At 41.8% G+C, this 115,343-nt stretch carries 95 protein-coding genes, 1 tRNA gene and 1 pseudogene (1 of these 97 running past the window's edge); 39 read left to right on the top strand and 58 right to left on the bottom strand.

Translation table 11 applies throughout. The features are described from left to right. The 3 genes from dinB to BLQ57_RS02560 form a co-directional block, all read left to right on the top strand. A protein-coding gene (dinB, locus tag BLQ57_RS02570; protein WP_087939150.1) for a DNA polymerase IV crosses the window boundary here: on the top strand, window positions 1-233 show its final stretch. 958 nt of this gene lie to the left of the window's left edge; the window shows 233 of its 1,191 coding nt (coding positions 959-1,191); its start codon lies beyond the left edge, outside the window; its stop codon occupies window positions 231-233. Between the two features lie 117 nt (window positions 234-350). After that, window positions 351-611: a DUF4160 domain-containing protein gene (locus BLQ57_RS02565; RefSeq protein ID WP_087939149.1), complete on the top strand. Its 261-nt coding sequence runs from the start codon at window positions 351-353 to the stop codon at window positions 609-611. Between the two features lie 4 nt (window positions 612-615). Continuing rightward, on the top strand, window positions 616-864 hold the full coding sequence (locus BLQ57_RS02560) for a DUF2442 domain-containing protein (RefSeq protein WP_087939148.1): 249 nt from the start codon (window positions 616-618) through the stop codon (window positions 862-864). Window positions 865-1,304: 440 nt separating this feature from the next. Here BLQ57_RS02560 and BLQ57_RS02555 read toward each other — a convergent pair whose 3' ends face one another. The 5 genes from BLQ57_RS02555 to BLQ57_RS02535 all read right to left on the bottom strand — a co-directional run bounded on the left by BLQ57_RS02555 (window position 1,305) and on the right by BLQ57_RS02535 (window position 4,940). Continuing rightward, complete coding sequence (locus BLQ57_RS02555; RefSeq protein WP_087939147.1) at window positions 1,305-1,925, bottom strand: hypothetical protein; 621 nt, start codon at window positions 1,923-1,925, stop codon at window positions 1,305-1,307. Further along, entirely contained in the window at window positions 1,909-2,295 is a 387-nt protein-coding gene (locus BLQ57_RS02550; RefSeq protein ID WP_087939146.1) for a GntR family transcriptional regulator, read from the bottom strand. The genes BLQ57_RS02555 and BLQ57_RS02550 overlap by 17 nt, the downstream gene beginning before the upstream one ends. A gap of 1 nt (window position 2,296) precedes the next feature. Next, window positions 2,297-3,142: a hypothetical protein gene (locus tag BLQ57_RS02545; RefSeq protein ID WP_087939145.1), complete on the bottom strand. Its 846-nt coding sequence runs from the start codon at window positions 3,140-3,142 to the stop codon at window positions 2,297-2,299. Beyond that, complete coding sequence (locus BLQ57_RS02540) at window positions 3,139-3,987, bottom strand: ABC transporter ATP-binding protein (protein WP_087939144.1); 849 nt, start codon at window positions 3,985-3,987, stop codon at window positions 3,139-3,141. Before BLQ57_RS02540 ends, BLQ57_RS02545 begins: the two co-directional genes overlap by 4 nt. Before the next feature lie 116 nt (window positions 3,988-4,103). Then, complete coding sequence (locus BLQ57_RS02535) at window positions 4,104-4,940, bottom strand: alpha/beta hydrolase (protein ID WP_087939143.1); 837 nt, start codon at window positions 4,938-4,940, stop codon at window positions 4,104-4,106. Between the two features lie 502 nt (window positions 4,941-5,442). On the opposite strand from BLQ57_RS02535, the gene BLQ57_RS02530 reads away from it, so the two are divergent. After that, window positions 5,443-5,868, top strand: coding sequence for a response regulator (locus BLQ57_RS02530; protein WP_087939142.1), 426 nt, complete (start codon window positions 5,443-5,445; stop codon window positions 5,866-5,868). A gap of 36 nt (window positions 5,869-5,904) precedes the next feature. Here the strand turns inward: BLQ57_RS02530 and arsB are convergent, their stop codons facing one another. The 5 genes from arsB to BLQ57_RS02505 are packed head-to-tail and all read right to left on the bottom strand — an operon-like array spanning window position 5,905 to window position 9,339. Beyond that, window positions 5,905-6,951 (bottom strand): ACR3 family arsenite efflux transporter, encoded by a 1,047-nt coding sequence (gene arsB / locus BLQ57_RS02525; RefSeq protein WP_087939141.1) that lies wholly within the window; start codon window positions 6,949-6,951, stop codon window positions 5,905-5,907. Beyond that, window positions 6,948-7,565, bottom strand: a complete 618-nt coding sequence (locus tag BLQ57_RS02520; protein ID WP_087939140.1) for a low molecular weight phosphatase family protein — start codon at window positions 7,563-7,565, stop codon at window positions 6,948-6,950. The genes arsB and BLQ57_RS02520 overlap by 4 nt, the downstream gene beginning before the upstream one ends. An 18-nt stretch (window positions 7,566-7,583) precedes the next feature. Further along, entirely contained in the window at window positions 7,584-8,468 is an 885-nt protein-coding gene (locus tag BLQ57_RS02515; protein ID WP_087939139.1) for an arsenite methyltransferase, read from the bottom strand. Window positions 8,469-8,513: 45 nt separating this feature from the next. Then, window positions 8,514-8,978: a DUF6428 family protein gene (locus BLQ57_RS02510; protein WP_087939138.1), complete on the bottom strand. Its 465-nt coding sequence runs from the start codon at window positions 8,976-8,978 to the stop codon at window positions 8,514-8,516. A gap of 25 nt (window positions 8,979-9,003) precedes the next feature. Beyond that, on the bottom strand, window positions 9,004-9,339 hold the full coding sequence (locus tag BLQ57_RS02505; protein WP_087939137.1) for an ArsR/SmtB family transcription factor: 336 nt from the start codon (window positions 9,337-9,339) through the stop codon (window positions 9,004-9,006). A 187-nt stretch (window positions 9,340-9,526) separates the two neighbouring features. Here BLQ57_RS02505 and BLQ57_RS02500 point away from each other — a divergent pair, with 187 nt between their 5' ends. The 4 genes from BLQ57_RS02500 to egtD are packed head-to-tail and all read left to right on the top strand — an operon-like array spanning window position 9,527 to window position 13,402. Beyond that, entirely contained in the window at window positions 9,527-9,811 is a 285-nt protein-coding gene (locus tag BLQ57_RS02500) for a DUF427 domain-containing protein (RefSeq protein ID WP_087939136.1), read from the top strand. Between the two features lie 7 nt (window positions 9,812-9,818). Further along, window positions 9,819-11,312 carry a BCCT family transporter gene (locus BLQ57_RS02495; RefSeq protein ID WP_169712730.1) on the top strand — a complete coding sequence of 498 codons (1,494 nt, stop codon included), beginning with the start codon at window positions 9,819-9,821 and terminating at the stop codon, window positions 11,310-11,312. Beyond that, window positions 11,299-12,453 (top strand): ergothioneine biosynthesis protein EgtB, encoded by a 1,155-nt coding sequence (gene egtB / locus BLQ57_RS02490; protein ID WP_087939134.1) that lies wholly within the window; start codon window positions 11,299-11,301, stop codon window positions 12,451-12,453. The genes BLQ57_RS02495 and egtB overlap by 14 nt, the downstream gene beginning before the upstream one ends. A 1-nt stretch (window position 12,454) precedes the next feature. Next, window positions 12,455-13,402, top strand: coding sequence for an L-histidine N(alpha)-methyltransferase (gene egtD / locus BLQ57_RS02485; RefSeq protein WP_087939133.1), 948 nt, complete (start codon window positions 12,455-12,457; stop codon window positions 13,400-13,402). A gap of 13 nt (window positions 13,403-13,415) precedes the next feature. On the opposite strand, the gene BLQ57_RS02480 is transcribed toward egtD, so the two are convergent. The 12 genes from BLQ57_RS02480 to BLQ57_RS02425 all read right to left on the bottom strand — a co-directional run bounded on the left by BLQ57_RS02480 (window position 13,416) and on the right by BLQ57_RS02425 (window position 34,896). Then, window positions 13,416-14,744 carry a TolC family protein gene (locus tag BLQ57_RS02480; RefSeq protein WP_087939132.1) on the bottom strand — a complete coding sequence of 443 codons (1,329 nt, stop codon included), beginning with the start codon at window positions 14,742-14,744 and terminating at the stop codon, window positions 13,416-13,418. Next, entirely contained in the window at window positions 14,731-15,405 is a 675-nt protein-coding gene (locus BLQ57_RS02475) for an ABC transporter ATP-binding protein (RefSeq protein ID WP_087939131.1), read from the bottom strand. The genes BLQ57_RS02480 and BLQ57_RS02475 overlap by 14 nt, the downstream gene beginning before the upstream one ends. A gap of 225 nt (window positions 15,406-15,630) precedes the next feature. Then, window positions 15,631-17,997 (bottom strand): ABC transporter permease, encoded by a 2,367-nt coding sequence (locus tag BLQ57_RS02470; protein WP_087939130.1) that lies wholly within the window; start codon window positions 17,995-17,997, stop codon window positions 15,631-15,633. A gap of 43 nt (window positions 17,998-18,040) precedes the next feature. Next, entirely contained in the window at window positions 18,041-20,401 is a 2,361-nt protein-coding gene (locus BLQ57_RS02465) for an ABC transporter permease (RefSeq protein ID WP_087939129.1), read from the bottom strand. A gap of 192 nt (window positions 20,402-20,593) precedes the next feature. Further along, window positions 20,594-21,943, bottom strand: a complete 1,350-nt coding sequence (locus BLQ57_RS02460) for a Gfo/Idh/MocA family protein (RefSeq protein ID WP_087939128.1) — start codon at window positions 21,941-21,943, stop codon at window positions 20,594-20,596. 135 nt (window positions 21,944-22,078) lie between these two features. Then, window positions 22,079-24,505, bottom strand: a complete 2,427-nt coding sequence (locus BLQ57_RS02455) for an ABC transporter permease (protein WP_087939127.1) — start codon at window positions 24,503-24,505, stop codon at window positions 22,079-22,081. A gap of 163 nt (window positions 24,506-24,668) precedes the next feature. Beyond that, complete coding sequence (locus BLQ57_RS02450) at window positions 24,669-27,089, bottom strand: ABC transporter permease (protein WP_087939126.1); 2,421 nt, start codon at window positions 27,087-27,089, stop codon at window positions 24,669-24,671. Between the two features lie 220 nt (window positions 27,090-27,309). Continuing rightward, window positions 27,310-29,679: an ABC transporter permease gene (locus BLQ57_RS02445; protein ID WP_087939125.1), complete on the bottom strand. Its 2,370-nt coding sequence runs from the start codon at window positions 29,677-29,679 to the stop codon at window positions 27,310-27,312. A gap of 54 nt (window positions 29,680-29,733) precedes the next feature. After that, window positions 29,734-32,094 carry an ABC transporter permease gene (locus BLQ57_RS02440; RefSeq protein WP_087939124.1) on the bottom strand — a complete coding sequence of 787 codons (2,361 nt, stop codon included), beginning with the start codon at window positions 32,092-32,094 and terminating at the stop codon, window positions 29,734-29,736. 149 nt (window positions 32,095-32,243) lie between these two features. Further along, on the bottom strand, window positions 32,244-32,942 hold the full coding sequence (locus BLQ57_RS02435; RefSeq protein WP_087939123.1) for an ABC transporter ATP-binding protein: 699 nt from the start codon (window positions 32,940-32,942) through the stop codon (window positions 32,244-32,246). Window positions 32,943-33,165: 223 nt separating this feature from the next. Next, entirely contained in the window at window positions 33,166-33,519 is a 354-nt protein-coding gene (locus BLQ57_RS02430; RefSeq protein WP_087939569.1) for a four helix bundle protein, read from the bottom strand. 126 nt (window positions 33,520-33,645) lie between these two features. Beyond that, a complete protein-coding gene (locus BLQ57_RS02425) occupies window positions 33,646-34,896 on the bottom strand; it encodes an efflux RND transporter periplasmic adaptor subunit (RefSeq protein WP_087939568.1) in 1,251 nt (416 codons plus the stop codon). A gap of 317 nt (window positions 34,897-35,213) precedes the next feature. Between BLQ57_RS02425 and BLQ57_RS02420 the strand changes: the two genes are divergently transcribed. Then, the gene (locus BLQ57_RS02420) at window positions 35,214-36,602 is read left to right on the top strand and encodes a sigma-54-dependent transcriptional regulator (protein WP_087939567.1); all 1,389 of its coding nucleotides are present in this window, start codon (window positions 35,214-35,216) and stop codon (window positions 36,600-36,602) included. Further along, the gene (locus tag BLQ57_RS02415) at window positions 36,592-37,944 is read left to right on the top strand and encodes a sensor histidine kinase (RefSeq protein WP_087939566.1); all 1,353 of its coding nucleotides are present in this window, start codon (window positions 36,592-36,594) and stop codon (window positions 37,942-37,944) included. The genes BLQ57_RS02420 and BLQ57_RS02415 overlap by 11 nt, the downstream gene beginning before the upstream one ends. Before the next feature lie 3 nt (window positions 37,945-37,947). Here the strand turns inward: BLQ57_RS02415 and BLQ57_RS02410 are convergent, their stop codons facing one another. From BLQ57_RS02410 to BLQ57_RS02360, 11 genes are all read right to left on the bottom strand, one after another. Beyond that, on the bottom strand, window positions 37,948-38,643 hold the full coding sequence (locus BLQ57_RS02410) for a M48 family metallopeptidase (RefSeq protein WP_087939565.1): 696 nt from the start codon (window positions 38,641-38,643) through the stop codon (window positions 37,948-37,950). Beyond that, window positions 38,640-41,888, bottom strand: a complete 3,249-nt coding sequence (locus BLQ57_RS02405; RefSeq protein ID WP_087939564.1) for a type I restriction endonuclease subunit R — start codon at window positions 41,886-41,888, stop codon at window positions 38,640-38,642. The genes BLQ57_RS02410 and BLQ57_RS02405 overlap by 4 nt, the downstream gene beginning before the upstream one ends. Window positions 41,889-41,939: 51 nt before the next feature. Beyond that, window positions 41,940-42,527 (bottom strand): hypothetical protein, encoded by a 588-nt coding sequence (locus BLQ57_RS02400; RefSeq protein ID WP_087939563.1) that lies wholly within the window; start codon window positions 42,525-42,527, stop codon window positions 41,940-41,942. A gap of 5 nt (window positions 42,528-42,532) precedes the next feature. Then, window positions 42,533-43,114 carry a hypothetical protein gene (locus BLQ57_RS02395; protein WP_087939562.1) on the bottom strand — a complete coding sequence of 194 codons (582 nt, stop codon included), beginning with the start codon at window positions 43,112-43,114 and terminating at the stop codon, window positions 42,533-42,535. Window positions 43,115-43,124: 10 nt separating this feature from the next. Beyond that, window positions 43,125-45,272 carry an AAA family ATPase gene (locus tag BLQ57_RS02390; protein ID WP_087939561.1) on the bottom strand — a complete coding sequence of 716 codons (2,148 nt, stop codon included), beginning with the start codon at window positions 45,270-45,272 and terminating at the stop codon, window positions 43,125-43,127. 11 nt (window positions 45,273-45,283) lie between these two features. Continuing rightward, the gene (locus BLQ57_RS02385) at window positions 45,284-46,504 is read right to left on the bottom strand and encodes a restriction endonuclease subunit S (protein WP_087939560.1); all 1,221 of its coding nucleotides are present in this window, start codon (window positions 46,502-46,504) and stop codon (window positions 45,284-45,286) included. Next, window positions 46,501-47,751: a hypothetical protein gene (locus BLQ57_RS02380; RefSeq protein ID WP_087939559.1), complete on the bottom strand. Its 1,251-nt coding sequence runs from the start codon at window positions 47,749-47,751 to the stop codon at window positions 46,501-46,503. Before BLQ57_RS02380 ends, BLQ57_RS02385 begins: the two co-directional genes overlap by 4 nt. Window positions 47,752-47,755: 4 nt before the next feature. Beyond that, window positions 47,756-48,754, bottom strand: coding sequence for a virulence RhuM family protein (locus tag BLQ57_RS02375; protein WP_087939558.1), 999 nt, complete (start codon window positions 48,752-48,754; stop codon window positions 47,756-47,758). A 2-nt stretch (window positions 48,755-48,756) separates the two neighbouring features. Then, a complete protein-coding gene (locus BLQ57_RS02370; protein ID WP_087939557.1) occupies window positions 48,757-50,325 on the bottom strand; it encodes a type I restriction-modification system subunit M in 1,569 nt (522 codons plus the stop codon). After that, the gene (locus tag BLQ57_RS02365; RefSeq protein WP_169712742.1) at window positions 50,318-50,884 is read right to left on the bottom strand and encodes a restriction endonuclease subunit S; all 567 of its coding nucleotides are present in this window, start codon (window positions 50,882-50,884) and stop codon (window positions 50,318-50,320) included. Before BLQ57_RS02365 ends, BLQ57_RS02370 begins: the two co-directional genes overlap by 8 nt. 107 nt (window positions 50,885-50,991) lie before the next feature. After that, window positions 50,992-52,143: a DUF4221 family protein gene (locus tag BLQ57_RS02360; RefSeq protein WP_087939555.1), complete on the bottom strand. Its 1,152-nt coding sequence runs from the start codon at window positions 52,141-52,143 to the stop codon at window positions 50,992-50,994. Between the two features lie 312 nt (window positions 52,144-52,455). Here BLQ57_RS02360 and BLQ57_RS02355 point away from each other — a divergent pair, with 312 nt between their 5' ends. Beyond that, complete coding sequence (locus tag BLQ57_RS02355) at window positions 52,456-53,298, top strand: OmpA family protein (RefSeq protein ID WP_087939554.1); 843 nt, start codon at window positions 52,456-52,458, stop codon at window positions 53,296-53,298. Between the two features lie 672 nt (window positions 53,299-53,970). Here the strand turns inward: BLQ57_RS02355 and BLQ57_RS02350 are convergent. The 6 genes from BLQ57_RS02350 to BLQ57_RS02325 all read right to left on the bottom strand — a co-directional run bounded on the left by BLQ57_RS02350 (window position 53,971) and on the right by BLQ57_RS02325 (window position 58,552). Beyond that, on the bottom strand, window positions 53,971-54,717 hold the full coding sequence (locus tag BLQ57_RS02350; RefSeq protein WP_087939553.1) for a CPBP family glutamic-type intramembrane protease: 747 nt from the start codon (window positions 54,715-54,717) through the stop codon (window positions 53,971-53,973). 347 nt (window positions 54,718-55,064) lie between these two features. Then, complete coding sequence (locus BLQ57_RS02345; RefSeq protein WP_087939552.1) at window positions 55,065-55,724, bottom strand: VOC family protein; 660 nt, start codon at window positions 55,722-55,724, stop codon at window positions 55,065-55,067. A gap of 13 nt (window positions 55,725-55,737) precedes the next feature. Then, complete coding sequence (locus BLQ57_RS02340; RefSeq protein ID WP_087939551.1) at window positions 55,738-56,370, bottom strand: NAD(P)H-dependent oxidoreductase; 633 nt, start codon at window positions 56,368-56,370, stop codon at window positions 55,738-55,740. Between the two features lie 13 nt (window positions 56,371-56,383). Then, window positions 56,384-57,103 (bottom strand): GNAT family N-acetyltransferase, encoded by a 720-nt coding sequence (locus tag BLQ57_RS02335; protein ID WP_087939550.1) that lies wholly within the window; start codon window positions 57,101-57,103, stop codon window positions 56,384-56,386. Window positions 57,104-57,110: 7 nt separating this feature from the next. Continuing rightward, window positions 57,111-57,572, bottom strand: a complete 462-nt coding sequence (locus tag BLQ57_RS02330) for a DMT family transporter (RefSeq protein ID WP_087939549.1) — start codon at window positions 57,570-57,572, stop codon at window positions 57,111-57,113. After that, entirely contained in the window at window positions 57,569-58,552 is a 984-nt protein-coding gene (locus BLQ57_RS02325) for a cyclase family protein (RefSeq protein WP_169712741.1), read from the bottom strand. Before BLQ57_RS02325 ends, BLQ57_RS02330 begins: the two co-directional genes overlap by 4 nt. A gap of 101 nt (window positions 58,553-58,653) precedes the next feature. On the opposite strand from BLQ57_RS02325, the gene BLQ57_RS02320 reads away from it, so the two are divergent. After that, window positions 58,654-59,232, top strand: coding sequence for a Crp/Fnr family transcriptional regulator (locus BLQ57_RS02320; protein WP_087939548.1), 579 nt, complete (start codon window positions 58,654-58,656; stop codon window positions 59,230-59,232). A gap of 8 nt (window positions 59,233-59,240) precedes the next feature. Here the strand turns inward: BLQ57_RS02320 and BLQ57_RS02315 are convergent, their stop codons facing one another. Then, window positions 59,241-59,696: a nuclear transport factor 2 family protein gene (locus BLQ57_RS02315; protein ID WP_139162643.1), complete on the bottom strand. Its 456-nt coding sequence runs from the start codon at window positions 59,694-59,696 to the stop codon at window positions 59,241-59,243. Window positions 59,697-59,806: 110 nt separating this feature from the next. Between BLQ57_RS02315 and BLQ57_RS02310 the strand changes: the two genes are divergently transcribed. Next, window positions 59,807-60,379, top strand: a complete 573-nt coding sequence (locus tag BLQ57_RS02310; protein WP_087939546.1) for a Crp/Fnr family transcriptional regulator — start codon at window positions 59,807-59,809, stop codon at window positions 60,377-60,379. A 1-nt stretch (window position 60,380) separates the two neighbouring features. On the opposite strand, the gene BLQ57_RS02305 is transcribed toward BLQ57_RS02310, so the two are convergent. From BLQ57_RS02305 to BLQ57_RS02285, 5 genes are all read right to left on the bottom strand, one after another. Then, a complete protein-coding gene (locus tag BLQ57_RS02305) occupies window positions 60,381-61,340 on the bottom strand; it encodes an NAD(P)-dependent alcohol dehydrogenase (protein WP_087939545.1) in 960 nt (319 codons plus the stop codon). A 99-nt stretch (window positions 61,341-61,439) separates the two neighbouring features. Next, window positions 61,440-61,658, bottom strand: a complete 219-nt coding sequence (locus BLQ57_RS21410; RefSeq protein ID WP_240507810.1) for a GNAT family protein — start codon at window positions 61,656-61,658, stop codon at window positions 61,440-61,442. A 311-nt stretch (window positions 61,659-61,969) separates the two neighbouring features. Next, a complete protein-coding gene (locus BLQ57_RS02295) occupies window positions 61,970-63,331 on the bottom strand; it encodes an amidohydrolase family protein (protein WP_087939544.1) in 1,362 nt (453 codons plus the stop codon). A gap of 31 nt (window positions 63,332-63,362) precedes the next feature. Then, a complete protein-coding gene (locus BLQ57_RS02290) occupies window positions 63,363-65,030 on the bottom strand; it encodes a serine hydrolase domain-containing protein (RefSeq protein ID WP_087939543.1) in 1,668 nt (555 codons plus the stop codon). 125 nt (window positions 65,031-65,155) lie between these two features. Continuing rightward, a complete protein-coding gene (locus tag BLQ57_RS02285; RefSeq protein ID WP_205635622.1) occupies window positions 65,156-65,596 on the bottom strand; it encodes a DUF7010 family protein in 441 nt (146 codons plus the stop codon). 181 nt (window positions 65,597-65,777) lie between these two features. On the opposite strand from BLQ57_RS02285, the gene BLQ57_RS02280 reads away from it, so the two are divergent. The 3 genes from BLQ57_RS02280 to BLQ57_RS02270 all read left to right on the top strand — a co-directional run bounded on the left by BLQ57_RS02280 (window position 65,778) and on the right by BLQ57_RS02270 (window position 67,262). Next, entirely contained in the window at window positions 65,778-66,470 is a 693-nt protein-coding gene (locus BLQ57_RS02280) for a DUF4386 domain-containing protein (protein WP_087939542.1), read from the top strand. Window positions 66,471-66,501: 31 nt separating this feature from the next. After that, a complete protein-coding gene (locus tag BLQ57_RS02275; RefSeq protein WP_087939541.1) occupies window positions 66,502-66,795 on the top strand; it encodes a Bor family protein in 294 nt (97 codons plus the stop codon). A gap of 119 nt (window positions 66,796-66,914) precedes the next feature. Further along, a complete protein-coding gene (locus BLQ57_RS02270) occupies window positions 66,915-67,262 on the top strand; it encodes a 5-carboxymethyl-2-hydroxymuconate Delta-isomerase (protein ID WP_087939540.1) in 348 nt (115 codons plus the stop codon). An 8-nt stretch (window positions 67,263-67,270) separates the two neighbouring features. On the opposite strand, the gene BLQ57_RS02265 is transcribed toward BLQ57_RS02270, so the two are convergent. Continuing rightward, window positions 67,271-67,966, bottom strand: a complete 696-nt coding sequence (locus tag BLQ57_RS02265; protein ID WP_087939539.1) for a LytR/AlgR family response regulator transcription factor — start codon at window positions 67,964-67,966, stop codon at window positions 67,271-67,273. Continuing rightward, entirely contained in the window at window positions 67,957-69,072 is a 1,116-nt protein-coding gene (locus BLQ57_RS02260) for a sensor histidine kinase (RefSeq protein WP_087939538.1), read from the bottom strand. The genes BLQ57_RS02265 and BLQ57_RS02260 overlap by 10 nt, the downstream gene beginning before the upstream one ends. 202 nt (window positions 69,073-69,274) lie before the next feature. Between BLQ57_RS02260 and BLQ57_RS02255 the strand changes: the two genes are divergently transcribed. Beyond that, complete coding sequence (locus BLQ57_RS02255; RefSeq protein WP_087939574.1) at window positions 69,275-70,159, top strand: ABC transporter ATP-binding protein; 885 nt, start codon at window positions 69,275-69,277, stop codon at window positions 70,157-70,159. Next, complete coding sequence (locus BLQ57_RS02250) at window positions 70,156-73,716, top strand: ABC transporter permease/M1 family aminopeptidase (RefSeq protein ID WP_087939537.1); 3,561 nt, start codon at window positions 70,156-70,158, stop codon at window positions 73,714-73,716. Before BLQ57_RS02255 ends, BLQ57_RS02250 begins: the two co-directional genes overlap by 4 nt. Before the next feature lie 42 nt (window positions 73,717-73,758). On the opposite strand, the gene BLQ57_RS02245 is transcribed toward BLQ57_RS02250, so the two are convergent. Continuing rightward, on the bottom strand, window positions 73,759-74,385 hold the full coding sequence (locus tag BLQ57_RS02245) for a TetR/AcrR family transcriptional regulator (RefSeq protein WP_087939536.1): 627 nt from the start codon (window positions 74,383-74,385) through the stop codon (window positions 73,759-73,761). A 138-nt stretch (window positions 74,386-74,523) separates the two neighbouring features. Here BLQ57_RS02245 and BLQ57_RS02240 point away from each other — a divergent pair, with 138 nt between their 5' ends. From BLQ57_RS02240 to BLQ57_RS02225, 4 genes are all read left to right on the top strand, one after another. Further along, window positions 74,524-75,390 (top strand): alpha/beta fold hydrolase, encoded by an 867-nt coding sequence (locus BLQ57_RS02240; RefSeq protein ID WP_087939535.1) that lies wholly within the window; start codon window positions 74,524-74,526, stop codon window positions 75,388-75,390. A gap of 20 nt (window positions 75,391-75,410) precedes the next feature. Next, window positions 75,411-76,079: a DUF4386 domain-containing protein gene (locus BLQ57_RS02235; protein WP_087939534.1), complete on the top strand. Its 669-nt coding sequence runs from the start codon at window positions 75,411-75,413 to the stop codon at window positions 76,077-76,079. A gap of 47 nt (window positions 76,080-76,126) precedes the next feature. Continuing rightward, the gene (locus BLQ57_RS02230) at window positions 76,127-77,587 is read left to right on the top strand and encodes a serine hydrolase domain-containing protein (protein ID WP_087939533.1); all 1,461 of its coding nucleotides are present in this window, start codon (window positions 76,127-76,129) and stop codon (window positions 77,585-77,587) included. Between the two features lie 139 nt (window positions 77,588-77,726). Continuing rightward, window positions 77,727-78,899 (top strand): alpha/beta hydrolase-fold protein, encoded by a 1,173-nt coding sequence (locus tag BLQ57_RS02225; RefSeq protein ID WP_087939532.1) that lies wholly within the window; start codon window positions 77,727-77,729, stop codon window positions 78,897-78,899. A gap of 110 nt (window positions 78,900-79,009) precedes the next feature. Here BLQ57_RS02225 and BLQ57_RS21405 read toward each other — a convergent pair whose 3' ends face one another. The 5 genes from BLQ57_RS21405 to BLQ57_RS02200 form a co-directional block, all read right to left on the bottom strand. Next, window positions 79,010-79,162, bottom strand: a complete 153-nt coding sequence (locus BLQ57_RS21405) for a JAB domain-containing protein (protein WP_240507808.1) — start codon at window positions 79,160-79,162, stop codon at window positions 79,010-79,012. A gap of 305 nt (window positions 79,163-79,467) precedes the next feature. Next, window positions 79,468-79,542 (bottom strand) — tRNA-Pro (locus BLQ57_RS02215). A 90-nt stretch (window positions 79,543-79,632) separates the two neighbouring features. Beyond that, entirely contained in the window at window positions 79,633-79,863 is a 231-nt protein-coding gene (locus BLQ57_RS02210) for a hypothetical protein (RefSeq protein ID WP_087939573.1), read from the bottom strand. A gap of 87 nt (window positions 79,864-79,950) precedes the next feature. Next, window positions 79,951-80,367, bottom strand: coding sequence for a DUF4174 domain-containing protein (locus tag BLQ57_RS02205; protein WP_087939531.1), 417 nt, complete (start codon window positions 80,365-80,367; stop codon window positions 79,951-79,953). Between the two features lie 29 nt (window positions 80,368-80,396). Then, window positions 80,397-80,699: a hypothetical protein gene (locus BLQ57_RS02200; protein ID WP_240507807.1), complete on the bottom strand. Its 303-nt coding sequence runs from the start codon at window positions 80,697-80,699 to the stop codon at window positions 80,397-80,399. A 49-nt stretch (window positions 80,700-80,748) separates the two neighbouring features. Here BLQ57_RS02200 and BLQ57_RS02195 point away from each other — a divergent pair, with 49 nt between their 5' ends. After that, the gene (locus BLQ57_RS02195) at window positions 80,749-81,672 is read left to right on the top strand and encodes a serine hydrolase (protein WP_087939530.1); all 924 of its coding nucleotides are present in this window, start codon (window positions 80,749-80,751) and stop codon (window positions 81,670-81,672) included. Here BLQ57_RS02195 and BLQ57_RS02190 read toward each other — a convergent pair. After that, entirely contained in the window at window positions 81,669-82,805 is a 1,137-nt protein-coding gene (locus BLQ57_RS02190; protein WP_240507806.1) for a Pycsar system effector family protein, read from the bottom strand. The genes BLQ57_RS02195 and BLQ57_RS02190 overlap by 4 nt on opposite strands. A gap of 103 nt (window positions 82,806-82,908) precedes the next feature. On the opposite strand from BLQ57_RS02190, the gene BLQ57_RS02185 reads away from it, so the two are divergent. Next, window positions 82,909-83,760, top strand: coding sequence for an SdiA-regulated domain-containing protein (locus BLQ57_RS02185; protein ID WP_087939528.1), 852 nt, complete (start codon window positions 82,909-82,911; stop codon window positions 83,758-83,760). An 8-nt stretch (window positions 83,761-83,768) separates the two neighbouring features. After that, window positions 83,769-87,464, top strand: a complete 3,696-nt coding sequence (locus BLQ57_RS02180) for a BamA/TamA family outer membrane protein (RefSeq protein WP_169712740.1) — start codon at window positions 83,769-83,771, stop codon at window positions 87,462-87,464. On the opposite strand, the gene BLQ57_RS02175 is transcribed toward BLQ57_RS02180, so the two are convergent. Beyond that, window positions 87,432-89,813 carry a GAF domain-containing protein gene (locus tag BLQ57_RS02175; protein ID WP_087939526.1) on the bottom strand — a complete coding sequence of 794 codons (2,382 nt, stop codon included), beginning with the start codon at window positions 89,811-89,813 and terminating at the stop codon, window positions 87,432-87,434. The two genes, BLQ57_RS02180 and BLQ57_RS02175, sit on opposite strands and share 33 nt — an antisense overlap. 212 nt (window positions 89,814-90,025) lie before the next feature. Between BLQ57_RS02175 and BLQ57_RS02170 the strand changes: the two genes are divergently transcribed. The 10 genes from BLQ57_RS02170 (at window position 90,026) to priA (ending at window position 107,775) form a co-directional block, all read left to right on the top strand. After that, window positions 90,026-92,305, top strand: a complete 2,280-nt coding sequence (locus BLQ57_RS02170) for a sodium-translocating pyrophosphatase (RefSeq protein WP_087939525.1) — start codon at window positions 90,026-90,028, stop codon at window positions 92,303-92,305. A gap of 433 nt (window positions 92,306-92,738) precedes the next feature. Next, window positions 92,739-95,825 carry a SusC/RagA family TonB-linked outer membrane protein gene (locus tag BLQ57_RS02165; RefSeq protein ID WP_087939524.1) on the top strand — a complete coding sequence of 1,029 codons (3,087 nt, stop codon included), beginning with the start codon at window positions 92,739-92,741 and terminating at the stop codon, window positions 95,823-95,825. A 12-nt stretch (window positions 95,826-95,837) separates the two neighbouring features. Then, window positions 95,838-97,259, top strand: a complete 1,422-nt coding sequence (locus BLQ57_RS02160; RefSeq protein WP_240507805.1) for a SusD/RagB family nutrient-binding outer membrane lipoprotein — start codon at window positions 95,838-95,840, stop codon at window positions 97,257-97,259. Between the two features lie 60 nt (window positions 97,260-97,319). Then, entirely contained in the window at window positions 97,320-98,618 is a 1,299-nt protein-coding gene (locus BLQ57_RS02155) for a D-alanyl-D-alanine carboxypeptidase/D-alanyl-D-alanine-endopeptidase (RefSeq protein WP_087939523.1), read from the top strand. A gap of 3 nt (window positions 98,619-98,621) precedes the next feature. Further along, on the top strand, window positions 98,622-99,632 hold the full coding sequence (locus tag BLQ57_RS02150; RefSeq protein WP_087939522.1) for a PDDEXK nuclease domain-containing protein: 1,011 nt from the start codon (window positions 98,622-98,624) through the stop codon (window positions 99,630-99,632). 3 nt (window positions 99,633-99,635) lie between these two features. Then, window positions 99,636-101,702, top strand: coding sequence for a S9 family peptidase (locus BLQ57_RS02145; RefSeq protein WP_087939521.1), 2,067 nt, complete (start codon window positions 99,636-99,638; stop codon window positions 101,700-101,702). Between the two features lie 3 nt (window positions 101,703-101,705). Next, entirely contained in the window at window positions 101,706-102,131 is a 426-nt protein-coding gene (locus BLQ57_RS02140) for a DUF1801 domain-containing protein (protein ID WP_087939520.1), read from the top strand. A gap of 35 nt (window positions 102,132-102,166) precedes the next feature. Continuing rightward, window positions 102,167-103,153, top strand: coding sequence for a GSCFA domain-containing protein (locus BLQ57_RS02135; protein WP_087939519.1), 987 nt, complete (start codon window positions 102,167-102,169; stop codon window positions 103,151-103,153). A 73-nt stretch (window positions 103,154-103,226) separates the two neighbouring features. Continuing rightward, complete coding sequence (locus tag BLQ57_RS02130; protein ID WP_087939518.1) at window positions 103,227-105,251, top strand: thioredoxin domain-containing protein; 2,025 nt, start codon at window positions 103,227-103,229, stop codon at window positions 105,249-105,251. A gap of 4 nt (window positions 105,252-105,255) precedes the next feature. Beyond that, window positions 105,256-107,775, top strand: coding sequence for a replication restart helicase PriA (priA, locus tag BLQ57_RS02125; RefSeq protein WP_087939517.1), 2,520 nt, complete (start codon window positions 105,256-105,258; stop codon window positions 107,773-107,775). A 48-nt stretch (window positions 107,776-107,823) separates the two neighbouring features. Here the strand turns inward: priA and BLQ57_RS02120 are convergent, their stop codons facing one another. Continuing rightward, on the bottom strand, window positions 107,824-108,723 hold the full coding sequence (locus BLQ57_RS02120; RefSeq protein WP_087939570.1) for an alpha/beta hydrolase: 900 nt from the start codon (window positions 108,721-108,723) through the stop codon (window positions 107,824-107,826). A 120-nt stretch (window positions 108,724-108,843) separates the two neighbouring features. Between BLQ57_RS02120 and BLQ57_RS02115 the strand changes: the two genes are divergently transcribed. Genes BLQ57_RS02115 through BLQ57_RS02100 form a run of 4 tightly spaced genes read left to right on the top strand, consistent with a single transcriptional unit; the run spans window position 108,844 to window position 113,093 of the window. Further along, window positions 108,844-109,926 (top strand): efflux RND transporter periplasmic adaptor subunit, encoded by a 1,083-nt coding sequence (locus BLQ57_RS02115; RefSeq protein WP_087939516.1) that lies wholly within the window; start codon window positions 108,844-108,846, stop codon window positions 109,924-109,926. A 3-nt stretch (window positions 109,927-109,929) separates the two neighbouring features. Then, the gene (locus BLQ57_RS02110; protein WP_087939515.1) at window positions 109,930-111,186 is read left to right on the top strand and encodes an ABC transporter permease; all 1,257 of its coding nucleotides are present in this window, start codon (window positions 109,930-109,932) and stop codon (window positions 111,184-111,186) included. Next, window positions 111,183-111,872, top strand: coding sequence for an ABC transporter ATP-binding protein (locus tag BLQ57_RS02105; protein WP_087939514.1), 690 nt, complete (start codon window positions 111,183-111,185; stop codon window positions 111,870-111,872). The genes BLQ57_RS02110 and BLQ57_RS02105 overlap by 4 nt, the downstream gene beginning before the upstream one ends. A gap of 12 nt (window positions 111,873-111,884) precedes the next feature. Continuing rightward, window positions 111,885-113,093, top strand: a complete 1,209-nt coding sequence (locus tag BLQ57_RS02100) for a serine hydrolase domain-containing protein (RefSeq protein WP_087939513.1) — start codon at window positions 111,885-111,887, stop codon at window positions 113,091-113,093. A gap of 155 nt (window positions 113,094-113,248) precedes the next feature. Here BLQ57_RS02100 and BLQ57_RS02095 read toward each other — a convergent pair whose 3' ends face one another. Both BLQ57_RS02095 and BLQ57_RS21085 read right to left on the bottom strand, forming a co-directional pair. Beyond that, window positions 113,249-114,373, bottom strand: a complete 1,125-nt coding sequence (locus tag BLQ57_RS02095) for a 6-bladed beta-propeller (protein WP_087939512.1) — start codon at window positions 114,371-114,373, stop codon at window positions 113,249-113,251. Between the two features lie 672 nt (window positions 114,374-115,045). Beyond that, a pseudogene (locus BLQ57_RS21085) lies at window positions 115,046-115,343 on the bottom strand (hypothetical protein); the annotation flags it as partial.

Here is a 115,343-nt window from a genome sequence, read left to right as displayed (position 1 = left end):
TCCGCAAGCTCTACAGTCGGCGTATGCTCATCCGTCTGATCGGGGTGCGCTTCAGCAGTCTAGTCTATGGCAACTACCAAATCAAACTCTTCGAAGACAGCCAAGAACAGATCAACCTCTACCAGGCCCTAGACAGACTAAACGTGAAGTATGGCGACAAAACCGTCTGCCGAGCCGTGGCCATGGGTGTGGGAAGGAGACGGTTTAATCCCTTTAATGGGATGGAGGTGTGAGCAAGTAAGAAGTGAAAAATTAGAAGTCTAAAAAATCATCAAATTGCAACTCAGGCATGAAATCAGATTCATAATCATCACAACATTTTCCGACCAAATTCTGTATCTTTAATAGAGATGCCAGAAATATCAAGATTTTATGGAATTATCATTCGGATGTACTTTCAAGATCACAACCCGCCACATTTCCATGCAGAATATCAGGGGTTGAAGGCGGAATATGATATCAAAACGCTGGAAGTGCTAGCGGGGAATCTTCCTAATCGTGCACATGTTTTAGTCTTGGAATGGGCATCGATTCATAGAGAAAAATTGTTAGAAAACTGGGATAAATCTCAAATCCCTAGTCAAATGGATAAAATCGAACCTTTAAAATAGCAATATGAACGAAGTAGTAGAAATAAAAGTATTGAAGGATTATCGAGTTTGGTTACGCTTCAAAGATGATGAAGTAAAAATAGTTAATCTTAGACCTTTCCTAGGCAAGGGTTTTACCGCCGAACTCTTAGATCCTTCCAAATTTGAAAAAGTATTTATCGAACCGGGAGGAGGAATCGCCTGGGAAAATGGCTATGATTTTTGTCCTAATTTTCTAAAGGAATTGGAAGGTGAAAAAGTAGAATTAGCCTAGTTTTTGAAATTTTTACCAGAGATCACAAGCCCTTCGAAGACAGCCAAGAACAGATCAACCTCTACCAGGCCCTAGACAGACTCAATGTCAAGTATGGCGACAAAACCGTCTGCCGGGCCGTGGCCATGGGCGTAGGAAGGCGGCGGTTTAATCCCTTTAATGGGATGGAGGTGTGAGCAAGTGAGAAGTAAAAAATTAAAAACCTGAATTTTTAAGCTGAAATCCTCGATCATAACCGAAAATAACTAGGTAAACTTTCGATTACGATCGAGAAAAATCAATTTTTCACCTGATTATAATTTGTTTTTTAGAGGTCATAACTTGTCCCGAGTATCGGGATAGCCTGTCTCGCATATTTTCCCCGACACACAGGGGCATGCCCCTGTGTGTCGCTTGCGTCGTGCTCTATTTCATGCCCTCATAAAAAACATACCCAAGGATCAATCCACCCATATCGAAGCGCTTTCACTTTTGTCAATGTCAAGCTTTCCGATTTTACTGGGAATATTCAGCCATGCCTGATCTCTCAGCCTTCCGGTCAACTCCCCAATACTGCCTTTGAGAAAAAGTTGGCCAGAGCGATAGTCCACTCCCCCACCATCGAGTCCGACTATCCGCAGCTCGTGCACGGGGCTTTCAAAAGACAAAGACTCCAAGGTCAGATCAGTTAGATAAACCCTACTTTTATCAGAGACCAGAATCTGACTCAGATTTTTAACATGCAGTGCAAAACTTCCATTTTCGCCCTGCTGCAGCTGATTAATATACAAAGTGTCATTGCTAATTCGGTAATTTTTGATTGGGTCCGTTTTTGGTGGTTTAACGTCACCGCCATGTATGCTGATGTATTCCAAATACGTGGAGTCTGACACTTCAATTTTCAGATAACTCGTATTTTGAATTCTCACCACCGAAAACTCTTCTAATTGGAATTTTTCCGATCGAACTTCGTCTACAAAGGAAAACTGAGGGGTTAAAATAAAGGATACCAACAGGGTAAGTACCAAGGAAACCCACAAAAACCCAAGGAAACCAAAGATTAATTTATTGCTCTTTTTCATTGTTATTGTCATTAGAATGGATAACTGCTAGTAGTGATTCAAGATCTTTCGAATTGAGATGCAAGACTTGAATCTGATGAAGGATAGGAGGCAAAGTCTCTGCAAAGAATTCTTTTCGTTGAATGTCCAAGAGTTTTGACTTGGCATCCAAAGACACGAAAAAGCCGATTCCCCGCTTATTCTCCAGAATCCCCTCCTCCTCCATCAGCGCATAGCTCCGCATGACCGTATTGCGATTGACCTCGATATCAGCTGCTAGTTCACGCACAGAGGGGATTTTATCTCCATGAGAGAGCTTACCGGTGAGGATCTGATCCACAAGCCAATCCCGAATCTGCAGAAAGATATTTTTATGTTCGCTGAAGTCCATCTTATACCTGCTTTTCGGATAATTTGAAATAACCTACCACGTAGGAAAGCAACACGGCCATCCAAATCCAAATGGCACTCATCAGAATTAATAATGGTGTTTCTGCCAAAATCTCCGGTTGATCAAATTTTAGCATTTCCGAACTCTCTTTACTATCCCTATTTAAAATCAATGGACTCACGAGCGCCGAAAGCCCCAAAGAAGTACCAGTAAGGATCAGATAAGTAATGACTAGGATCAAAGGAATTCCAAGCAAATTAAATTTTCCGAAAATCAGGCTCCCTACCCACATCAAGGAGGGGATCAGCACCAAAAGACCAACTACTATAAATTTTGTGACTATTAATTGATTCCCAAAATCCTCAATGATCCAGATTTCAGTCAAGGTTACAAAGGCAATATATTCCGTTTGAATCGAAGAGAATGTTAATGGCCCAAGCAAGCGAAATAAACCCAAACCTACGTTAGAACCTATCCAAAACACCAGAGGGTAGATCACAATTAAGCCAAAAACCTTTATTACTAACTCTGAAAAGTACTTTTCGAGAAGGGAAGCAGGTAAGAGTAAATACGATTTGGAGCTTCTCGGACTCCGGAGTGACCAGAAACTTTGTCCCGTCCATATCATACACAAGATGAAAAATCCTGCGAAAAACAGTCCTTGAACATAGCCTGTTTCCATGGTCAAGTATCTATGATTAGAATACAGGATGACCTGATACAGTAAAATCAGAATTGCGAGGGAAGCCAGCAACAATATCCCGTATAGCACCTTATTCACTCCCCAATCATATCGTAGAAGCAATGCTACTTTTGAAATACTAAAGTTTGAACTAGATGGATTCATAGATTCGCAAGTTTAGATGAATGGAAAGCTTCGGAAAAATCAGCGCCATTGACCACCCCTTGGAAAAGCATTTCCAAGTTGATTGAGGATTGAGCTTGCGATTTCCTAGGCTCAATGTATTGTACACCCAAGGCGGTAGATTGTACATAAATAGCTTCTCGGGGAGCTTGTGCTGCGGTGCCAAAATAATAGCCATCGGCTAGGTCTGAGAGAGCTGCATCAAGTTTGATTTTGCCCTGATCTAGAATTACCACCCGATCCAAGGTATTCTCAAGATCTTTGATCAAATGAGTCGCCAAGATGACCGTCTGATCTTCTCTGATCACCGAGACCAACTCTTTCCTGAAGGCAGCTTTGGAGGAAATGTCCAAGCCATTGGTCGGCTCATCCATCAAAATCAAGGAGCATCCCGAACTGAGTGCAAAAGCTAGAACTACCTTTTTCTGCTGCCCAAAAGAAAGGTCCTTTACCCTGACTGTGGGCCCCACTTCAAAAGTATCCAACAATTTTCTAAACCGAGCCGAATCAAACCGTGGATAAAAAGGAGATGTAATTTTTTCATAACCTAGCGACGTGAGACCTGAGTGTAAATAGCTTTCATCGGGGACCAAGAACAGTTCTTGTAAAAATTGAGACTGACGCTTTCTCGGAACAAAGCCGTTAACTGTGACTGCCCCATCCAAAGGAAAAAGGATGCCAGAAAGAATTCTTAAAAAACTAGACTTTCCTGCCCCGTTTTTCCCTAAAAGCCCTATGATAGTTCCCTCGGGAGCTTCCCAGTTCAACTCAGAAAACAAGGTTGGCTTTTTAGGGTATCCAAAATGTAAATTTTCTACGTGGATCATAAAAACTGTATTAGTGTCATAGTGTATTATGACACTAACATAAAGCAAAATAGTTCCACTTCAAATTTTCCTTTGATTTTTTTTGAAATTAAAAGCAGCAGTCTGCTTATAAAGGCCTAAATTCTTTCTTTCACCCAATCCAAAATCACTTCCAAAACCTCCTCCCGATCCAAATCATTCAGAAGTTCATGATAAGCTCCTTCGAACCTTCGGAAGGATTTATCCGATGAAGGCGAAGCATCAAAAAGCAATTGAGAGCCTTTGGGGTTAGTCAGCCGATCAGCAGAGCCGTGCATGATCAAAAAAGGAAAATCAAAACTAATGGCATTGGATTGAATATAACGCATCATTTGCAAAAGTTCGTAGCCAGTCCGCACCGGAATCTTATCCTGATAGACCAATGGGTCCTTCTTATATTTTTCCACCTCTTCAGGTATTCGGGAGACTCCCAGAATATCCAAAGCCAGCGCTTTAAACCTGGGGGAAATCCAGTTTAAAATCCCCGACAGTAGGATCAAAAGCGCCGATGTCCCTTCAGCCTCTTTGATTGCGGGAGCCGAAAGAATAAGCCCATTTGTCTCAGGACGGAATTTAAGCGCATAGGCAGCAACCATTCCCCCACCCATACTATGACCAAAAATGAAAGTAGGTTGACCTGGAACATAGGCTTTCACTTTTCCATACAATGCATCGATATCTTCCAAATACAGGGAATAAGAATCCACATAAGCACTGGGTTTAGGCAAGTCTGACTTTCCGTGTCCTCTCCCATCAAAGGTAAAGACTGCCACACCCAGATGTGTCAATCCCTCTACCAAGGAGTCATAGCGTCCACTATGCTCACCCAGACCATGGACCAGAAGTAAGGCCGCCTTGGCTTGCCCAGGCATCCAAGCCTGCAAATACAACTGAACCCCATCTGGAGCTTGATAGCTTGTTTCTAAATGCTTCATAGTCTTGTGCTTTTTAGTGAAAATACAAAAGGAAATTTTAAAACTTCTCAATGTACCCAACAGTTAGCTTATTAAACGCTCAAAAGCCAACTGTACGAATTCGAAAAAGCCGTTTCAAAGCCGTTCAGGGTAGATTTTTGTGCCAAAACGATCAATTTTATTAATCCTGAAAATAAACCTTTTGAACGGAAAAAAGCCCTGAAATCATAAAAGCTAAACCTAGCAAAACTTTCAATAGCATTCAGGAGTATAGTAAACGCAATGTCCTAGAATTTGCATTGCTACTCATACGGAGAGTAAGGCTTTTCTCTAGTTTAGTTGATCCTGACATTGTAGAGCAGGAGGTCTTTTAGGCTTCCTGTTTTCTTTTTAATCAGTCATAGCTACATTTTCCCTTTTGTGGAAAAGGTTCTTAATTTTCTTTTTGGCCTGAGCTTTACTAACTAAAAATATTACTACTTTAACGTAATATTTACAATCTGCCTACCCAGCACCAGTACACATGCCTTTATTGAATATTAAGAGAGAAATCTTGATAGTGGAAGACGATCAACATTTCCACATGATGTTAAAAAAAGCCTTTTTAACCTTAGACCCAAATCTTACGCTGCATTCTTTTTTTGACGGTTTAGATGCTATCGAATTTGTCAGAGACCCTATGGAAGATTCAGATAAGCAATATAAATCAGTCATTTTATTGGATCTCACGATGCCAATTTTGGACGGATGGGGATTTTTAGATCTCTTCAAAAGTCTTCCTCAAGAGGTACAGGATCAATACACAATCTTTATTGTCAGCAGTTCGATCAATAAATCCGATAGAGATAAAGCGCTTACTTACAGCTCAGTCAAGCACTATTATACCAAGCCACTTTTAGTTGCTGATTTCAACCAGATATTAAAAGCCTGCGACGAAGCCTTAGATTAAAAAAAAGCCTTTCCGCTAGACGAAAAGGCTTTTAAATCAAATTGATTTGGGATAGTATTTGTCCCGCAGCCAAAAAGAGACTCTGACAAGTAATATCAAAGCTGGAACTTCCACCAAAGGGCCGATTACTCCCGCAAAGGCCTGGCCTGAATTTAATCCGAATACCGCAATCGCCACAGCGATGGCCAGTTCAAAATTATTTCCAGCTGCAGTGAAGGCTATCGCTGCATTTTTATCGTACTCTGCCCCGAAAACCTTGCTCAGGAAAAATCCAATCAAGAACATCAAGGCAAAGTAAATCAGTAATGGAAGAGCAATTCTCAGCACATCTCCGGGAATTTCGACGATCAGCTCTCCTTTCAGCGAAAACATCACTACAATCGTAAATAGCAAAGCAATCAGAGTGATAGGAGAAATAGCGAGTATAAATCGGCTACTGTACCATTCCTCTCCTTTTACCCTCACCAAAATCACTCGACTCAGCAAGCCCATCATGAAAGGGATCCCCAAATAAATAGCCACACTCTCCGCAATTGTCCCGATCGAAATATCCACTATAGCCCCTTCAAATCCAAAGTAGGGTGGCAAAACTGTGATAAATACCCAGGCATAAAAACTGTAAAAAAAGACCTGAAATATACTATTCAATGCCACTAATCCAGCCCCATACTCCCTACTCCCCTCTGCTAGATCATTCCAGACCAAAACCATCGCTATACAACGAGCCAATCCTATCAAAATCAAACCCACCATATATTCGGGATAATCCTGCAAGAAAATCAAAGCCAGTGCAAACATTAAAACAGGACCTATAAACCAGTTAAGCACCAAGGAAATACTCAGAATCTTTACGTTTCGGAATACCTGCGGAAGTAAGCGATAGTCTACCTTGGCCAAAGGTGGATACATCATCGCTATCAATCCGATCGCTATGGGAATATTGGTACTCCCACTACTCATGGATTCAATAGTTTCTGCTGTCCCTGGCAACAAATAACCAAGTCCTACACCGAAACCCATTGCCAGAAAAATCCATAAGGTCAGGTAAGAATCCAGGAAACTCAATCGCTTTTTCTCAGTCATTTCTTCCTGATTTTTGAAAAAACATAAAAGAGCTCCGATGCAATCTGAAGCGATCGCTCATCGTATTTCTCCGCTTCCTGCTCTGTATCATCAAATTCCTTGGGGTCTTCAAAGCGTAAAGGGATTCTACGCTCAGTACCCGGGATAAAGGGACAGTTCTCATCCGCATGATCACAAGTCATCACAGCCGCAAATTTCTCCGCCTGATTTACCTGATCGTCAAACACCTTGGAAAAAGCCAAAATAGGAGCCCCATCCTCAGAATGAAAGACCTGATATTTTGGATTGTTGGATGAATCGCTTGAGGTCACTTTAAATCCCATGCGCTTGATCGAAGCTACCGCCCGCTCATTGAAAGCGGTCACCTCCACCCCGCCAGAGTAGCAGTGAGCCGGAATCTCAAAATAATCCGCCGCTGTCTGCCCCCATATTTGGGAAAACTGGCTACGACGGGAATTATGGGTGCATATAAAGTTTAAGGCCAGTGTTTCTTTACGCTCAATCTTTTCTTGAATGTAATTAATCAACTCTTTTAAGAGGGGCATACGCTCCTCCCTAATGGGAAGCTCCATGGTATGATTTACCGTGGAAGCAAGGTCTGTGAAAAGCTTCATTCTTGATGATTATTGGATTTAACAGCAACCTGAATTTGGCAAGCATCCGCCTGATTGGAGGTTTTCGTGATTGATACGATCCTCAGTTCCTTTTTCGCCAGGTTTTTGAGCAAAAACAGTAATGCTAAAAATCCCCGTATCGCCATTTTGAAAGGCAATAATCTCTTCCTTGCTGAGGTATTTCTCTAGAATATCTTCTGGAATGACTATTATTTTCTCCTTTTGAACCAGAATACCTCTAAAGCCAGCCTGCTCGATGTAACTCAGGTAATCGGCCTTTTGAATAGCTCCTGCTACGCAGCCCGCGTACATTTCGGCATCTTGACGTAGCGCCTCAGGCAAATCACCCACCAAGACAATATCAGAAATACTGAAATGTCCTCTGGGCTTCAATACCCTAAAAATCTCCTTGATCACTTTCTCCTTATTAGGTACAAGGTTGAGTACACAGTTACTCACTACCACATCTGCCACTTCATCGTTGACAGGCATCTCATCAATATCTCCTTCTCTAAACTCCACATTGTTATAGCCAAGTTTTTCAGCATTTTGCCTCGCTTTGTTGATCATCGCAGGCGTAAAATCAATGCCAATTACTTTTCCCTCACTACCTGTCTCATGACGAGCCACGAAACAGTCATTCCCTGCTCCTGAACCTAAGTCGATAACGGTATCGCCTTTTTGGATGTGGGCAAATTGGGTAGGCAATCCACAGCCTAATCCTAAATCCGCATCTTCCAGGTATCCTTCCGTACCTGTATAATCATCCATCATGATGTTATAGACTTTATTGGAAGGAGTAGTGGCTCCACAGCAGGAAGAAGCATTTTCAGCTTTACCTTGTTCTGCGATTTTTGCATAGCGCTCTCGCACCACATTTTTGAGTGTTTCTTCTTGATTCATACTATTTTATTATTGCAATATTACGATACAGTTAATCAAATTTTTTTAGCAGCAGCCACTTTCAGGATCGCAGACAGAAGCCTGTAGCTGAGATAGTCTTATTCTTGGTTTTTGATCGGGAATGCCACACTTATCTTTGGCGAGACAGTCCGTCATTTTGGTAGTCAGAATAAAATAAGTGCCGTCATGGTCCAACCCATATTTCCCGATGGTTTCACCCTGATACTCTACTTCTATCTCCAGATCTGGAATACCTAAAGTACGCTCCGAAAGATGGATAATCGAAAGCAACTTTTCAGGATGTAGGCGATGATTGTAATCATCCGCGTTCCACAGCTGAAAATTCACCTTTTGTTCCTTGCGTACAGTCCCTCCACAATCTATAAAATGCTTATCGATCAGACCGATTTCGGTGACGTGGAAATGGCTCGGAACTAATTTGCCATCTGGCAACTGAAAACCGATGGTTTTAGATTCAGCGAGAATTCTTTTTGCTTCTGAAAGTTTCATGGGATGGTAATTTATTAAATGACTTTTAACAGCAATCACCCTCTCCACAGCTTTCCAACTGGTCAAAAAACTGATTGAAGAGCGTTTTGATTTCTCCCCATCGGATGGGATTGATGCAGTAATTTACCCGGGTACCTTCAATAGTCCCCTGAATAATCCCCAAATCTTTCAACTCCCGTAGGTGCTGACTGATAGTAGCCTGCGCTAGACCGAGCTCCTGTACCAAGTCACCGTTGATGCAGGCATTAGACCTTAGCATGTACTGTATGATGGCCACTCGGGCCGGATGGGCAAAAGCCTTTGCTAATTGAGCAATTTCATTTTGCGCTTCTGTAAAGAGATCAGATTTAGTAACTCCCATTTGCTATTTAATTACATTGCAATATTACGATGAATAATTTTATTCCAAAAATCAAAATCTGTTTTTTTTATTTATTTCGTTCCAAATCCTTGGCAGGTTCTATTTCCAAATTGATTTCTGTAAATTGTCGCAACAAGGACAATTTAATCTTTCCCTCCTTCATTTCTTGCATCAAAATTTATTCTTAATGAAAGCCACTTGGAACAATCAAATAATCGCAGAAAGTAACCAAACCATCGTCATCGAAGGGAATCATTATTTCCCACCTGACTCCATAAAAAGTGAATATTTTAAGCCCTCAAACAAGCATACCACTTGCCCATGGAAAGGAGAGGCATCCTATTATACTATTGAAGTAGACGGAAAAGAAAATCCTGATGCAGCATGGTATTATGCAGACCCAAAACCTGCAGCTTCAGGTATAAAAAATCACATTGCTTTCTGGAAGGGTGTATCCGTGAATCAATCCTAAAAACCTCTTGCTGACGCCAAAAAAAACTTCTTTACAGCCTTCAAGGCTTAGTGCTTGGGTAGTTCTTTTTTTAATTTCCCTCCTACTCATTTTCTTATGGGCTGGCACATCGTTTTTTCAATTCATCAATGAGGCCACTTCTGCCCTCATGGCTTTCTTTGGTCCATTATATCTGATTTTAGGATTTCTCGCTGTGATTCTTGCCGTATTTCTTTCCATTCATCCCATAAGTAAGAGGAAGTTAGGAAAAGGGAAACCTGAGTATGGCTTAGGGTCTTGGATCGCCATGCTTTACAGTACAGGAATGGGCTCAGGCCTACTACTTCGGGCTGTTCAAGAACCTGTATATTTTCTAGAAAATCCACCTAGATCATCCAATCTATCTGCCGAAGTTTTTGCTTTACAATACACCTTCTTTCATTGGGGCTTTACGCCTTGGGCTTTTTATGGACTGACCGCAGTCTTGGTAGGTTGGTTTTATTACAGGAGAGAAAAGAACTTTCTCTTTTCGGATTTACTTTTCCCAGACTCCAGCAGTCCAAAATGGACTGCAGACTTGATTGATTTACTCGTTATCATGACCACCTTTTTTGGAGTTTTAGCATCAGTGGGTCTAGGTAGCCGACAATTATTATCCTCCTCCGAGTTTTGGGGAGGCGTCAATTGGGATGCCAAATGGGCCATTATCCCCCTCTCCTTAATCAGCACAGCTGCGACTTTATCGGCATTTCTTGGAGTGAGAAAAGGGATAAAGAGACTTTCTGACCTCAATATTGCAGGAGCAACATTATTACTGAGTATTACCTTTTTAATGGGGCCAATTGGAAGTACACTTGAGCTCTTTTTCGAAAGCTTATTTTCTTATTTTATCAGTTGGACTCCCATGAGTTTAAACCTCGGTTCCTGGTCTGTTTCCAATGATTTTCTCCAAAACTGGACAGTATTTTACTGGGCCTTTTGGCTAGCCTGGGCTCCCTTTACAGGTATTTTCATTGCTCGTATTTCTCATGGAAGAAGTATCCGGGAGGTACTTTTAGGTACACTTTTGATTCCATCATTGGGTACCTTCCTTTGGTTTTCCATTTTTGGAAATCATGCTTTTGACCTTATAGCCAAGCAATCGCTCTCGGCAGAAGAATTGGAGTCAGTGTATAGCTCCATTTTTGTCTTTTTTGGGCAGTTACCTTTTGCAAAAGTTACTCAGTTTCTCAGTACTTTTTTCTTGGCCACTTTTCTGATTACCTCCATTGATTCAGCCATCTTCGTGCTCAGCATGTATCTGGATCGTGGAAAAAGAGAGCCTAAAAAACGAATTCGATTCTTTTGGGGAGCATCTTTTTTCACCCTGACTGCCTTGGTTTTATGGAGTGGTGGCGAACAATTGCTACTCACTATAAGTAATATTCTTATATTAAGTTCTTTACCTTTTGCAGTGGTTTTTCTGCCACTTCTTTTCTTTTTGTTTAAAAACCTAAAATCCATTACCCATGAAAACAGCTGATTTGCACCACCAATTTCAGCTCACAAGGAAGCATACCGAAGAAATCTGCGAGCCATTGGAAACGGAAGATTATATTCCACAACCGATCGCAGACGTATCCCCTCCTAAATGGCACTTAGGCCATACCACCTGGTTTTTCGAGCAGTTTATTTTGGTACCCTTTGTTAAAAACTACCAAATCTACCACGAAGATTTCGCCTTTCTTTTCAACAGTTATTACAATCACGCAGGCAAGCGCGTCCTTCGCCCCAACCGAGGCTTAATGAGCAGGCCACCGGTACGAGAAGTCATGAACTACAGAGCTTATGTCAGTGAGGCCATCGAGAAAATGCTACAAGAACCGCTCGAAAATCAGGAAATAGTAGACCGTCTCGAATTGGGTATTAATCACGAACAGCAGCACCAGGAACTACTCATCTATGACCTGAAATACATCTTGGGTTATCAACCGACTTTCCCGGTATATGGACCAGCTTTTCAAACCAAAGAAACTCCAAAAGGAAAGTTTTTAAGTTTACCCGAAGGTTTGTATGAAGTGGGCTTTGAGGGCACTGGCTTTTCTTATGACAATGAGCATGGTCGGCACAAGGTCTACCTAGAAGAGTTTCAGATTTCCGATCAACCTGTCACCAATGGAGAATATTTGGAGTTTATACAGTCTGGAGGCTATGATAATTTTGATTATTGGCTGGATGAGGGCTTAAGTTTCATTCGCAATGAAGGTATCAAAGCCCCGCTATATTGGCATTGGGTCGAAGGAGAATGGCAAAATTATACGCTCTCAGGACTTCAAAAAATAAACCCGAATTTGCCTGTACAGCATATAAGCTATTACGAAGCTCAGGCCTATGCAGCATGGAAAGGTTGCAGACTTCCCAGCGAATTTGAATGGGAAATTGCTTCGGGAAAATTTGACTGGGGTCAGCTTTGGGAATGGACCGGAAGTGCCTATCTGCCCTATCCCCGATTTAAAAAAGCCCCCGGTGCATTGGGTGAATACAATGGCAAATTCATGGTCAATCAGCAGGTTCTTCGCGGTGCTTCAGTGGCCACTGCCGAAGGTCATTCCAGACCTACCTACCGTAATTTTTTCCATCCTGCTGCGAGATGGATATTTTCAGGAATCCGATTAGCCAAATAAAATGACTCCGAATACAGTAACCTTCCTAAACGACGTCCTTGCTGGACTTCAACAAAATCCAAAAACCCTATCCTCCAAATATTTCTACGATGAGGAGGGTTCCAAAATTTTTCAGGAAATCATGGATATGCCCAGCTATTACCTACCCAAGGCAGAGTTGGATATCATCCATTCCCAATCAAAAGCCATCGCTTCACATTTTAGAAGCAAGAAGGTTGATTTGATTGAACTTGGAGCAGGAGATGGACGAAAAATGGTCCATTTTGTAAAAATACTCAGTAAATCAACAGCAGAACTCAACTACATTCCACTAGATATCTCCTCTAGCATACTGAAGGTCAATCGGGATCTTTTTGAGCAAGAAATACCCGAAATCCACGTGAAGCCTTTGGCGGGTGATTTCTTTCAAACCCTTCCAGAAATAGAAGACAGCACACATACCCGAATCGTTCTTTTTCTGGGTAGCAATATTGGTAATTTCAGAAAGGAAAAAGCGATTGAATTTTTGGGATTTGTGGGAGATCATCTGCAGCAAGGAGACTTTTTTCTATTGGGAGTGGACCTCAAAAAACATCCTCGTACCATCAGAAATGCCTATGATGACCCCGGAGGGATCACAAAGAGATTTAATCTGAATTTACTGAAACGAATCAATAGGGAGTTGAATGGAGACTTTGACCTTCAGGCCTTCGATCACTATGCCACCTATCATCCCATTACCGGTGCTTCAGAGAGTTTTCTGATCAGCCTTCAGCAGCAAACCGTTCAAATTGGAGACCATGAGTTTGAATTTGAAAAAAATGAAACCATCCAAACTGAAATCTCCCAGAAATACGATTTCCCAATGCTAGAAAACCTAGCCTCCGAGTCAGGCTATAGCATTGATTCGATTTACAAAGATACCGATGAGCAATTTGCCTGGGTGCTGATGAAAGTAGCAAGCCATTGAGTAAAGGAACAGTCTACTCTATGATTCCCAAGGCAAATCGCATCAAAGTTTCTTGGAAATAAAGAGAGAATACCGCCTGTGCTTGATCTGATTGGGCTGCTACCAATTGTTGATTAGCTGTGGCCAGATCGACAAAATTAGATAGCCCTAATCTAAAACGCTCACTCACCGCGGTATATGCCTCATCTGCTGCATTTACCTGAACTTCGGCATTATGAAATTTCTCCAAAGCCGCTTGATAATTTTGATGAGCCAATTTGACATCTTGGAAAATACGTCGATCTAGGGCTTCCTCCCTCAGCGTTTCATTTTGATAATTTACCCGAGCGCGTACCACAGCGAGTTTGGTCTGCCAATTGTTGAAAATAGGGATAGCGAGATTGATCCCAATGGTATTTTGAGGATAAATTCGCAATAGCTGCTCACTGGGACTACGACTATCCAGAGAAGTGAAGAAGGTATTGTAGTTAAAAAATGCATTCAACCTTGGGTAATACATCGCCTTGGAGGCTTGGATAGATTTCTTGGCTGCGGTAACCAAAAGCTCTTGTTGGCTTCGATCGATGCGGTTTTCCATGGCTAAATTGACCAAAGTCGACAGACTATCGTCTGCAAAAGTGAATCCATCCAATCCCTCTACGGTCACAGGTTGGAGACGGGGAACAATACCAGTTTCGAGTTGTAAGTATTCGGTCAATGACCAGAGGTCATTTTCTAGAGTAATCCTCGCATCGACTAGAACAGATTCCAGTCTAGCTACTTCGGACTGCTGATTGTACAGGTCCGAAATCGTCCGTATTCCCGCATCCACAAAACCTTCGATCTGTAAAAGTTGCTGCTTTTGGTTATCAAGGTTTTCACGAGAAATTCTGACTAGCTCTTGATCTAGCAAAACCTGAAGATAGCGCTGCGCCACGTCAAAGACCACTTGCTGACGAGCTCTTTTCAGTCCATTTTCACCAGCCTCCAAGGCCATTTTTGCGGCTTGAGATTCAAGAATTCTCCTTCCCGAATTAAAAACTGGCACATTCACACTTAATCCGCCTGAGATAATTTCATTGGTCACATTGGTCACAACGATCTCCCCTTCGACTTGCTGAAACTGTTGCCCATTTTGCCGTGCAAAATTTGAATTGATATTGGCTGAAGGGAACCGAGCAAAAAGCGCCGCTTTACGCTCATGCTCAAGTACCTCTTGGTTATTATTCAGGATTTGAAAGTCCAAGTTGGCTTTTAGTGCATATTCTACAGCCTCATCAAAATCAAGGAGAAGCGTATCCTGCGCTTGCAATTTCCCAATACAGAGAAAGAGTAAAACAAGTATCAAATTAAATTTTTTCATCACTTTCTATTCTTCCGTCAATTAATTGAATCAAGCGAGTCCCGTAATCCGCATTTTCACGTGTGTGAGTGGCTTGAATAATGGTAGTACCCTCCTTGTGCAGTTCTTGAAAAACCTCCATAATTTCTTTGGCTTGTGCCGAATGTAGATTTCCTGTGGGTTCATCTGCCAAGAGTAAACTGGGTTTCCCTGCAATGGCCCGGGCAATTCCCACTAGCTGCTGCTGACCTCCGCTAAGCTGAGTAGGGAATAAATCTTTTTTGGCTACCATATTGAATCGGTCAAGCAGATTGGCAATGATGCTTTTGCGCTCTGATGAAGACACTTTTCGATAAAGTAATGGGGTTTCGATATTCTCATAGACTGTCAGTTCGTCGATCAAATGATACGCTTGAAAAATGTATCCAAATTCACTTTTATGCAGATTGGATAGTTCACGCTGCTTCATCTTAAGGATGTTTTTCTCCCCGAAGAGATATTCCCCTTCAAAATCCTCATCCAATAACCCTAGAATATTGAGCAGAGTAGATTTTCCGGCACCCGAAGGACCCATCAGGGTGATAAATTCCCCTTCAGCGATGGTGAGACTAATTCCTTTGAGTAAGAAGATCCGTTGAAAACGGGATTCTATGTACTTATCTATTTCCTTGAGTTGAATCATAAATCAGATATTTTTCTAGTAAGGGGTTGTTCCAGATTTATGCCATAAAAAAAGGCCTTGGATCTGCTCCAAAGCCATTATTTGAATAAAAACACCTTTTAATTTACGTACATTTTTGTTCGCTGGCGAACAATTCCAAGTCCTCTCCGATGCTCAATCCATCATTCTTAAATCTTAGAGCCTGCCAGTTGGCAATTTGAAAATAATAAACAGTTACAATTGGTTTTATTCCGATTTTAAGATTTGCGAGGGATTGGCGTAATAGACTTTCCATAGCTGGGAACTGACAGTCACACCGATCACAATCAATAAAACCAACACCCCTGAGCCAATCGGCACCAGTCCTACCCCAGCATGATAAGCAAAGAAAGAATCCAAGAAACTTTTCACGATGAGGTATGCAATGCCTCCACCTAAAACGGCAGCAATTATCCAGCTAATCAAATAGCGCATAAATAGCTTTTGGGATAAATCTACGATCGCAGCACCGAATATTTTTCGGACGCAATAATCTTTGATCCGAGCATTCATATTCAAAGAAACCAATCCAAACAGCCCCATGGCAGAGAGCAACACAGAAAGGATAGCTGCAAACAAAATGACATTTTGAACTCCTCTGACATCTCTAAAAGAAGGATCAAAAACCTCCGTTTGGAGTTTTCCTTCAAAAAGACCTCTGGGAAAGAATTCCCGCCAGGTTTTTTTAACCAAGTCCATGGAGGCAGCTGCTGTACCCGGGCTCATTTTCAAGGTTAGGTAACTGTAAATACTATCTGCACCGGCTTGAATCACCATGGATTCGATCGGAGCCTCAAAGGCAAAGGCATGAAAATCCTCCACTACTCCTACGATTTGATAATTGGCCGAATCGATCAAAACAGATTCCTCAACGGGAAAAGTCAAGCCCAAACTCTTCATAAACTTTTCATTGACCAAAATGGCTTCCTCTTGATCCGAAATCCGATCAGGGTCAAGAAACCTTCCCTCTTTCAACCTCAAATCCAAAAGCTGGGCATAATTCCCTTCAGCTTTAAGGTGTGCTATAGGATGATTTTGCTCCTGATAGCTGACCTCTTTTTCTTCTTGCCAATTACCAACATAATTCTGACTGCCACTGATTTCTTCGACTGCAGCCAAGGCCAAAAGCTTGTCCTTAAAATTGGAATATTCTTTTGCTTCTGGCACATTGACTATAATTTTATCCCGATTATCATAACCCCAGTCCCTATTCTGATTGATGTAATTCGTTTGGAGAAAAGCTACCCCGGCAACTATGCTGATAATGGCCAGCGTAAACTGAAAGGTCAGTAGGACAGTAGTCAAAAAACTTTTGCTGCCCAGCTGCTGGTTTCCTTTCAAAATACTGACAGGCTTGAATGAGGAAACAAAAACCGCTGGGTAAAGGCCTGAAGCCAAGGTAATAAATCCGGTCAAAGCGATCAGAAAAGCCCAAATGAACGGGTCATTAAACAGGTCAAGTTGTAAATTTTTATCTGCAATCTGATTAAACCCCGGTAATAGGAAAATCGCAGCCAAAAGGCAGCCAAAAACGATGGAAAGGAAGCAGACCATCAAATTCTCGCTGAGAAACTGCGTGATTAATTGGCCTTTCCTGCTGCCGATAACCTTTCTGACTCCAATTTCCTTGATCCTGCGTGTAGCCATCAGAATGGAAATATTGATATAATTGAATACAGCCAAAATCAAAATAAACAAGCCAATAGCCCCGAGTAGAATCTGTGGACCAATTGCCAAAAAACTGATAACTCCATTTTTGATTTCTCCGGACATTTTGACCAAATCAGTGTAGGCGACTAAATCTAGGCTGAGATAAGGATTATCGGGATTGATCTCATTCTGTCTTTTTTGTAGGGCTGCAAGTTCGGTTTGGACTTGACTAGGGTCAATCCCTTTTTCTATTTGGATAAAAGTCCAAGATTCAGAATTCCATTTGTCTTTTAATGAAGCAGGATTATATGCGGACTTAATGGATTCATTATTGACCAAGAGGTCAAAATTGAACAGCTCCATGTCGCTCAATTTTTGCATAACACCCCCTACTTTATACTGTTTCTCTTCGCCGTTTAGCACCAATGTAATCTCTTGATCCATGGGATTGGACTCTGCAAATAACTTCTCCGAAAGTTGCTCGGTTAGAATTACTCGCTCAGGGTCGTTGAGGGCTCCTGAATAGCCATATTTCAGGTTAAAGCTGAACATGTCCATAAACCCGGGATCTACATACATTGCTCGCTGTTGATAGCTCTCCAAGTCATGAATCAAAACTGGAATTCGGGTCTTGACCTGTGTTTGGGATTTGATGTAAGGAATTTCTTCGGGAAGGAGTTCAGCAATCGGATCTGCTACTGTCCCATACCTCACTATTCCATTTTCCTCTGCAGTCGTGTAGGTCAATTGGAAGATCTCCTTTTTATTAGGCTGAAGCATCCCCTTAAACCAAACCTGCTCTATAAAAAGGTAAGCCACCAAGCAGCAGGCCACGGCGCAAGCCAAGCCGAAAATAGAAATAAAGGAAGTGCCTTTTTGCTTGATTAGATTCCTCCAAGCGATTTTAAAATAGTTTTTGAGCATAAGGCTTTATTAGGTTAAATGAAAAATTTTATTGGATATCGGGTCACTCATTTTTTAAGATCTCTGCTGGATTGACCAAGGCAGCTCTTATCGCTTGAGCACTGACTGTAAACAAAGCAATCAAAAGAGTTATTCCCCCCGTCCATAAAAACAGCGTCCAATCAATCGAGACTCGATAAGCAAAGCTATCCAGCCAATCGCTCATGAAATACCACGTCGAAGGAATACCAACCAAGACTGAAATCAATACCAATTTGGTGAATTCGGATGAGATCAAAGCCACTACACTGACTGTAGATGCTCCCAGCACTTTCCTTACTGAGATTTCTTTTCTTCTCCGCTCTGCAATGAAGGTAGCTAAACCAAACAACCCCATACAGGAGATAAAAATAGCTAATCCCGAGAATAGAGAGGTCAGTTTCCCTATCCGCTCTTGAGACACGAATTTGCGGGCATGTTCCTGATCTACAAAGGAATATTCAAAAGGAGAATCAGGATTGAATTTGCTAATAATAGCCTCTACACTGCCTAAAGCCTGCATATTTGCACCCGTATCAGCAAAGCGAATATGGATAAAATTCAAGTTGCGCTTAGGACCCGTCACCATGATGGGCACTACATCTTCAAATGGGGACTCCATAATAAAGTCCTTTACCACACCTACCACAGTAAAGTAATAGGCGTCATCTTTTATAACTTGTCCGATAGGCTCTTCGAAACCCATCATTTTCACCGTTCGCTCATTTAATATTGCTGCGAGGCTATCATTGGGAAATGCATAGACATCAATATCCCTACCGGCGATCAATTCCATTCCAGCAGTCTTTACCAAGTTAGCATCTGCACCCATCCTTCGTATACTTGGGCGATAGTCAGGGTCTTTGCCCTGCCACTCCATCCCATCGGTATCGCTGTAAATATCTGTCAGTGGAGAAAATGTATAGCTCACTTCGACCACTTCGGGAAGGGCCAGTAATTCATTCCTAAGCGCCACTTTGTTTTTTCTCATGCTTTCTGTGACAGGATGGAAAATCAAATTTTCCTTATCGATTCCCAAGTCCCTATTTTGGACAAATCGTACCTGATCTTGAATAATCCAAACACAGGAAATCAAGGTAACTACCACCGCAAATTGAAAGACGACTAATATTTCTCGAGGCTTTAACCCGAAGGAACCCTTTGAACCCATATTGGATTTAAAAATCGCTGTGGGTTTAAAAGAACTCAACAAAAAAGCCGGATAGGCTCCTGCCAATATCCCAATGACAAAAACATAAAGTGCGGATATCCCCCAGAAATAGGGCTCTGCAAAAGGGTTTTCCAAGCTCAAGCCCACAAAATCTTTAAAAATCTCAAAGGTGAAGGAAACAATAACTATTGCCAGCAAGTAGGCAGAGAAGGCAATCAAGGTAGATTCTACCAAAAACTGACCAATCAGCATTCCCCTTCCGGCACCTGAGATTTTTCGGATTCCGACTTCTTTGGAACGCTTTTCACTTTGGGCAGTACTCAGGTTTACAAAATTAATCGCTGCCAAAACCAAGACTATTATGGATACAATAGCAAACATTCGGATCAATTCGATTTTGCCACCAACAGACTTCCCATTTTCGAATTTGGAATAGAGATGTAAGTCCTCCACAGGAAACAGAAAGTCAGAAATATGCTCCACTTCGGAGTTTGTTTCTGTGAAATCTGAAAACTTTTCATTGAAGGAATCAAGGTCAACACCTTCACTTAACAGGGTAAATGTCCGGTAGGAATTATTTTGCCAGTAATCGTCCGCCCAACCCATGGCCTCCAGTTTTTTGAATGGCAAAAATGCAGTAAATGGAAAGTCTGTATTCACCGGAAGGTCTTCGACGATAGCTTTCACTTCAAAATCCAGCTGCTTAGCCAAGGTCACGCTTCGACCTATTGCCGGTGAATTTCCAAAGAGTTTTTTGGCTACTGACACAGTGAGAACAATATTTCCCGGTTCTGATAGTGCCGCCACCGGGTCACCTTCCACAGCCTTGAATGAAAAAATCCTGAAAAAGCCTGGATCTGTAAAGGTAACTTGCTCGTAAAAATTATTTTCATCATGGGTAAGCAGCTGCTTATCCCACTCAGAAATTCGTGCCACTTCCTCTACTTCCGGAAACTGCTCCTTCATTGTCGGTGCATAAGGGGCGGGAGTGTAGTCCCAGGTATTGATTTCCCCCTGCATGGTCGAGTTTCTCCAGATGGCGTATATCCGGTCCGAGTGCTCATGAAAGCGATCAACCGAAGTTTCAAATTGAACCCATATTAATATCAATATCGAGGCAGCCATTCCCACGGCCAAACCAACGATGTTAATAAAGGCATAGCCCCTACTCCGAGTAATGTTTCTCCAAGCGATTTTCAGATAATTCCTCCACATAAGTAAATTGATTGAAAGCCTTAGTCTGAATTTCCACTTTTGTGCCAGTTGAAATACCCCTCAATGTAGCATTAAGGGGTATTTCATGGATTTCAAATCAATTCTTCGAACATTTTTGTTCGCTGATGGACGAATTATGGAAAGTTTGAAAGTTAAAATATGAAAGCTGAAGAATTTCAGATTTCCTACTTTCTAAAACTTCCTATACTTTCCGCCTAAAAACTTATTGGCTTTTCGCTCGGCAAATTCTGCTTTTTCACTGTCCCAATGCAGGGTCTGATTAGGGAATCGGCCGGCTATCACACCTAGCAAAATCGTCTCGGTCAATCGGGCGGAATACTCGAAAGGCGCACTGCACTCATCTTTACCCAGGCAGGCATCTACAAACTGATGGTAATGCTTCTTGCTTTCACCTGCATAATCCTTGACCGGTTCGCCAAGATTGTATTTGGCCACATCAAATTCCTGATATTTCCCATCGACAATCCATCGCGGCAATTGCTGGAAGTGTGGTAAAAGGAGGCGTCCCTTTTCTCCTAAAAACATCGCTCCTTGATCTGGCAATTCGTCCCCATTGGGTAGCTTCAAATCCTCATGATCGATAGGCGCGCCCGGGCCATCATACCAGACCCACTTGAGTGTCTCAGCGGTATAGGGGGTTTGGGGAAACTCATAAGTAACTACATTATTTTCGGGAAAACCAAAACCATTGGGTTTGCGACAGTTATTGACAATTGTATAAGGCACATCTAGCTGCAAGGCATTATAAGGTGTATCAAAAATATGGACTCCCATATCCCCAAGAGTACCACAACCGTAATCGAGTAGCTTTCGCCAGTTTCCAGGATGGTAAACACCCTCTTTATATTTTCGCTTCTTGGCAGTTCCTAGCCAAAGGTTCCAGTCCAGATTTTCAGGGGTCTCATCTCTTCCCTTGGGCTTTGGTCCGTCATAGCCCCAGTTTTTGGGTGACCAAGCGCGTACGGTATGCACTTTTCCGATGATCCCGTCCTGAATCAGCAAGGTTGCCAGTTTGTAATCGTAAAATGAATGGACCTGAATTCCCATTTGTGTAATCAGGTTTTTCTCTTCGGCCATTTTTTTCATTTCCCGAGCTTCACTTACATGATGTGTAAGCGGCTTTTGGCAATAGACTGGTTTGTTTTTTTCCATGGCCATCAGAGAAGCCGGAGCATGGGTATGATCAGGAGTAGAGACGATTACCGCATCGATTTCATCGGTCATTTCTTCCAAAAGTAATCGGTAGTCGGAATAAGTTTTGGCATCGGGAAAGCGGGCTGTTGCGGATGAAAGTGCATTACTATCCACATCACAAAGGGCTACTACTTCTACTAGATCATGAGAAGCAATAGCATTCAAATCCTCCATGCCCATCGCACCGAGACCGATATGGGCAGTCCGCAACTTTCCTGCTGCCTGGGCCTGCGCCAAAAGAGAAGGAGCCAAAGTCACGCCAGCTGCTCCCAGCATTGACTTCTTCAAAAAGTCTCGTCGATCGATGAACTGAAATTTCGTTTTCATAGGTTAAGGGTTTGGTTAATTAGTGAGGTCATACTACAAATCTAAAAGAGAACTTGTTTTTTCAAACCCCACTGATCAAATGATCGAAAAAAGAAGCATTGAATCAAAAGAATAGTATTGTTTTACACGCCAAAATCATTCACTTTTTATACTTTTCACCGGATTGGCCCACGCCGCTCTAATCGTTTGAGTAGTGACTGTGACGGCAGCAATCAGCCCGGCCAAAAGTCCTGCCCAGAGGAAGACGGTCCAATGAATCCCAATACGATAGGCAAAATCCTCCAGCCAAGTATTCATTCCAAACCATGAAATGGGGATCGCAATCAAAAAACCGATAGCCACAAGCTTAAGAAAGTCCTTTCCCAGCAAAATCAAAATATTGGTTGTCTCTGCTCCCATTACTTTTCGAATACCGATCTCACGGGTGCGCTGCTCCGTAGCAAATGTAACCAAACCCAAAAGTCCCAATACGGAAATTAAAATAGCCAAAACTGAGAAGAAGGTAAAGATGGTTCGTACCCGTGACTCAGACTCGTATTGAAGATTAAATCCCTCATCCACAAAAAGCGGTTCGAAAGGAAAATCAGGCCTAAATTGGGCCCATTCGTCTCTCAGATAGGCCAAAACCTCATCTCGGCTTCCTGCATCAATTTTGATGCTGATTTGGTTATTTCTGTCTTGAGAGATCATAAATACGATTGGCACAATAGGCTGATGGAGGCTTTCGAAATGAAAATCTTTCATCACCCCAGTGACAAAACCCCTCCGGGTACCGTAGAGAAACTGCTTACCCACAGCCTCCTCAGGACTAGACCAGCCCACCTCCCTGATCGCGGTCTCATTGAGCACAAAAGCTTCCGTAGAATCTGATGCTAGCTGATAGTCAAATGATCTTCCTGCTATTACCTCGATCCCATAGGTTTCCAAAAAGTTATGCCCCACATGGATATCTGCTATTCTGAGACTCAATTGAGAAAGCTCACCATTGACTTCGGCACTTACCCCCTGAGAATCTAGAAGCCTTCCTGAAGGAACTCTACTAGACACCGAAACGGATTGGATTCCGGAATGATTTTCAAGACGGTCTTTTATGATTTGATAGTTTTCATTGATCAGGGTATTGCTAGGCAAAACGACAATATCCTCTTTTTCAAATCCCAAGTCCTTATTCTGCATGTAATCCAGCTGCCGTACCACGACCAACACAGCTACGATAAGCATAACTGAGATAGCAAATTGTCCCACCACCAAAAATGACCGAAAACGCTCGTGTACTTTTCCTGCTTTCAGTGCCCCCTTGAGAACTCGAGCTGGTCTAAAACCCGATAAAAACAAAGCCGGGTAACTTCCTGAAATCAAACCTACAAAAAGAATAATTCCAATGACTCCAAGTAGATACTCTGGATGCTCGATCAAATCCAACTCTAGAGGTCGATCGGTAAAATCTCCAAAAACCGGCAAGAATAAAAGGGTAATCAGAAGAGCTAAACCCATGGCCAAAATGGTCATCACAAAGGATTCCCCCAAAAACTGTTTTACCAATAATCCTCGATCAGCCCCCATAACTTTACGGATTCCTACCTCCAATGATCTCAAGGAAGAACGGGCTGTGGATAGATTCATAAAATTGATACAGGCAATCAAGAGAATAAAAAATGCAATTGCCAGATAAGTATAGACATAATCAATATTACCATTTGGCTCGATTTCAGAGTCCAAATTGGAGTACAGATGCACATCACTAATAGGCCAGAGAATCAATTGAGTCCCTTTTGATGCAGGTACTCCGGCCTGATTGGGACCAATGTGACGGTCAATCAAGGTGGGCAGCTTAGATTCAAATTCCCGGTAATCCACCCCATCATTTAATTTGATAAACGTGGAAAAATTATTGGATCCGTAGTTGGACATAAAGGCATCCAATCCTCCATAAAACTGCACCACAGGAACCATAGACGCCAAGAAATCCACATGAAAATGGGAGTTCTCCGGAATATCTTTCATCACCCCCCGCACCTGAAAAGTCACCTCTTGCCCTGCCAAATCTGCCAACAGTTCCTTCCCTATCGGAGACTCCTCCCCAAAATATCTTTTCGCTGTACTTTGGCTTAGGACTACACCATCCGCCTGATCCATAGCCGATTTGCCCTCACCCTCTAGGATTTCCCACCCAAACACATCAAATGCCTCGGGGTCAGAAAAGAAAAAACGCTCCTCCTCAAATGCATTTCCTCCCGATTTGATCAGCGGATCGAAATTGAACAAACGGGCTGAATACTCCACCTCCTCCGGAAAGTCTGACTGGATCAAAGGTCCAAAAGGAGGGGCAGTGTGGCCTAAGTGAAGGCTGATGTCTCCGTTAGGATTATACCATGCTCGAGATACTCTAAAAATCCGGTCGGCATCCGGGTGAAATCTATCATAACTCAATTCAAATTGGACATATAATAAAATCACTATACTCACCGACATCCCTACCGCCAATCCAAAAAGATTGATCAGTACATACATGGGATGTTTTTTGGCATTTCTAAAGACAATTTTGAAATAGTTTTTCAGCATGGTCCGGGTAGGTTTACAGTTCAAAGAGGTATTAGCAACTTCTCTGCAGGTTTTATACCGATAAAAAATGCCCCTCAGGTTCGTTGAGGGGCATTTGGAGTAATCTCAATGTTCATTTTGCTCCATTTTTGGTCGCTCACGGACAAACTGAACCTTCTGAGCTCTACTCATTTTTCAGATAGTCTACCGGATTAGAAGCGGCGGTTTTAAAGCTTTGATAGCTCACCGTGATCCAAGCGATGAGAATAGCCATAAAACCAGCAATGAAAATCAGTGCTGAACCGATCTCGATTCGGTAGGCAAAATTTCCAAGCCAATAGGTATTCATCAGGTAATAGGCTAAAGGTCCCGCGAAGAGAAAAGCAATCAAAACCAAGAGGGTAAAATCTCTACTCAAAATCGTCACCAAATGAGGCATAGAAGCTCCTAGGGCTTTTCGAATACTAATCTCTTTGGAGCGCTGCTCCGTGGTATAGGCTGCCAAGCCAAATAGTCCTAGGCAAGCAATACTGATTGCCAAAACAGTGAATACCAAAATAATATTACCCATTTTTTGCTCAGCTAAAAAAAGCCGTTGAAAATTAGAATCAATAAAAGAGTACTCAAAAGGAGCCCCATCGGCATGTTTTTTCCAAGTTTCTTCCAAAATCGCCAACTTCTCGGCAGGATTTCCAGCATTGAGACGGATGGCCATTTCATTGTTTGGGATATCACCCAAAGTCATAATCAAAGGCCTTACCGAAGCCCGAAGACTTTCAAAATTGAAATCCTGAATAACCCCAATTACTACTCTGGCGACTGGCTCCGAATTGACATTCCAAAATCCACTCACTTTCTGACTCCCATCCAACTCTGTCCAGCCCATCTGTCTAAAGGCCGTTTCATTGAGGACCACAGCACCGGTATCACTTGGAAATTGCCTTGAAAAAAACCTTCCTTGAGCCATTTTGTATCCCAAGGTCTCGAGCTGATCATGATCCACAAAATTCAAATTACAGAGAAAATCCTGCTGGGAATCTGTAGTTCGAAATACCGAATTCCAATCAATATTAGGGGGCAGTGTATTGGCATAGCTAGCCGAAACAAAACCACTTTGGCTCAATAAATCCTGCTTGAAAGCCTCAGCATTAGTTCCCAAAGCCCGAGTATGAAGCAAATCAACGACATTTTCCTTGTCAAAGCCTAGATTTTTCTCCTGCATGTAGCGAAGTTGCTTGTATACCACCATACTACTGATAATCAAGCAGATTGAAATAAAAAACTGAAACACGACCAAGCCATTTCGGAAATTGGAGCGTTTGACTCCACTTCTGATTTTTCCTTTCAAAACTGTCACAGGTGAAAATGATGTCAGGTAAAAAGCAGGATAAGAGCCTGCCATCAGACCCACTAATAGGATAAAGGAAAAGAAGCCGACTAGAAAAAACGGATTAATCAATAATTCCAAACCTAGATCCTTTCCGGATAAGGCATTGAATGGTGATAAAGCCAGCAAAATAAGCAGAAAAGCCAAAAGCCCAGAAATAAGGCTGTAGAGCATCGATTCGGTGAGAAACTGATAAACCAAGCGACTCTTTTGAGCACCAATAGCTTTTCTCACTCCTACTTCCTTGGCTCGGTTGGAGGCTCGGGCAGTAGCCAGATTCATAAAATTAATACAGGCTATCAGAATAATAAACAAGGCTATGGCCGCAAAAATATAGAGGTATTGAATATTCCCTCCCGGCTTGATATCCTCTGCCAAACCCGAGTAGAGATGAATATCCATCATAGGGATGTAGGCATACCCATAGCGATTGCCCTGCTCCAAAAATGAGTCAAGGGAGATCCCTAGAAACTGCTGGATTTCTGGTCCAAAATATTTGCTGATAAACCCATCAATTCCTTGCTGTGCTTTCTTAGGGTCAGCCTCCGGGTAAATTCTAAAATAGGTGTACAGGTTATTGGAGGACCATTGAAGGTCTTTCATATATCCCCAACTGTCTGCTGATAGCAGCATTTCAAAATCCAAATGGGAATTATGGGGAGGGTCTGCCACCACTCCTGTTACTTCAGTTGCTGTCTTTTCAGAGCCACGGAACAATACCTTTCCCACCGGGTCCTCCGAGCCAAAATACCGCTGTGCAGTGGAAGCCGTCAGAATAACTTTGTCCGGTCCAGTTAAGGCTTCCTCTGGATTTCCTTTGAGTAGCTCAAATCCGAAAAATTCAAAGAAATTAGGATCTACCACCAAGGTAATGGGTTCAGTGAATGTTTTTTCCTCAAAGCGCATAGGCATGGTCCTAAACACACCGATCCGAGTAGCATCTTCCACCTCGGGGATCTCATCTATCATCGCCTGGGCCATCGGTGCCGGAGAAAAGGGCATGTCAAAATCATTGCCGTTCATACTTCCCTGCATACCAATTCGGTAGACCTGTTCTCCTTTTGGGTGAAAAGTATCGTAACTCAATTCATCCAATACATAAATCAAGATCAAAAGGCTTGCGGCCATTCCCAGGCTCAATCCAAAGACATTGATACCTGAATAGATTTTATTCTTAAGGAGATTTCTGTAGGCGATTTTCAGATAATTTTTCCACATAGTGCTGAGAGAATATTGTGCTTTTGGTAAAGTTGGTTTAGCCTTCAATTACTGAGATGCCATCAGGTCAAGAAAGGTTGCAAATAGGAATTCACAACTTGTTCCAAAATAAAAAATGCCCTTTTGATTACTCAGAGGGCATTTTTTAACTCATTCATCTGTCCGTAGTGTACTTTTTTTGATCGATTGCGAACGATCCTGTTTTTTTTTAAATTTAAAGTTATTCGGATTTTATGGCATTGACGGGGTTGGAGCGAGCCGCTCTCAGCGATTGCAAGCCCACCGTAAGAACAGCAATACCTAGAATGAATGCGGCTGCCATTGGGATAAACCACCACTCGAAGTTTATTCGATAGGCATAGCCTTCCAGCCAATCTTTCATCAGCCAAAAGGCAAAACCCGAACCGATCAAAATAGAAAGAAGGACTATAGAGATGAATTCCTTATTGATTACAGTAAGAATAGACCAGGTAGAGGCACCGAGGACTTTCCTTATTCCTATTTCTTTTGTTTTCTGTTCTGCCATATGGGCCGAAAGACCCAATAAACCCAGACAGGAGATCAATATGGTCAAAATACTGAAGTACTGAGCAAGATCCCTCAAGCGTACATCATCCTGGTACATTCGGGCATAATTATCATCCATAAATTGATAGCCAAATGGAAACAAAGGGTTAAGCTCTTCCGCCACCTGCTGTATGGATGCCAAGGTTTGCTGCATCTCACCTGGCTTTACCCGGATAAAAGCATTCCCGGCAAATTGCGGCTCAAGAATGATAAATGCAGGCTCCATGGCTTCATGTACACTTTGAAAGTGAAAATCCTTGACCACGCCGATCACTTGACGTTGATCTCCATTGATGTTTACCATCCGGTTTTCAGGGTTGTTTTGTGTGATTATCTGAAATGCCTTTTCATTTAAAATGACCGCACTTAGGGAATCTGAACCTCTTTCTCGGGAGAAATCCTCTCCACTGATCAACTCCATTCCCATCGTCTCTACAAAGTCATAATCTACTCGAAATCGCTCAAACAAGGCATTAAAATCCGGGTCTTTGCCCTCCCAATCCAATCCACCTGTATTATTGCTTCTCCCCATCATATTGTGAAGAGCTCTTGTCATTGAGGCAACTTGTGGGATTGACTCAACCCGGCTTTTAAAAATTTCATATTTTTCCTTTAACTGCCCCTCCAGAGATACGGCAATCAGCTGGTCTTTTTCATAGCCCAAATCCTGATTGAGGGCATAGTTGATCTGCTGAAAAATCACCACCGTGGAGACAATCAGTCCAGTGGCCAAGATAAACTGAAATAAAACCAATCCCTTTCTGGCTAACACCACATTTTTACTTCCCTTCAAATGATTTTTGAACACCGACACTACCTTGGTCGCCGAAAGATAAAACGCTGGATAACTACCTGCTATCAGTCCGGTAAAGAGTAAAATTCCGATGAATTGCAGCCAAAAACCGAGCTCAGAAAAAGGAATCATCAATGACTTATCTGTAAGTTGGTTAAACAACGGAAGAGTCGCTTGAACCAGCAGCAATGCCAAAAATCCTGACAAAAAGGTAATCACCAGTGATTCACTTAGAAACTGATAAATCAAAGATTGGCGATCAGCACCAGACACTTTTCGGACTCCTACTTCTTTGGCTCTTTTTTGTGATTTTGCCGTGGAGAGATTCATGAAATTAATGCAGGCAATGATTAGGATAAAGAAACCGATCAATGCAAAAAGCTTGACCGTTTTGATTCGGCCTTCCTGCAAAATCCCATCTTTCCAAGAACCGTGGAGATACATATCACTTTGAGGAAAGACAAACAATTCTGCATTGGCTCCCTCCATCCGATCTTTGATGAAATTCTTGATCGAAGCCGAAAATTGATCCGGGTCAGTACCCTCCTGTAATTTTAGGATTGTACTTGGACCATTATTTCCCCAGTGCTTGAGCCAGTCATTGTAAGGCTTATCAAACATGACCTGATAGGGAAGAATATACTCAAATCTTGACTCTGATTTCTCTCCAGGATCAGCTATTATACCCTCTACGAGGTAAAGTTCTGTTTCCTCATTTGAAATCAACTCCACCTGCTCTCCCAACACGTCTGATTTCCCAAATAATTTGATGGCCGCAGACTCGGTCAATACGATATGAGACTTGTCCGTGAGAGCCGATTCCCTGTTTCCTACAAGTAATGGAAATTGAAAAATCTTCAAATAATCAGGTCCCGCATACAAACCGGTCAACTTAATTTTATTTTCCTCATGCACAAATAAGTGCTCCTCATTCCAAGTATAGGTAGCAGCATACTCGACCTCCGAGAGGCTTTCTTTCATGGTTTCAGCCAAAATTCCAGGAGTTGAAGGAATCGTAAAAACCTGATCCCCGTAGGGCTGATGCTCCATGACTCGATATACCTGATCGAATTCGGGTAGCCCTTTTCCTTTTTCCAACTCACTTTTGATCCATAGTCCAATCAGAATGGCCGCCCAAAGACCAAGTGAAAGACCTAGAGTATTGATAAAGAAGGTGAGCTTATGCTTGGCAAATCCTCTGAGGGCGATTTTTAAATAGTTGCTGAACATGTTGCCTGAGAATAATTAGAAGGTTAAGACTTTGAATGAGATGAGTATCAGAGATTATTCACTCTTGAGAGAATGAACAGGATTTGCAGATGCGGCTTTGTAGGCTTGGACACCCACTGTGACCATTGAAATCAGGAGTAATAACAGGCCAGATCCTGCAAAAATCCACCAACTGAGGCTCGTTTGGTAGGCATAGGTTTCCAACCAGGAATTTGCAAAATACCATCCCAGCGGGATAGCTATCAGCACTGATACTCCCACCAAATAGATGAAATCCCGGGTGATGAGACCCAAGATTTCCCCGAGAGAAGCGCCAAGTACTTTACGTACTCCGATCTCCCGTTTTCGGCTTTCGGCTGTAAAAGCCGCAAGTCCAAATAGACCCAAACAGGAAAGAAAAATGGCTACCAGTCCAAAATAATCTGCCAGTACCGCCACTCGCTGCTCCTGAAGATAAAGCGTCTGATAGGACTCATCCATAAAGGAAAGAGAGGGGTTCTGTCCGAGAAGGGCTTGAAACACCTCGGTGATTTCAGCCAAGGTTTGTTGCTGATTTTCAGCATAAATTCGAACCATAATATTTTGGGCAAAATCTGGGTCATATTTGAAAAAAGCTGGTTTCACAGTTTCTTTGAGCGATTCAAAATGAAAATCCTTTACCACTCCGATGACTTCCATATCCTCACCCCATAGATTGACCAATTGGCCGACCGGCTCTCCAAAGCCGATGGTTTTGACAGCTGCCTCATTAAGAATGAGCTTGGCTTTTTCTTCTCCAAACTCTGGAGAAAAAGGTCTCCCCTCCACCAGTTCAAAATCCATAGTTTCGATCAAACCAAAATTGACTGTGATATTTTCAAATTTCACCTGCTCATCAGGGTTTTTACCTTCCCAAGTCAGTCCTATCGTAGAGCTAGCTAGGCCAACCAAAGGATGGGTAAGACTTGATGCATTTTCAACACCCGGAGTTGCTCTGAGTTGCTCAAGGATCGTATTTATCTCAGATTTTGGAATGGATTCAGAGGGGATTTTTAATAAGTGTGATTGATCGTAACCTAGGTTTTGGTTTTGGATGTAGTTCATCTGCTTCCCAATCACAACTACGCCGATAATCAGGAGCATGGAAATCCCAAATTGAAAAATCACCAGACCTTTTCTGGCCAAAAGCTCTCCCAAGCTTCCTTTGAGATTGCTCTTCATGATCTGTATGGGCTTAAATCTCGATAAATATAAGGAAGGGTAAATCCCCGCGATCAAACTGGTTAGACCCCAAATTCCTGCTAAGAGGAGTAATTCCTCTCCGTTCCAGTTTAGTCCCAGTTCCTTTAGCGTCACTTGATTGAAGATAGGCTGCAAGAAATAAACAGCAAGTAATGCCATCAATAAAGCGAACAAAGTAAGTAATAGGGACTCTACCATAAACTGTCCAAAAATCCCGGTTATAGAGGCTCCCATTGATTTTTTAACTCCGATTTCTTTTGCTCTAGCCAGAGACCGAGCCGTGGTCAGATTCATGAAGTTTATACAAGCGATAATCAAAATAAAAAGCGCGATGCCGGAGAAGGTCCATACATAATTAATCCGTCCTCCGACAACTTTCCCTTCCTCGTAGGTGCCGTATAAATAGGTATCTGCGAAAAGCTGCAGAAATGGGGTGACATTGGAACCTTCAGCTCGGTCTTTGATAAAACTGGCAATCTGAGAATTAAAAGAGGAGATAGCTGTCCCTTCCCTAAGCAGCAAGAGCGTCGAGGTATTGTAATTGTCCCAATGTGCTCCCTCTCCGAGCATTTGGAGAAAGAAGGGATAAGCCATCAGAAATTCAGGTTTCTCTACATCAAAAGCCCCAAAATCTTGATACACTCCAGTCACTTCTACTTCGCTTCCAAAATCAAAAATCTGCCACTTCAGTGATTTTCCGATGGCATTTTGAGGAGAGCCAAATAGCGCATTTGCCAAGGATTCTGAGAGAGCCACAGCATTTATTCCCGTAAGTGCTTTTGACGGATTCCCCACGATAAACTCGTAGCTAAACATGTCTAAGTAATCCTGATCTACAAAGAAGCCCTCCGACTCAATTTTTTCTCGATCTGACTCAAAAGCCAAACCTTTGATAAATGGGGAAACTCCAGAAGCCAGTTCCACTTGCGGGAATGCTGCTTTCATGGCCTCTGGCATTCTTGCAGGCGTGAGATTCCAGGTTACCATTCCTCCTGAGTTATCATGATTGGTCATCACAGAATAAATCCGATCCGAATGCTCATGGTGTCGGTTGATGCTTAGTTCATCTTTGACCCAAAGCGAAATCAAGATCACCGTTGTCAAACCAAGGGTCAGCCCCAATAAATTGATGGCGAATATGGACTTGAACTTGGTGAAGTTTCGGATGGCGAGGAGGAGGTAGTGGCGTAGCATGGGTATAAATAAGTTGGGAAGACGGGAGACCGAAGACCGAAGGATCATATTAAGTCATCTCCTGATTTCCATGAATACTTTTACTATTAATTTGACGAAAAAAGTATCAAGTCTTCTCCCGTCTTCGGTCTTCTGTCTTCAAACTCAAATCACACGTGAAACTGCTCCCGGATATTCTCAGTCACAACTTTTCCATCAAAGAGATTGATGATCCGATGGGCATAGTTGGCATCATGGGGGGAGTGGGTAACCATTACAATAGTAGTCCCCTCATTATTTAACTCTTCCAAAAGTCTCATCACTTCTTCCCCATTTTTGGAGTCCAAGTTTCCAGTTGGCTCATCTGCAAGGATCACAGAAGGCTTCGCAACTATAGCTCTTGCTATTGCCACCCGCTGCTGCTGACCTCCAGAAAGCTGCTGAGGAAAGTGATTGCGTCTGTGCATGATATTCATTCGAGTCAACACCTCTTCCACTCGCTTTTTCCGCTCATCAGAAGGGATTTTTAGATATAGCAACGGCAATTCCACATTTTCAAATACCGTGAGTTCATCAATGAGGTTAAAGCTTTGAAAGACAAATCCGATGTTTCCTTTTCGGAGTGAGGACCGTTGCCTTTCCGAGTATTTGGCTACCTCTTTGTCCAAAAAGTAATATTGACCTTCATCTGGATTATCCAGCAGACCGATGATGTTCAATAGAGTGGATTTACCACAACCTGAGGGCCCCATAATAGCGACAAATTCCCCTTTTTTGATTTCGATTTGAATCCCATCAAGTGCGGTGGTTTCTACCTCCTCAGTCGTGTAGAGCTTCCGGAGATTTACTGTTTTGATTACGTTTTCCATAGTGTAGAGATTGAAGACGGGAGACCGAAGACCGAAGAGGTCAAGCAGTTCCCGCTTTATTTTAATGATTACTTGTAGCTGATTTATTTAAAATTTTTGTTCTATTTATATTCTGAGATTGAAGACGGGAGACCGAAGACTGAACAGGTCAAGCAGTTCCCGCTTTATTTTTAAATTACATTTAGCTTAATTTTCATTCAACTTTGAAATCCTACTCGCTTTATTAGTTCATGTTCTTTTTAAATCCAATGGTCATATTCATCAGATCAAAGCAGTCTTTGTAATTCTTATCAAATTCCTCTTGAGAAATATACTTTCTTCTTTTAGCCTTATACAGGCAAGTCACTACTTCAGCGATAGACCTTATGGCGTAACCCAGGAACCTATGCTGCTCAGGGCTAGTCTGTGAAATTGATCCCTCAGCGATATTCAGAGCAATAGAATCAGCAGACCGATTAGATTGACTTGTAAGATTGAATAATTCCTCTTTTGGAAATTTCTTGGTAAGCTCATGTATTTCCTCTGCAAGATCCATTGCCTTTTGCCAGATTAGGAGTTTTTCGAATTTGAAGCTCATAGGATTAAATAGTTGATTTTCAATACTAAAATTTAATCATTTCAACTTTTCTAATCCTAATTTTTATCTTTCTAGTAGATTTCATGATTACTCTTCGGTCTTCGGTCTTCGGTCTCCCCTCTTAGGTCACTTCATCTCCAACACCTCATTATCCCCAAAATTTTCATACCCGCTAATGATGACTTTTTCACCCTCGACTAGTCCTTCAAGTACTTCGTAAAACTCAGGATTTTTGCGACCTAACCTGATTTGTCGTTTCTCAGCATCGCCGGCCTTGTTGAGTACATATACCCAATTCCCACCAGTGTCTTTGAAGAAACCTCCCGTAGGAAGCAGTAAACTCTGCTCACTTTGACCTAGCTGCAATCGGATTCGGACACTCTGTCCCCTTCGAATTCCTTCCGGCCTTTCTCCAGTAAATTCCATGTCTACTTCAAAACGGCCATTGGTAATGGTAGGATAAATCTTAGTGATCTCCAGCTCATATTCATTTCCGCTGAGTACGAATTTCCCTTTCAACCCAGCGCCGATACGAGGCAGATAGAGTTCATCTACAGGTACCCTCACCTTGAATTCATCCAAAACATCAATCTGTCCATAGCGCTGACCAGGATTGATAGCCTGACCGATTTCCAATTGTTCTGGAGTGGCCAATTGACCTGCTATGGGAGCAGTAATCACCAAGTTGTCAAGAATATTTCCTACTCCGGTCAAAGAAGCCTGCATGCGATTTTCAGACATACGAAGCTGATTGAGCTGAATGGAGCGAGCGATCGAATCATTTCTATAGGAAGCGTAAGTGAGCTTCTTTCGCTTGAGATTATAGTCATATTGCTCTTTGACCTCCTCAAACTCCCGATCGGATACCAACTTTTTCTCATGGAGCTCTTTGAAGCGTTTGTATTGGGGCTCCAAGAGGCTGATCTGATAATCAATCTCAGCCAGTTGGCCTTGCTGATTCAAATCATTCTGATCCAAAAGCAAGCGGGTTTGACGAAGGTTGTTGATCTGCTCATAAAGCATGGTCTCTCGCTGCATGACATCGAGCTGCAAATTGGAATTGGCCAAAATCAGAATCGTGTCGCCTTTCTCCATCAGTGCTCCCGATTCACGAATCACCTGATGAACCACACCTCCCTCGATCGCATCCAAGAATACCGTACGCGCAGGTTCTATTTGACCCGAAACCAAAATATAATCCGTAAACTCACCCATTTGGACAGTGCCTATGCTTAGTCGATCTGCATCTACACTCATAGTCGATCGATGATCAGCAAATCCGAGTTGGTAAATAATACCCCCGATTAAAATCGCACCACCTACTATAGCAGCAATCCTTCTCGGAGTCCATGTTTTCTTTTCGATTTTTCTATCCATGATTCATTTGCCCTTTTGGGCTTGTCCTGTAGTTGCCAAAGGCTGTGCCAGCAAAAAAGTAGCTCAAAACCCGCTCAATTCGCCTTTTAGGAGAGATTCGGAAAACGATTCTCGAACATTTTCGTCCGCCAGCGAACAAAAGTGAACAAGACTGCAATGAAGTGAACAGCCGTTTGCTTTTGAGGCCCTGTTCAAAATCCATCAATTTTGTCCGAAAATGGCACTTTTCGAAAAAAAAGCCTCTCTACTGAAATTCGGCAAACTTTTGGAACACCTATTACATAGCTGAAATACAAAATCCTAATCCCGATAGCTCCATGAATGATCAAAAAGTAGGGAAAATCCTGATAATAGATGATAATGAGGATCTGCTCAAGGCAGCGAAGATTTTTCTTAAGCGGCATTTCGCTCAGGTAGATACTGAAACCAATCCGGACTTGCTTCCTATCCTCACGCACAATGAAAATTATGACGTGATTCTCCTCGATATGAATTTCACCAAGGATGTGAGCTCAGGACAGGAAGGCTTTTATTGGCTGGATCGGATTTTGGAATTGGATCCTTCGGCGGTGGTAGTCCTCATCACTGCCTATGGAGATGTTAATCTTGCCGTGCGGGCCATCAAAGAAGGAGCAACTGATTTCGTACTGAAGCCCTGGGAAAACGAACGCCTGCTCGCCACGCTTAACTCGGCCCTTCAGCTGAGGCAGAAAAAACTCGAAGTCAACCTCCTAAAGGATCAAAAGGCTACTTTGCATCAGGATATTGATGACAAATTCAAGGATATCATTGGTCAAAGCCCCACTATGCAAAAGGTGTTTGAAACCATCGAGCGGGTAGCTGCCACAGATGCCAATGTGTTGATCTTGGGAGAAAATGGAACGGGAAAAGAATTGATCGCAAGAGCTATACATCGGAATTCTCGAAGAAATCGAGAAGCCTTTGTTGGGGTGGACCTGGGATCAATCACTACCACTTTATTCGAATCGGAGCTTTTCGGTCATAAAAAAGGAGCCTTCACCGATGCCAAAGAGGATCGGGCGGGACGATTTGAGCAGGCACACAAAGGAACGCTATTTCTAGATGAAATCGGAAATCTCCCTCTTGCACTTCAAGCCAAGCTGCTAGCTGCTTTACAAAATCGTCAAGTCACCCGAGTGGGTGCCAACCGAGCGGTGGATGTGAATATCCGGTTGATTTCGGCTACCAATATGCCGATTTATAATATGGTCTATGACAATAGCTTTCGGCAAGATTTACTCTATCGGATCAATACCATAGAAATCACACTACCACCACTGCGCGAGCGAGTCGAGGACATCCCCTTACTGGCTGATCATTTTATTTCATATTACTCCAAAAAATACAACAAAGACATCCGAAAAGCTTCCGAACCGCTAATCAAACGTATGAGCAAATACCACTGGCCCGGAAATATTCGTGAATTGCAGCACAGTATTGAGCGGGCCGTCATCATGTCAAATCACAATATCCTGCAACCCGAAGATCTTTTTCTCCAAAAAATGGGACAACCGGAAAAATCCGAAGAGAATGTCAGCCTAGAGCATCTCAATATCGAAGATGTCGAGCGGATTCTGATTCGCAAAGCCCTCCAAAAACACAATGGACACATCACTCGTGCGGCTGAAGAATTGGGATTAACCCGATCCTCCCTTTACCGTAGATTAGAAAAATATGGTTTATAGGAAATTTTCGATTGGGATATCCATCAGAATTTTGGCCATCGTGACCTTACTTTTTATTGGGGTTTGGCTGCACCTCAGTCAGGGTTTGATTTTAGCTCCGAGTATTTTGGGCATAGGTGTATTGCTAGTAGCAGGTGAGATGATCTATTTTGTCAATTCGATCAATCAAAAGCTCGCGCGCTTTCTGGACTCTATCCGTTTTGCGGACTTTTCTTCTTCCTTCACATCCGATAGCAAAATGGGAACCTCCTTTCGGGAAGTCAACAAAGCCTTTAACGAAGTGATGGAGGTATTCAAGCAAACCCGTGCTGAAAAAGAGGAACAAATGCTTTTTCTCCAAGTCATCATTCAGCATATCAATACGGGGATTATTTCCTTCAATCCAGAAGGTAAAATCGGAGTCATCAACAATGCCGCCAAGCATTTGCTTCAGATTCCCCAATTCAGAAATATCAGTGACTTGGCCCGCCTCTCGCCCATGTTACTTCAAGAAGTCTTGGAAATGAAGCCAGGACAGCGGCTTTCCTTCAAGGTCAATCCTTCGATCACGCTGATTATCCAAAGCACCTCACTGAAAATGGAGGGACAAAGCTGGACCCTTCTTTCTTTCCAAAACATCAACGCCGAGCTTCAATCCAACGAACTCGAAGCATGGCAAAACTTAACCAAGGTTCTCCGCCATGAAATTATGAATTCGATCACTCCAATTTCCAGCTTGGTCGAAAGTCTCCGGACTATTTTGGATGAGGACAGCTATGTACAGCAGGAAGGGTTTCTGATCAAAAAAGAGGGATATCAGGACATTCAGGAAGGGTTAGATACCATTGCCAACCGGAGCAAAGGCCTGGTCAACTTTGTCAATGCCTATCGAGACTACACCAATATTCCTGCCCCCAAAAAGGAGTTGGTTGTGGTGCAACATCTAATCGAAAATCTCTGCAACTTGATGCGGGAGGATTTGAAGTCCAAAGAAATTTTTGTCCAAAAAGAAATACAGCCCGAAAACCTGGAAATCCACTGCGATCCCGATCAGATCACCATGATCTTGATCAATCTGATGAAAAACTCTTCAGAATCCTTACTCGCCCAAGCCGATAGACGGATCATCATCCGAGCGATTGGACAGGGAGATCTCGGTAGCCTAATCCAAATAGAAGACAATGGACCGGGAATTGTCCCCGAGGCTTTGGAGCGAATCTTTGTTCCTTTTTATACCACCAAAAAGACCGGGTCGGGTATCGGACTAGCCATCTCCCGACAAATCATGAATTTGCATCGCGGCAGCTTGACGGTAGAGTCTGAGTCCGGGAAACGGACAGTTTTCAGTTTGAATTTTAGGTGAGATCTAAGCTAAAATCCTTTCCAATCTCTCCTTCCATCTTTCCCAATCCGGCAAATAACAAGCTTGAAGTCTGAAAAATGCGGGAGAATGATCTCTATGTACCAAGTGACAAAGCTCATGAATAATCACATACTCAATACATGCCTTCGGTGCTTTGATTAGTTCTGGATTGAGAATGATTTTTCCTTTGGGGGTACAGCTTCCCCATCTTAAAGGCATTTCTCGTAAAACAATCGTTTCAGGTTGAACTCCTTCGGATTTAAACTTATCTATCCAAGGATTAGCTAATCCTTGAAATTTTTCCTTTGCCCTTCCTAAATACCATGCCTTTACTAGAGCTTTTACTTGGTCTAAGCTCGGAGTTTCCACCAATAATTCCCCGTGAAGAAGTTTCACCGACTGATTATTTGATTGAATAACTTTCAATCTATACTGTCTTCCCAAATACAAATGAGTTTCTCCATTTATATATTTCCGCTCAGTAGCCCTCGGCTGGAAGGACAAAAAATAACTTTGTTGTTTCATAATCCAAGGGGCTCTTTTATATAAAATCTCTTGAATTCGCTCTTTTTCAGCATTTAATGGTGCCTGGATTATTACTTCTGATTCGGGTGTTACGGTGATACCCAGGGTTTTTCTTTCTGAATACCTGATCTGATAAGCAATCCTCTTCGAACCAAACTGAAATGACTCCTTCATGATTTGTATCGCCTTTTCGCCACCTCCAAAATCTTAACTGCTAACTCATCCAATTCGGAAAAAGACAATTCCAGTTGATATTTATCTCTGACCTCGTCAATTAAATAATCACCTATTTCAATAATTAACTTTCCCGTTATAGCATCCTTATTTTCCCAATCCACAATCGCCTTTGGCCCACTTCCGAAAACGGCTGTTTTCACCATTTGATCTATCGAATGGGAGGCCTGCTCGGAGATTAATTTCCCTACTTTTTGATCACTTATTTTTTCATTCAAAAATTCTGAAGTCAGACCAAAGAAAGCAGCAGCTACTGGTTTCTCCCTCAAAGAGTCTGGCAAATCTGTATCTGTGTGATTTAAGACTCCATTCATTAAATCTTTTACTTTTTGCAAGTATTGAGTTTCAGAAATTCTTCTGGATTCATAATCAGCGATTGCTTGGGAAAGCATTTGTGAAAACTTCTTGTAGAATGCCGGATCATCTTCCATATTTTCTGCAATATGCTTGGCAGTCCTACTTGCAATCTTGTCAGCCTTTGCTGCTTCTCCCACTGTTTTTTCAACTTCTGCAGCAAAGCTTTCTTGGTCAAAAATATTTACCAATTCAGTGATAGGCTCTACCTCCTCAGCTGTCACATGGGTGTCAATTAATTTTTGAATTTGGCTCTCATATCGGCTATAATCAATCCTATCTGAATACCTAGATGAGACAGCATTTCGAAGCTTGACGAAAAAAAGCAAATCGGATTTATATCGCTCAATTTGACTCTGTTCTGTCTCTTCATGAAAGGATATGGTAGATAATGCTAATTTCAAAGATTTCGCAAAAGAATTGAGTTTATCATAAAACGATGCTCTAATCGCTTCATCCCGAAGAACTTGCTGATAAGCTTCCGCATCTCTGGTATTTCCAACTCCCTTAAATAAATCCCAAAGTTCGGAGTACTTTTGTGGAAGTTTTTTTATTTCTTCACTGATATTAACCAGAGTGCCCTCCACGTCCTCCTCCTCAAAAGCCTGAAAGGCAGAATACATTTTAAAAGCATCATCCAGATTTTCTATCACTCCATAATAGTCAATCACATAGCCGAAATCTTTGTCAGGATATACGCGATTTACTCGGGCTATGGCTTGTAGAAGTTTGTGATCTTGTAGATTCCGAGTTAAGTATAGCACTGTAGTTTTCGGCTCATCAAAACCTGTTAATAACTTATCTACAACTATAATGATTTCCGGATCAGGCTGATTTTTATACCTATTTATTATCTGGGTTTCATATTTCTTGGGAGTACCATGCTCCTGTATCATCCGTTTCCAAAACTTCTGAACCTTGTCACTGCTTTGTTCATAAGCAGAATCCTCTCCTTCTCTATCATCTACAGGTGAAATCAAGACTTCAGAACTTAGCAATCCAATCTCATCCAGAACTTCTTTAAATTTTATAGCATTGACCTTTTTGTCACATACTAGCATTGCCTTGAAGCCTGTCCCTTTCCAATTATCCCGAAAATGAAGACTCACATCCCAGCAAATGGAATAAATCCGCTGCTCAGCCGAGTTAATCTGATCAGCTCTACTAAATTTCTTTTTAAAATCGGCCTTTTCTTTTTCGGAAAATGGCTCGGATACCATCTCAAAATATTTATCCAAAGGCCCAGAGTTCACATCCAATCGTGGTAAACGCCCTTCATACAAAAGCGGTACTACTGCTCCATCATCTACGGCTTGATCCACCGTGTAAGCATCAATCATTCCCCCAAACTTTGCTGCAGTACTTTTATCCTTTTTAAATAAGGGAGTTCCAGTCATCGCAATAAAACAAGCATTAGGAAGGGCTTTCTGCATTTCTACATTAAAAGTACCATGCTGAGTTCTGTGTCCCTCATCGATCAGAACAAAAATATTATGATTATCTAGGGGTTGTTGGATCTTCTTGACGGCAGCAGCAAACTTGTTGATAATGGTGGTCACTACGGCATCCGAAGGGCTCTCCAGTAAATGTACCAGTTGGGAACCTGTAGCTGCATTGCTGACCTCCATTCCGCACTTGCGAAAGGTATTGGTTATCTGTCGGTCCAAATCCGTCCGGTCGGTCACCAAAATGACCTTGGGATTAGAAATACTGGTCTCCATCGCAATCGCCTGTGCCAGCATGACCATGGTCAAGGACTTCCCACTTCCCTGAGTATGCCAAATCACTCCTCCCTTTCTGCGGAGTCTTCCTTTCTCGTCCTTTTCGGGATACTTGATTCGATCAAGGGTTTTCTTGACCGCAAAGTATTGCTGATATCGGGTGATCTTTTTGGCTCCATCGTCAAAGAGGACAAAACTGTATATCAAATCCATCAAGCGCTCAGGATGGCAGAGATTGTAGAGGTATTCGTCCTGCTCCGTGACCTGAATTTCCTCCCCTTCTAATGCTTCGAAATACTCCTGCACATACCGAAACCGCTCTCCAAAAAGTTTTTTATTAAGAGCAGGTCCCAATCTTGAGTTTTTGATGTGAATTAGTTCGTCTCGATAATTCCGCTCATCCTTTTCGGAGGTGAACTTTTCCTTCCATTTTGCCCAGAACTTTTCTGGTGTACCATTGGTCGCATAGCTTGCCTCCTGAGAGGCCAAGGATAGCAGTATTTGGGAATAGACGTAGAGGCTCCGAATTCCATCTTCCTGCTGATTTCTCAAATGCTGGGAGATCGCCTGACGAAGCGGGTCCTTCATATCAGGCCGCTTGCATTCGATGATAACGATGGGAATCCCATTGATAAAAAGTACCAAGTCCGGCACATAGTGGTCGCGTGAGGTACTTCGCATGACCCGATACTCCTCCGTCACATGAAATTTATTATTCTCAGGATTATCCCAATCAATAAAATGTAGGGTAAAACTCTTCCTATCTCCATCTACAGACTGCTCCACGGCCATGCCCAATGTCAGTAGATTATACACAGCCTCACAGCCATGAATGTAGCCCTCATTAAGTTGGATTTCCTGAAGGGAACGGATGCCGTTTTCGATATTGGCATCACTGATATAAGTAGTCCGCGAAGAACTGACCTTTTTTTCGGAATTGATCAAACGAAGCTGCTTCCGCAAAATTTCTTCTAAAATCACCTGCTGGGTTTTATTCCCTCGCATTTGCAATTCTTCAGATTCAGTTAGGTATTCAAAGCCCAGCTTGCAAAGCCACTGGATCGCAGGAATTTGGGAAATATGGTCTTCTACAAAACTGGGGGTTTCCATAACTGTGTGTCCTTGTTTATTTCACAAAATGAATGAATTGGTTTAGCGGCATTATGAATCTTCCAGTTTATTTATCTCTTCCCAAACTTGATCTGGATATATCTGACATCGATCCACTTCAAAGTATTCTATGTTAGCCACTGGAATATAATTCTGCTCTCCATCCTCATCAGGCATGGAGATAAATCCCCCTTTCAGAAAATGTGGATTTTCAAAGCTCTCCTCATCTAAATTGAGGAAGTCATCCTCCGGATCCAAATCACCAAAGACCAAAGGCTCTTTACAATGCTTAAGAAGAAAAATAGCGGAAGGAATCAGTAATTCCCACTCGAAGTCAGATGCTAAACCAAAATTGTCTCTATAAACCATCGGGGTTTCCAAAACTCTTGGCGGATCCCAAAGAAAAATAATTCGCTTTATGGACTTAATTCTTACAAATACCATCCGGTCTGGAATGGCATAAAAGGAAATGAAATTTCTGGAATGCTCATTGAGATCATCTGTTTGATATGCTAAAAAGTTTTCAAACTCATTTTTGGAATCAAAGTCCATATTAAAAAGCAATTCTTCGCCTCGGGTTAGTTCAATTCGAAGTGTGTGCTTGAGATTGTATTTTGATGATTGGTCTATTCTTCCCATGGCATTTAGATTAAATTATTTTTGATCCGATTCTCTAGCGCACTCGGCTGTCTTTTGAATAGTCTACTCAGCTCCATTGGATCTTGAATCTCCTGATAGACTTTCAGGAGTAATACCTCCTCTTTAGCAGACCAGAACTCGTAAGCCCTGGGATAATTCTTACGCGTTTCGAGCTCCACCACGCCAAAACCTGAAGTATCCCGCTTGGGAAGTTTGTCTACCTCTGCCCTGATAGCTTCCAGATCCAAGGTCTTCTCCTTGAGCGCCTGAGCCAAAGGAACCAGTTTTCTTCCGATGGGTACCTTTCCCGGGGTGGATTCAAAAAACCAATTGACCTGATTCCCCCGCGTTTCTTCAAATCGGCACTGAGGAATCAGATAGAGCTGATTTTCCTTGCGGAGCCGATGTAGGAAGTCCCGGAACTTAATCCCCTGATGCCTATCCCGCTCGATCAATCCTTTTCTGACTAGAATCTCATAGACCTCATTTGAGCGCAAAGGCCCGACAATCCGCTCCCGATCAAAGTATTCCTGAAGGGCTTGGGAAATGCGTAGGGCAAGGGTGGTATCGGAGGTGGAGATGGTCATATTTATTAAATCAAGAAGTAACCTTCTCAATAAGTTTTAGCCACTTCTCTTTCACCTCTTCACTAGATCTTGTCACGATTCTGTCGAAATTCCTCTGAAAATCCTTAGCTAAGTCAACTTTCCAACCATCGCTGAGAGAATAACCATTCTCCTTGGCAAACTTTTCCATTTGATTTACTATTGGGAGGGTTTTATCAAAAATGTAATCAAATTCATCTTCACTATTTACCCTTCGATATTGTTTTGCAAAAAGCCTAGCTAATTCATCTTTAGGCATTAAGTCTTCAATCTCGAATTCTCCATCTCCCAAAAATTCTGAAACGGGAATTACTTTATCCTTCTCTTTAGCATACAAATTATTATAAAGTTGTTTCAATTTTTCTTTGCCAGCTCTATCAGAGTCCATTATTACATATGGCAAGTCATCCTCTCTACCTAATAATATTTTCACCACGGGAGACATCCCGCTCACGCCGCCTGTAGGAATGAAAACCACCTCTTTATCATTCTTAAATTTCCCTTCTGCTAGTACATATTTCTTTATCTGCTGCAAATAAATCTGGTCGGATACTCCTTCAACCAAAACAGGCTGACAACCAATAAGCAGGGTATCAGAAACTGTGATTCCTATAGCGGCATGAATAGGATAAATTGATTTTTCCGATATCTTTTTGTTTCCTCTCAAATCACTCGACACAACAGACTCACCCCTATCACCCACATACATCGCATGAACACCACTAAGATTATTAGTACTAACTAAGAATGGTGAATGAGTTGTATAAATCAGCTGATTATCTTTTGATAATGAATTGAAGAAGGCAATTAGATCCATCTGAGCCACAGGATGCAATGAAATTCCTGGTTCATCAAGCAAAAGGATGCAATTCGAATGAGAATCCTTGCTTTCTACCAAAAACACTAAAAAAAAGCTAAAAAACCATTGTAGTCCCTTACTCCTACCTTCAAGTTCAATTGGGTCAGGTCTTTTATCATCACTTACCCAAATCCTAAAATGGTTTCCATCTGCCTGGAATCTAAATATATATCTACCCTGTTTCCACCATTCAGAAAAATCTCTTGTCAATGAAGTTGAAGCTGATTGAAGCAGAATTTCTCTTTCTTTCTTTTTTGTACTTTCCTCCTCAATATTTTTTTCTTCTGCATCTTTAATTTGGTCACTTGTCTTTGATCGAGTTCCATACCTATCCGTTGTAAACTCAATCACTCTTTCAGGCAAAGCTTCTTTTCCAAGTTCAAGAATTTGATTTGGAGATAAATTGACAAATTCAAAAAGCACCTTTAAACTTCGAGACTTTGCTCTTTCTTTTTCTCCTAAATCAGTTCTCCTAAAGTTATCGATTACATGGGGTAGGTAAATTTCAGAATCCAGATTTCCATAGTCAGAATAATAGACAAATGTGGGAAGGTGAGCTTCAATTATTCTTATGCATTCCTCATTCAATTCAATTCCGTTTTCCTCAAAAGCTTGAATTATCTTTTCAACATCCAAGAAAAAGCCTTCTTCAAAAAAAGCATTTATGTTTCTCTTTCTTTTAAAATTGCTTTTAAGAAATTGCTCAAAGGATTTTTTAATCTCAGAAATTTCAGATTTCGAATAGTCAAGATTTGAATCTATTTTATCCCTTTCTAATTCAAGAAATTTTTTGATCTTGTCTAGATCTGCCTGCTCTTCTTTTGATTGTAAATCGGAAGCATCAAACTTTTTAATCAAATCTTCGAAAAGGATAGCCAAATCTGCTCCATTAAAAGTTGAAAGCTTGTTTTGGGCAAACTGGTAATTATAGGTACCGTTGTATTTTCGACTCGCAACAATTTCATTAACGAGATTTTTATGCCATCCTGAGGCTTGAGATAATTTTTCTGCGATAGAACCGTAAAAGTAAAAATGACCAGAGATAAAAACTTCCTCCCCTTTAGTTGTACTATAATTATGATAGTTCTTTCGAGGATAATCAATCAAAGGCACAATAGGCTCACCGTTAGCTGGATTTAGTTTCCAAAGAGCAAGCAATAAATTTGTTTTTCCCGACTCATTAGTACCGACCAAACAAGTAACATTTTCTGCTTCAATCCAGCCAGAATCATCGACAGAGCGAAAGTTCTGCACTCTAAATTTTTTAAGTTTTGCTTTCATATTTCCAGTATTTAATTCTCTAAATTTTTTAATCTAACCTTCCCCGTCAACAGCAGCTGCATCATTCCTTTTTTCTGTTCTCGCAGCTTATCCGCTTTGGCTTTGAGCAAGCTGATTTCCTGATCGGCAGTTTGAAGTACCCGAGCGATGGCGGTTTGTTCTTCTACTGAAGGAAGTAAAAGTCTATAATTCTCTAGATCCTTTTTTTGAACATTTGGCAACCCAGATCCAACTCTAAGCTTCATTATTGATGGTTCATTAAACTTCAAAGTCTGGAACAGGAAATCTCTGTCAATTATTTTATTCAATTCTAATAGGGAATAACAATGACCTCCACTCCAAAATTTAGTTGTAATAAAATTCACGTATCCACAGGAATTCCCTCCTTCACTTATGATTATTGTATTCTCAGCTGTGTTCCATTCATTGGTATAACCAGAAGGAGAAATCCCACCGCTGTAAGAAGGATAGTTACCAGTTTTATCAAGATCCAATCTATTCAATTGCTCCCCTTTGGTGATTTTGCAAATTTTTTTTAGAGGTTGCTCCTTCCACTCCTCCTCAAACAGTCTCCCATTTTGATCCAACAGCCGAAGTTTCCCCATCAGCAGATGCTGCATCAGCCATTTTTTGCGGAGTTCTTTTTGGGCGATCAGGCGCTCGGTGGTCTGAATGGCCTCGTCCATCTTCCCCAGCACTTGGGCGATGGCTCGCTGCTCGTGAAGATTTATTGGAACTAGAATTGGTACTTTCCTTAAAATACCGATTGATAGTTCCTGTAATGCTGATCCATTTAAATTTCTCTCTAAAACTTTAGCTGTTCTTTCCGAGGAAATTTGATGAAGAATAAAATCATTAAAAAATGAGTCTTTCAATGCTATCAAAGCTACCCCACGAGTAAGATTTGCTCCTACCAACTCATCTCCAATTTTTGCGATTTGACCAATTTTTCCTCGCAAAGCCATCACCAAATCGCCTTTTTTTAATTGGGTTCTTTTGTACCCATCACTTATTTTTTTTGATGTTGTAATTAGGTTTGATCGGTCAATTTGTCCATCCACGATATCGGTAACTCTTACACATGGAATACCACCTTCAACCGGGTCCCCCGTTTGTACTATACCATAAGAAATTGGCCTTTTCTCCTCAACCAATTTACCAAGCTCATATACCTTCCACCCCTCTGGAACTTCAAACTCCAATCCTAATTTTTTTGCTTTATTCTCTGTCATTCGTTTTCGTGGTCTAGCTTGTAGCAGCGGTGGATTTCCGCAAGGATCGCTTGGACGATGGACTCGATCTGCTCTTCGGAAAAGGTAGTCTCAAGCGGCATCTCCTCTTGCCCTATGGACAGCACCCAAACTTGATACTCGTTGATCTCATCTTCATCTATCCAATGGCGAAGGTCCAAATAAACAGGAATCTGAGTTCCCCACTCCTGAAGCACTTTATGCTGATAGCGTCGGATGGATACATTGATATGTCCGACAAAATCGTCCGCCCCATGGGCCCCGATCTGATTGATAAAAAAGTCAATTCCTTCTTGGGGGAGGATATTTTCCAAGGATTCCCGTTGGGTGAAGAAAGTATAATGCACCTGACTATTGACAAGGTGATACCGCTCTTTAAGTCTAGTCTGAAGGGAATCGATAATAATCGTAAATTCTTTTTTGAGGGCTGCAATTGCTGCTTCATTCCTTTCTCGAGGATCTTCCAGCTGCCCTTTAACTCGAATAGAATAATCTGCAAGCAGCCAGCACTCAACCCATTCCAGACCCCGGTCGGTGTGGATTCGCTTGCCCACAGTTTCGCGTTCCTCCATAGCGACTTTCTCCCAAAAATCCCACTCGTCAAGAGGCTTTTGGATCAACGAAATCTCCCCGTAAGGAATATCCAGATAGTCCGAAAATGCTTCATTGATTCGGATAATGGCTTCGGGGTCAAGGCCTATTTCCAGATCGGAATCGGAAAGAATGTTTTCGAGTTCTCCCAGCTCATTCAGAAGATGCGATTCTAGTTGCACATCTGAAAAATCCTTGAATTGATCATTCAATTCTTTCCCTACACCCTTATCTATCTTATCAAGCGAAATAGGATCATCCGTGATTGGTTCAATTATTTGCTGGGAAAGCAATTCAATAGATAGATCCTCGCTCAAGAAATAGAACTTCAATACTGATTTTTCTGAATTTGAAAGAGATTGAATAAATCCAGATACTTTTTCTTTCACAAGAGGAAAAATTCTATCAGACATTTGACCCACTTTTTGAAAAACGAGATAAAGCTCCTCTGAAAGTTCAGTAAGGTAAGGTCTTTTTCCATTTTTCTCCTCCTTCCAACAAACAACTACTTCCCTAAATAGGGGCAACAAGATCAACCTGGCTTGCTTCCGAATAGCATAAGCCCAATCGGATTGAACCGGAACCTTATGCGTTTCCCGGATGCCAGAAAGTAAACGTTGGCGATGGAATAGGCTCATAGGTTTAATTCTTTTTTGGTTTAGGCAACTTTTGGGTTTCCTTTTCCAGGTAATTCACAAAGTGCTTTTCTGCTTCACTCAGCTCAGAGGAAGTCATTGCCTTGTATTTTTCGTACTCCTGACGGGCCTTGTCCAGCATCTGCTGATGACTGATCTTTCCAGCATGATCTAGGATTTCATTGCCCGTCATCCGTAGAAAATCTTCCAATCGGCTGATCCAGTCTTTCATGTACATCGGCTTGCGATTGAGTGCCTGAAGCTCCGCCAATTCCAAATAAGCCGTCACCATTCTATTGAGTATATTCAGTTCCTCGGCATTGAGGTAATTCTTGGCGATTTCCAGCTCCTGTTTGGTAGGCTTAGCACCTTTGAAATTGGTCAAGCCTAGATTAGGCTTGGAGGCATCTATTCGCTTATAGATCAGTTCAGCAGCTGTATGGCCGTGAGCGGCCCAGTGCATTTTGTTTTGAACAGTCTGAAAAAACAGCACCGAAAGCTCACTTTTAGGGTCATAATCAATACTGGTGGCATAGATATCCAGAACCTTTCTCCAGAAGACTTTTTCGCTACTCCTTATGTCGCGGATGCGAGCGAGAAGCTCATCGAAATAGTTTCCTCCTCCGGCCTCTTTGAGTAACTCATCATTGAGTGTAAAACCCTTGATCAAGTATTCCCTCAATCTTGCCGTAGCCCATTGTCGGAATTTGGTTCCTTGAAGGCTCTTTACCCGATAGCCGACAGAGATGATCACGTCCAAATTATAGTGGTTCGTCTCGTAACTTTTTCCATCTGCGGCAGTTGTTCGGAAATACCGAACAACTGAGATCTCATCCAATTCACCTTCTTCGAAAATATTCTTAATATGCTCACTGATGGTCGATTTGGATTTTTGAAACAGGTTGCAAAGCTGGGCCTGAGTTAACCACACCGTCTCATTTTCAAGGCGGGTTTCAATTTTTGTTTTACCATCTTCAGTCTGATAGATTAAGATGCTGCTTTCCATGTTTAGCCCATTAGTTCTTTGAGATATCGATCCATTTCTGCCTGTACTTCCTTCAGTTCACCTTCCAATTGGTCAATCTCCTTTTGCACGGCCGCGATATCCACCTCGGGTTCCTCTTCAAAAGTGTCCACATAGCGGGGAATATTCAGGTTAAAGTCATTTTCCTTGATCTCCTCAAACTTAGCCACGTAGCTGTACTTCTCCTCCACCACGCCAGGTTGAAATTTGCCTGATTGAAAATCCTGGTAGGTATCCACGATGTGCATGATATCCGACTCACGAAGCTTGTTTTGGTTTTTGGCTGCTTCGTAGTGTTGGGATGCGTCGATAAAGAGCACTTCGGAATGGGAACCTTTCCCTTTGTTAAAAACCAGAATCGCAGCCGGAATCCCAGTACCAAAAAAGAGATTAGCTGGCAAACCGATTACCGCTTCGAGCAGATTTTCTTCAATGGTTTTTTGACGGATTTTACCCTCGGAGCTCCCCCTGAAAAGCACACCATGGGGCACCACTACGCCGACTTTACCTTTACCTTCATACGTAGTCTCAATCATGTGCGAAATAAAAGCCCAGTCTCCTTTACTTTTGGGAGGGATACCTCTCCAAAAGCGATTGTATCGGTCCGTCTCCGGGTCCCAAGTAATAGTGGTCTTCTCTCCGTCTTTGTCCTCAACTTTCCCCCATTTATCTAAGGAAAAAGGAGGATTGGCCACAACCGTATCAAACTTCATCAAGGAGTCACCTTCTCTTAGTTTAGGATTTCGAATGGTATCCCCCCAGCGGATTTTGGCATTATCGAAGCCATGCAAAAACATATTCATCACCGCCAAAGCCCAGGTACTGCCGTTGGCTTCCTGTCCATACAGGGAAAAATTGGGTGAACCTACCTCCTGCCCTGCCTTGATCAGCAGTGAACCCGAACCGCAAGTGGGATCACAGATACGCGAACCCGGTGCAGATTTGGTGAGCTTTGCCAAAAGTGTAGATACTTCACTTGGGGTGAAGAACTCTCCCGCCTTTTTACCCGCATCTGAGGCAAAGTTGGAAATCAGGTATTCGTATGCCCCTCCAATAATATCCACTCCCGCCAGATGTGATGGGCGGAGATCCAGTTCAGGCCGATTAAAGTCCAAAAGAAGATTTTTTAGTCTAGTATTCTTGTCTTTGGGCTCCCCGAGCACACTACTGTTAAAGCTGATATTTTTAAAAATCCCTGCCCCATCTTCACTGTAGAGCTTTTCCCGATTGGCTTCTTCCAAGTCCACCAAAGCAATATCGATCAGTTCTCCTATGTTGACTGCATTTCGATTTTCGTAGAGGTATTTGAAATGGCTGTGTTCGGGTACAATAAAGCGCTCGTATTGCATGGCACGTTTGGCTCGCTCTTGATCTCCATTGTACTTTTTGAGATACTCTTCCTGCTTATCGTCATGCACATCGCTGAGGTATTTGACAAAAAGCATCGTCAACACATAATCCTTATATACACTGGGATCTATACTACCCCGGAAGGTATCGCAAGCTCTCCAAACTGCATCATTAATATCCTTTTGAGTAATCTTCTTATTCATAGCGGGTTAATGCTTTTTTAATTTCAAATTCCAGTTTTTGAGATCTAAGTTGAGCAATCTGATGCTGTAGCTCCTTTTCTTGAATAGACAAATCATAAACCTTGATCAACTTTTCCTGAATTTTTTTGGGTAAAATTAGGACTTCCAGTTGTTCCATTTGGGCCTTAGTGATCGACGGAAGGGAAGTTCCTTTTGCAATACCTTTCAAAAATTCCTGAATTTCCATTGAATTAAGCCACCAAGCCAAAAATCTAGGCTCAATATAATCCACTACAAGGGAAATAACCAAAAAAGAAGTTGAGGCAACAGCAGGAAGACCAGAATTGTCATAAACTGACGCAAAATTCTTCCAACCCTTAGCAGCGAAGACCACATCTCCTGAATTTAGCAAATGTTTTTCCGAAACATCTGTCCATTTCAATGCTGGAAAAAGAGGAGAAGAAAGCTTTCCATTTTTATCAAAGTCTTTTGCCTGCAAATACATCACATCCCCCTGTGAATACGGCTTAAAAAAGACTCCTGAGCGAATATTTGCTATCTTTTTGAGTTGAATCTTCAATTTATTTCTGAGTATAATTCCTACCAATATCCGAATTATACCTAAAAATCAAAATAAAGGTTTCAAAAAAATCAGATTTTTTTATTAAGTATAGTTTATACTAAATATCAAAAATCCACCTCCACGCTCACAAAACCCAACTCATCCTCCATGTTTATATAGACCCAGATTTTACCATCCTTGACAAAATGCCTTTTGGGAACCGAATTCATCTCAGGGATCAGTGCTTCGGCTATCAGCTCTAAGTCCTCATCAAAAACACTCAGAAAAACATCCGCACGAGTGACTACATAGCTTCCATATTCATCTTTTTCCTCACCAAAATAACTTTTGGTAGAAAAACGATAAAACTGCCGATCTTCCTTATCCCAAACCAGCCTACCGTAGCTAATGTCCTGCTCCGCTAATTTCCTAATCTCTTCTATTTCGCCAGTTTGTCCATCGGCTTCTTTAGGGGGAAGATAGGTGCGCTTGCTACCCAAAAGTGGCGTATCCCAACTTTTGGTATACAAACTATCCGTAACGAGGTCAAAAACCTGAACTTCATTGAGCACATTGGTCGCCAGTATAACTTTATCCGAAGTGGAAGCAGGGTAAATACCGGGTCCATAGCTACCCATCCATCTACCATCATACATGATATCTGTATTATAGACTTGCGTTTTTTCGAATAAGGGAAGATTCATCTCCGTAATAGAACCTGCCTCTAGATCAATATCCAACATGAAGTAGGTCTTATCTTCCCATTTGACAAAGTGCCCGAGCAAACGATTGGAATTCTTCGGGTCTAGATAAAACCTCGAAGGATATGCATCCGATCCTCCCAAAAGCTCAGGAGCCAGCTTTTCCAGCTCAAGGTCTTTGACCAATTGTCCTTTTTGATCAAAAATCTTGTAAAACCGATAATTCCAAAAGAAAATATTCTCGTCCTCCTCTATCAAAAACCCAGAAGTATAAGGAGGAATGGCATTGGGTCCATCCATTTCAAATTGCAAAACCTTTTTCAATTTCAGCTCATCCAAATCAATCCACTCTGCAATTCCATCTTTACGATTGTAATTGACCAAATAGTGGTCATCAGCCGTTAGCTGTGAATTAAAAAGGTTATCCTGTAGAAAAAGAAACTCATCGCCTGCATCCACCATTACAGTATCCAGGCTTACGTTGATTTGAGCAGAAACCTGGCCCTCTTTGCCTTGGTCACTTTCTCCACAAGACCAAAGGAGAAGTAAAAGTGGGAGTAAAAATTTGATTTTCATTGACTTCAAAATTTAATGATTCTTATATAATTTATAATTATAGAAAAACTATTCTAAAAAATTAAAACTTAACTGGTCTAACTTTGATCTAAGTAATTATTTTAACTCTTTTTTAAAATCAACATGAGCGAAATGCCATGGAAAGATCTCTCGTTTCTCGAACCAATCCTTTTTTTGACAAAATTCATTTTGATTTAATCAAACGACATAAAAGTGATTCTCAAAAATCAAAAGGAAGATCAATTTTTAGAAAAGCCTCTTTTGGCAGCAGATTTGCAAAATTGAGATCAAACCAACAAAACTTTTACTACTATGAAAAAGTCAATAGTCCTAGTAACCCTAGTAGGGGTCACGCTTTCCCTTTCCTGTGTATCTAAGAAGAAATACACCGAACTGGAGGGCAACTTGTATCAAACCCAATTCGAACTAGCCGAAGTGAACAAGGAAAAAACCGAATTGGAAGAAAAAATGGAGGCAATCGAACAGCGTGTGGCCGAATATAACGCTCGAATCAACAGCCTCCGGGACACCAACACCCAGCTGGAAGAAAGCAACAATTCGCTGTTAAGCTTTGATGGATCGGTTCCCGTTTCAAAAAATCAGCGGGCCAAGTTGGAACAAACCCTCCAAAACGTAGACCCGGCACTACTCGCTGAGGCCAAAACCATGGAAGACTCGGTAAATTTGGCGATCGAGCACAATATCAAGCAGTCCATTTCTTCAGAAGGTGAGGGTGAAGATGACATCAATATCAGTATTGAAAATACAGTCGTGATGATCTCAGTCTCTGATAAATTGCTTTTCAACACAGCCAGCTACAGAATCAATCAAAAAGCGAATCCATTATTGAAAAAATTGGCTGAGGTGATCAATGCGGAACCAAGCTTGCAAGTCATGATCGAAGGCCATACTGACCCAAGATCCATTTCCAATGCAGTGGTCCAAGATAATTGGGACTTGTCAGTCAAAAGAGCTACCTCGATCGTGCGAGAGCTACAGGAAAAATACCAAGTGGCACCAGAAAAAATGATCGCAGCGGGACGTGCGAGCTACATGCCGATTGTAGAAAATGACACTCCAGAAAATATGGCTAGAAACCGAAGAACGCGGATCGTATTAATTCCAGATTTGGACATGTTCTTTGCGATGATGTAATCGCCCTCTAATCAAAACAAATTGACTACCACAAATCAAAAGGCAGGCTTCAAATGAGGCCTGTTTTTTTTTATTTTCTTAAAAATACCTGACTAATATAGGTATTGCGACAACCAAATCCTCATAAGTAACTTAAAGAACTCTAAGTGTGTACAAATTGATTACATCCAAAATTAGACCCTGTTATAAATTCGATCTGAGCATACCCCAAATTGCTAGGACAAAATTCATTGGACTTCAAGAATACAGAGGCGAATTGAGTCTTCCATATTACCACACCTAAAAATTCCTTTTTAGATATTTAGAATAGTGTGGGAATGTGGTAAAATCGTTTCACCACACCTGCTCAACCAAGGAATAGGATCGCCTGATTCATCTATTCAAAAAGCTCAGGATTTAACCAAAAAGATGAACTGACAAAATAATTTTAAAGCACCTCAAGCCACTTGTTATCAGGTGATATCAGAGTAATTTATCCCTCTTAAAAGTAGTGACTTGATGGAGATACAATTGGTTTTCTAATTCAATTTTCATCAAAAATCAGCCGATTAAAGAAATGCCCCTAATAGTGAAAGAATAGTAAGTATTGTCAAACTGTCCCAATTTGGAGCAGGTTGACTTTAAGAATAGTTTTCGTACACCTAGTAACTCCAAACATATCAAATTGAACTATTAATCCAATGGAATAAAGGATAGTAAGGTAAATAAAATATTTGTCGCCATATGTGTGAATAAGGGATACTTAAAACCAAATGCTATTCTGGTATACCCTGCAATTGTTGCACTAAACAGCTGAGGCAATGTAATTATTGGCAGCAATAAACCATTAATTATACTTAATTCAAAATTAAATATATGGAGCCAAGCAAAACTAACACATGACAAATAGTAAATAAATCTGAAATTTTCTTTCCAAAAACGATCAATTAACTTTTTGACTTTTTCTCTTCGAATAATTGTATAAGTAATTATCATAAATAGTATTCCAATTGATATTCTATACAAAAAAGTATCGTCGACAAGGGAAATTCTGGATTTAAAAATAGCTTTTGTTAGTATGTAATAGATAAAAGTTCCTGAAGTTACCGCAAGATAAGTAGGTTTAAATTTCAATGACAACCTAAAAGTGATTTCCTCATATAGTGGCAAAATAACTCCTGCAACCAATACTAAAACAAAAGGGCCAAATCGTTCCGACATATTGATAGAAGTAAGATTTTTCGGCTCGTAAATAAATTGGAGTAAAGATGCAATACTAATTGAAAAGCAAATTTTAATAAAGAATAAGCCAATTGTGTCATATACTTTTTGTTTTACTGTTTTTACTTTTAACGGATTACTATAAGGGCATCTAATGAAGTTTAATAAATCCTTAATAAGAGATAGATAGTATTTTGGTTTTAGTAAAGGATAGTTCATTTTTATTTATTTATATTAACATGACAATTAGTTTATTAAAATCAAAAATCAACGTTTTACGATTTTATAAATTCCAAGTTTTTGCTAATTCTTTTCAGTTTTGATGTATTTGTATACCGCTTTCGCCATTCGGCTATTTTGAAAGGGTAGAGACACTTTTCTTTGGTAAACACTTACCAATTACTAGTTGGCTTCCTTTTTCCAATGTATTGCATATCCCTAATCTTCGTCGATAGTTTTTTTGGTGCAATCTATCCAACCAAAGCACAGCGCTTCATCCACTGCTCCACTCCGAGTAAATGAAGGTGCGCTTAAATTATTCCATAATAAATTTTACCTAGTTGACTTTATCTACTGAATTCGAACCAGGTAGACTTATTCCCAACCTTGATTTCAACTTTTATCCGACTAGGTTTTGAAGGTGATTTTGTAGGGCACCAATTCCGGCCCTTCTTAGAAATCACCAAGAGACCTGTGTCCTCACCCATCGCCAAAATATCAGTACCCTTTGGGCCTTTGGGGAAATAATCCAAACCTGACTTGGCTTTAATTATTTCAGCCATTTCCAATGGAGAATCGGTAACCACCCCGATTTCATTTATCCCTAGAATGCTTTGGGTTGAAAAATTTCCAACCATGTCAATTTGTAGGTCCTCTCGAGAAATGAATTCCAAAATATTCCCATGGGAATCCTCGAAATAGACTGACTTTGCTTTCCAGTTTTCAAAATCCACAATAGGACCATCGCCCGAATTCAGAATTTTAATTCCTCTTTCTTTCAACCATTGAAATCCCAATTCACTTGAATGATTGGGGGTAAGAAATGCAAAATGATACTTCGGGGTAGCCCCAATAGTCTCTTTTTCGAATACCAGTTCTGAGGTACCTACCTGAAAAGCCACTTGATTCTTTTTCCTGAAAAGAAGCTCAAAACCAAGTACTTCTCTATAAAACTTCACCGTTTCCTTTAAATTTTCACTTTGCAATACAAGTGTTAAAATCTCCATGCCCTCCTTTTCCTCAAATGAGTTCAAACAGCTCTTCGGTGCTTCTCCGAACTTTCTTTCGAAACTGTGCCAAATCGTCTGCGGCTCGAAAACCTACCGGAGCGACTAAGACAGCATGAAATCCCTGCTCATTTAAACCCAAAATTTCGTCGTATTTATCCGGCTCAAATCCTTCCATAGGACAGGCATCCAGTTTAAGTTCTCCAGCTGCAATCAACAGATTATTCATAGCCAAATAGACTTGTTTTTCCGACCAAGCCTGTTTCTCTGACTCTTCCATCGAGTCAATATTTTCCTTAATACTTTGTCCATAAGCTTGAATGCCGGGTTTCTTGGATTCATCTACTCCCTCCTGCAAAAGGTTGATATAGGAATCTACCCCTTCATTGAAATTCCGGTTATAACTACAAAAAACGAATAAATGAGATGCATCCGTTATTTGTGATTGGTCCCAAGATGCTTCCCGAAGCGATTCCTTCACTTTTGGATCTTCAATAATCAAAACCTTATAGAGTTGAAGCCCATAGGAGGAGACCGAAAGTCGAACAGCCTCTTTTAGCAGTTCCAAATGAGTTGGATCAATTTTTTTGGTTGGGTCAAATTTTTTCGTGGCATAGCGCCAGTTTAAGGTGTTTATCAAGTTCATATTTTTTTCTTTTTTAGTTTTTATAAAATCTGATTTTAAAATCCGACTGAAATCCGTATTTCAAATACAATCCCATCCCCATGGTAGAGGCTTGGAGGACAGCTCTGCTGGCACCATCTTTCTTCAGCTGAGCTAGCGTTGCCTCGAATAAGTGATTTGCCAGACCTTTTCCCCTAAAAGAGGGAATCACTCCAATCGAATAAATCCCAGATATACTCCTGGAATCTTTAAAGATCATGCTGGTTCCAATAGGACTACCTTCAAATGAGGCAGTGAAAAAACTTACTTTTTCCCCGAGGGCTAACACTGTAATAGGTGGTATTTCATACCCGAAGGCTTCAAAGAACCCCCAAGACCAAATCGATGTTTGTTCAGGAGTTTTTGCCAATTGCAGTTTGATCGGCGAATCGGATCGGAAAGAAAAAGAAGCTAAATCACAGGACATCCCCACCAATTCAGAGGAAGGATGGAAGCCAAATTCACCTAGTAAATCATCTTTGTTTTCATCCTCCCAAATTGCCAGACTAAAGGGTTTTCTCTTTAATAGCGATGGGACAGTCAACAGCTTTTGGGAATTTAAAGAGCCTTTTATCCATACCTTATTTGGCCAATCTCCCTCAGTTCCGAAACTGGCAAAAACCCCATTCTCTGAAATGAATTTACCGGATAAAAGCCCTCCTATTTTCCATAATTCAGTAAGGTTGAATAGATTTTGATATTTCAACACATTCATTTTACCACTAGGATTTAATTAGTAATACTGAAAGAATCATCAGGGAGATTCCCATCATTCTTTTAAAAGTGATGGGCTCAACAGGTAATCCAAACCACCCAAAGTGGCTAGCCAATCCTGCAAAAATCAATTGACCGCTTAAACCAAATGCGACCGTAGTAGAAATCCCGATTTTTGGAATCACATAGTAAAAAGAAGCAATTGCAAGAAAGCTCAGAACTCCCCCCAAGAACAATAAGTACAATGGAATGGTCTGGATTTTTTCCAATACAGCCATATTCTCTTGAACAAGAAGAACTACTAAAACACCGAGTGAAGCACTGACAAGGAGACTAATAGAAGATGCTACTAATGCATTGTCTAACCTTACCCCTAACTGTGCATTTAGACTGCCTTGCAGGACAATAAGGATTCCAACTCCAAAGGCCGTTACCATCAAATGAAGATTTTCCATTTTCAGATCAATCATTGGATAGGTATAGCTATGGGACGCATCGGTGCTGCAGATGCTCCTCTCAACTTTAACGAGCTGCCTATAAAGGCAAATTCATAAACCTTATCTTGGGCTAAACTCTCCAGGTTCATTTGCTCGATAAACATGACACCTTTTTCTGCCAGCAGATAGGTATGGACGGGTACCCAATTATCCTCACGCTCAGGCGGGAAAGCTTCGAAACTTAAATTATCTGCACCCAAAAGCATGATCTCTTGATCCTCCACCAGCCATTTGACTGCGTCTAGGTTGATCCCGGGGTAGTTATCAAGATACTGGTCAGCATGTTCGTAATGCCTAGCTTGCCCGGTTCGGATGAGGACAATGTCTCCCTTCTCCAGTTTCGTTCCTTGCTTTTCGAGCGCTGATTTCAAATCAGAAGAGTTGATTCGATAATTTTCAGGCAGCTGTTCTACCTCTTTCAGAGCTAGGACGTCTATTAAAACACCTCTTCCGATTATGGGAGGAATGGTTTCGGCTCCTGTTTTTTTCCATCCTTTATCCCCCAAGTATTCATCAACTGAAAAGCCATTCCAGATTTTATTATTTAAGCCAAAGTGATTCAATGCATCGATATGGGTTCCCATGTGGGTATACATGGAAATGGCATCGCCGGTATAGCTGACTTTGGCATTCATCGCATCTCCCATTCCATTGGGATTGTCAATGAGCGTACCTTTGGGAGTATGGGTCATCCAAATTTTATAGGCTGGATCTCCCAAAGCATGAAAGCTGGGCATTCCAACAAAATACTCCACACCCAAGTCATAGATTTTACCAGACCCAATCCGGCTCAACACCTCTAATCTACTCTGATCGCTCATCAAATTGAGCGTACCTATTTCATCATCGGGGCCCCAAGGGCTTATTCCAACTTCTTCAGATAACATGACCTGTGAAAGACCAAAACCTGCCTGAAAGGTTAAGAAATAGGAAAAGAACATCCATTTTTTCATGATATTAGTTTTTTTTGGTTTATAATAACATTTCAAAGGTCCTGCAATTACAATCCTTGTCGAATGACCTGGATTAAGTCTTTCACTTAACCTAGATCAAGATGATTCCTGAACTACTTTGGCAAAGCTTGGAAAAACACATTGTACTATCTGACTATGAGAAGTCCCTAATTCTTTCCAAACTCAGTACCCGCAAATACAAAAAGGGGCAGTTTTTGGTATTTGCAGGGGGGAAAAGCAATGTGACCAATTTCGTTCTAGAAGGATCGGTTATGGCCTACTTTACTGATGACAAGGGAAAAGACCATATCATCCAATTCGCCTTTGAAGGTTGGTGGATCAGTGATCTGAAAAGCTTTATTACCCAAGGGGAAGCCATTTTTAATGTTCAGGCCTTGGAGGAAAGCACCGTTCTCGAACTTTCTTATGAGGTATTGGAAGAATTGTATTCTATAATCCCCCAATTGGAGCGTTTTTTTCGAATTGTTACCCAGCGGGCTTTTGTATCTTTTCAAGAGCGGATTTTAGAAACCAATAGTCAGTCCGGGGAAGATCGCTATCGTGCTTTTCATGAAAAATTCAAGAAATACGAAACTCGAATTCCCCAGAAACTCATCGCATCCTATTTGGGAGTGACACCAGAGTTTTTCAGCCGAATGAAAAAGAAAATGGACTGGTAAACCAGTGATTACCAATATTCCGTGATCCTGTAAATCATTCCATTCCTAAATTCAAATACAGCCATTTCTCCATCTTCCTTTTGAGGGTTTGGATTGGTTTTGGATAAGAATCTCTTGCTTACAGCTAGTGCATCTTTTCCAGAAATGAGCGAAAATACACGGATATCATAAATGCTTCCGTCGTATTCTCCTAATTCCAGGTTTCGGCAATATCCAGTGTACAACTCTTCTCGGGTATAAACTCCACCATATTCCCTATGGACATAAGTAAAGTCTTCTGTGAACAGTTGAAATAATGCTTCAACATCTTTCATATCAGATCCTTTACTGAAAATTTTAAGATTGAGTTGATAATATTGATTGATCAATTCTTTCTGTTTAGATTTTTCATCAGAGTTAGTATTTAAATCATTTTGAACTCCCAAAAACCCCAAATACAGTAAATACGCAATAGCAGTTTTCATTTCAAGCATTTTTGTTTTTATTGTGTTGGAAAAAGGTTCAAAGCATACCCCATTCGTATTTATTCCAAGATATACACACTCATTTTTTTTGAAAATTCCTATTTTAAGCCATGGTCACACAAAGTTCATCCCTATTTGAAATCCCTCTCACAGAGGAAGAAGCTCAAATCATCGACGAATTGATCCCGATCAAAACCTTCAAAAAGGGTACAATTCTTTTAGCTGAGGGTCAGGTTTCCAAGGAATCCTATTTCAACCTGAAAGGTCTTGTTCGTTTGTATTACTTAATCGATGGAGAGGAAAGAACTATTCACTTTTTTGAAGAAGGTCAGCCCATTGCTTCCCTTTCAAGCTACTTGAACAAAACCCCGGCTAAGCATTATTTTGAATGCGTGGAAGATACTACCCTGACCATTTTAAGCTATGATAATGAACAGGAACTGATTAAACGGGTACCGGTATTTGAATCAGTATGCAGGGTTTCAATTGAGCAGGAGTTTGGGAAAAACCAACAAATGCTGGCCGATTACATGATTAAGTCACCGGAGAAACGCTACTTGGAATTGCAGGAAAATCAACCGGAACTACTCAACCGGGTTCCCCAGTATATTCTGGCCTCTTACCTTGGAGTAAAACCAGAATCTCTAAGCAGGATTCGAAAACGGTTGGCTACCAAATCTTGATCTATGCAATCTGAATAGCCACATTCCCTGCTTTTCTTCCTTTTTCCACATAGGTATGGGCAGCAGAAATTTCGTCGAATGAATAAACTCTATCCAAGTAAGGCCTGATTTTTCTTTCCGCTAGCAAAGATTGAATTACTCTCAAATCAGTCTTTTTTTGCTCAGCAATCCCGACGATGACTTGCTCTTTTTTACCACCTAAGGTCTGAGTCAGCAAATCCAAATAATCGGACAAGACAGCATCATTAGACATGTATTTCCCTTCAGGCTTGAGTAAATGTTTAATCTCCCGAAAAGAAGTCTTTCCAACCGCGTTAACAATCAGATCGAATTTTTTGGGAAGTATAGTAAAGTCTTCATTATCATAGCTAATTACCTCGTCAGCTCCCCAATCTTTCACCCAACTCGCATTTTTAGAACTACAGACCCCTACTACATAGGCATTCTTTGCTTTAGCCAGTTGGAGCATCGCTGACCCAACCGATCCGGATACTCCATGGATCAAAACCTTCATTCCCGGCTTCAGATTTACTTTTTGAAGAAAATAATATGCCGAAAGAAAGCCTACCGGAACCACCGCAGCTTCCTCAAAGCTCAATCCTTCTGGAATTTTTGCTATGGGCGACTCAACATCGACTGCTATGTATTCAGCATAAGTCCCTGACTTCATCCCCATGCTTCCAAAAACCCGGTTCCCGACCTGAAATTCTCCCACTTCCTCTCCGACCATTTCAACTACTCCGGCAAACTCATGGCCAAGCAAAGTATTCTTTGGCTTTAGTAACCCGGAATGAAATCGAATAGGAAAAGGGGTTGCACTGCGGACTCTCCAGTCTCCCGCAGTCACGGAAGTTGCGTAAATTTTCACCAAAATCTGGTTGGCTTTTGGAATTGGCTTCTCTAGGGTTTCAGGATTTAACACATCCGAAGAACCATACTTTTTAAAGGTAAATGCTTTCATTTTCAAAGAGTTTTGATTTACACTTCAAAAGTAAAACCCACCTCTGTTCTAAAAATTGACTTGGGTTAAGAAGTGGAATTCTTGAAAAAAAGATTTGAATCAGGACTTCAATGCCAGATGAAAAATGGGGAAAGGTTTTCCCTGCGGATCCAATTCGGATCTCCCGACTATTTGAAACCCACAATGCAAGTAAAATCCCAAAGCCCGCTCATTCTGTTCATTAACATCTACCTTTTCCACTCCCATTTTATTGATTGAATAGTCAAGGCAAAGTCTACCCAGTCCTTTTCCAAAAGCATTAGAATGTAAAAACAACATCTCCAAATTCCTCCCATCAACTCCTAAAAACCTAAGATTTGACCTTTGGAAACACGTACTACCCGTAAATCCACTGCATATAAATGGGTGTCTAAGATCAAGGTTTTGAAGTAAGCAATATCGTCTTATGAAAGAAAATCATGGGTCTTTCTCACTGAATCCTCCCAAATCTCCACTAATTGTGGAAAAACAGAAGGCTCGCACTTTTCAATTATATATCTCATAATCAAACATTTTAACCAGCCAGTTTCTGATTATTAACAGAAAAGACAATAGAGATAATTTCTTTCAAATAGATTTTCATTATCAATTTAATCTTTGTTTGAATTGGGTGATGGAATAAAGGAAGCATTAATTTCCAAAACTTCCTTTAGCAAAGAGTCCAAGGAATTGCGATCCATCAATTTCCCATTGAGTATAACAGCAGAAATATCCTTGGTAGCTCGGATATCTTCTAAGGGATTGGAGTGCAAAAGGACGAGGTTGGCATTTTTCCCAACAGAAACTGTTCCCTCCACCGCCTGTGTACCCAAATACCGAGCTGGAGTAATGGTTGCAGCCTTCAATATTTCGAAAGCATCCATCCCGGCATCCTGTAAAAGCTCCATTTCCTCATGAAGGGAAAAGCCTGGAACAACTAGACCAAAGGTATCTGAACCAATCATAAAAGGCACACCTGCCTCAGCCAATTTGAGTGTAAAGTCCTTCATCCATACCAACCATTCGGCCAATAATACCTCCGCATCTTTACCAAAAAGCACTTTCCCTTTAAGGTCTTTTCTATAAGGGTTCTCGTCAGAAAGCCAATAATTTCTATCGCCGGGAAGCATATATTCTGAACATTCCACTTGTTCTAATTTCTTGAATTCAGAATCATTGAGATAATAGACAATCCGTTCGAACACCTTTAATGTAGGCACTATAGTAATCCCGCTGATTTTAATTTCCTCCACAATGGAGTCCATAAAATTCTCATCATTTCGTTGAGTTTCTTCAAAGAGATAGACAAATTCCTCCACATGCTCGATGGACTTCATTCTCAGAGAGTAGTCTATTTCCAATGCCCGTTGCGCATGCCCGATGACTGGAAGCCCCACTTTTTCGGCTTCCTCTAACAGAATCAGGTAGCTATTTTCTGGGAGATTGTCTGCGATTTTCAGGAAATCATATCCCTTTTCGATATGGAGTTGAACCTTTTCTCTCGCCTCCTCCTCACTTTGCAGCATGGAGGAATTCAAGTAAGGTCCTGTGGTGAAATATCTGGGACCCAGAATTTCACCCGAATTAATTTTTTCTCGGATAGCCACCTGATCTTGCCAGTCATATTCTGCCATATTCCGGACTGTGGTCACCCCATTGGCCAGCAAAAGGTTCAGATCGCGCTCGATACCTCCCTGTTGATTTCTCCAATGAAAATGCATTTCATGAAATCCTGGAACCAAATACTTTCCCGAAGCATCCACAACTCGGTAAAAGCCTGATTTCAGACTATTCGATGCAGCTTGAATACGTTGAATTTTCTGATTTACAATCCATACTTCTTGGTCTTCCAATACTTCATTGGAGGTCATACTGATCACATTCACGTGATTAATTAGCAGTGTATCAGTATCTTGATAAGGGGCTGTTCCATTAAGAAAAGGCAATAGAATTCCCAGAATGAATAATTTCATTTAAAGTTTTGTTTAAGTTGTTGTAAGAAAATTAGCTCGGACGGGAAAGCTTCAAATTTTTAACCCGGTCATTCGACAGCATTACTTCTGCTGATTTTCCGTCTGGATTAAGAACAAATTCCACAATAAGTGCCGGCCATCTTCCTTTAAAAGCATTTGAGGTCAATCTCTCTAAAGGAATTTCACCATGTCGTGGATGATAGGCAACTAAATGATCTCCTTCAATTTTAAACCAATATGAAGTTTGAAGTTCCCCGCTGTAATATTCGCCTTCAAAATCCTTCAGTTCAGATGCTGAGAAGGAATTTTCACCAAGAGGAATCCAGACGTTTTCTATGCCTTCCTTTGAAATCGACTTTGCACTGCTTACTTCTTCATTTTGAATATCAAACTTCAATTTACGTCCATCTGCATCTTTTATACTGAATTCTCCATCCCCCAGATGCTGAAGTAAACGTTCAGAGGATTCGGCAACAACAAAGAGTTTTTGCCCCTTTTTTTCAATTTGAAATACCCTCTTTTCATAGGTATCCCAATAACTCCCTTTAATTAGTATCGCTAGATTTGGATCTACATCTTGCATCACTTGCTGCGGCAATTCTGATTGGCTATTGGAGGTGCCATCGTTATCCAAAATAATTTCGGAAACCCCATTGAGTTTTTGTCCCAAATTGGAAGAGCTGAAGTTGGAAAGGATCGAAATGCTCAGATTCAAGTCTGGAAAAGTGGCAATCTGAGCCCGAAAACCTCCAATCGATCCGGAATGATGGATTCTCTTTTGGCTCCCATATTCATCCACGTATAGACCGAAGGCATAATTGCTGGGCTGCCCGTTGGAATAAATTCCAACATCTTTCATTTTCTCGAAAGCATTTTCCCAGCCAGGTTTGGGGCTATACAGATTTTTGGCCCAAAGGAGCAAATCTTCAGTTGTGGAATGGATATTTCCTGCTCCGGTATAGTTCCAATAGTCCAGAGCTCGTTCAAACACTACTCCTTCACTATGATAATAGGAGGATGCATTATTTGGAACTACCCGTGTGTAATTATCCTCCACATAGGTGTGCTCCAAACTAAGAGGTTCAAAAACCTCGCTTTTCATCCATTCTGCAAATGACTTCCCGGAAAGCCGCTCCACCACCAAAGCCATCAGCACATAGCCCGTATTGCAATAGCCGTATCGCTCCCCGACCGGATAATTTAGGTCCTTTTGCATAGTCACAAACCGAAACACATCCTCATTAGTCCGAACATCATCTCCTCTCCATCCTGCCAAACCCAGCATATAGTGAACGCTTCGCAACCCACTCGTATGGTGAATCAAATGTTTAAATGTGATAGTCTGTCCAAAATCAGGTATTTCGGGAAGATATTTCCGAACATCATCATCCAGAGAAAGAAGCCCCTTTTCAGCCATTCTGACTATGGCCATAGCTGTGAATTGTTTGGAAACCGAAGCGATATTAAATAAGGTGTTTGGCATGTTAGGAACTCCAAAATCCAAACTTGCCAAGCCGAATGCTTTGGAGTAGATAATTCTACCATCTTGCATTACCCCAATCGATCCTCCCGGCATGCCTGGCTGATTCCATTCTTGAAATATGGAATCTAGAAGAGTTTCCTTTTCGGGACTTAATTGTGCTAGGGAAACCCCGATGGTACTTATATAAAAGGTGAAAATGAAAGCTAGCTGTTTCATAGGTTTTAGTCTTTATTGGATCGAATCAAATTTGCTCTTCTTTTTTGAAGGATTAAAATCGACATAAAATAAATGAATACAATCCAAGCAGGAATGATCGAGAAACGATGATCAGGAAATGCATATCACAAAACCAGAATCCCAGCAGTCCTAAAAAACGCGTGAAAAAGACCTACCCAATGTCCAATGATCCAAGAAAAAGGAATCCACATAGATCCTGTTAAAATCCCGATGGAAACAGGCAATGAATTGGAGTCCTCCAGAAAATAGGGAATGGCAATCCCATAAGATAAAAGTGATTGGAACACTGTAAACAGAAAGAGTCGGTCAAATTCATTTTTAGGCCTGGTTTTATCCAGAAAATTCTCCCCCGTAAACTTCGAAATCATAATTCCTAAATAAACGATAGAGCCTGTCCCTATGAATAGGATCCAAACTCTCCAAAGCTCCGAAACAAAAAAGGAGGTAACACCAACTAGCGTCCAGGCAAGGATCCCTGCTAGTGGTGTGGCTAAAAACACTCGTTGTGAATATTCTTGACGTTGTAGATCTAATGTCCTTTTCATCTATACTAATGATTTTCAAACTTTTATACTCTGATGCCCAAAATTACCAAGCTCCATGATCCTAAAAATTGATCTGGGTTAAGAATTGATTTATAAATTTTTCAACCCTCCAAACATTCTTAACCTAAGTCAATTTCCAGCCTTTTTTTCCGCCTTAGGTTTGTGGAAAAATTAGGATGAAATGAAAAATCTCATAGATCAAAGCGACAGAAATCTATTCTTGGGGCTCTCAGGCGTACTTTATTTAGTTGTGATTGTTTGCGGACTTTTCAGCGAGTTGGGAGTTCGGGGAGTTTTATTCCTGCCAGAAGATATCCTGCAGACGATGGAAAACATCAAAGGAAGCCAAAGCCTACTTAGGGTTGGAGTTTCCTTGGACATGGTCATGGTTTTGGCTGATATCGGTTTAGCCTGGTTTTTCTTCATCTTATTTCAGAAGAACTTTCCAAGACTATCCTATTTAGCTGCATTTCTAAGACTGGTGCAGGCAGCCATAATAGGAATCAACCTGATTCATCTTTTACAAATCCCTGTTCTATTCCAATTTTTCCCTGATCCAACTGACCCAAATAGGGTAGCGCAACAAATTGGCTATCTGATTGAATCCCATCGGATGGGCTATTTACTTAGTGGGATTCCTTTTGGGATGAGCTGTTTGGTTTTGGGCTATATGATGTACAAATCCGGCTGGTTTTCAAGAATTCTTGGAGTCATGGTATTCATCGCCGGCTTTGCTTATCTGATTGATTCCTTCACCAACATCCTTTTGCCGCAATACGCATCACAAAGTGAAAACCTAGTCTTAGCTACTGCGGTGATCACAGAATTATCCCTTTGCATTTACCTGATAATTAAAGGATTGAATAAAAACTAAACCAACTATTACATATTTAAACACAAGCAAAATGAGAAAAATCGTTTCAACTTTCGCAGTGGTTCTAGCCACAACTCTTCTATTAAGTTCATGCCACTCCTATACCGTTACCGTAGGGGAAGGTTCACAAACTGGCATAGAATACAAAGAGAAAAACCATTACCTGATTGAGGGATTGGCTCCCTTGAAAATATCCGATCCAGAAAAAATGGCTCGAGGTGCAAAGGATTATGAAGTAACCACAAAGCACACTTTCGTGGATGGATTGATTCACGTATTGACATTCGGGATATATGCCCCTACCACTACCATTGTGAGAAAGTAAAACACGCAAAATAAAAAAGAAAGGGTATCTCCAGATTACCTGTGGATACCCTTTTAAAAAAACAATCAAAAATTATTCAGCTTGCTCCGAGCATTTAATAATTCAAATTCAATAGAAATATGCCCCACTTTATCATTGACTGTTCAGAAGTGCTTTTAGAAAAGCAGCCCCCTGAAAAAATCATGAAAACGGTTTATGAAGCAGCAAGCTCATCAGACTTATTTCAGCCAGAAGATATAAAAGTCAGAATAAGACCCTTTACCTATTCATTTGGAACATTTTCACCATCCGAGATTATCCATGTCTTCGGAAATATTATGGAAGGACGAACAGCAGAGCAGAAAAATGCCCTTTCAAAAAATGTGGTAACAAAACTCAACGAGCTTTTTCCAGAACTCGCTATTGTATCGATGAATATCAGGGATTTCGATAAGAATGGATATTTCAACAAAAATATGCTCCCCTAAAATCTGGCTCAATTCAAAAACCCTTGGAGCCTGGTTTTGTATGTCTGGCCAATTGGAATCATCACTTCCGCTACCTTGATTTGGTTCCCTTCCACAAACTCAATTCGATCACGATTGATCAGGTAGGATTTATGAACCCGAATAAATCCGGGAGAAGGCAGCTTCGCCTCCAAATCTGAAATCTTATCCGGACAAATTAGCATGCCTTGGGAATGAAAAACCTTGGTGTAATTCCCCAAAGCCTGTACATAAAAAATATCGTTCAATTCCAGTTGAACATACTTTTTATCTGATTTGAGAAAGATTCTACCTGGGTATTCGACATCAGAATGCTCATTTGTCTTTCTTTCGCCGACTCTCAATTTATTGATTGCCTTTATAAATCGGTCTAAGCCAAAGGGTTTCAATAAATAATCCGTGATATCCAACTCATACCCTTCTACGGCAAATTCTTGATGGGCCGAGGTAACAATAACCTTTGGAGGATCAGATATGGATTTAAGCATTTCAAACCCAGTCAACTTGGGCATATTGATATCCAAAAAGATCAAATCAGCCTTTCCCTTTCTAAAAAATTCCAGTGCTTCAAATCCATTGTAGAAATTCCCAACCTTATTCAAGAAAGAAAAATTCTCGCAATAACCCTCAATGATTCGATGCGCAATCGGTTCGTCATCCAATATCACGTAATTGATTAGCTCCATAAAACTTCCAAGATCACTTGATGGACATCCTTATTTTTGGTGATTTGCAAAAAATGTGAGTTTGGATAGGCCAACTCCAATCTTCTTTTTAGGTTTTCCAAGCCAATTCCAGGTTTCGCATCCTGCGATTCGGGATCGAAATTATTCTCTATTTGAAATTTCAATTTTTCTGGCTCCGAAACCAAGCTAATCCTGACAAATGCTCCCTCAGTCATTTTTTCTACCCCATGCTTAAAAGCATTTTCAACAGGAACTATAAATAGCAAGGGAGAAATCATACTATCCTGTTCTATTTTTACTTCAAAATCAACCTGGGGTTCATCCCTGTGACGAAGCTGCTGCAACCCTAAAAAATTCTTGATATAATCTACCTCTTTACTCAATAATACCTCTTGCTTTTTCCCTTCATAAATTGTGTAGCGCATCATATCCGAAAGCTTTAGTACCACTTCTGGTGCCGTATCGGACTTTTCCACACAGAGTCCATAGAGGTTATTCAAAGTATTGAAAAGAAAATGCGGATTGATCTGATTTTTAAGCATGGTCAGCTCCGCTTGGTTTTTCTGACTCTCCAGATCTTTGATCCTTTTCCACTGCTCAAAAACCCAAATTATTAGAAAAAAAGGAATAGGAATCAACAACATAAGGATAGCCAGTTGATGATGTTCCCTCAAATAGGCTTCATTCCACCGAAGCAGCGTAAAAGCAATCCAAACCAAGCCATATACCAAGAAAATGGTTTTTTGGAATTTTTTGAAAAACACGGGAGCCACAAATTGTGCAATCCCCATCCAAAATAGAATGAGTAAGAATATGGAAACAGGATTATCAGGAATGTCCATCCATTGATCCAAAAGTAAAATGCCTGTCAGGAAAAGTACCAAGTAAAGAATCCTGAGTAAACTCTTCTTTCTAAGTCGGATCCTTCGAATGTAATAAAACACCAAACTGCACAACATCCACCAGGATCCTAGTATCAGGATGTTTTCAAGGTATTCGTCAAAATCAATGCGAATAAATCCCATACGCTGGAGCAAAAATGTCACGAGTATCGTCACACCTAATCCCCATCCTAGGGCCTTAAAGAAAGAAATTTTTGGAAACATCCTTCTAAGATAGCCAAGCCATGATTTTTAGAAAATAAAGATGACCAACAGTGCCTTTTTCATGATGAACCCTTTAAAATAGTCTCAACTGAAAGAATTCGATATTGTGGCTTGTTCATTCTCAATTCTGGCCTGTTAGACATTTTAATTAGATCAGATCATTTTGAATCCCAAGTTTTGGTGAAGCAAAAAAATGCCAACCATGAACCAACTTGAAATACGAAAACTCAGCAAAACCTACCCTAATGGTGTAAAAGCATTGAATGACATTTCCATCACCATAGAAAATGGAATGTTTGGTCTCTTGGGACCAAATGGAGCAGGAAAATCAAGTTTGATGAGAACAATCGCCATGCTTCAAGCAGCCGAGTCCGGAAAGATTCTCTTTAACGGTCTGGAAGTTTCACAAAATCCCCAGAAAATCCGATCCGTCTTAGGCTATTTACCCCAAGAATTTGGCGTATATCCCGGGATATCGGCCTGGGAACTGATGCAACACATGGCAGTACTCAAAGGAATTGGAAGCCCGTCGGAAAGAGGCAAACAAATTGAACAACTCCTGCATCAAACCAATCTTTTCCAACATCGAAAAAAAGCCGTCTCCTCTTTTTCAGGTGGAATGCGTCAGCGATTTGGCATTGCCCAAGCACTCCTTGGCAATCCCAAAATAATCATCGTCGATGAGCCAACAGCCGGATTGGACCCTGAAGAGCGCAACCGCTTTCTAAATCTTCTGGCAGAAATCGGAGAGCAGGTCATTGTGATCCTTTCTACCCACCTGGTTGATGATGTACAGGAGCTTTGTACGCAGATGGCTATCCTGAATCAGGGCAAAATCCTATCCAAAGGAAATCCTCAAGCCTGTACCAAGAGCCTTACCGGAAAAATATGGGCCAAGAAAATTGAAAAGCCCGACTTACCCCGACATCAATCTGAACTCGATGTGATTTCCTCCAAATTGATCGCAGGGAAAACCAAGATTCATGTTCAAGCTGAAAATTGCCCAGGTCTCGATTTTGAGCCGGTAAGTCCAAGCCTGGAAGATTACTATTTCAGCACTTTAAAAAACCAAAACCCAAAAGCATGAACCAGTTTATTCAATTAATCCGATTCGAATTGCTGATTCAACTCAAAACTTGGACAGCTCCAGTCTTTGCGCTAGCCTATTTTGGTTTTGCCTTTCTGATGGGAGGCCAGGGTACTCCCGCCTCTGAAACAGTGTTTAACTCTGAATATCAACTCTTTTTCAAGATGGGATTGCTTAGCCTAGGAGCGGTTTTTTCCATGATGTTTTTTGTGGTGAAGGCTACTCAACGGGATACTCAATCCCAAATGGAAGAATTGGTATTTGTGACACCAATTTCCAAAACAAGCTTTTTTATAACCCGCTTTTTTGGCGCCTGGCTCACTTCCTTGATGGTCATTCTTCCAGCCCTTATTGGATTTCATTTTGGGGTCGCATTCTCAGATCTTGATCCAAGCAGAATCCTAGAATTTCAATTCGGCAGCAGTCTTTCAGTAGCCTTTAAGCTTCTCATCCCCACGGTCACCACACTTGCTGCTTTGCTTTTTACAGTTGGAATTTTGACCAAAAACCCGCTTGCAACCTATGCAATGGCTGTGGCTATCTATGCCGCGTACTTTATCTGCTCCATTTTTCTCAACTCACCCCTGATGGCAAATGCAACACCTGTAGCGAGCGATAATTTGATTTGGGCAGCGGTCCTGGATCCATTCGGACTTTCCGCATTTTTTCATCAGACAAACCTCTGGACCAGTTTTGAAAAAAACCATTTAGGCGTCCAACTGTCAGGCTTTTTTGCCTGGAATAGGCTGATTTGGTTTCTAATTTCAATCAGTCTCTTAACCATGGCCTACCAACGCTTTTCATTTAGAAAGTGGAAGGGGAAACAAAAAGTCAAAAAGGAAGAGATTACTAAAGCGTTAGAGCCAGCTCAAGTAGAAAAACTGATTCCAAAAACAGGTCAATACCGAGCAGTCTTTGCATCTCACCTCCGGTCCTCTCTTCAATTTGTCTTCAAGAGTATTCCGTTCTGGACCATCTTAGCTGCCTGGCTAATCATCGCAGCAACTGAGATCTACTTTAAACTCTTCTCAGGAGGCTCTTACGAAGAAAGCTTTTATCCTGCCACCCAAATTCTCTTAGACAGAGTGCAGCAACCGCTGTTGATCTTCGGGATTTTCCTCTTATTGTTTTACAGCGCATCCCTCACATGGAGGGAAAAAGATAGCCGGATGAGCGACTTAATCCATGCTACTCCTGCCCCAAAAGGACTGCTGTTTTTAGCTAGCTGGACTACCTTGTTAATCCTAATGCTAACCATGATTAGCTTGACCGTTTTTATTGGCTTGATTTTCCAACTGGCACAACAACCATTAAGCAGCCATTCGTGGGCCCTATTCTCACTTTTCCTCAGCCCCGGCTTGAATTTGGTTTATTTCAGTACACTGTTTTTACTGATTCAGCGGTTCATACCACATAAATACTTGGGTATAGGCCTCTCTGCTATCAGTTTCGGACTTTTTGCAGGTCCCTTGAGTTCTACTGTGGGTTTGTCACATCCGCTATTTCAATTTGGAAATATCCCATTCTTAACTTACAGCGAACTAGCTGGATTTGCCATTCAAGTGAGGCCTTTCTTGCATTTAAGCCTGATTTGGGGAGTATTTACCCTGGCACTTGGGGCTTGGCTTTATTCGGTATGGGACCAAACAATTTCTCTTCGAGGTCTAAAAATACTGAGGAATACAAGCACTCGACTGGCACTTCTTTTTTCTACCCTTTTTCTGGGATTTTGGACAGGCATGTATTTGAAAACAGAACGCGAAGAAAGCTTTCCTTCAATGACCAAGCTATTGGATCAACGGGCATGGTATGAGAAAGAATTCAAAAAATATATTGATGCACCTGTTTTGGCCTATGCAGATTTACATTTTGAAATAGATATGAAGCCTTCTCAGGGAGCTTACGAGGCAATCGTGCGTGGAAAACTAGTTAACCCCAGCACACAAGCCGTTCAGGAATTATTGATTCAGGAAAAAGAAAGTTTGCATGATTTAATTCTAGAAAAAACAGAAGACTATGGCTATGTCGAAGAATTAAAGCTGTACCACATTCGCTTTAAAGAGCCAATTTTTCCCGGCGATAGTCTAGGCTTTTCATTTACCGTCAAGCCACAAAAAAACATTCTTGGTTCTCAAAAAGCCCTCGTACCGAACGGATCCTACCTCAATTTCAGGGATTTCGCTCCATTCTTTGGCTATTCTGAATCCATGGAAATCAAAGATTATGCAGAACGGAAAAAGCGAAATCTTCCTCCAAAACCCTTAGCCAATCGGATAGACACGCATAGCGGAAGTACTGAAAAAAACCTGTTTAAAGTGACTTTTGAGGCTATTGTGAAAACAGAAAAAGATCAGACTGCCTTGACGTCTGGAAAACTGATTGAAAGAAGAGTGAAGGAAAATCGAAGCATTTACCATTTCAAATCCACCGAGCCTATACTCCCTTCTCTTGCATTTTTTTCAGGCCATTACCAAAAGGATAGCCTGGATAATGGAAGCAGTCAACTCGAAGTCTACAGCCTTGAAACTCATAGCAGATTCAATTCAAAAACCCTTCAGATTATGAAGGAAGCCTTAATCTATTGCACTGAAAACTTTGGCGAATATCCTTTCAATCACTTGAAACTAGTAGAAATCCCAGGGTTTTGGGGAATTGGTGGCTATGCCCATCCCGGCGTGATCAGCATGACGGAAGACAAATATTTCCTTGTCAAAGAGGGTTCTCCTCAATTTGACCTTCAGACCAAGCGAGCGGTTCATGAAGTCGCACACCAGTGGTTTGGACACCTATTGGCTCCACGAAATGTACCGGGAGCCACATTATTTGTGGAAGGATTGGCTAAGTATGCGGAAGTATTGCTTTTGGAAAAAATGATTGGAAAATCGACCACTTGGTACCTTAGTGACCAAGCCAACAGAACCTATTTTACAGGGAGAGCCATTTCCACAAAGCCAGAAAACAGCCTTTCCGAACAAGAAAATCAAAGCTATTTGGCCTATGGAAAAAGTTTGTCAGCATTTCTTGCTGCTAGAGATCTTTTGGGAGAAAAAGAACTTAATAGCATCATTCGAGAGCTGGTGGACACTTCGCGCAGCCAAGCCAAGCCGGTGGTTGATTCCCAGCTTTTACTTGAGAAAATGATGGAGAAAACATCACCTGAGGGGCAAGAACTTCTTGTAGACTGGTTTCAGAAAATTATCACATATGACATTCGGATTATAAATACAAATATTGAAAAAGCGGAAAATGGGTTTACACAGGTCACAATTGATTATGAAGCGAATAAAATGGAACGACAGGCTGATGGTTCAGAATTGGAAATATACATGGATGAGGAGATGGAATTAGCCACATTTTTAACACATCCAAAAAACATCCAAAATGAACAAGAAATCATCCTCTCACAAAAAGTGCGAATAAAGTCAGGAAAAGGGCAACTAAAGGTCAGGTTGGACAAAATCCCTAAGATCATTGCTCTTGACCCTTGGGGTACGCGGCCAGACCAAAATCGAGAGGATAATTTTATGGAGATTAAGGCGAGAAAGGCAATAAGGTAAAACCCTTCTTGACTTGTCTGGCAATTATTATCCTGAACCCAATTAATAAAAATAATCAGACCTAACTTTTTTGAATTCCAATTTCCCTAAATTCGTCAAATAGGGGTATAGCATGGCTAATAAATTACCGGTTTGGTGATCGAGATATTTATCGTTGATCTCGATTTCATAAATAGAGGAATTATAAAGCCAAGTATTACTGAAACCAATCATTCGTTCAATTAAAAATTTCCGCTCTGTAGAAAATTCAAACTCACGGAGAAGCCCTTTGTCCGTCAAATACCTCATAAGAAATTCATACCCTTCAAATCGCTTGAGGTAAACTGCTTCAAAATGAGCTTTTATCGATTGATTCAACCTCAGTAAATTGTATAGATCAGTCCAGAAAAACCGATAATCTACCATTCGTTTCATACTAAGGTGCATATCTCGTTTGATGCTTTGAAAGGAAATTTCCTGTATACCCAATTGTTCAACCCTTTTGTCAAATTCCTGAACCATTTCAAAATACAGGGCCTCTAAGATATCATCTCTGGTTTTGAAGTGATAGTTCAAATTCCCTGAACTCATCTGCAATTCTGAGGCTATCATCCTGATTGTCACATTACTAAAACCCAAATCATTAAAAAGCAATCTGGCTGCTGTCAGTATTTTTATTTTCGTATCCAATTTTTTAATTAGTAAACTTGTCCTAATTCAGATTATTTTAGTAAACTTGTCCTAAAGTTAGGGATTTTATAATCGCGGAATAGTATTCTGATAACCCATCTGGATAAAATCTTTCCCGCAAAAATCAAAAAGAGTAAAATGGGGTCATTATTTAAGTCGGAAAAGGGTAAGCAGGAAATACTTCAGCTCTACGACCAAAAACTGGAAAGTCTTTCTGTTGATTTTTCATATAAAACAATCCATACCAGCTTCGGAAAAACCAACATCATTTCTACAGGAAATCCACAAAAACCTCCCATTATTCTTATTCATGGTTCAAACGGAAATGCACCAATTGCCTTAGAAACCTATAAAGATTTGCTGGATTCGTTTTCTGTATACGCTGTTGACGTTTTAGCTCAGCCTAATAAAAGTGCAGAGACACGCCTAAGTATGCAGGATGATTCTTATGGTAAATGGATGCATGAAATTATTGATGAGTTGAAGCTCCAGAATGTCATTCTTGCTGGATTTTCATTTGGAGGATTAGTCATTCTCAAAACGCTCATTCACAATGAGCAGAAAATCAAGGAAGTTTTCCTTACTGCACCTGCTTATGTGGTAAATGGAAATCCCCTTAAAGCACTCTTTCGGTTTTTCATTCCTATGAAACGGTATATGAAAACCAAAAAGAAAAAATATCTCGACCGGTTTTTAGCCGCCGCATTCACAGAGAAAGATGAATATGCAGAGAAAAGTTTAGCCCTGATATTTACCCATTTTACCATGGATTTCACTCCCGTACCTGTAATTAAAACCGCTGATGCTATGAAGATAAGCAGCCCTATCACTTTGATTGCAGCGGAAAATGACATTCTATTTCCAGGAGGTAAAATGATCAGGCGAGCGAAGAAAATTTTCCCCTCGCTGAAAAGCACCGTATTACTGGAGGACTCAAAGCATGTCCAAAGTAAAGAGGAAAATCAAAGAATAGCGGCGATCATCAAGAATAACGCACAGGTGTAAATCCTGCTCAAATCAATTCTATGAACAAAAGAAAAACAGCTCTTCTCTCCGGTTGGGCACTAATTATCATGGCCATTCTAGCAGGCTTTTCCATAGGATATGCCCTGCCAGAATTTAACCAACCTGAAACTCTTGGATCCCTAAAGGATTTAATTGATACCCGCCAAATTCTATATGTGAGTATGCTCTTCGGATTGTTGATGATTGTTTTGCTAGACCTTCTCGTGAGCTATACCTTGTACAAATACTTCGAAGAAACAAGCAAGAAATACGCTCTCATCGCAGCGGCAGCAAGAATCCTGTATACACTCATTTTTGGTGTAGCCATCTATTTCCTGATACTCAATGCGGCCAATGAAGACTTATCCAATCCACAGATAAACCAAAATTTCCGCCTTTTTGAAGCTATTTGGAATGGAGGCTTGGTGATTTTTGGAGTGCATCTATCCCTTATCGGGTACCTAATGATGTTGGAAAACACCATCCCTAGACTCTTGGTGTTTTTTGCCCTCTTTGCTGGACTATGCTATGTAGTAGTCCATTCCTTAAAACTAGTTTCCGCTAATCTACCCTTCCTTTCACATCTTGAACTAGGACTGGCCTTTCCCATGGCCTTAGGCGAACTCACCTTTGCAGTTTGGTTGATTGCAAAGGGAGGAAAGCCTTCCAAAGTACCCAGCTTACAATAAATACAAAAAATAAACTCAGCATCTACCTAATAACACTATATACGACTATGAAAAGTACAAAGCCTTATTGGAACACATTAATTCTCCCAACTTTACTACTTGTATTTGGAAGTGCCTGCACTAAAACATCCAATGAATTGGAAAATGGAAAAGCAAGGCTAGAAAATGAAATCCGCGGTCAGGTAAAGTTTTTGGAAGAGCAGGAAAATCTAAGTTCTATCAAAGATAAAATGGTAGACTACAAAATACCGGCCCTTTCACTTGCTGTTATCAGCCAAGGAAAAATTGCCTGGACTGAAACCTATCAAAATGAAAATTTCGAACAGCAGCCCAAGTTAGACTGTACCAGTATTTTCCAAGCAGCATCCCTGTCAAAACCCGTGACATTTCTTGCGGCACTGCGAATGCATGCCGAGGGTAAAATAGACCTGGATAAAAATATTCAAGAATACTTGAAAGAATTTGTTCTTCCAGCTGGCCAGCAAACTCCCGATAATCCAGTAACCTTTCGAAATATTTTTTCTCATACCTCAGGAATAAGCCCGGGAGGCTATCAGGGTTATGAAAGAACCCATGAAATGCCAACTGACTTGAATGTTTTAAGAGGAAGTACCGGTGTAAACACATCACCTATAGAAGTTGTGTCAGCTCCAAATGAAATGCTGGCTTATTCGGGAGGTGGGTACACCTTAGCCGAATTGGCACTTCAGGACATATTTAAAGATGAATTCTCAAATATCATGAAAGAGTGGATTCTTGAACCCGCAAGAATGAAAAATGCTGAATTCACACAGCCTTTGCCTGAATCAGAGATACATCGAGTTGCAAAAGGTTATAGCCAGTCAGGAGACTTGATTGAAGGGGGATGGAGAAATCATCCGGAGCAAGCTGCGGCAGGACTTTGGAGCAATTCTACGGACCTGGCAAAATTTCTGATCGAGATTTATAATGCTTATCAGGGTCATTCTTCAATATTTTCAGCCTCAGATATCAAAACTATCCTAAGTCATGAGCGGGACGGTCATGTGTACGGTTTCATCGTTAATCGTTCCGAAAATGACATTTCACTTACGCATTACGGAGGTAATGTCGGCTATCGTACAGGAATGACAATAAGCCTAACAAGCGGAAATGGTCTGGTCTATTTAATAAACTCTGATAATGGCGGTGCTCTAGGAAATGAACTCTTGCTATCTGCATCACAGATATATGATTGGCAGCATTTTAAACAAACCGAGGCAAAACGCAAGCCTATTGATTCCAGCGTTTTAAAGGAATTGTCCGGAAAATACAAATGGAATGATCAGGTTGATTTATCCATTGCTTTCAATGAAGACAAAAATCAAATTTCACTTTTCTTCCCGAATGGAGATGAATATGAACTTGTACCAATTGTCGGGGATGAACTTGGTTTCATCCATGGAAATACTGGAATACAAGTTTCTTTTACGAACGATGCAGAGAAGCCCTCATTCATGCTATATGGCCAAGCTGCAGTTAAATTATAGATAAATAAAAATCCAACCCTTTAGTCTGTCTAATATAGCGTGATTGAGTAAATTTAAAATAATCTAGTGGCTTGATAGTAAGGAGTCTTGGAAAGCACGATTCCTGTTTTAGCTGTAGCAAATTTTAATAAAAAACACAATGAAGATAACTTTAACCGCAATACTACTTCTACTTATCGGCATCAATCAGGTAAAATCACAGGATACTGAACAAATTGTGATCGGTACGAAACATTCAATTAAGTCCACTATTCTTAGCGAAGACAGAGAATATTGGATAAGTCTTCCTGATTCGTACCATCATTTAGAATCATCCTACAGGACCTATCCCTTGCTCATTCTTTTGGATGGAAATCTTCATTTTAAGTCCATCACAGGATTGGTCAACTACATGAGTGCTGATGCATATGGAAGCAGAACCCTTCCCGAAATGATTGTGGTTGGTATTCGAAGTATGGATAGAGAAAGAGACTATACTCCCGATAAAATCGTAACTGTAAGAGAAAATAATACAGGAGGTGGAGATAATTTTCTGGGTTTCTTGGAAGAAGAGCTAATTCCCGAATTGGATCAAAAATACAGAACAGAGCCTTATCGAATTCTTTTTGGCCATTCTTTAGGTGGTTTGTTAGCGACTTATACTTTTATGAAAGAAAGGACCCTTTTCAATGCCTTTATTGCTATTGACCCGAGTTTTGGGACTTGGGATGCTGAAACCATGGATAAAAAGCTGGTTTCCATGACTGAGCAGTCATTTTCACGGTACATTTACATAGCTACAGCCAATTGGGGCAAAAGAAACCTTCGAAATCGAGATCGCCATGTTCGGTTCTATGAGGCATTGAATAATAAATCACCTAGTGAACTTCATGCAAAATTGGAGTACTTCGAAAAGGAGGATCATAGCTCTGTGCCCATCCTTGCTTTTTATAGTGGAATCTCAGCCATATTTGAAGGTTATGGACTCTCCTATCGTGAGGTGGACGACATAGCCCAACTTACCCTACATTTTCGGGCAATTTCGGAGCGACTTTCGTACAATTTCTCTCCTCCTGAGTACCTCGTAAACCAACTTGGATATAGATTACTCCGAAGTAAAAATGCTGTAGATCAAGCCAAGGCACTTGAATATTTTAAATTGAATGTTGAAAACTACCCCAAATCTGCTAATTCCTATGATAGTTTGGGAGAAGCTTTTGAAACCGTAGGCGAAACACAGAAAGCAATCGAAAACTATAAAAAATCCCTAGAGCTTAATTCAGAAAATGAGCATGCCCGAATGAGAATAAGGGAATTAACAAAAAAGGATTAAATGATTTAAATATCAAATCGAACAAAAAAAAGGAGCTTAAAGCCACCCTTCATCCGCAAAGGAATAATTCCCTTCGGGGGTCACGATGACATGGTCCTACAGCGGCAAATCTAAGGCTCTTCCATTCCAATTTCCACCACTCTCTTTGTCAATTGCTTGTCCTGCTTTGAGGGACTTAGATTCCCCGACGGATGATTATGAGCTGCGATCATTGAAGAGGCATTGGCTCTCAAGGCAGTCGCAAACACTATCTTTGGATCCATGACCGTCCCCGAGGTTCCCCCGCTACTAACCGTACAGATTCCTTATATCCGATTGGTCCGGTTGAGCAGCATCAGTTGAAAATCCTCCACAAGCGCTATTCTGCCTTTTTCCCAAAAATCCAAAAATACCTGATAAGCTTATCGAGAGGAACTCACATTCGGTCTTTGACAGGCCTTGACATTACAACTGTACCCGATGGATATCTCTGCCATTGTACTCAAATCGTTTTTCTAAAAGTATGTAAACACAATATTCCATCACAATTCAAAAAAAAAGCAGCCCCGAAGAACTGCTCTCTTAAATGTCGGGGTGACAGGATTTGAACCTGCGACCACACGCCCCCCAGACGTGTACGCTAACCGGACTGCGCCACACCCCGATTCGTGAACAAATCTATTAATTTTATCCTTTTGATGGAAAAGCTAAATCAGTTTTTAAAGATCAAATCAAATAATTTCCTGAGTATCAGTTAATCATTTTTATTCTTAAAAAACACGGATTGGAAGGTATTGCTACAGCAAGCCTCACATAAACAGGATTCCGACTGAATACTTTGAGCTTTTCGCATGGCTTCGAGACCATTATTGAATGGACCTAAATAATCACGCTCTAAAGCATCAGGAATAAAATCACATTCGCGATGGTGAATCTCGAATTTGCCAGCTTCATTTGGTTTTGATGAAAGATAAAAGAATTTCATAGAAAAGGGATACAATTTGATATCCAAAAATACTACTTCAAAAAGTGCCAAAAAATACCCAGAACTGGGTATTTTTTGGGGGTTTTCTTACTTTTTTTTGGGAAATCCATCAATTTTCCCTCTTCGAATCTCCGACTGTCGCATCGGCATCGCATCTATGATTTTTGAAATTTGATCCAGCTCTGGACTGCCTTTTCCACTGCGCTTCAGTCCTCCATCCAAGCCGATCAGAAACCAGTTTTCAGAAGGTCGAACCTCCATCATTTTCTCGAAGGATTCCAAATCAATCTCTCCCTCGTAATTGCTGGCATTCAAACTGTCACCTTGAAACTGAAAATAAAGCAGCTTTCGATCTTCCAGTTCTTTATCCTCCACTTGCTCCAAGGATGCTTCCTTGATTATTAAAATTCGATTCTCCCATCGAAAGTCTTTTAAGGCTTTGGCTCGCTCCATTTGTACATTTCCAAAAATTAAAATAAACCAACTGAATCCAAGTAGTAACATAGCTAATTAACTGAAGGCAAGAGCGATTGTTATCCTAAGCCGTAGTAGCGCTCCACCAAGTACTCCCACTCCTCGTCTAAGGTCATATTCGGTCGAGCCTCCCCCGCCCTTCTGTACCAGTAGTCCGCATTCCACTGATCCCCTTCTTTGCGATGAAGGTAGGCATGAATTCGAGCTGCATCTTTCCCCTCCAATTGATCTACTTGATCGTGCGCCTTTTCCCAATTATCCTTGGCATCTAACCAAAGTGATAGCAAAATAGGGTTCTTTTCTAAGTCGCTTTCCTTTTGATTAATAAAATCTTCCCCTTTCTTGTGATGAAGCTTAGTCATGGCTTTTTTACATTTATCCTAACAATTGAAATTAACTGCTCTCAAACTTATGCGCAAGTTTCCGCTCTTACTTTTGCTCTTTCTGGGGATTGTACCCCTCTGTATCTCTCAAGGAAATCTTTCCCTTCAGCAAAAACTGGATTTGTTGTCGGCCGATTTCAAGGGTGAATTGGGAGTCTACGTGGAGCACCTTTCCAATGGAGAGTCCGCTCAACTCAATGCTGATAGTATATTTCCCACTGCAAGTATTGTGAAAATCCCTATTCTGCTGGGGATTTTTGATAAGATTGAAAAAGAAGAGCTTCACTATCACCAATCCTTGATTTACAGGGATTCGATCAAGTACGGCGGATCTGGCTTGATGCAATTTTTCCAAGATTCTACCCAAACAGACCTTAGGACATTGATAGCACTGATGCTCAGTTACTCAGACAATACGGCCTCTCTTTGGCTTCAAACCTTGGCAGGCGGTGGAGAGACGATTAATCCACTATTGGAAAAATGGGGCTACCTCCATACCCGGGTCAATAGCCGCACTCAAGGCCGAGCCAAGAATTGGGAAAACTATGGCTGGGGACAAACTTCCCCAAGAGAAATGGCCAACCTCTTACGAAAAATTCATGAAGGATCACTTTTCGGTCCTGCCTACTCCGAGCAAATGAGCCGACTATTATCCAATAGCTTTTACACCGAATACGCCCTTTCTCAAATTCCGCCAACAGTCAATGTGCTCAGTAAGCAGGGCATGGTCAATGCTTCCCGCTCAGAGGTCTTGCTGGCCAATGCCCCAAAGGGCGACTATGTGCTCGCTATTTTTACCAAAAATAATGAAGATGAAAGCTGGGAATATACCAATGAAGCCTGGTCTCTTAGTAGGAAAATCTCAAATATGGTCTGGGACCATTTCCACTCCAAATCCCCCTATATGGTTCCCAAGGAATCCGAAAAGTTTCTGAAAGGCCTGAGTTATTAATACGCTAGCGGATCAAAAAATAAGGTAGCGATCAAAAAGGATAAAACCGAAACCACAAAACCAAACATAAACACGGTGTAGCTTTTTCTGAGAAGTCGGTATTTCTTGGCTAAGACCTTTCCCAGAAAATAAATATCCCGTGTCATCGTGCCGTAAAGGTACTCGCTATCCTCCATCATTTCTTTTACGCCTGACAGATAGTTGTCTAGCGACATCTGATGAAAATTTCCGAAATAGAGCAAATTTCCCTGCTTCTTCTGAATATCTTCAGGGGTAATCATGCCCTTGGTCACCTTGGGCCTCGTGGCCAAAATCGCAAAAATCATCGCTCCCAAGCAGGTAGAAATCAATAAAATGGCAGGTATTGTGTAGTTGGGGAATTCTTCCAGTTTTCGGATCAAAACCGTGACCACTATAGAGATGATGATCGAGTTGACCGAAATCATGATATTGGCTTTGTTGTCCGCAAGTGCGGAAAGCTGCAGGTGATTGGAGGAGGTCACTCGAAACATAGTCTCTATGCCTCGATTCGATTTAGTTTTCTTTTTTTTTTCACCCTTTTTGATGGAGCTCTTCGATTCCAATTCTTTGATTTTCTTATCTAAAACCTCCAAGTTTTTCATTTTCAAGGGTTCAAGGGATTTTTTTCCAAATTCGGTATGGTATCGATGGGCTGAAGTAAATTCCCTCGAGCTTTTCAGCCAGTCCAACTCTGTGGAATCAAGGGATTTCAGGTTTTCAAGTTCCTGCTTCAGGCACATTGTATAATCCAAAAAATCGGGAGTGCTCAAGTGATACATATCCGCATCACAAAGTATCTCCTCTAATTTACTCTTAGGCTTCTGAGGGACTTTGGTTGCTCTGATGGCAGATTTGATACGGTCTATTCTCTGCTGTGCCAATCCTAACTCCTCCAGACAGGTCTGCGCCAGCTCCGCTCCTCTCTCTTCATGGCCATCTCCTAAACCATCCCAATAGCCCGTATCATGAAGCCAAGCAGCATAAAACAAGTCGGCTCGATCTTCTTCACCCAATCCCTCCTCGAGGGCTATCTCTCTGGATTTCTCGACGATCAATAGCGTGTGATCGAGATTATGATAACAGACCTCTTTTTTGAGGCGTTGCTGAAACATTTCACGAATCCAAGATTCGAACTTTTCGCGTTGGTTTTCCACTTATAAGGCTGAAATTGATACTTGTCCAAACGAAAGTTAAAAGACTTCCTTTAAAATAACTATGAATACTGCTAAAATCTCTTTGCTTTCTGCTTTACTCCTCACCCAATGTGCTGAAAAAAGAGACTTTTCGCAGGATTACTCGCTTCCGCAAGGATATCAATTGGAGCAGCACACCACCCTCTATTTACCCGATGCCTTGGAAGAAATATCCGGTCTGGAATGGAAAGACAATGGGGAGCTTTGGGGCATAGAAGATGAATCATCCATTCTATATCAGATTGATCCTGAATCAGGTAAAATCCTGAAAAAACAGAAATTCTCCAAAAACAAGGATATTGAGGATCTGCTAGTGTATCGGGACACTGCTTATGTTTTGCAGAGCAATGGTGACCTCTACGAAGTCAGTGCTCCCATGACTGATGATTTTTTGACCCGACGATATGATTTCCCAATCGATCAGAAAAGAGACTTTGAGGCTATTGTAACCTTAGATACAGAACCATCTCTTTTGCTTTTTTGTAAGGTGTGTAAATGGGACAAAAATCCCTCCAGGTCATCCGTCTATCGCTTTGACTTGGTCTCCAAAACCTATCAAACAGATCCTTACATGGTGCTAAAAAGAGAAGATTTACAAGCTGCATTTCCCGAAAAGGACTTAAGCCAGGTCAAAATGCAACCTGCAGCAGCAGCCATTCATCCCATCACTAGGGAGTTGTATTTGATGTCCTCTACGGATCGATGGCTACTAGTCATGAGTCAGCAGGGTGATTTCCTAGAGTTTCACCAACTTCCAGCTTCCTACTTTAAGCAGCCCGAGGGGATTACCTTTGACGCTAAAGGCAACCTGTACATATCCAATGAAGCCCGAGATGGCAGACCAAATATACTGCTATTTCCTTATCAGCCATGAGGCCAATTATGACTCGCCTATCATCAAAAAGCATATTTCTGTCCCTTCTATTTCTGCTACTGGGACAGGGAATCTTTGCTCAGCAAAACCCTGAGCCCAAATTCAGAATCTACTTGATCGGAGATGCAGGAGAAATGCAAGAAGGAAAACATCCTGTCATTGAGGATTTACTAAAAAAACTTCAGTCTGAGCCTGAAATCCCTACTCATCTCATCTATCTGGGAGATAATATTTATCCGCTTGGATTACCAAAAAAATCTGATAAATCCCGACGGGAAGCAGAAACGATCCTCCGCACACAGTTGGATGTCTACTCAGATCTATCCGGAAAAATCTGGATGATACCGGGAAACCATGATTGGGAGAAAGGAAAATCAGGAGGCCAAGAGGCTATTTTTCGTGCAGAGAAATTTGTCGAGGAGCATTACCCTGCTGGCAAAGTGCAGTGGGTACCAGGATCAGCTTGCCCTGGGCCGGAGTGGGTTAGTCTCGATGAGCAAACCCTACTGGTCATTTTAGACAGTCAGTGGTGGCTGCATAGCAATGACAAACCGGGTGAAGACTCGGATTGCGAATACAAAACAGAGGAGGAAATTCTTGGAGAACTAGCTACCGAATTTCAGCTAAATCAGGACAAAACCATTCTGGTGGCCATGCACCATCCCATGCGAGCCTATGGACCTCATAATGGAGGCTACAGTTGGAAAGATCACCTTTTCCCACTCAGAGCCTTATCGCCCGATCTTTATATCCCATTACCTGTTTTAGGTTCTATTTTTCCATTGTATCGGACTTGGTTTGGAGATGTTCAGGACATCCCTCACCCAAAATACCAAGCCATGATCCACTCCTTGGACCAACTATTCAAGCAGCATCCACATGTCATTCAAGTTTCGGGACATGAGCATGGGCTATTTTATACACAGGAAGAAAGTACGCATTATATCGTGAGTGGTGCCGGTGCTAAGCACACTACCATACGCAAAAATAATCCTGCCACCTTTACCTATGCAGAGCAAGGGTATGCTTCCCTGGATTTCTTTGAAGATCACTTGGTAAAGCTCTCTTTCCTAAGTCCTGAGGTAGCTACTCCACTTTTTGAATCCACCCTAACCCATCAGTTTACCGAAAAAACTGAAGTCGAAGCAGTTGAAGAAAATACACTAGCAAAAGCGCATAGGCCAATCACCCTTCAATACCTCAAAGGAAAAGGGCATCAACTGTTTTTGGGGCAAAACTACAGAGATACCTGGGCGATTCCCGTAGCGTTTAGGCCCATAGACTTAAAAGAAGAAAAAGGAGGACTCCAAATCACCAAAAGAGGTGGGGGAATGCAAACCCGAAGCCTTCGACTTGAAGATCCAAGTGGTAATGAATTCGTTCTTCGGTCAGTCAATAAATTTCCAGAAAATGCCATCAGTCCAGTTCTACGCAAGACCATTGCGAAGGAAATCGTCCAAGACCAAATCTCTGCCTCACATCCCTATGCCGCTGTGGCAGTTGCAAGTCTTGCTGAAGCTGTAGGGGTGATTCATACTGACCCTGAGTTAGTATATCTCCCTGACAGTCCCCTGTTAGGTGCTTACCGAAAAGATTTTGGAGGAGAAGTATTTTTACTTGAGCAGCGAGAAGTTACAGGAGATAAGGTCGATCCCGATTCCAAAGTAATCAGTACCGATAAAATGCTCGCCACGGTGCTCAAGGACAATGACGACCGTGTAAATCAGCGAGCAGTACTACAAGCTAGGATTTTTGACCTGTGGATAGCCGATTGGGACCGACATGATGACCAATGGCGATGGGTACGATCTGAGAGTAAAAATGGATGGGAATTTCTGCCCATGCCCCGGGATAGAGATCAGGCATTCTTTGTGAACGAAGGGGTTTTTCCAAAAATCGCATCTAGAAAGTGGGCCAATCCGAAATTCCAAGGTTTCGGATACGAGCTTAAAGACGTCAATGGTTTTATGTTCAATGGAAGGTACTTTGACCGAAGTTTTCTCAATGACCTAGACCGAAGTGACTGGGAAGAGGAGCTCGAATCCCTACTCCCCAAAATGAATAAAAAAACCGTCCAAGGAGCATTTGAATCTTGGCCTGAAAACGTTAGAAAAAATGATGCTGCTGAAATCCAGTCTAAGCTTCTCCATCGAAAAACTTGGCTGAAGGAAAAATCACTGGCTTATTATGAATTTCTTGCCAAAGAGGTAGATATACCTGGAAGTGAAAAAAACGATGAATTTCTAATTAAACATAAGAAAGACGGGAAAATAGATTTAGAAATTCGTAAAATCTCCAAATCCGGTAAAGTTGAGCAACGCTACTACAACAGAACCTTTCGGCCCGAAGAAACCCAAGAAATACGAATCTATGGATTGGAAGGAGAAGACGTCTTCAAATTTGAAGGAAAGGGTGAGGGAAAAATCAAAGTAAGGATAATTCCCGGCGAGGATCCTTTTGAGGTCAAAGATGAGGCGCAAGTAGCGAAGAAAAGTCAATGGATCTACATCCCAAAATCCATGGATCTACCTCCAAATATTGGGGGGTCGGTAAAGTTCAAGAAGGCTAAAAACCCCTCCCACCTGGAATACAATCGTAAAGAGTTTGTTTATGACAAAGTCATGCCACTAGCATCCGTAGAATACAATCAAGATGACGGGATCTTTTTAGGAGCAGGCATTCTTTGGCAAAAACACGGCTGGAAAAAATCCCCTTATAAAATTCAGCAAAGCATAAAAGCAAATTATGCAATCAAAACAGGCGCCTTCAATATCCGGTACGACGGACATGCCGTGGACGTCCTGAGAAACTGGGACATGGTCTGGAATGCAGACATCCGAGCTCCGGATTACGTGTTCAACTTTTTTGGCTTTGGCAATGACACAAACTATGAGTTAGGCTCTAAGGAGGACGAAAGCTTTGGAAATGAAAGAGACAAAAATGACCGGCTTCGATTCTACAGGACAAGGTACAGCTGGTATGAAACCAAAATCGGGCTGCAAAAACAGCTAGGAGAGTCTGGCTATTTTCAATTTGGTCCTTTTGCAGAGCTCTTTCGCTTTGACTCAGATGACAATCAGGGCAAATTCATCACCTCTCCTGAGAGCGGACTCGATCAGACCTTGCTGAACCGAGCCAAATATTACGGAGGTATCTATAGTCAAATCGTCTATGACAAGCGAGACAATACCCGATTACCTACTCGTGGATTTCATTTTCAAAATGAATTCAAACAGCGATGGGGATTATCCGAGGCCGCCGGCAACAACAGCAGCTTAGCTTCATCACTCGCCTTGTATTGGTCATTTTCCTATCCTGCTAAAATCGTTTGGGCAACAAGATTTGGTGTGGGAAAAAACTGGGGTGACTATGCTTTTTTCCAAGGACAAACCTTAGGCGGAATGGAAAATTTGCGAGGCTATCGAAGGTTCCGCTTCAATGGAGATGCTGTAGCCTACCATAATTTTGACGTGAGAATCCAACTCTTCAACCTCAACACCTACCTACTACCAGCCACTGTAGGCGTGATAGGGTTTCATGACATTGGCAGGGTATGGCTCAGTGGAGAGGAATCCTCCACTTGGCACCGGTCCATTGGCGGGGGGATATGGCTCGCACCATTAAATCAGATTGTGACGGTACTCTCCCTTGGCTTCAATAAAGAGGAGACTTTACCCTTCTTTACCTTCGGCTATCAGTTTTGAAAACTGAAAATGGTCATCGAGAGAAGCCGCAGCATTCACTGTGACACGCAAAGCTTTAAGCCCATGGACTCCTTGCATATCCTCAAGCTCTAGCTCCTCTACACGAGGAGCAAGCTTTCCTTTATTCTGTAAAAATTGAATAAAATCCTTAAACTCCTCTGCTTCATTGGCTTGAGAATATACGATAGCGATTTTGCCACTTTGGGTCAATCGCTCATTCGAACCCTTAATCAGGGCTTTGTCTATTCGCTTTTTGAGGACTTCGTATCGGATATTATAGCTGCCCTCCACATCAAACTTCCGCTCATCCAATCGGAAAGAAATTGAAATCGGATGTGGATAAGCCAAAATCAGCTGCGTAGTACTCAAAGGATATTCGAAATCCTTCGACTTCTGCTCCACCATAGCCGTCAATTCCACCATAGTTTGCAATTGCCAAAGTCGGAGGTTTTTTAAATAAATCTCATCAAAGCGCTGATCCTTGACCAAAGACTGACCGATGTAAATATTGTATTCGATACCGTCCGTTTTAAACTTCTCAAAATAATGCGGAAACATCCGCTGAATTTTCACTTCTTCCTGATCGAGATAGCTACCGATCGTTTCATTGATAAGGACCATGGTCCGCTCAAAAGCCCTTCGGTTAATATTAACCATCTGAATCTCCGGATCAATATTTTTAAAATAGCTATCGACCAAGGGACTAATAGAGGGATACTGATTGGCAAGATGCCTAAGCAGAGGACTGAGTTCATTTTGAAGAAACTCCGAGATACGAATTTCTTCCTCAGTAGCTAGAATCAACTGAATGCGCTTTTCATATTCCTCCAGACGGTCTATAACACTCTCCAAAAGCGGCAAAGAATCCAATTCCTTAGCCTCATTCAGGATACTTTTTGCACTAGTCAGCTGAATCAACAAGTCATCCTGAATGGCTTTATTCCTTTCATAGGAAGAGTCCTTTACGTCGATCGCTCCAAAAAGCGGAAAAACGTCCTTGAATAGGATAGGCTTGATCTCTGCTCGCCTTCCTTCCTCCTCAGCGAGTACATAGTCTAGGGCGATTTCATCAAATTTCCACTCCACTACCGGATGGATCGCAGTAAAATTTTTCCGAATGATGCTTTTGATTCTATGGTCTAAGTTCTCTGCCTGACGATGAAGTGCCAAGGAAAGGGATGGAGCCAAAAAGTCCAAACTCAACAGCATGGATGGATCGAAGTTTTGTGTCTCAAAAGCAGACACTTCCAGGACTCCCACCAAGCTACCATTGTGCCTCAGCGGATATAGGATAATCTCCTTCACTCCTAGCTTTACAAATCGCTTCCCCAAAGGAAAATCTTCCTCGATGGCATCGAGGTCATTGAGGAAAACAGGGGATTCTACCTTGGACAAAAACTCCACTACTGCATCCAAGGTATCCTTGCATCCTTCTAAACAGAGATTTCTGATCAAAAAACTAAAGGCCAGCCTACTTTCTGTCAAGACCATGCGATCATTGATTCGCTGTAGTACAGCAAGACCCACCTTCAGGTTTGCCTTCCCCAAGAGACTTTTCACAGAGTCCTCTACCACATGGAGAAACTCTTCTACGGAAAGTTGCTCTTGATTAAGTACCGTTTCATTCAACTGAGCGACAGATTGCGCCATGGTCAGATCAATCGCTTCTTCGATCATAAATCCATAAAAATCAAACAAATCCAAGGGAAGTAGCTCCATCCAATGCTTGAGATCATAGGTACTCGGAAAATTTCCGCTACAGATTTCCGACCTACCAAGTATTTTAGGAAGCGGACCTTTCGCTTTCACCTTGACAAACTCAGTATTTAACTGAATCTGATAATGCCTCGTAATCCCCAACTCATCGGAAACCTTGAACACCAAGGGATGGACGGGGTTGATTTTGATCCCAAAAAGTTGATCCAAGATCAATTCATAGACCAGTAGCATTTTTTGAAAAAACAGACGATCTCGATCAAGGTTTTCGGGAATCACTATTCCCCCCTTAGCATCTAGAAATTGCTCCTGAAAAATACGTGTCGCATAGATCGGGTCAAACTCAAAAGGTTTAGAAATTCCAAAAATCTTTTTTTCTTCTTGTCCTGAAAGCGGAAAAATGGATCCCAAAATCAAGCCCAATCCGAGTCGGTTTTCCTTTCTTTTCAAATCCTCAACATTCACCGGGGAATTATTTAAATCAGGAAACTCTTTGATCCGCTTCAAAAGATCATGGTAAAGACAAGTATCCGGCTCCTTTTTATTGGAAAGTCTATCCCATTGGGCATAGAGCATAGAAAAATCCAAATGAGAATGGAGAGACTGAAGGAGTTTGGAATGTAAGTTTTCCATGGAGAAATTATCAAGTGATTTATTACCAAAAAATCCAATAATTAGTTCCCTTTTATCCTCAACATAGCCTTTCCGTCAAAAAAGATAACCTTTCATCTCAATAAGCAGCTGAAAGCGAATTAAATCGGAGTAATATTTTGAGTTGGCAGGTAAAGTAGAAATTCTATATTTGCCCAATTAATTTTAATCAAGGAGTCAAAAGAAAAAAATAAATGGAAAACTTAATCTACATTTTACCTGCTTTTGGGGTGATCGGATTAGCATACATGTTTTATTTGAGAACATGGGTCATCAAGCAAGATCAAGGTGAAGAAAACATGAAGAAGCTTGCTGGTTACATTAAAGAAGGAGCGATGGCTTTCTTAGCCGCTGAATACAAAATGCTTTCCATCTTTGTTGTTGTAGCGGGGATTCTGCTAGGTATCGTTTCAATGTTGGTTGAAACCACGCACTGGTTCATCGTTATTGCTTTCGTAATTGGAGCAGTATTCTCAGCTATTGCAGGTAACATCGGGATGCGCATCGCAACAGATGCCAACGTAAGAACCACACAAGCTGCAAGAACCAGCCTACCAAAGGCTCTTCAGGTCTCCTTTAGAGGTGGCACAGTAATGGGACTTGGTGTTGCGGGATTGGCTGTATTCGGTCTTTCATTACTCCTTGCGCTTCTAGTCCAGTTTTTCATCACCGGTGAGCAATCATTCTATTTGGAAATGACCATCGTTTTGGAGACACTTGCCGGTTTTTCACTAGGTGCTGAATCTATTGCACTTTTTGCCCGTGTAGGCGGTGGTATTTATACTAAAGCTGCTGACGTAGGCGCTGACTTGGTTGGTAAAGTGGAGGCTGGGATTCCAGAAGATGACCCCCGTAACCCTGCGACTATTGCTGATAATGTAGGTGATAATGTAGGTGATGTAGCAGGAATGGGCGCTGACCTTTTCGGGTCTTACGTAGCCACCATGCTTGCGGCGATGGTATTGGGTAACTACCTAATCAATGACATTAATAATGGCACAGCCATGAATGACGCTTTTGGAGGAATGGGCCCTATACTTTTACCAGTTTTGATTGCTGGAATCGGTATTATATTCTCGATAATAGGCTCTTGGTTTATCAAAATCAGTGACAACAATGCAAAAGAAGCACAGGTGCAGGCTGCATTGAACCGAGGAAACTGGGGATCAATCATTCTGACAGGTATTGCTTCTTATTTCATCATTGACTGGATGCTACCTGGAGAAATGCAAATGTCATTCTTCGGTAAAGGTTTGCAAACTGTGACCTCATTCAGCGTTTTTGTTGCGGTATTAATCGGTTTAGCCGTAGGAGGTTTAATAAGCTACTTTACAGAATACTACACTGGAATGGGCAAAAAGCCTGTAATGACCATTATCCAAAACTCATCTACCGGAGCTGCAACCAATATCATCGCGGGGCTTTCTCAAGGTATGATGTCGACATTCGCTCCTGTATTGCTTTTCGCTGCTGCCATCTGGGGAGCCTATGCTTTTGCAGGTTTCTATGGTGTAGCGATTGCTGCTTCTGCCATGATGGCTACTACAGCCATGCAGTTGGCTATTGATGCATTCGGCCCTATTGCTGATAATGCTGGTGGTATTGCTGAAATGAGCGAATTACCAAAAGAAGTACGTGAGCGCACAGATATTTTAGATTCAGTCGGTAACACGACTGCTGCTATTGGTAAAGGTTTCGCCATTGCTTCTGCAGCCTTGACTGCCCTTGCACTTTTCGCGGCTTACGTTACTTTCACTGGTATCGATGGCATCAACATTTTCAAGGCACCAGTTCTTTCTGCTCTTTTTGTAGGAGCTATGATTCCTGTAGTATTCTCCGCATTAGCTATGAGTTCCGTTGGTAAAGCTGCCATGGCTATGGTTAAGGAAGTAAGACGTCAGTTCAAAGAGATTCCTGGTATCATGGAAGGTACTGCAGAACCTGAGTATGACAAGTGTGTGGAGATTTCTACGAATGCCTCTTTGAAGGAGATGATGCTTCCGGGATTGTTGACGATTGTATCTCCGATCTTAATTGCTTTTTTGACACAGTTGTTTACCGGCGACACCCTATTGGCTGCTGAGGTGCTTGGCGGATATATGGCAGGAGTTACCGTTTCAGGTGTGATGTGGGCGATCTTCCAAAACAATGCCGGTGGTGCTTGGGACAATGCTAAGAAATCATTTGAAGCAGGTGTAATGATCGATGGAGAAATGACTTACAAAGGCTCAGAAGCTCACAAAGCTGCTGTAACGGGAGACACCGTAGGAGATCCATTTAAAGATACCTCTGGTCCATCCATGAATATTTTGATCAAGTTGACTTGTTTGGTGGGATTGGTAATTGCTCCGCTTCTATCTTCTCATGGATCTAATGATGAAATGGCAGATGCCAAAGTAGTTGAAGTCAAAAAAGAAATCAAAATGGAAAATGGTAAAGAAGTCATTACCGAAATCAAAAAAGTGATTAACTAATTAAAAAAGACCCAATAAGGGAGGCTGTTCCATATCGGACAGCCTCTTTTTTTGCCCGATAATTCCTTTTATTGCGATAAAAAAAAATTAATTATGGCATAAAGTCGCAAAGGCAAATATTATTTCATTTTTTAATCATTTGAAATATTTCTAGATTTTTTTGAACCCATTTTTTGAAATAAACCATTCATTCTTTTTAAATTAAGCATAATTTGAAACTAGAGATTAAAATTAATGCATTTATCAATGGATAGTATTCAGTTTTCTAAGGCTTTCTATTTTAGAATAATTAATTGAAACCTATCAAAAAGAAGCATAACTGCTTCAAAAAATGCTTTAAATGGAGATTTCTCTTTTACAAAACTGAAAAAAAATGCAAAACCCTGAATAATCTACTTAAAACCAATTTTCTTATTTCTAAACTATCTCACGCATGAAACACAGCTACAAGTACACCTTGCTGTTACTGATGAGTTTGCTGACTTCGATTTCACTCTTTGCCCAGCAGGCTGTCACAGGAAAAGTAACAGCAAAAGAAGACGGTCAGCCCCTTCCCGGGGTGAGTATCGTTGTCAAAGGTACCTCAACAGGTACAGTCACCGATATCGACGGAAATTACTCCATCTCGGTACCCGGTTCAGAATCAGTATTGGTATTCTCCTTCATCGGTTTCGAGAGTCAGGAGATACCTGTAGGCAATACCAATACCATCAATGTGGTATTGGCTACGGAGGAATCCCAGCTTGACGAGGTCATCGTGACCGCTTTTGGTATTTCCCAAGAGAAAAAGTCTTTAGGTTACTCCGCACAAAGCATCGATGCAGAAGCCATTACCAAATCCCGTCAACCCAATATTGTCAATGCGCTACAAGGCCAAGTTGCAGGCGTACAGGTGACCAACTCCGGTGGTGCTCCCGGACAGTCAGCGAGGATTATCATCAGGGGTATTAACTCCCTAGATCCTTCAGCAGACAATCAGCCTTTATTTGTAGTGGACGGAGTTCCTGTGGACAACTCTACTATCGAGTCAGGAGGCACTCCTCGGGGTATGTCTAACAGAATCGCAGATATCAATCCCAATGATATCGAATCCATGTCAGTCCTGAAAGGTGCCGCTGCTACTGCTTTGTACGGTGTACGAGCAGCGAATGGGGCCGTAATCATCACCACTAAAAAAGGGCAAGCAGGACAAATCCGAGTAGACTTCAATTCTTCTTTGGGCTTCGACAAACTGGTCAAAAAACCTAGACTTCAAAAGGAATATGGACAAGGCTTTAGCGGGGTTAGGGATGACTCCAGTTTCTGGCCCTCCTGGGGAGCGAATATTGCAGAAGAAAATGACCCCAACTATGTCTATCAGGACAACTGGACTCGTGCTTTTGACACCGGAATCAATTTTGACAATAGCTTAAGTGTCTCTGGCGGAAATGAAAAGGCTACGTTTTATTCTTCATTTGGCCGACTGGACCAAAAAGGAATTATACCTTTTTCAAACTGGGACAGAACCAGCGCCAAACTGTCTGGCACGATCAAAGTAAGCGAGAAATTCAATTTCTCTGGATCTATGAACTATACCAATTCCGGAGGTAATCGAGTTCCGCATGACCGATTCCTAGAGCGTATGATGTATTGGTCAGAGACACAGGACGTCCGTGACTACATCAATCCTGACGGTACCATGAGGACATATTCCAATACTAATCCGATCTATGATGCGCGATTTGCGACTTATGAAGACAATGTCAATCGAGTAATTGGTAATATTAACTTGAATTACAGTCCTACGGATTGGTTGACGCTTTCCTACAGACTAGGAATGGATAATTACTCGGATTCAAGAACAGAGATCACACCCGGCCCGAGTGGTATCGATGGGGAAGTGGCATTGAGCTCTACAGGGTTTCTGGAAGAAACAAGAATCAATAGTCGAGACATCACTTCCAACTTTTACATTTCACTTCAAAAGCAATGGAATGAAGATTGGAATACGAGCCTGCGTTTAGGTAATGATATTTTCGAAAGAAACTTTGACCGAGTCACTGCCACAGGTTCCAATTTTGTGATCCCGGGTTTTTATAACCTCAATAACACTACCCAGATTTTCGCTTCTCAGGGAAAAAGTATGAGAAGGCTGGTAGGATTTTATGGGGATTTGATGGTCGACTATAAAAATTTCTTGTTCCTGAATATCACAGGACGAAATGATATTTCCTCCACTCTGCCCGTAAACAACAACTCCTTTTTCTATCCTTCCTTTAATTTAAGTTATGCCTTTAGTGAGCATTTAGAAATGCCAAGCTGGGTGACTTTCGGGAAGCTAAGAGCTTCTTGGGCACAGGTGGGTAAAGACACCAATCCACATATATTGGGAGCTACTTTTGTCTCTCCTTCTGTCTTTCCTCTGAATGGCCAAGTAGGATTCTCGCGTAACTCCACCTTTGGAGATCCCCTACTTCGACCAGAATTGACTACTTCTATCGAATTCGGTACACAATTGGCGTTTTTCAATAACAAAGCGAGTTTGGATGTGACCTATTACAAGTCCAATGCGAAGGATCAAATCATTCCGGTACCGATTTCGGATGCCACAGGGTTTTCTTCTTACATCACCAATGCCGGTGAAATCGAAAATAGAGGATGGGAAATCGTATTGGGAGGTACTCCTATAGAAAGAGGTGATTTCCGATGGGATGTGATGGCCAATATCACCACCAATCAAAATGAAATTGTAGCTATCCGAGAAGGAATCGATCAAATCGTGGTAGGCTCTCAGTTTGGCTATGTGGGCAGTACAGTTACCATGATTCTGAAAGAAGGTCAGCCCTTCGGTAATATTTATGGCTCTAGCTATGTGAGACCGGGAGCAGACCCTGATTCAGAAATCCTGGACAGAAGCCTTCCTCAGTTGATCGGAGCCAATGGTTTCCCTGTTCGTACAGGTAATCAGTTGGTGTTGGGCAATGCTGTCCCCAAGGTATTTGGAGGATTGAGAAATGACTTCAATTACAAAGGATTTGAACTGTCTTTTCTTGTTGATTTCCGAGCTGGAGTGGACCAATTCAGTCAGTTCGATAATTTCTTGTCTGCCTTTGGAAAACAGGAGGCTTCTCTAGCCCGAAATGATTTCCGAGTATTCCCTGGTGTATTGGCTGATGGCTCACAGAATAATCAGGAAGTTTGGCTAGGCCAAGGAGTAGGGCCTGACGGAGTAAACTATGGGGCTGGATACTGGAGAAATCACTACCGAACCACTTCAGAAAACTTTGTCCTCGATGCCAGCTTCATTAAGCTGAGAAATATCACTTTGGCTTACAATCTTCAGCCCAATATTATCGAAAGAACTCCTTTCAGGACAGCCAGAATTTCTGTAGCAGCCAATAATATCATCCTTTACACCCCTTGGGATGGATTTGATCCAGAGTCATTTTCTGCCGGTGCAGGTGGAAATGCCGTAGGATTTACCGGTCTGGGTTTCCCAGGCGTACAAAGTGTATTCTTCACCTTGAACTTGGGACTGTAAACCTTTAAAATCATGAAAAAGATGAAATTCAAAAATAAACTATCAGCGATTTTAGGGGCATCTGTCATCTTATTGGCTTCTGCCTGTGAGTCCTTTCTGGATGTCAATGAAAATCCAAACAACCCAGAAGATGCTCCCATCTCAGGGCTGATGACCAATAGTACTTTTGAGACCGCGCTGAATGTACAGCGGGCAGGAAGTGCCACGAGCAATTTTGTACAGTACCTTGCCTCTCCCAACCCATCAGGAGGCTCTGATGTAATGGATCAGCTGGATTACAGTGGCACATGGTTTAATCTCTACAATGTCATGACAGATCTCAACGAGATCGTCCGAAAAGCAGAAGAATCCGGAGCCAATCATTATTTGGGCGCCGCTCAAGTTTTGATGGCTTTAAACCTAGGTATGACTGTAGACTTCTTTGGAGACGTACCTTTTTCGGAAAGTTTCAATTTCGAAACCGTAACTCCTGCCTACGATGATGATGAGATTCTATATGATCGCATCCTGAGTCTATTGGATGAAGGTGTAGCTAATTTGCAGAGAGAGTCTGCCATCTCTATCGGTGGAGATGATTTTATATTCGCAGGAAATGTGGAGAACTGGATCAAATTTGGAAATTCATTAAAAGCCCGATTCTTGATCCATACTAAAAACACCTCCTCATTTAATGCTTCTGAGGTGCTTACCGCCGTAGCGGGAGGTTTTACTTCCAATGCTGATGATGCTTCTGTCACCTTCTTCGAGCAGCGGTTTAATCCTTGGGCGCAGGTAGCTATCAATAACCAGAACTTACTTTTGGGAGGTTGGATATCGGAGCAGTTTATCGAGGCTCTAGATGGGACTTCCTACCCGACTTTTGATCCACGTCTTCCCTTGATGGTGGGCACTACGGATGAGGGAGAGTTTATCGGTGTTCCAAACGGAGCGGGTCGAGGAGATGCTCCGGAGCAAGGCGCAAGATCCACCTTGATACCCGGCCAATACTATACTTCCACTCAGTCCCCTATTTTGATAGCAACCTATGCTGAGCTAAAATTCATCGAGGCTGAAGCAGCTTTGAGTACGGATGCAGCAAGAGCTTACGAAGCTTATTTAACTGGAATCGAAGCCCACATGGATATGCTGGGAGTGGCCGATGTGGACAAAATCAGCTATCTGAATGACCCAAGTGTAAGTATGGGGGCTTCCAATCTCACACTTGCAGATATCATGAAAGAGAAATGGGTGGCGATGTTTCTCCATCCTGAAACTTGGAATGATGCCCGAAGATTTGACTATGCTTACAAGGACATGACGCTTCCGGAAAATCTAAATCCAAACCTAAATGGCAATTTCATCCGCCGATTAGCTTATCCGGATAGTGAAGTGAGTCGAAACGGGGACAATGTTCCCCAGGTCACGCTCTTGGATCGAATCTGGTGGGACCAATAAAAATCAACCATTTAACAAAGTCTCTCGCAGTATGCGGGAGACTTTTTTTATTTTAAACGTATGAAAAGAATTCTACTTGTTTTCCTCATCCTCAGTAGCTCCTGCACTGTCCAGAAAATCAACAAAAGCATTCGCAATTCAGATGTTTTTGAAAAGGGACATCTGGGTTTAATGATTGTCGATCCAGTCAAAAACAAAACACTTAGCGCCATCAATGAGGATAAATACTTCATCCCTGCTTCCAATACCAAGTTGTTCACCTTTTATACCTCCTACACTATTCTGGGAGAGGGTAAAATAAACGGATTGAACTATTTGGAGCGCGGTGACTCCCTGATTTTCTGGGGCACAGGAGATCCGAGTTTGCTCCATCCTGACTTTCAGGACAGCACGGTCGTAGATTTTTTAAAAAAGTCCGAGAAAGAACTTTATCTCGTCAATAATTTTGACCAAGTGGATGCTTTTGGGCCAGGCTGGTCCTGGGATTGGTACAATGCCTACTATGCCACCGAGCGCTCTGCGTTTCCGATTTATGGCAATGTCGTACGATTCTCCAAGGACTCTACCCAATCTGGGTTTGAGACTTATCCCTCCTATTTTGAAGATAAACTGATTCCAGTCACAGGACCTCCCAGCTACCTTACTTTTCGCAGGGACCGATTCAAAAATGAATACCAGTATTTCACACCTGAATCAGAGAAAAACTTTGAGCGGGATATCCCATTTGTCACTTCAGCAGAATTTGCTGCTCAGCTTTTGAGCGAAAAATTAGATAGAAAAGTCAGCCTCATTTCTGGCGAAAACTACTTGAAGCTTGATCCTAAAAAACTCCAAACCGCTCCAGCCGATAGCATCTATGCTCAGATGATGAAAATCAGCGATAACTTTCTGGCTGAACAACTTTTACTCCTAGTATCTGACCAACTGAACAATCGCCTGAGTACCCGGGAAGCGATTGACTATGCCAAGGAGAATTTATTGAATGACCTTCCCGACGAACCCATGTGGTATGATGGCTCAGGGCTTTCTTCTAGGAATATGTTTACTCCGCGATCTATCATCAGCCTTTTAGGAAAAATCCGCGCAGAAGTCCCATGGGAAAAAATCCAAGCCTACTTCCCTGCCGGTGGAGAATCCGGAACCATCCGAAACTGGTATCCTGCTGATGAAGGACAGCCTCCTTACATTTATGCCAAAACGGGTACGCTTAGTATGTCCAATGCATTGAGTGGCTACCTGATCACCAAAAGCGGAAAGATCCTTCACTTTTCCTGCCTAATGAATAACTATCAGATTCCCTCGAGCGAACTGAAAACGGAGTTGCAAAAGGTGCTTTACATGATCCACGATAGGTATTAAACCATGAAGAAATCCCCTCAAACCAACAGCTACTCTTCATTAAAGAAGGAAATCAGTCAGCTTCTGATCGCAGGAAGGGAGCAAGCTGGACGAGCTGTAAATACGATTTTGGTACAGACTTACTGGCAAATCGGAAGGCACATCGTGGAGTTTGAACAGGGAGGAGAAGCAAAATCGGAGTATGGTTCCAATCTTCTGGATCGGCTTTCCCGAGATTTGACTTTGGAGTTTGGAAAAGGCTTCGGAAGGTCAAACTTGTTCTATATGAGAAAACTTTACATGGCTTTTCCAAATAGTGGGACGCTGTCCCACTATTTGGGCTGGGGACATTATTATGAAATATTAAAATCCGATAATGAGTTAGAAATCAGTTTCTACACCAAACAATGTGAAAAGGAGAAATGGTCAGTTCGGGAGCTGAAGCGACAAATGAGGAGTATGCTTTTTCACAGATTGGCATTGAGCAAGGAGAAAGATGAGATTCTACAACTTTCCCAAAAGGGTGCGGAAATACAGCATCCAAAAGACCTAATCAAGGATCCATATGTCTTTGAATTTTTGGGCTTAAAACATCAAACAAACTATACCAAAGGTGAACTTGAAACTCAGCTGATCCAGAATCTCCAAGGCTTTCTATTGGAACTGGGAAAAGGTTTTGCCTTTATCGGACAACAATATCGCATCAGTTTGGCCAACAGACACTTTTATGTGGATTTGGTTTTTTACCATAGAATCTTAAAGTGTTTTGTTCTCATCGATTTAAAACGAGGGGAGATTGACCATCAGGATATTGGTCAGATGAACCTATACCTCAATTATTTCAGAAAAGAAGAAAATGTGGAAGGCGACAATCCCCCCATAGGGATTGTTTTGGGAGCCTACAAAGATCATATTTTGGTCGAATACGCCACAGATAATATCAATAATCAGCTTTTTGTCAGCAAATACCAGCTTTACCTCCCAAATAAGGAGGAATTAGCAAAAGAACTCGAACGCCATCTTACTAACAATTAAACTATGAAACTCCGCCTAATCTTTATCCTTTTTGTACTCATCTCCTTCCCTGCCGTCTCCCAAACCTTCACGATGGAAGAGATAGGAAAATTCACCTTCCCCTCCGAACTCACAGCGGACCAAACCGGCACTCAACTCGCCTGGGCTATGTTTGAGCAGGGAAAGCGAAATGTGTACTATGCCAAAGCCCCGGATTTCACTGCTGAGAAACTCACTTCCTTTGACAAAGATGATGGGCAGGAAATCACCGGCTTGCGCTTCTCCCAGGATGGAAATTGGTTGATATTCGTACGAGGCGGAGATCACGGTGGCTATCTATACTCCTCCACTGTGAATGTGGACAATCTCCCTACGCTTCCAAAAGTGGAAATTTGGAAAATCAACCTAACCACTCAAGCAATAAGTATCATCGGTGAAGGCGATGATTTGGTAGTGGGCCCTAGTTCTACTTTGGCTTTTTTGAAAAATGGGAAAGTTTTTACCATCGATCTTGCAAAAGACTTAGAGCCTTCCCAACTATTTGACATCAAAGGCTCCGTCAACTCCATGGAATATTCTCCTGATGGAAAAAGCCTAGCATTCACTGTCAACCGAGGAGGACATCAACTCATCGGAATCTATCGGGATGCAGAGACTCCCATTCAGTTTATCGCACCATCATATCACCGCTATTCCCAGCCCAAATGGTCAGCGGATGGCAGCAAAATCGCCTTTATCAAAGCGCTTGGTGGAACAGGTGCGGCTTTTCCGCTTTTGGAGCCAAGACATGCTCCTTGGGAAATTTGGCATGCGGATGTAGCCATCGGAGAAGCCGAAATGCTTTGGAAAGCTCCTGAGACTTTGAGAGGGTCTTATCGCTATTTCTTTTTCTCTTATCCCAATGAGAACGAATTGGTGTTTGAATCCTACCATGACGGTTGGCAGCACCTCTATAGTTTGGATTTGGAAACGAAAGCTGAGTCCCTTTTGACTCCAGGAGACTACATGGTCGAGCAGATCAAACTCAGCCCCGATGGCAAACGCATTCTTTTTTCGGCTAATCAGGGCCCAACTGAGGCCGACAAAGATCGCAGACATATAGGCTCAGTGGAGTTGGGCAGTAAAAAACTAAATTGGGAAACCAATGGAGAAGGAATCGAAGCCTATCCGGTTGCATTAGCAGAAAATGGTTTGGCTTATTTTTCGGCTTCCGCCAAAAGGCCACACCTAGTCACCATAAAAAAAGAAGGTGAAGCTAAGCTACTTCAAGCCGATTTGCTCCCTACTGATTTCCCTGAGGAAAAATTAGTCACTCCAAGACAAGTGAAATTCACTGCTCCAGATGGCACAACAGTCTATGGGCAACTATTTGAAAAGAGTGGCGGACCAGCCCAAAAACCCGGCGTAGTTTTCGTCCACGGAGGGCCGCAGCGGCAGATGTTATTGGGTTGGAGTTATATGGATTATTACACCAATACCTATGCACTGAACCAGTATCTGGCCGAAATGGGTTTCGTGGTCCTTTCGGTGAATTTCCGCTTGGGAATTGGATATGGCTATGAGTTTCACCGACCTGCCTACGGCTACTATCAAGGGGCAGTAGAATACCAGGATGTGAAGGCCGGAGGAGAATTCTTAGCTAATTTACCTCAAGTCGATGGGGATAAAATTGGAATCTATGGAGGAAGCTACGGCGGCTATCTCACAGCTTTGGCTCTGGCTCGGGATTCGGACTTGTTCAAGGTGGGTGTGGATATCCACGGAGTTCATGATTTGGATGGAAGATACGATCTGCCTGAAGGCTATGAAGTGGCACCGGACTATGAGGAAGCCAAGGAAATAGCTTGGAATTCCTCCCCTATCGCAGATTTGGATACTTGGACTAGTCCGGTTCTTTTTATTCACTCGGATGATGATCGCAATGTCAACGTTTCCCAAACCACCAATTTGATCAGACGCTTTGACGAATTGAAAAAGCCCTACGAATTCATCCTGATTCCAGGAGACACTCATCACTGGATGAAATGGGAAAATATGATTCGTGTCTCAAATGAAACAGCAAGATTTCTCAAAAAACACTTAATGGATTAAGCTATGGCAGAAAATAAAACCCAGCCTACAAATGCTTCAGTGGATGATTTCCTCAGTCAAGTGGAATCCCCCAAAAAGCGGGAGGATGCTTTCCGCATTAAACAAATCATGGAAGAGGTCACTGGAGAAAAAGCCGTGATGTGGGGCGACTCCATCGTTGGATTTGGGCAGTATCACTACAAATATGAGAGCGGTCGAGAGGGGGATTTTCTGATTGTGGGATTTTCACCTCGCAAGACCTCCCTTTCGATTTACCTCCTTGGCTGTATGGAGAAAAGTTTTGATTCGCTTTTCGCCCAACTCGGAAAGCATAAAACCGGAGCTTCATGCCTCTACATCAATAAACTAGCGGATGTAGATGAGCAGATTCTACGGCAATTGATCAAGGAGTCCTATGATTGGATGAAGGCGAACTATCCGACTAAATAAAATATTTTCGTTTTTAGAATTCTTAAATTCATGTCATGAATTGGTTTACCTCTTTCGATATTTCGCCTTCAGCAAATCTCGTTTCCCATCAGTCAAAAATCCTGACTATGGGTTCTTGTTTTGCGCAAGTGATGGGACAGAAAATGCTAGACAGCAAATTTGACGTTTTGACCAACCCGTTTGGGACGATTTTTCATCCTAGCATGCTGGCCCGATTACTGGATCAAACCCTCTTTCAGGACTCTTTGGACAAAGCTGGATTATTAGAACGAGAAGGATTATTTTTTCACTATGGTTTGCATTCGGATATGAATGCTAAAAGCCCCGAAGAACTTGAAAAAAAATGGAATCAACTTACACAAAATACCCATGCATACTTAAAAACTGGCACCCACTTGATTTTGACCTTTGGGACAGCTTGGATTTACGAGCATCAGGATTTTGGATCTGTGGCAAATTGCCATAAGCAGCCGCAAAAGATTTTCGAGAAGAAGCTATCCTCTCTTGAAAAAATGAAAGTGGATTTATCCCATGTCTTCGATAATTTCTCCCAAGTTTTTCCTCAGCTTAACATCATTCTCACTGTTAGCCCCGTTCGCCATATCAAAGATGGTATTCCCGAAAACCAGCTGAGTAAAAGTCTTCTTCGGGTGCTTTGCCATGAATTGCAAAGAAAATTTGAATCTGTCAGTTATTTCCCTTCCTACGAGATCATGATAGACGAATTGCGGGACTATAGATTTTACAAGGAAGATAGAATCCATCCGACGATGGAAGCTGAAAATTACATTTGGGACAAATTCTCCACTACTTTCTTTTCCAAAGAGACTCAAGAAAAAATCTCAGAAATTGGTAAAATACAGCGAGAACTTACTCATCGGCCTTTGAATCCTGAAAGTGATTCTCACCGGAAGTTTCTCAAAAACCTATTGACCAAACTGGAACGATTAAACTCAGAATTTGATTTTTCGAGTGAAGTCCAATCTGTAAAAAAAAACCTCCGAGGGTTTCTACAAAAATAGGTGAGTAAATTTCCTAGAATCCCATTTTAATTTGATCAACCCTCGGAGGGTTTAGCCAAAATTTCTAATTACCATGAACCGCCTCGCCAATTCCCAATCCCCCTACCTTCTCCAACACGCCAACAACCCCGTCGATTGGTATCCTTGGGGACCCGAAGCTCTCAAAAAGGCCGAGGCGGAAAATAAGCCCATCTTGGTTTCTATTGGCTACTCGGCCTGCCATTGGTGTCACGTCATGGAGCGGGAGAGTTTTGAAGACGAGCTGACAGCGGAGCTGATGAATGCCCACTTTGTCTGCATCAAAATCGATCGGGAGGAGCGGCCTGACCTAGACAATATCTACATGGATGCCGTGCAGGCCATGGGATTGCAAGGAGGCTGGCCCTTGAATGTATTCCTGATGCCCAATCAGAAGCCCTTCTATGGCGGCACCTATTTCAAAAATGAGCAATGGACCCGCCTATTGGCCAATATTGGGGATGCTTTCAAAAAACATCCCGATCAGTTGGCTGAAAGTGCTGAGGGATTCGGCAATACACTCAATCGATCAGAAGTCGAAAAGTACGGAATTCGTCCAAGCGAAACACAGGCAAGCCCTAATGACTTAGCAGAGGTCATCACTAAACTTCAAAAGCAATTTGACCCAGAATGGGGTGGAATGAATCGTATTCCTAAGTTTCCTATGCCTGGGGTGTGGAGTTTTGCTTTGGATTATGCCTTGGCTGCTAAAGACATAAAACTTCAGGAAACCGTATTTTTCACCCTTCGGAAAATCGCCATGGGCGGAATCTACGATCAGCTGCGTGGAGGGTTCGCCCGCTATTCTGTGGATGGAGAATGGTTTGCTCCGCATTTTGAAAAGATGCTGTATGACAATGGGCAGCTTTTAGAATTATACGCAAAAGCTTATCAGGTGAATGGAGATTCTCTTTTCCTCGAAAAAATCACCGAAACCGTCAACTGGCTTGAAGCTGAAATGCTCACCGAACAAGGTGGCTTTCATGCCGCACAAGATGCCGACAGTGAAGGAGTGGAAGGGAAATTTTACACTTGGCGTTATTCCGAATTAGAAAAACTTGTCGGAGATGAAATGCCTTGGTTCCGGAAGCTTTATAACCTCAAAATCCACGGGAATTGGGAAGACGGTGTCAATATTCTTTTCCAGACAGAACCCTATACTGCTATTGCTCATGATTTTAAGATCAGCGAAGCTGAATTACTTAAAAAACTCCAGCAAATAAAAGCCAAATTACTGAAAGTCAGAAACGAACGTATTTTCCCTGGAAAAGATGATAAAATCCTTACCGGCTGGAATGCCCTGATGAGTGCAGGATTGATTCAAGCATATAAAGCTACAGGAGAAAAGAAAATGCTCCGACTGGCACTGAGGAATCTTGATTTTATTCAAAAAAAAATGACCCAAAAGGGAGTTCTTTACCGCTCCTTCAAAAATGATCAAGCCTACACGCCTGCCTTTCTTGAGGATTATGCCGCCCTGATCAAAGCCAGCCTGATGGCTTACGAAGTGAGTGGAAAACCGAAGTATCTCAAACTGGGAAAATCACTTACAGACGAGGCTATCAAACACTTTTTTGATGAAGCAGACGCGCTATTTTTCTTCAATAATCCCAAAGCCGAAAAACTCATCGCCAACAAAAAGGAGCTTTTTGACAATGTCATCCCTGCCTCCAACTCGATCATGGCAAGAAATCTCCATCGTCTTTACTTATTGACCTATGAGGAAAAATACAGTGAGATTTCCCAGAAAATGCTGCGCCAAATGCAGGCAATGGTACTAAAAGAACCTGGATTTTTGGCCAATTGGGCGTCTTTGATGCTAGAGTCCGTCGTCCCAACAGCAGAAATCGGGATTGTGGGAAAAGGCGCCAAAAAACTCGCTATGGATTTGATGAAAGCGAGTCCGTCAAATATGGTGGTGGCCTGGTCGGAAAAAGTGACAGAAACTGCCCCAATTTTGAAAGGAAAAACTCCCGATTCGACCCAAAATGCCTTAATTTATGTTTGCTTTGATCATGCTTGTCGCCGACCAGTCAGCAAGGTGGAAGAAGCGCTCGTACAATTGCCTTATTTAACCTGATTCTGTGCAAAGCCTTTTTGGAGAAGAAGATTTCAGCCCCCAGACCGCATCACTTTCTTTTGCTGATGTGATTTTACCGGTACCCATCCCCAGGATGTTTACCTACAAAATCCCCCGCAATCTGCTATCCGAAATTCAGATTGGCGCAAGAGTGATTGTGCAGTTTGGCCGAAAAAAAATTCTAACCGGAATCATCGGAAAGGTTCACAACAAAGCTCCTCAGGCCTACGAAGCCAAACCTATTTTAGAAATCTTAGATATTCAGCCCTCCGTCAATCCTCTGCAAATTCGGTTTTGGGTATGGATGTCGGAATATTATTGTTGCCATATCGGAGAGGTAATGTTTGCCGCATTGCCCTCGGGGCTCAGGCTTTCCAGCGAATCCAAAGTGCAGGCCAACCCCAATTTTGACCGGGAAAATGCCCCCTACCCCATGGATGAGCGCGAGGATAAAATCCTGGATGCACTGGAGCAAAACTCCGAATTAAGCTACGAGGACTGCGAAAAAGTCTTGGGGATCAAAACGATTCATCCCATCCTGAAAAGCTTGGTGACCAAGGAAGCCATTTTGATTTTTGAAAAAGTACAGGAAAAATACACACCAAAAATCGAGACCCGTGTAAGGCTAACCAAGGATTTTGTCTCCGATAGAAAAAGCCTAGAAACCCTTTTTGAGGAACTGGCTAAAAAGCCCAAGCAGGAATCCATTCTCCTCAAATACTTGAGAGATGTTCCAATTTTCCAATCTCCCAAATTGAATGAAAAAGGATTGGACAAGGCTAAACTTTTGGAAGAGGGAGATTCAGAAAGTTCGCTGAAAACGCTGATAAAAAATGGGGTTTTCGAAAGCTTCAAGCAACTCATTAATCGAATCGGCGAGGTGGAACCCGAAAAGGAAGCAGCCAAACTCTCCAGATCCCAAACCCAAGCCGTCCAAGAAATCAAAGGGCATTTTGAAGAGAAAAACACCGTCCTACTCCATGGAATCACGGGAAGTGGAAAAACCGAGATCTACATTCAACTCATTCAGGAAGTACTCGAGAGCGGCTCTCAAGTTTTGCTGCTGCTTCCGGAGATCGCTTTGACGACTCAGATCGTCAATCGTTTACAGCAGGTTTTTGGCTCCAAAATGGGCGTCTATCATTCGAAATACTCGGACAATGAGCGAGTGGAAGTTTGGAATGGTGTATTGAGCGGGCGCTTTTCGTTTGTGGTCGGGGTGCGGTCTTCCATCTTTCTACCCTTTGACTCTTTGGGCTTGATCATCATCGATGAAGAGCATGAGGCCAGTTTCAAGCAATTTGACCCGGCACCTCGGTTTCAGGCGAGAGATGCGGCGATTATGCTCGCTTATTTTCATCAGGCCAAAACCCTATTGGGTTCTGCGACTCCTTCCTTTGAATCCTATTACAATGCTAGCAAAGGAAAATACGGCTATGTACAGTTGACATCTCGGTTTGGAGATTCGGCTTTACCGGAGTTTCACCTGGCTAATCTGGCGGCAGACCGAAAGAAAAACCTACTCAAACTGGATTCTTCCCGCCTACTTCGCGAAAAAATCCAAGAGGCTTTGGGCAAAAACGAGCAGGTACTCATTTTCCAAAATCGCCGTGGTTATTCGCCCTATATTCAATGCGAAGATTGCGGCTGGACCGGACAGTGTGTACAATGTGACGTCAGCCTGACTTACCATCAGTTTGCCGAGGAACTCCGCTGTCATTACTGCGGGTACAAGGAAAAAGTCCCGAGCTCCTGTCCTGCCTGCGGTAGCACCCAACTCAGCACCATGGGCATGGGAACAGAGCGAATTGAGGAATCGTTGACTTTACTTTTTCCCGAAGCTCGGATGGGGAGAATGGATTTGGATACGACTCGAAGCAAATATGGCTATCAGCGGATTTTGGATGAATTTGGGGCCGGACAGATTGATATTTTGGTGGGGACACAGATGATTACCAAAGGCTTGGATTTTGGCCGGGTGACGGTCGTGGGTATTTGGGATGGAGACCGGATATTGAATTTTCCGGACTTCCGAGCCGGAGAGCGCGCCTATCAACAAATCACTCAGGTGGCTGGAAGAGCAGGCCGAAGAGCTGAAAAAGGGCAAGTCATTATTCAAACTCGAAATCCGGAACATTCACTTTTTGAAAAAGTACTCAAAGGTGATTATGATGAGTTTTTCAGACAGGAGCTGATTGACCGGAAGAAATTTTTTTATCCACCATACGTCAAACTGGTGAAAATCACCACCCGACATACCGATTTCAAAAAAGGGGAAAAAGCAGCTATCGCCCTCCACCGAGAGATGGCCAAAATACCTGTGAAAAAGATTGTCTTGGGACCCGAAAAAGGGCTGATCGGCCGCATCAAAAATCAATATCAGTTTGAAAGCCTGATCAAGCTCGAGCGATCCGGAGCTACCCAAACCCTCTTCAAAGAAAAACTCGGAGAAATACTGCAGGAATTACAAGCTATCCCTGACTTCCGATCAGTTCGCTGGATCGTGGACGTAGACCCAAGTTGATCCACAACTGACTGATTTTGAATGGAATTCCCTTAAGCTCTCCAAAACTTATTTACCCGTAGTAACTCCCGAAGAACTCGTCCGCATGCTACCTTCTGACTGAAATTGAATAAAACCTAAGACATCATCATAGCCTTTACTCCATGTCCAGAAGTACTGAGTGATCATGGGAATATGTTTGGTTTTGGGATAAAAGGAATAGGTCAAATCCACTCCTTTTTCCTCAGCCTTATCCCGAAAACGCTCCACCGTCAAGCGAATACCGGGGTAGGTTCGCTCCCCCTCCATTAGCAAGAGCGGCACTTCACTTTCATCCAAAAAGTAAATTGGAGAATAGGCTTTCCAAACCTCAGGATCAGCAGTAAAGGCATCATAATTGTCTTCAGCATTATATTTTGCTTTTCGCTCAGTCAAAAACCAATACCAGTCCAAACCTGCCGGATCATTCAAAATGGCTCCTTTGATGGGATTGGATCTGCCAAGTTCTTCCCATGACTCTTTTTTGATCGCTGCTAGAGCTGCTAAATGTCCTCCCGCCGAATGCCCGGAAATAAAGATTTGATCCGGATCTCCGCCGTAGTTGGATATATTTTTTTCCACCCAATCCACTGCCAAGAGGGTTGCCCTTTCCATATCATCCACTTGATAATCAGGCGCCAAAGGGTAATCGATAATTACAGTCACTACCTCTCGGCGAGCGAGCCTATTTCCCATAAAATCATAAATCTCCTTTCTGCCCTTATTCCAGCTACCCCCATGGATAAATATCAAAACCGGAAGACTCGAGGCTTTCCTGGGTGAAAAAACATTCAACTCTTTGGCAGGTAGGTCATAGGAATTATCAGCTTCGATGTAGGGAATATTCTTTTCCCTAACCACACCTTTGAAAGCGCATGACTGAATAGAGAACAGCAGAATAGCTGGCAAAAACAGAAAATAATTTTTCATCCTTGAAGAACCGTGATTAGAATCCTTTGTTTGATTTGAATTTGTGAGTAAGTTGACAATTATCATGAAAATCCTGCTAAAAACAGCTTTCATTTGGTAGACATTCTTTTCAGCAAAAACATGAACCGTTCAAACCTTCTAAGCATCCTGGCATTTTGGAGCCTATTCTCCTGTATGTCAGCCGAGGAAGAAACCACCACCCCTTTCATTAGCGACATTACCGAATCTGTCTATGCTTCAGGCAATATCAAAGCCCTAAATCAATATGAAGCTTTTGCAAATGGGACAGGACCTATTCAGGAGATTTTTGTCCAAGAGGGTGATTTGGTAGAAGTAGGAACCCCCATCTTGGCGGTGTATAACGAAAGGGAGCGATTAAGCAGGGAAAATGCCGAATTGGCTCAGGCATTTGCTGATTACCAACAGAATCAAAGTAAGCTCCGGGATCTTCAGTTGGCCATTGATTTTGCCAAAAGCAGGTTGCAAAATGACTCACTACTCTATGCCCGTCAGCAAAATCTCTGGAAGCAAAATATCGGAACGATTGTGGAGCTGGAGCAGCGAAAACTGGCCTACGAAAACTCTAAAAACAACTATCAGTCAGCACTGCTTCGATATCAGGATGTGGAGCGTGAGATTGAGTTTAACTCCCGAAGTGCCGCCAAGTCTGCTGCCATCAGCCGGGCCTTAGAAAGTGACTTCGTGCTCAAAAGCCAAGTGAATGGTCGAGTCTATTCTCTTCCTAAGGAAACAGGGGAAATGGTGGGACCGCAAACAGTGGTGGCTGTCATTGGTGATGCTGAAAAATTTATCATGGAGTTACAAGTGGATGAATATGACATTGCCAAAGTAAAACTCGATCAGGAAGTAGTGGTGAGTATGGATAGCTACGCAGGCGAAGTTTTTGAAGGAAAGGTGACGAAAATCTATCCCTTGATGGACACCAAATCCAAGAGTTTTCAGGTAGAGGCTACATTCACCAATACCCCACCTTCCTTATACCCTAATCTGAGTCTAGAAGCAAATATTCTGACTTCTGCTGTTGAAAATGCGCTAGTTATTCCTAGAAGTTACCTGATTGGCGATTCAGAGGTGATTCTCTCTGATGGAGATACGGTCGCTGTTAAAGTGGGGATCCGAAACTTCCAGTATGCCCAAATTCTGGAAGGAATCACTGAAAGCACCCAAATTATCAAACCATAAAAGATGAAGTGGTCGCTGATTTTTGAAATTTCCACAGCCTTGATGCTAGCCCGATTCAAGCAAACGGCCATTGCGGCTGTAGGTGTACTTTTCAGCATCACCATGTTTGTGGCCTTGCTGGGATTTATGAACGGGCTGAATACCATGCTCGATGGGCTGGTACTCAATCGCACGCCACACATCCGCTTTTACAATGAAATCAAACCCAACCCCAATCAACCTATTGATCAGAAGGGAGAGTTTGCCGATGCCTGGAATGTGATCCGATCCATCAAGCCTTCTACCAGTCGCTTAGCCATTCACAATGCCAGTAAAATCATTCAGGACTTGGAGGAGGACCCACGGGTTTTGGGGGTCAGCCGAAAGATCTCCTCGCAGGTCTTTTTTAATGTCGGCACCATCGATCTCACCGGCTTGGTTAATGGTATAGATGTGGAAAAAGAAACCCAACTTTTTGCATTTTCAGACTATGTAACGGCTGTAAATCTGGAAGAATTGGTTCAAAACAATACCATTATACTCGGTAAAGGACTGGCAGATCGCATGCTCGCTGATATCGGTGATGTGATTCAGGTTACCACCTCCCAAGGCAATCGCATCCAACTAAAAGTGGTCGGGTACTACCAATCCGGATTGGGAGACTATGACAATGCCAATAGCTTTGCCTCCATCGCCACTGTACAAAAAATGCTGGGGGAGCCTCCCTCCTTTATCACCGATATCCAGGTAAAACTCAAAAACCTCGACCTCGCGCCCGCCATGGCACAGGAACTAGAGTCCATTTATGGAATCGATGCGGATGACATACAGACGGTCAATGCGCAGTTTGAGACGGGAACCCAAATCCGTTCGCTGATTAGCTATGCGGTGGGAATCACCCTTTTGGTCGTTTCTGGATTTGGGATTTACAATATTCTCAATATGATGATCTATGAAAAGCTGGACACGATCGCCATATTGAAGGCTATTGGTTTTAGCGGTTCGGATGTCAATCGGATTTTCATCACCATCGCCTTGACTATTGGATTGGTAGGCGGGACTTTGGGATTGCTCTTTGGTTTTTTGGCCTGTCTCGGGATCGATCAGGTTCCTTTTGAGACAGAGGCTCTCCCGACGATCAAAACTTTCCCGGTGGACTACAATCCGCAGTATTACCTTATCGGAGGAATATTTAGCATTATCACCACCTACCTGGCCGGGTATTTTCCAGCAAAAAAAGCCAGTGGAGTAGATCCCGTAGATATCATCAGAGGAAAATGAGTAAGACAGCAAAGACGGTTCTACAAGCCGAAAATATCGACAAATACTTTTACAGCCCAGTGAAGAATCAAGTACTCAAGCAGGTCTCCTTCACCATCAATCGGGGTGAATTCGTATCGGTGGTCGGCAAATCAGGCTGTGGAAAATCTACACTGCTCTACATCCTATCTACCATGGACACAGATTATCAAGGCAAGCTGCACCTGGATCAGGAATTAATCAGCGACAAAAACCATGACCACTTGGCACGTATCCGAAATGAAAAAATCGGATTTGTGTTTCAGTTTCATTATTTACTGAATGAATTTTCCACGTTGGAAAATGTCATGATTCCAGGCTTAAAGCTAGGTAAGTACTCCCGAGAAGAGCTCGAGCACCGTGCGATGGAAAAGCTAAAAATATTCGAAATGGAAGAACATGCGCTGAAAAAGGCCAATCAGCTTTCCGGAGGTCAAAAGCAACGGGTAGCCATTGCCCGGGCCTTGATCAATGATCCTTTATTGATTATGGGCGATGAGCCTACCGGTAATTTGGACAAGAAAAACTCCGATATTGTCTTCAATAAGTTTAAGGAACTGGCTGAAGAATTCAACCAAACCATGCTGATCGTCACCCATGACCCGGAATTTGCCGAAGGCACTCATAGAACGATCGAAATGGAAGATGGAAAAATCATTAAATCATAAAAAATCCCTCTCATGAAAAAACTATCCTACTTTTTCCTATTTCTCTTTTGGATAGGAAGTTTCTCGCTGACCTCAGCTCAAAGTCGACTTTCTCCAGAGCGATTGTCCCGTTACGATCTCTTTCTTGAAAAGGAGATTTCCCAAGGTAAAATCCCCGGAGCAGTCGTCCTGATTTATAAAGATGGAGAAAAAGCTTATGAAAAAGCTTTTGGTATGAGCGATATAGAAGCTCAAAAACCCATGCAAACCGACCAGATTTTTTACATCCAATCCATGACCAAACCTATTGCAACCGTGGCTTTGATGATGTTATATGAGGAGGGGAAATTTTTCTTGACAGACCCAGTCGAAATTTATCTACCGGAGTTTGAAAACCTAAAAGTGCTCATCAATCCGGAAGATGGAAAGGATGGCCCCACCGAAGCCGCAAAGCAAAAAATTACCATCGCTCAGATTTTAAGTCATACAGCTGGCTTTACCCATGGATTAGGAAATTCAAAGCAAGAGGAAGCAGTCAGAGAAGCCCTTTACATGCAAGCCCATGAATCTATTGAAACTAGAGTAAAAAGCTTGGCAAGTATCCCCTTGCTCGGACAGCCTGGGGAGCAGTGGTATTATTCTGCCTCTCCGGATATCGCGGCTCGTTTGGTGGAAGTTTTTTCTGGGATGAGTTTTGACCAATTCTTACAAAAGAGACTATTTGATCCACTCGGTATGAAAGATACAGGCTATAATTTGACCGAGGAACAGTCCAAAAGAATGGTGGCCCTTCATGGGTACTCGAAGGAAGGAGACTTAATCAAAATGCCCAATCAGACACCCATTAATGGAAATAAGGTATTTGGAGGAACTCATGGGCTATTTTCTACAGCGCAAGATTATTCGATTTTTGCCAGAATGCTATTGAATGGAGGAGAATGGAATGGCAAGCAATATCTCAGTCCAAAAACAATTGAACTGATGACCCAAAATCATATAGAAGGGCTTCAGTATGATCCGGGATATGGGTTTGGATTAGGATTTGGAATCATGGTCGACTTGGCTGATGCGGATATGTTAGGATCTGAAGGTCAGTATTTTTGGAGTGGAGCTTATTGCACTTACTTTTTTATAGATCCTAAAGAAAATATGATATCATTCCTGATGACTCAAAACAATCAGTATAGCAATTATTATAGTAATAAAATGAGGCAAATGGTCTATCAAGCAATCATCAAGTAAACCAAAAGGCCTTTGAATATCAAGGGCCTTTTAGCTTTTAATACAATTCTAAACAGCATCCTAATTCTCACATTCTTCGATAGACCTGTATATAGTTATAATCCAAGACTGTACAATCAATCTTTGTGTACAACGCAATTATGGACTGGAGCGAATTATTTAAACTTTGCCAATAGCAAAATAGGATTATCGCTATCCTCAAGCTGACTAAATACCGATCTCATTTTATCAGGAAAACTCTCCACAGGCTTGTTGTCCATAAACACGGCGGCAGGATCTACTACTCCAATGAAATATCCATCAGAAGTATGAGTAAAGGCAAAGTTTGGAGTCAGGGTAATATCATTCTCAAAACTCAAAAAATCAAAGACTTTAGAGTTATTGGTCTCCTTATTTCGCACTGCGAAGAAGGGTGACATGGAACTAAAATAAAATACCAGTTGATGGGAATCATTTTCTAGGTAAAGCTGATTCACCGAATAGTTACTAGTCAGATTTTCCAGCTCATCGTCATTAATGGCTTTATCTCCCCAATTTTGTTTCAGAGAAAAAGCCTTATCTCCATGGTCTATAAACAAATGAGGCACAGGAAAACCGTTCTTTTCGATTTTAAAGATCGTATCGTTCAAAAACCTCCTGTAAAGTAAATCGCCATTTGGAGTCTTAATGAGTGGATACAGAATGATTTGGTCGACAAATCGACTTCGGTATGGAAAAAATGATTGCATTTGGCCAAACTGCTCATCCGTCGTCACTAGGTTTGATGAGGTCCCCCCGTCGATCATCGCAAACCCATGATCTTGATTAGGTTCTATCCTAAACCCGGAGATACCAGTACGCTCACTTTCGACAAAATCACCTGCCAACGTGTATTTCAGGAGATTGTCTGGATTATCGTAGATGAAGATGAAACCGTCTTTCAAGAAAAAATCGACCGGATTTCTATACTCCCCGGGTCCTTCTCCAGTTTTTCCGATTTGTTGCAAAAAATTACCAGAAGAATCAAACACTTTGATACGAGCCTCTGAAAAACCATCCAATATGTAAATTTTATCTTCGTGTAGGACGACCTTATCGATTTTGGAAACTAAAGATTCTGAAGAAGTCTCTAACGGAATCAGTAAATAGTCCGGATGGACGATTTCTGACAATTTTTCACTGGATGAACTACCTGCGGATATATCCCAGCTCGTCATGTTCAGCTGGGACTGATCTACGTTTTGGCAGCTTGTAAATAAAGTCAGAAAAAAGGCGGGGGCTAAGAGGTATTTTTTTTTCATGGGTCAAAAGAAGAACAAGGCGTTTGCCCTACTCTATTAAAAATTTAACAGTTTCTAGTTACGTCACCACAAGAACAAAGACTACCATCACCATTGGTAAGACAGGCTTCATAGGTTCCCTGAAACAATCCGCAGGAAGCTCTCTTCCATTTGCAATCTCCTCCAGGGCCCTCGAGTCCACCTTGCGCGGATGCGCCAATCGGCAAAGACATAATGTAACCTAATGCAATAAAGGCAAGTACGATTTTTAATTTAGCTAGTTTTTCTATAGTTGTAAATGATTAAGTGTTGAAAATAATTAAATGAATGGTTGATTCTAAAAAATCGTTTTCAAACCTCCAAATTACTTAGGGTCAGAGACTTGAAATTCTTAAAAAAGTACAAGCTGAAAAACGGATTTTTTCCGGAATATTCTTCTGAATTTTTAGTTTGCCCACCCCCTTTATCCCTTAGTTTATTCGGTGATATCTTAAACTAATAAAATAAACTATCGAATTTCAACTATTTTTAATTTAATTTTGATTCTTGGAAAAATCATACGTACATCTTAGGTTTTCAGAATTAAAAATTGAGCCCCCCTAAGCGTAGTATCCTTTAAGCATCTCGGAAGTTTTTGGGTGCTGGGTGGAGGTACTATCTTTCTAAACAAGAGTTTTCTGAAAATTTTTACCTTTACAATACCGGAGAGGAAGCATACAGTGATCGTTCACTTGGATGTTTACCTTGTGTAGTGCCGACTCGATCGGCACTACTTTTTTCAGCTTTTGCAAAGCTGACCGGAGAGGGAAGCTCCAGTTCCTGTTCTTTGGATGTTTGTGGTTGATAGTTCTGGTTAAACGGCGTGTTGGTTTTCCATAATGCGTAGATGGTGGTTAGGAGTTTCTTTTGGACAGCTACATAGCTTTTCATCTTTAGTCCATGCTTTTCAAAGGTTCGATTGAACAGGTTGTAGAAGGGCTTGACCTGATAT

Origin of the sequence: Algoriphagus faecimaris (assembly GCF_900101705.1) — a bacterium.
Classification (GTDB): domain Bacteria; phylum Bacteroidota; class Bacteroidia; order Cytophagales; family Cyclobacteriaceae; genus Algoriphagus; species Algoriphagus faecimaris.
This window is presented reverse-complemented; position numbering and strand designations above follow the sequence as displayed.

Coding starts and splice junctions, on each gene's coding strand:
- BLQ57_RS02130 (WP_087939518.1), top strand. CDS start 103,227: ATGAACCGCCTCGCCAATTCCCAATCCCCCTACCTTCTCCAACACGCC.
- BLQ57_RS02095 (WP_087939512.1), bottom strand. CDS start 114,373: ATGAAAAAAAAATACCTCTTAGCCCCCGCCTTTTTTCTGACTTTATTT.
- BLQ57_RS02150 (WP_087939522.1), top strand. CDS start 98,622: ATGAAGAAATCCCCTCAAACCAACAGCTACTCTTCATTAAAGAAGGAA.
- BLQ57_RS02425 (WP_087939568.1), bottom strand. CDS start 34,896: ATGGATAGAAAAATCGAAAAGAAAACATGGACTCCGAGAAGGATTGCT.
- BLQ57_RS02470 (WP_087939130.1), bottom strand. CDS start 17,997: ATGCTCAAAAACTATTTTAAAATCGCTTGGAGGAATCTAATCAAGCAA.
- BLQ57_RS02120 (WP_087939570.1), bottom strand. CDS start 108,723: ATGAAAAATTATTTTCTGTTTTTGCCAGCTATTCTGCTGTTCTCTATT.
- BLQ57_RS02290 (WP_087939543.1), bottom strand. CDS start 65,030: ATGAAACAGCTAGCTTTCATTTTCACCTTTTATATAAGTACCATCGGG.
- BLQ57_RS02205 (WP_087939531.1), bottom strand. CDS start 80,367: ATGTTACTACTTGGATTCAGTTGGTTTATTTTAATTTTTGGAAATGTA.
- BLQ57_RS02375 (WP_087939558.1), bottom strand. CDS start 48,754: ATGGAAAGCAGCATCTTAATCTATCAGACTGAAGATGGTAAAACAAAA.
- BLQ57_RS02240 (WP_087939535.1), top strand. CDS start 74,524: ATGGGGTCATTATTTAAGTCGGAAAAGGGTAAGCAGGAAATACTTCAG.
- BLQ57_RS02420 (WP_087939567.1), top strand. CDS start 35,214: ATGAATGATCAAAAAGTAGGGAAAATCCTGATAATAGATGATAATGAG.
- BLQ57_RS02270 (WP_087939540.1), top strand. CDS start 66,915: ATGCCCCACTTTATCATTGACTGTTCAGAAGTGCTTTTAGAAAAGCAG.
- BLQ57_RS02265 (WP_087939539.1), bottom strand. CDS start 67,966: ATGGAGCTAATCAATTACGTGATATTGGATGACGAACCGATTGCGCAT.
- BLQ57_RS02475 (WP_087939131.1), bottom strand. CDS start 15,405: ATGATTCAACTCAAGGAAATAGATAAGTACATAGAATCCCGTTTTCAA.
- BLQ57_RS02105 (WP_087939514.1), top strand. CDS start 111,183: ATGAGTAAGACAGCAAAGACGGTTCTACAAGCCGAAAATATCGACAAA.
- BLQ57_RS21410 (WP_240507810.1), bottom strand. CDS start 61,658: ATGTTGTTTTTACATTCTAATGCTTTTGGAAAAGGACTGGGTAGACTT.
- BLQ57_RS02285 (WP_205635622.1), bottom strand. CDS start 65,596: ATGAAAAGGACATTAGATCTACAACGTCAAGAATATTCACAACGAGTG.
- BLQ57_RS02445 (WP_087939125.1), bottom strand. CDS start 29,679: ATGTTCAGCAACTATTTAAAAATCGCCCTCAGAGGATTTGCCAAGCAT.
- BLQ57_RS02410 (WP_087939565.1), bottom strand. CDS start 38,643: ATGAAGGAGTCATTTCAGTTTGGTTCGAAGAGGATTGCTTATCAGATC.
- BLQ57_RS02255 (WP_087939574.1), top strand. CDS start 69,275: ATGAACCAACTTGAAATACGAAAACTCAGCAAAACCTACCCTAATGGT.
- BLQ57_RS02305 (WP_087939545.1), bottom strand. CDS start 61,340: ATGAAAGCATTTACCTTTAAAAAGTATGGTTCTTCGGATGTGTTAAAT.
- BLQ57_RS02480 (WP_087939132.1), bottom strand. CDS start 14,744: ATGAAAAAATTTAATTTGATACTTGTTTTACTCTTTCTCTGTATTGGG.
- BLQ57_RS02465 (WP_087939129.1), bottom strand. CDS start 20,401: ATGTGGAGGAATTATCTGAAAATCGCTTGGAGAAACATTACTCGGAGT.
- BLQ57_RS02405 (WP_087939564.1), bottom strand. CDS start 41,888: ATGGAAACCCCCAGTTTTGTAGAAGACCATATTTCCCAAATTCCTGCG.
- BLQ57_RS02385 (WP_087939560.1), bottom strand. CDS start 46,504: ATGACAGAGAATAAAGCAAAAAAATTAGGATTGGAGTTTGAAGTTCCA.
- BLQ57_RS02400 (WP_087939563.1), bottom strand. CDS start 42,527: ATGGGAAGAATAGACCAATCATCAAAATACAATCTCAAGCACACACTT.
- BLQ57_RS02500 (WP_087939136.1), top strand. CDS start 9,527: ATGAAAGCCACTTGGAACAATCAAATAATCGCAGAAAGTAACCAAACC.
- BLQ57_RS02390 (WP_087939561.1), bottom strand. CDS start 45,272: ATGAAAGCAAAACTTAAAAAATTTAGAGTGCAGAACTTTCGCTCTGTC.
- BLQ57_RS02550 (WP_087939146.1), bottom strand. CDS start 2,295: ATGGACTTCAGCGAACATAAAAATATCTTTCTGCAGATTCGGGATTGG.
- BLQ57_RS02100 (WP_087939513.1), top strand. CDS start 111,885: ATGAAAAAACTATCCTACTTTTTCCTATTTCTCTTTTGGATAGGAAGT.
- egtB (WP_087939134.1), top strand. CDS start 11,299: ATGAAAACAGCTGATTTGCACCACCAATTTCAGCTCACAAGGAAGCAT.
- BLQ57_RS02380 (WP_087939559.1), bottom strand. CDS start 47,751: ATGAGCCTATTCCATCGCCAACGTTTACTTTCTGGCATCCGGGAAACG.
- BLQ57_RS02335 (WP_087939550.1), bottom strand. CDS start 57,103: ATGAATGTGTTGAAATATCAAAATCTATTCAACCTTACTGAATTATGG.
- BLQ57_RS02530 (WP_087939142.1), top strand. CDS start 5,443: ATGCCTTTATTGAATATTAAGAGAGAAATCTTGATAGTGGAAGACGAT.
- BLQ57_RS02145 (WP_087939521.1), top strand. CDS start 99,636: ATGAAACTCCGCCTAATCTTTATCCTTTTTGTACTCATCTCCTTCCCT.
- BLQ57_RS02345 (WP_087939552.1), bottom strand. CDS start 55,724: ATGGAGATTTTAACACTTGTATTGCAAAGTGAAAATTTAAAGGAAACG.
- BLQ57_RS02450 (WP_087939126.1), bottom strand. CDS start 27,089: ATGTGGAAAAATTATCTGAAAATCGCCTACAGAAATCTCCTTAAGAAT.
- BLQ57_RS02230 (WP_087939533.1), top strand. CDS start 76,127: ATGAAAAGTACAAAGCCTTATTGGAACACATTAATTCTCCCAACTTTA.
- BLQ57_RS02165 (WP_087939524.1), top strand. CDS start 92,739: ATGAAACACAGCTACAAGTACACCTTGCTGTTACTGATGAGTTTGCTG.
- BLQ57_RS02560 (WP_087939148.1), top strand. CDS start 616: ATGAACGAAGTAGTAGAAATAAAAGTATTGAAGGATTATCGAGTTTGG.
- BLQ57_RS02395 (WP_087939562.1), bottom strand. CDS start 43,114: ATGACCATCTCCACCTCCGATACCACCCTTGCCCTACGCATTTCCCAA.
- BLQ57_RS02110 (WP_087939515.1), top strand. CDS start 109,930: ATGAAGTGGTCGCTGATTTTTGAAATTTCCACAGCCTTGATGCTAGCC.
- BLQ57_RS02175 (WP_087939526.1), bottom strand. CDS start 89,813: ATGGAAAACTTACATTCCAAACTCCTTCAGTCTCTCCATTCTCATTTG.
- BLQ57_RS02280 (WP_087939542.1), top strand. CDS start 65,778: ATGAAAAATCTCATAGATCAAAGCGACAGAAATCTATTCTTGGGGCTC.
- BLQ57_RS02315 (WP_139162643.1), bottom strand. CDS start 59,696: ATGAAAACTGCTATTGCGTATTTACTGTATTTGGGGTTTTTGGGAGTT.
- BLQ57_RS02155 (WP_087939523.1), top strand. CDS start 97,320: ATGAAAAGAATTCTACTTGTTTTCCTCATCCTCAGTAGCTCCTGCACT.
- BLQ57_RS02180 (WP_169712740.1), top strand. CDS start 83,769: ATGACTCGCCTATCATCAAAAAGCATATTTCTGTCCCTTCTATTTCTG.
- BLQ57_RS02545 (WP_087939145.1), bottom strand. CDS start 3,142: ATGAATCCATCTAGTTCAAACTTTAGTATTTCAAAAGTAGCATTGCTT.
- BLQ57_RS02235 (WP_087939534.1), top strand. CDS start 75,411: ATGAACAAAAGAAAAACAGCTCTTCTCTCCGGTTGGGCACTAATTATC.
- BLQ57_RS02200 (WP_240507807.1), bottom strand. CDS start 80,699: ATGACTAAGCTTCATCACAAGAAAGGGGAAGATTTTATTAATCAAAAG.
- BLQ57_RS02555 (WP_087939147.1), bottom strand. CDS start 1,925: ATGAAAAAGAGCAATAAATTAATCTTTGGTTTCCTTGGGTTTTTGTGG.
- BLQ57_RS02190 (WP_240507806.1), bottom strand. CDS start 82,805: ATGTTTCAGCAACGCCTCAAAAAAGAGGTCTGTTATCATAATCTCGAT.
- BLQ57_RS02350 (WP_087939553.1), bottom strand. CDS start 54,717: ATGAACTATCCTTTACTAAAACCAAAATACTATCTATCTCTTATTAAG.
- BLQ57_RS02330 (WP_087939549.1), bottom strand. CDS start 57,572: ATGATTGATCTGAAAATGGAAAATCTTCATTTGATGGTAACGGCCTTT.
- BLQ57_RS02160 (WP_240507805.1), top strand. CDS start 95,838: ATGAAAAAGATGAAATTCAAAAATAAACTATCAGCGATTTTAGGGGCA.
- BLQ57_RS02540 (WP_087939144.1), bottom strand. CDS start 3,987: ATGATCCACGTAGAAAATTTACATTTTGGATACCCTAAAAAGCCAACC.
- BLQ57_RS02135 (WP_087939519.1), top strand. CDS start 102,167: ATGAATTGGTTTACCTCTTTCGATATTTCGCCTTCAGCAAATCTCGTT.
- BLQ57_RS02505 (WP_087939137.1), bottom strand. CDS start 9,339: ATGGGAGTTACTAAATCTGATCTCTTTACAGAAGCGCAAAATGAAATT.
- BLQ57_RS02185 (WP_087939528.1), top strand. CDS start 82,909: ATGAATACTGCTAAAATCTCTTTGCTTTCTGCTTTACTCCTCACCCAA.
- BLQ57_RS02430 (WP_087939569.1), bottom strand. CDS start 33,519: ATGAGCTTCAAATTCGAAAAACTCCTAATCTGGCAAAAGGCAATGGAT.
- BLQ57_RS02460 (WP_087939128.1), bottom strand. CDS start 21,943: ATGAAAACGAAATTTCAGTTCATCGATCGACGAGACTTTTTGAAGAAG.
- BLQ57_RS21405 (WP_240507808.1), bottom strand. CDS start 79,162: ATGGATCCAAAGATAGTGTTTGCGACTGCCTTGAGAGCCAATGCCTCT.
- BLQ57_RS02440 (WP_087939124.1), bottom strand. CDS start 32,094: ATGCTACGCCACTACCTCCTCCTCGCCATCCGAAACTTCACCAAGTTC.
- BLQ57_RS02435 (WP_087939123.1), bottom strand. CDS start 32,942: ATGGAAAACGTAATCAAAACAGTAAATCTCCGGAAGCTCTACACGACT.
- BLQ57_RS02355 (WP_087939554.1), top strand. CDS start 52,456: ATGAAAAAGTCAATAGTCCTAGTAACCCTAGTAGGGGTCACGCTTTCC.
- BLQ57_RS02195 (WP_087939530.1), top strand. CDS start 80,749: ATGCGCAAGTTTCCGCTCTTACTTTTGCTCTTTCTGGGGATTGTACCC.
- egtD (WP_087939133.1), top strand. CDS start 12,455: ATGACTCCGAATACAGTAACCTTCCTAAACGACGTCCTTGCTGGACTT.
- BLQ57_RS02210 (WP_087939573.1), bottom strand. CDS start 79,863: ATGAAATTCTTTTATCTTTCATCAAAACCAAATGAAGCTGGCAAATTC.
- BLQ57_RS02510 (WP_087939138.1), bottom strand. CDS start 8,978: ATGAAACTTTCAGAAGCAAAAAGAATTCTCGCTGAATCTAAAACCATC.
- BLQ57_RS02360 (WP_087939555.1), bottom strand. CDS start 52,143: ATGAAAATCAAATTTTTACTCCCACTTTTACTTCTCCTTTGGTCTTGT.
- BLQ57_RS02140 (WP_087939520.1), top strand. CDS start 101,706: ATGGCAGAAAATAAAACCCAGCCTACAAATGCTTCAGTGGATGATTTC.
- BLQ57_RS02535 (WP_087939143.1), bottom strand. CDS start 4,940: ATGAAGCATTTAGAAACAAGCTATCAAGCTCCAGATGGGGTTCAGTTG.
- BLQ57_RS02320 (WP_087939548.1), top strand. CDS start 58,654: ATGATTCCTGAACTACTTTGGCAAAGCTTGGAAAAACACATTGTACTA.
- BLQ57_RS02295 (WP_087939544.1), bottom strand. CDS start 63,331: ATGAAATTATTCATTCTGGGAATTCTATTGCCTTTTCTTAATGGAACA.
- BLQ57_RS02565 (WP_087939149.1), top strand. CDS start 351: ATGCCAGAAATATCAAGATTTTATGGAATTATCATTCGGATGTACTTT.
- arsB (WP_087939141.1), bottom strand. CDS start 6,951: ATGACTGAGAAAAAGCGATTGAGTTTCCTGGATTCTTACCTGACCTTA.
- BLQ57_RS02310 (WP_087939546.1), top strand. CDS start 59,807: ATGGTCACACAAAGTTCATCCCTATTTGAAATCCCTCTCACAGAGGAA.
- BLQ57_RS02260 (WP_087939538.1), bottom strand. CDS start 69,072: ATGTTTCCAAAAATTTCTTTCTTTAAGGCCCTAGGATGGGGATTAGGT.
- BLQ57_RS02225 (WP_087939532.1), top strand. CDS start 77,727: ATGAAGATAACTTTAACCGCAATACTACTTCTACTTATCGGCATCAAT.
- BLQ57_RS02325 (WP_169712741.1), bottom strand. CDS start 58,552: ATGAAAAAATGGATGTTCTTTTCCTATTTCTTAACCTTTCAGGCAGGT.
- BLQ57_RS02515 (WP_087939139.1), bottom strand. CDS start 8,468: ATGAATCAAGAAGAAACACTCAAAAATGTGGTGCGAGAGCGCTATGCA.
- BLQ57_RS02170 (WP_087939525.1), top strand. CDS start 90,026: ATGGAAAACTTAATCTACATTTTACCTGCTTTTGGGGTGATCGGATTA.
- BLQ57_RS02455 (WP_087939127.1), bottom strand. CDS start 24,505: ATGCTGAAAAACTATTTCAAAATTGTCTTTAGAAATGCCAAAAAACAT.
- BLQ57_RS02340 (WP_087939551.1), bottom strand. CDS start 56,370: ATGAACTTGATAAACACCTTAAACTGGCGCTATGCCACGAAAAAATTT.
- BLQ57_RS02370 (WP_087939557.1), bottom strand. CDS start 50,325: ATGAATAAGAAGATTACTCAAAAGGATATTAATGATGCAGTTTGGAGA.
- BLQ57_RS02250 (WP_087939537.1), top strand. CDS start 70,156: ATGAACCAGTTTATTCAATTAATCCGATTCGAATTGCTGATTCAACTC.
- BLQ57_RS02520 (WP_087939140.1), bottom strand. CDS start 7,565: ATGAAGCTTTTCACAGACCTTGCTTCCACGGTAAATCATACCATGGAG.
- BLQ57_RS02115 (WP_087939516.1), top strand. CDS start 108,844: ATGAACCGTTCAAACCTTCTAAGCATCCTGGCATTTTGGAGCCTATTC.
- BLQ57_RS02415 (WP_087939566.1), top strand. CDS start 36,592: ATGGTTTATAGGAAATTTTCGATTGGGATATCCATCAGAATTTTGGCC.
- BLQ57_RS02275 (WP_087939541.1), top strand. CDS start 66,502: ATGAGAAAAATCGTTTCAACTTTCGCAGTGGTTCTAGCCACAACTCTT.